Origin of the sequence: Roseateles chitinivorans (assembly GCF_050632145.1) — a bacterium.
GTDB lineage: Bacteria > Pseudomonadota > Gammaproteobacteria > Burkholderiales > Burkholderiaceae_C > Roseateles > Roseateles chitinivorans_B.
Genome location: NZ_CP192577.1, coordinates 793898 through 903835 on the forward strand (window position 1 = coordinate 793898; position 109938 = coordinate 903835).

The 109938-nt window shown below is 68.5% G+C and carries 106 protein-coding genes, 7 pseudogenes and 1 riboswitch (1 of these 114 running past the window's edge); of the genes and pseudogenes, 51 read left to right on the forward strand and 62 right to left on the reverse strand.

Annotated features, from left to right (window positions below):
• Positions 1–7 precede the first annotated feature (7 nt).
• On the forward strand, positions 8–961 hold the full coding sequence (locus tag ACQ86G_RS03595; protein ID WP_431259360.1) for an FxDxF family PEP-CTERM protein: 954 nt from the start codon (positions 8–10) through the stop codon (positions 959–961).
• A 200-nt stretch (positions 962–1161) separates the two neighbouring features.
• On the opposite strand, the gene ACQ86G_RS03600 is transcribed toward ACQ86G_RS03595, so the two are convergent.
• The 7 genes and pseudogenes from ACQ86G_RS03600 to pcp all read right to left on the reverse strand — a co-directional run bounded on the left by ACQ86G_RS03600 (position 1162) and on the right by pcp (position 8807).
• Complete coding sequence (locus ACQ86G_RS03600) at positions 1162–2106, reverse strand: hypothetical protein (RefSeq protein WP_431259361.1); 945 nt, start codon at positions 2104–2106, stop codon at positions 1162–1164.
• Positions 2107–2416: 310 nt separating this feature from the next.
• Complete coding sequence (locus ACQ86G_RS03605) at positions 2417–4351, reverse strand: triple tyrosine motif-containing protein (RefSeq protein ID WP_431261326.1); 1935 nt, start codon at positions 4349–4351, stop codon at positions 2417–2419.
• Positions 4257–5678 (reverse strand): ligand-binding sensor domain-containing protein, encoded by a 1422-nt coding sequence (locus ACQ86G_RS03610; RefSeq protein ID WP_431259362.1) that lies wholly within the window; start codon positions 5676–5678, stop codon positions 4257–4259. The genes ACQ86G_RS03605 and ACQ86G_RS03610 overlap by 95 nt, the downstream gene beginning before the upstream one ends.
• A gap of 180 nt (positions 5679–5858) precedes the next feature.
• On the reverse strand, positions 5859–6458 hold the full coding sequence (locus ACQ86G_RS03615; RefSeq protein WP_431259363.1) for a flavin reductase family protein: 600 nt from the start codon (positions 6456–6458) through the stop codon (positions 5859–5861).
• Positions 6459–6577: 119 nt separating this feature from the next.
• Entirely contained in the window at positions 6578–7186 is a 609-nt protein-coding gene (locus ACQ86G_RS03620; protein ID WP_431259364.1) for a DUF2939 domain-containing protein, read from the reverse strand.
• Positions 7187–7267: 81 nt separating this feature from the next.
• Positions 7268–8002: pseudogene (locus ACQ86G_RS03625) on the reverse strand (alpha/beta fold hydrolase); the annotation flags it as partial.
• A 157-nt stretch (positions 8003–8159) separates the two neighbouring features.
• A complete protein-coding gene (gene pcp, locus ACQ86G_RS03630; RefSeq protein WP_431259365.1) occupies positions 8160–8807 on the reverse strand; it encodes a pyroglutamyl-peptidase I in 648 nt (215 codons plus the stop codon).
• 90 nt (positions 8808–8897) lie between these two features.
• Between pcp and ACQ86G_RS03635 the strand changes: the two genes are divergently transcribed.
• Complete coding sequence (locus ACQ86G_RS03635; RefSeq protein WP_431259366.1) at positions 8898–9830, forward strand: LysR family transcriptional regulator; 933 nt, start codon at positions 8898–8900, stop codon at positions 9828–9830.
• Between the two features lie 170 nt (positions 9831–10000).
• On the opposite strand, the gene ACQ86G_RS03640 is transcribed toward ACQ86G_RS03635, so the two are convergent.
• A complete protein-coding gene (locus ACQ86G_RS03640) occupies positions 10001–10801 on the reverse strand; it encodes an SDR family NAD(P)-dependent oxidoreductase (protein ID WP_431259367.1) in 801 nt (266 codons plus the stop codon).
• A 95-nt stretch (positions 10802–10896) separates the two neighbouring features.
• Between ACQ86G_RS03640 and ACQ86G_RS03645 the strand changes: the two are divergent.
• Both ACQ86G_RS03645 and ACQ86G_RS03650 read left to right on the forward strand, forming a co-directional pair.
• Positions 10897–11340, forward strand: a pseudogene (locus ACQ86G_RS03645) (LysR family transcriptional regulator); the annotation flags it as partial.
• A 68-nt stretch (positions 11341–11408) separates the two neighbouring features.
• Positions 11409–11801 (forward strand): LysR substrate-binding domain-containing protein, encoded by a 393-nt coding sequence (locus tag ACQ86G_RS03650; protein ID WP_431259368.1) that lies wholly within the window; start codon positions 11409–11411, stop codon positions 11799–11801.
• A 36-nt stretch (positions 11802–11837) separates the two neighbouring features.
• Here ACQ86G_RS03650 and ACQ86G_RS03655 read toward each other — a convergent pair whose 3' ends face one another.
• The 4 genes from ACQ86G_RS03655 to ACQ86G_RS03670 form a co-directional block, all read right to left on the reverse strand.
• Positions 11838–14567 (reverse strand): TonB-dependent receptor, encoded by a 2730-nt coding sequence (locus ACQ86G_RS03655; protein WP_431259369.1) that lies wholly within the window; start codon positions 14565–14567, stop codon positions 11838–11840.
• A 101-nt stretch (positions 14568–14668) separates the two neighbouring features.
• Complete coding sequence (locus ACQ86G_RS03660) at positions 14669–15898, reverse strand: MFS transporter (protein ID WP_431259370.1); 1230 nt, start codon at positions 15896–15898, stop codon at positions 14669–14671.
• Positions 15899–15907: 9 nt separating this feature from the next.
• Complete coding sequence (locus ACQ86G_RS03665) at positions 15908–16861, reverse strand: carbohydrate kinase family protein (protein WP_431259371.1); 954 nt, start codon at positions 16859–16861, stop codon at positions 15908–15910.
• A 128-nt stretch (positions 16862–16989) separates the two neighbouring features.
• Positions 16990–18240, reverse strand: a complete 1251-nt coding sequence (locus ACQ86G_RS03670) for an ROK family protein (RefSeq protein ID WP_431259372.1) — start codon at positions 18238–18240, stop codon at positions 16990–16992.
• A gap of 270 nt (positions 18241–18510) precedes the next feature.
• Here ACQ86G_RS03670 and ACQ86G_RS03675 point away from each other — a divergent pair, with 270 nt between their 5' ends.
• From ACQ86G_RS03675 to ACQ86G_RS03685, 3 genes are all read left to right on the forward strand, one after another.
• On the forward strand, positions 18511–19671 hold the full coding sequence (locus ACQ86G_RS03675; protein WP_431259373.1) for a hypothetical protein: 1161 nt from the start codon (positions 18511–18513) through the stop codon (positions 19669–19671).
• Positions 19672–19776: 105 nt separating this feature from the next.
• Positions 19777–21543 carry a glycoside hydrolase family 9 protein gene (locus tag ACQ86G_RS03680; RefSeq protein ID WP_431259374.1) on the forward strand — a complete coding sequence of 589 codons (1767 nt, stop codon included), beginning with the start codon at positions 19777–19779 and terminating at the stop codon, positions 21541–21543.
• Between the two features lie 139 nt (positions 21544–21682).
• The gene (locus ACQ86G_RS03685) at positions 21683–22564 is read left to right on the forward strand and encodes a LysR family transcriptional regulator (RefSeq protein WP_431259375.1); all 882 of its coding nucleotides are present in this window, start codon (positions 21683–21685) and stop codon (positions 22562–22564) included.
• A 25-nt stretch (positions 22565–22589) separates the two neighbouring features.
• Here ACQ86G_RS03685 and ACQ86G_RS03690 read toward each other — a convergent pair whose 3' ends face one another.
• A complete protein-coding gene (locus ACQ86G_RS03690; protein WP_431259376.1) occupies positions 22590–22904 on the reverse strand; it encodes a DUF1330 domain-containing protein in 315 nt (104 codons plus the stop codon).
• Positions 22901–23341, reverse strand: coding sequence for a GlcG/HbpS family heme-binding protein (locus tag ACQ86G_RS03695; protein ID WP_431259377.1), 441 nt, complete (start codon positions 23339–23341; stop codon positions 22901–22903). Before ACQ86G_RS03695 ends, ACQ86G_RS03690 begins: the two co-directional genes overlap by 4 nt.
• Before the next feature lie 218 nt (positions 23342–23559).
• Between ACQ86G_RS03695 and ACQ86G_RS03700 the strand changes: the two genes are divergently transcribed.
• Positions 23560–25833 carry a GAF domain-containing protein gene (locus tag ACQ86G_RS03700; protein ID WP_431259378.1) on the forward strand — a complete coding sequence of 758 codons (2274 nt, stop codon included), beginning with the start codon at positions 23560–23562 and terminating at the stop codon, positions 25831–25833.
• A 4-nt stretch (positions 25834–25837) separates the two neighbouring features.
• On the opposite strand, the gene ACQ86G_RS03705 is transcribed toward ACQ86G_RS03700, so the two are convergent.
• Positions 25838–26965 (reverse strand): FAD-dependent monooxygenase, encoded by a 1128-nt coding sequence (locus tag ACQ86G_RS03705; protein WP_431259379.1) that lies wholly within the window; start codon positions 26963–26965, stop codon positions 25838–25840.
• 200 nt (positions 26966–27165) lie between these two features.
• On the opposite strand from ACQ86G_RS03705, the gene ACQ86G_RS03710 reads away from it, so the two are divergent.
• Positions 27166–27735 (forward strand): TetR/AcrR family transcriptional regulator, encoded by a 570-nt coding sequence (locus ACQ86G_RS03710; protein WP_431259380.1) that lies wholly within the window; start codon positions 27166–27168, stop codon positions 27733–27735.
• On the opposite strand, the gene mmsB is transcribed toward ACQ86G_RS03710, so the two are convergent.
• The 5 genes and pseudogenes from mmsB to ACQ86G_RS03735 all read right to left on the reverse strand — a co-directional run bounded on the left by mmsB (position 27722) and on the right by ACQ86G_RS03735 (position 33432).
• Positions 27722–28657: a 3-hydroxyisobutyrate dehydrogenase gene (gene mmsB, locus ACQ86G_RS03715; RefSeq protein WP_431259381.1), complete on the reverse strand. Its 936-nt coding sequence runs from the start codon at positions 28655–28657 to the stop codon at positions 27722–27724. The genes ACQ86G_RS03710 and mmsB overlap by 14 nt on opposite strands.
• 63 nt (positions 28658–28720) lie before the next feature.
• Positions 28721–29875 carry an enoyl-CoA hydratase/isomerase family protein gene (locus ACQ86G_RS03720; protein ID WP_431259382.1) on the reverse strand — a complete coding sequence of 385 codons (1155 nt, stop codon included), beginning with the start codon at positions 29873–29875 and terminating at the stop codon, positions 28721–28723.
• Positions 29876–29884: 9 nt separating this feature from the next.
• Positions 29885–30688 carry an enoyl-CoA hydratase gene (locus tag ACQ86G_RS03725; protein WP_431259383.1) on the reverse strand — a complete coding sequence of 268 codons (804 nt, stop codon included), beginning with the start codon at positions 30686–30688 and terminating at the stop codon, positions 29885–29887.
• A 46-nt stretch (positions 30689–30734) separates the two neighbouring features.
• Positions 30735–31894, reverse strand: a pseudogene (locus ACQ86G_RS03730) (acyl-CoA dehydrogenase family protein).
• A gap of 29 nt (positions 31895–31923) precedes the next feature.
• Entirely contained in the window at positions 31924–33432 is a 1509-nt protein-coding gene (locus tag ACQ86G_RS03735) for a CoA-acylating methylmalonate-semialdehyde dehydrogenase (protein ID WP_431259384.1), read from the reverse strand.
• Between the two features lie 198 nt (positions 33433–33630).
• On the opposite strand from ACQ86G_RS03735, the gene ACQ86G_RS03740 reads away from it, so the two are divergent.
• The 5 genes from ACQ86G_RS03740 to ACQ86G_RS03760 all read left to right on the forward strand — a co-directional run bounded on the left by ACQ86G_RS03740 (position 33631) and on the right by ACQ86G_RS03760 (position 37652).
• Positions 33631–35145: a helix-turn-helix domain-containing protein gene (locus ACQ86G_RS03740; RefSeq protein ID WP_431259385.1), complete on the forward strand. Its 1515-nt coding sequence runs from the start codon at positions 33631–33633 to the stop codon at positions 35143–35145.
• A 10-nt stretch (positions 35146–35155) separates the two neighbouring features.
• Positions 35156–35725 (forward strand): hypothetical protein, encoded by a 570-nt coding sequence (locus ACQ86G_RS03745; RefSeq protein WP_431259386.1) that lies wholly within the window; start codon positions 35156–35158, stop codon positions 35723–35725.
• 341 nt (positions 35726–36066) lie between these two features.
• Complete coding sequence (locus tag ACQ86G_RS03750; RefSeq protein ID WP_431259387.1) at positions 36067–36366, forward strand: CrpP-related protein; 300 nt, start codon at positions 36067–36069, stop codon at positions 36364–36366.
• Between the two features lie 222 nt (positions 36367–36588).
• The gene (locus ACQ86G_RS03755) at positions 36589–36969 is read left to right on the forward strand and encodes a hypothetical protein (RefSeq protein WP_431259388.1); all 381 of its coding nucleotides are present in this window, start codon (positions 36589–36591) and stop codon (positions 36967–36969) included.
• Positions 36970–37154: 185 nt separating this feature from the next.
• Positions 37155–37652 (forward strand): hypothetical protein, encoded by a 498-nt coding sequence (locus ACQ86G_RS03760; protein ID WP_431259389.1) that lies wholly within the window; start codon positions 37155–37157, stop codon positions 37650–37652.
• Between the two features lie 7 nt (positions 37653–37659).
• Here ACQ86G_RS03760 and ACQ86G_RS03765 read toward each other — a convergent pair whose 3' ends face one another.
• From ACQ86G_RS03765 to ACQ86G_RS03775, 3 genes are all read right to left on the reverse strand, one after another.
• Positions 37660–38007: a hypothetical protein gene (locus ACQ86G_RS03765; RefSeq protein WP_431259390.1), complete on the reverse strand. Its 348-nt coding sequence runs from the start codon at positions 38005–38007 to the stop codon at positions 37660–37662.
• Between the two features lie 19 nt (positions 38008–38026).
• On the reverse strand, positions 38027–38455 hold the full coding sequence (locus ACQ86G_RS03770) for a hypothetical protein (protein WP_431259391.1): 429 nt from the start codon (positions 38453–38455) through the stop codon (positions 38027–38029).
• A 153-nt stretch (positions 38456–38608) separates the two neighbouring features.
• Positions 38609–39589: an alpha/beta fold hydrolase gene (locus tag ACQ86G_RS03775; protein ID WP_431259392.1), complete on the reverse strand. Its 981-nt coding sequence runs from the start codon at positions 39587–39589 to the stop codon at positions 38609–38611.
• 262 nt (positions 39590–39851) lie between these two features.
• Between ACQ86G_RS03775 and ACQ86G_RS03780 the strand changes: the two genes are divergently transcribed.
• Positions 39852–40496, forward strand: coding sequence for a response regulator (locus ACQ86G_RS03780; RefSeq protein WP_431259393.1), 645 nt, complete (start codon positions 39852–39854; stop codon positions 40494–40496).
• A gap of 145 nt (positions 40497–40641) precedes the next feature.
• On the opposite strand, the gene ACQ86G_RS03785 is transcribed toward ACQ86G_RS03780, so the two are convergent.
• Positions 40642–40896 (reverse strand): hypothetical protein, encoded by a 255-nt coding sequence (locus ACQ86G_RS03785; RefSeq protein WP_431259394.1) that lies wholly within the window; start codon positions 40894–40896, stop codon positions 40642–40644.
• 228 nt (positions 40897–41124) lie between these two features.
• Here ACQ86G_RS03785 and ACQ86G_RS03790 point away from each other — a divergent pair, with 228 nt between their 5' ends.
• Positions 41125–41535, forward strand: coding sequence for a hypothetical protein (locus tag ACQ86G_RS03790; RefSeq protein ID WP_431259395.1), 411 nt, complete (start codon positions 41125–41127; stop codon positions 41533–41535).
• Positions 41523–41816 carry a GNAT family N-acetyltransferase gene (locus ACQ86G_RS03795; protein ID WP_431261327.1) on the forward strand — a complete coding sequence of 98 codons (294 nt, stop codon included), beginning with the start codon at positions 41523–41525 and terminating at the stop codon, positions 41814–41816. Before ACQ86G_RS03790 ends, ACQ86G_RS03795 begins: the two co-directional genes overlap by 13 nt.
• Here ACQ86G_RS03795 and ACQ86G_RS03800 read toward each other — a convergent pair.
• Positions 41776–42039, reverse strand: coding sequence for a VF530 family DNA-binding protein (locus ACQ86G_RS03800; RefSeq protein ID WP_431259396.1), 264 nt, complete (start codon positions 42037–42039; stop codon positions 41776–41778). The genes ACQ86G_RS03795 and ACQ86G_RS03800 overlap by 41 nt on opposite strands.
• Before the next feature lie 75 nt (positions 42040–42114).
• On the opposite strand from ACQ86G_RS03800, the gene ACQ86G_RS03805 reads away from it, so the two are divergent.
• A complete protein-coding gene (locus tag ACQ86G_RS03805) occupies positions 42115–42600 on the forward strand; it encodes a hypothetical protein (protein ID WP_088404788.1) in 486 nt (161 codons plus the stop codon).
• A gap of 226 nt (positions 42601–42826) precedes the next feature.
• Here ACQ86G_RS03805 and ACQ86G_RS03810 read toward each other — a convergent pair whose 3' ends face one another.
• The 5 genes and pseudogenes from ACQ86G_RS03810 to ACQ86G_RS03830 all read right to left on the reverse strand — a co-directional run bounded on the left by ACQ86G_RS03810 (position 42827) and on the right by ACQ86G_RS03830 (position 49374).
• Entirely contained in the window at positions 42827–43690 is an 864-nt protein-coding gene (locus ACQ86G_RS03810; RefSeq protein WP_431259397.1) for an isocitrate lyase/PEP mutase family protein, read from the reverse strand.
• Between the two features lie 69 nt (positions 43691–43759).
• Complete coding sequence (gene prpF, locus ACQ86G_RS03815) at positions 43760–44971, reverse strand: 2-methylaconitate cis-trans isomerase PrpF (protein WP_331615662.1); 1212 nt, start codon at positions 44969–44971, stop codon at positions 43760–43762.
• A 39-nt stretch (positions 44972–45010) separates the two neighbouring features.
• A pseudogene (acnD, locus tag ACQ86G_RS03820) lies at positions 45011–47658 on the reverse strand (Fe/S-dependent 2-methylisocitrate dehydratase AcnD).
• 70 nt (positions 47659–47728) lie between these two features.
• Positions 47729–48901 carry a bifunctional 2-methylcitrate synthase/citrate synthase gene (gene prpC / locus ACQ86G_RS03825; protein ID WP_431259398.1) on the reverse strand — a complete coding sequence of 391 codons (1173 nt, stop codon included), beginning with the start codon at positions 48899–48901 and terminating at the stop codon, positions 47729–47731.
• A 41-nt stretch (positions 48902–48942) separates the two neighbouring features.
• Positions 48943–49374, reverse strand: coding sequence for an acyl-CoA thioesterase (locus tag ACQ86G_RS03830; protein ID WP_431259399.1), 432 nt, complete (start codon positions 49372–49374; stop codon positions 48943–48945).
• Between the two features lie 589 nt (positions 49375–49963).
• Between ACQ86G_RS03830 and ACQ86G_RS03835 the strand changes: the two genes are divergently transcribed.
• Genes ACQ86G_RS03835 through ACQ86G_RS03860 form a run of 6 tightly spaced genes read left to right on the forward strand, consistent with a single transcriptional unit; the run spans position 49964 to position 55659 of the window.
• A complete protein-coding gene (locus ACQ86G_RS03835; RefSeq protein WP_431259400.1) occupies positions 49964–50974 on the forward strand; it encodes a CBASS cGAMP-activated phospholipase in 1011 nt (336 codons plus the stop codon).
• On the forward strand, positions 50974–52146 hold the full coding sequence (locus tag ACQ86G_RS03840; protein WP_431259401.1) for a CBASS cGAMP synthase: 1173 nt from the start codon (positions 50974–50976) through the stop codon (positions 52144–52146). The genes ACQ86G_RS03835 and ACQ86G_RS03840 overlap by 1 nt, the downstream gene beginning before the upstream one ends.
• A 9-nt stretch (positions 52147–52155) precedes the next feature.
• Positions 52156–53829 (forward strand): ThiF family adenylyltransferase, encoded by a 1674-nt coding sequence (locus ACQ86G_RS03845; protein WP_431259402.1) that lies wholly within the window; start codon positions 52156–52158, stop codon positions 53827–53829.
• Complete coding sequence (locus tag ACQ86G_RS03850) at positions 53814–54287, forward strand: Mov34/MPN/PAD-1 family protein (RefSeq protein WP_431259403.1); 474 nt, start codon at positions 53814–53816, stop codon at positions 54285–54287. Before ACQ86G_RS03845 ends, ACQ86G_RS03850 begins: the two co-directional genes overlap by 16 nt.
• Before the next feature lie 12 nt (positions 54288–54299).
• A complete protein-coding gene (locus ACQ86G_RS03855) occupies positions 54300–54947 on the forward strand; it encodes a hypothetical protein (RefSeq protein WP_431259404.1) in 648 nt (215 codons plus the stop codon).
• 49 nt (positions 54948–54996) lie between these two features.
• Complete coding sequence (locus ACQ86G_RS03860) at positions 54997–55659, forward strand: hypothetical protein (protein WP_431259405.1); 663 nt, start codon at positions 54997–54999, stop codon at positions 55657–55659.
• Positions 55660–55813: 154 nt separating this feature from the next.
• Here ACQ86G_RS03860 and ACQ86G_RS03865 read toward each other — a convergent pair.
• The 4 genes and pseudogenes from ACQ86G_RS03865 to ACQ86G_RS03880 all read right to left on the reverse strand — a co-directional run.
• Positions 55814–56010: pseudogene (locus tag ACQ86G_RS03865) on the reverse strand (TRAP transporter large permease subunit); the annotation flags it as partial.
• A gap of 136 nt (positions 56011–56146) precedes the next feature.
• Positions 56147–56485 (reverse strand): hypothetical protein, encoded by a 339-nt coding sequence (locus ACQ86G_RS03870; protein WP_431261328.1) that lies wholly within the window; start codon positions 56483–56485, stop codon positions 56147–56149.
• A 131-nt stretch (positions 56486–56616) separates the two neighbouring features.
• Positions 56617–57525: a proline dehydrogenase family protein gene (locus ACQ86G_RS03875; protein WP_431259406.1), complete on the reverse strand. Its 909-nt coding sequence runs from the start codon at positions 57523–57525 to the stop codon at positions 56617–56619.
• 214 nt (positions 57526–57739) lie between these two features.
• On the reverse strand, positions 57740–59113 hold the full coding sequence (locus ACQ86G_RS03880; protein WP_431259407.1) for a pyridoxal phosphate-dependent decarboxylase family protein: 1374 nt from the start codon (positions 59111–59113) through the stop codon (positions 57740–57742).
• A gap of 112 nt (positions 59114–59225) precedes the next feature.
• Here ACQ86G_RS03880 and ACQ86G_RS03885 point away from each other — a divergent pair, with 112 nt between their 5' ends.
• Positions 59226–60653: a PLP-dependent aminotransferase family protein gene (locus ACQ86G_RS03885; RefSeq protein WP_431259408.1), complete on the forward strand. Its 1428-nt coding sequence runs from the start codon at positions 59226–59228 to the stop codon at positions 60651–60653.
• 65 nt (positions 60654–60718) lie between these two features.
• Here the strand turns inward: ACQ86G_RS03885 and ACQ86G_RS03890 are convergent, their stop codons facing one another.
• The 10 genes from ACQ86G_RS03890 to ACQ86G_RS03935 all read right to left on the reverse strand — a co-directional run bounded on the left by ACQ86G_RS03890 (position 60719) and on the right by ACQ86G_RS03935 (position 70358).
• Positions 60719–62080: a TRAP transporter large permease gene (locus ACQ86G_RS03890; RefSeq protein WP_431259409.1), complete on the reverse strand. Its 1362-nt coding sequence runs from the start codon at positions 62078–62080 to the stop codon at positions 60719–60721.
• Positions 62077–62652 (reverse strand): TRAP transporter small permease, encoded by a 576-nt coding sequence (locus ACQ86G_RS03895; protein WP_431259410.1) that lies wholly within the window; start codon positions 62650–62652, stop codon positions 62077–62079. The genes ACQ86G_RS03890 and ACQ86G_RS03895 overlap by 4 nt, the downstream gene beginning before the upstream one ends.
• A gap of 7 nt (positions 62653–62659) precedes the next feature.
• The gene (dctP, locus tag ACQ86G_RS03900; protein ID WP_431259411.1) at positions 62660–63679 is read right to left on the reverse strand and encodes a TRAP transporter substrate-binding protein DctP; all 1020 of its coding nucleotides are present in this window, start codon (positions 63677–63679) and stop codon (positions 62660–62662) included.
• Between the two features lie 148 nt (positions 63680–63827).
• A complete protein-coding gene (locus ACQ86G_RS03905; protein ID WP_431259412.1) occupies positions 63828–64628 on the reverse strand; it encodes a DNA-binding domain-containing protein in 801 nt (266 codons plus the stop codon).
• The gene (gene bufB / locus ACQ86G_RS03910; RefSeq protein WP_431259413.1) at positions 64625–65494 is read right to left on the reverse strand and encodes an MNIO family bufferin maturase; all 870 of its coding nucleotides are present in this window, start codon (positions 65492–65494) and stop codon (positions 64625–64627) included. Before bufB ends, ACQ86G_RS03905 begins: the two co-directional genes overlap by 4 nt.
• A gap of 4 nt (positions 65495–65498) precedes the next feature.
• Positions 65499–65786 (reverse strand): BufA2 family periplasmic bufferin-type metallophore, encoded by a 288-nt coding sequence (gene bufA2 / locus ACQ86G_RS03915; protein ID WP_431259414.1) that lies wholly within the window; start codon positions 65784–65786, stop codon positions 65499–65501.
• Positions 65787–65960: 174 nt separating this feature from the next.
• On the reverse strand, positions 65961–66644 hold the full coding sequence (locus ACQ86G_RS03920) for a TetR/AcrR family transcriptional regulator (RefSeq protein ID WP_431259415.1): 684 nt from the start codon (positions 66642–66644) through the stop codon (positions 65961–65963).
• 7 nt (positions 66645–66651) lie between these two features.
• Complete coding sequence (locus tag ACQ86G_RS03925) at positions 66652–68283, reverse strand: GMC family oxidoreductase (protein ID WP_431259416.1); 1632 nt, start codon at positions 68281–68283, stop codon at positions 66652–66654.
• Positions 68280–68912, reverse strand: coding sequence for a sugar dehydrogenase complex small subunit (locus ACQ86G_RS03930; RefSeq protein WP_431259417.1), 633 nt, complete (start codon positions 68910–68912; stop codon positions 68280–68282). Before ACQ86G_RS03930 ends, ACQ86G_RS03925 begins: the two co-directional genes overlap by 4 nt.
• A gap of 12 nt (positions 68913–68924) precedes the next feature.
• Entirely contained in the window at positions 68925–70358 is a 1434-nt protein-coding gene (locus tag ACQ86G_RS03935) for a c-type cytochrome (RefSeq protein ID WP_431259418.1), read from the reverse strand.
• Positions 70359–70802: 444 nt separating this feature from the next.
• Here ACQ86G_RS03935 and ACQ86G_RS03940 point away from each other — a divergent pair, with 444 nt between their 5' ends.
• From ACQ86G_RS03940 to ACQ86G_RS03965, 6 genes are read left to right on the forward strand one after another with little or no spacing between them, the layout of a single operon-like run.
• Positions 70803–72368 carry a cryptochrome/photolyase family protein gene (locus tag ACQ86G_RS03940; RefSeq protein WP_431259419.1) on the forward strand — a complete coding sequence of 522 codons (1566 nt, stop codon included), beginning with the start codon at positions 70803–70805 and terminating at the stop codon, positions 72366–72368.
• Positions 72369–72391: 23 nt separating this feature from the next.
• Positions 72392–72988 (forward strand): DUF2878 domain-containing protein, encoded by a 597-nt coding sequence (locus tag ACQ86G_RS03945; RefSeq protein WP_431259420.1) that lies wholly within the window; start codon positions 72392–72394, stop codon positions 72986–72988.
• Between the two features lie 50 nt (positions 72989–73038).
• Entirely contained in the window at positions 73039–73731 is a 693-nt protein-coding gene (locus ACQ86G_RS03950; protein WP_431259421.1) for a hypothetical protein, read from the forward strand.
• Positions 73722–73898 (forward strand): hypothetical protein, encoded by a 177-nt coding sequence (locus ACQ86G_RS03955; RefSeq protein ID WP_431259422.1) that lies wholly within the window; start codon positions 73722–73724, stop codon positions 73896–73898. The genes ACQ86G_RS03950 and ACQ86G_RS03955 overlap by 10 nt, the downstream gene beginning before the upstream one ends.
• Positions 73899–73904: 6 nt before the next feature.
• Positions 73905–74414 carry a hypothetical protein gene (locus tag ACQ86G_RS03960; RefSeq protein WP_431259423.1) on the forward strand — a complete coding sequence of 170 codons (510 nt, stop codon included), beginning with the start codon at positions 73905–73907 and terminating at the stop codon, positions 74412–74414.
• Positions 74411–75010: a response regulator gene (locus ACQ86G_RS03965; RefSeq protein WP_431259424.1), complete on the forward strand. Its 600-nt coding sequence runs from the start codon at positions 74411–74413 to the stop codon at positions 75008–75010. The genes ACQ86G_RS03960 and ACQ86G_RS03965 overlap by 4 nt, the downstream gene beginning before the upstream one ends.
• Positions 75011–75025: 15 nt before the next feature.
• Here the strand turns inward: ACQ86G_RS03965 and glmS are convergent, their stop codons facing one another.
• A complete protein-coding gene (gene glmS / locus ACQ86G_RS03970) occupies positions 75026–76900 on the reverse strand; it encodes a glutamine--fructose-6-phosphate transaminase (isomerizing) (RefSeq protein WP_431259425.1) in 1875 nt (624 codons plus the stop codon).
• Between the two features lie 149 nt (positions 76901–77049).
• On the opposite strand from glmS, the gene ACQ86G_RS03975 reads away from it, so the two are divergent.
• Positions 77050–77535, forward strand: coding sequence for an Lrp/AsnC family transcriptional regulator (locus tag ACQ86G_RS03975; RefSeq protein WP_431259426.1), 486 nt, complete (start codon positions 77050–77052; stop codon positions 77533–77535).
• 13 nt (positions 77536–77548) lie between these two features.
• On the opposite strand, the gene ACQ86G_RS03980 is transcribed toward ACQ86G_RS03975, so the two are convergent.
• Genes ACQ86G_RS03980 through ACQ86G_RS04005 form a run of 6 tightly spaced genes read right to left on the reverse strand, consistent with a single transcriptional unit; the run spans position 77549 to position 83868 of the window.
• Positions 77549–78730 (reverse strand): class I SAM-dependent rRNA methyltransferase, encoded by a 1182-nt coding sequence (locus tag ACQ86G_RS03980; protein WP_431259427.1) that lies wholly within the window; start codon positions 78728–78730, stop codon positions 77549–77551.
• Between the two features lie 13 nt (positions 78731–78743).
• Positions 78744–80456, reverse strand: a complete 1713-nt coding sequence (locus ACQ86G_RS03985; RefSeq protein ID WP_431259428.1) for a hypothetical protein — start codon at positions 80454–80456, stop codon at positions 78744–78746.
• Between the two features lie 13 nt (positions 80457–80469).
• Positions 80470–81399, reverse strand: a complete 930-nt coding sequence (locus tag ACQ86G_RS03990; protein ID WP_431259429.1) for a tyrosine recombinase XerC — start codon at positions 81397–81399, stop codon at positions 80470–80472.
• On the reverse strand, positions 81377–82096 hold the full coding sequence (locus tag ACQ86G_RS03995; protein WP_431259430.1) for a DUF484 family protein: 720 nt from the start codon (positions 82094–82096) through the stop codon (positions 81377–81379). The genes ACQ86G_RS03990 and ACQ86G_RS03995 overlap by 23 nt, the downstream gene beginning before the upstream one ends.
• The gene (gene dapF, locus ACQ86G_RS04000; RefSeq protein ID WP_431259431.1) at positions 82093–82968 is read right to left on the reverse strand and encodes a diaminopimelate epimerase; all 876 of its coding nucleotides are present in this window, start codon (positions 82966–82968) and stop codon (positions 82093–82095) included. Before dapF ends, ACQ86G_RS03995 begins: the two co-directional genes overlap by 4 nt.
• 9 nt (positions 82969–82977) lie before the next feature.
• On the reverse strand, positions 82978–83868 hold the full coding sequence (locus ACQ86G_RS04005; protein WP_431259432.1) for a lipid A biosynthesis acyltransferase: 891 nt from the start codon (positions 83866–83868) through the stop codon (positions 82978–82980).
• 198 nt (positions 83869–84066) lie between these two features.
• Here ACQ86G_RS04005 and metK point away from each other — a divergent pair, with 198 nt between their 5' ends.
• From metK to ACQ86G_RS04020, 3 genes are all read left to right on the forward strand, one after another.
• Entirely contained in the window at positions 84067–85245 is a 1179-nt protein-coding gene (gene metK / locus ACQ86G_RS04010; protein WP_431259433.1) for a methionine adenosyltransferase, read from the forward strand.
• A 119-nt stretch (positions 85246–85364) separates the two neighbouring features.
• Positions 85365–86420 carry a GGDEF domain-containing response regulator gene (locus ACQ86G_RS04015; RefSeq protein ID WP_431259434.1) on the forward strand — a complete coding sequence of 352 codons (1056 nt, stop codon included), beginning with the start codon at positions 85365–85367 and terminating at the stop codon, positions 86418–86420.
• A gap of 86 nt (positions 86421–86506) precedes the next feature.
• Positions 86507–87529 carry a GGDEF domain-containing response regulator gene (locus tag ACQ86G_RS04020; protein ID WP_431259435.1) on the forward strand — a complete coding sequence of 341 codons (1023 nt, stop codon included), beginning with the start codon at positions 86507–86509 and terminating at the stop codon, positions 87527–87529.
• Positions 87530–87616: 87 nt separating this feature from the next.
• Here ACQ86G_RS04020 and ACQ86G_RS04025 read toward each other — a convergent pair whose 3' ends face one another.
• Positions 87617–88729, reverse strand: coding sequence for an IS481 family transposase (locus ACQ86G_RS04025; RefSeq protein ID WP_431257046.1), 1113 nt, complete (start codon positions 88727–88729; stop codon positions 87617–87619).
• 206 nt (positions 88730–88935) lie between these two features.
• Between ACQ86G_RS04025 and ACQ86G_RS04030 the strand changes: the two genes are divergently transcribed.
• Positions 88936–90033 (forward strand): DNA glycosylase AlkZ-like family protein, encoded by a 1098-nt coding sequence (locus ACQ86G_RS04030; RefSeq protein ID WP_431259436.1) that lies wholly within the window; start codon positions 88936–88938, stop codon positions 90031–90033.
• Positions 90034–90091: 58 nt separating this feature from the next.
• Here the strand turns inward: ACQ86G_RS04030 and ACQ86G_RS04035 are convergent, their stop codons facing one another.
• Complete coding sequence (locus tag ACQ86G_RS04035; protein ID WP_431259437.1) at positions 90092–91120, reverse strand: aldo/keto reductase; 1029 nt, start codon at positions 91118–91120, stop codon at positions 90092–90094.
• A gap of 189 nt (positions 91121–91309) precedes the next feature.
• On the opposite strand from ACQ86G_RS04035, the gene ACQ86G_RS04040 reads away from it, so the two are divergent.
• Together ACQ86G_RS04040 and ACQ86G_RS04045 are read left to right on the forward strand one after the other, a co-directional pair.
• A complete protein-coding gene (locus tag ACQ86G_RS04040) occupies positions 91310–92251 on the forward strand; it encodes an AraC family transcriptional regulator N-terminal domain-containing protein (RefSeq protein ID WP_431259438.1) in 942 nt (313 codons plus the stop codon).
• A gap of 21 nt (positions 92252–92272) precedes the next feature.
• Positions 92273–93238 carry an AraC family transcriptional regulator N-terminal domain-containing protein gene (locus ACQ86G_RS04045; protein WP_431259439.1) on the forward strand — a complete coding sequence of 322 codons (966 nt, stop codon included), beginning with the start codon at positions 92273–92275 and terminating at the stop codon, positions 93236–93238.
• Between the two features lie 34 nt (positions 93239–93272).
• Here ACQ86G_RS04045 and ACQ86G_RS04050 read toward each other — a convergent pair whose 3' ends face one another.
• Both ACQ86G_RS04050 and ACQ86G_RS04055 read right to left on the reverse strand, forming a co-directional pair.
• Positions 93273–93905 (reverse strand): hypothetical protein, encoded by a 633-nt coding sequence (locus ACQ86G_RS04050; protein WP_431259440.1) that lies wholly within the window; start codon positions 93903–93905, stop codon positions 93273–93275.
• A 210-nt stretch (positions 93906–94115) separates the two neighbouring features.
• Positions 94116–94955, reverse strand: a complete 840-nt coding sequence (locus ACQ86G_RS04055; protein WP_431259441.1) for an SDR family NAD(P)-dependent oxidoreductase — start codon at positions 94953–94955, stop codon at positions 94116–94118.
• A gap of 519 nt (positions 94956–95474) precedes the next feature.
• On the opposite strand from ACQ86G_RS04055, the gene ACQ86G_RS04060 reads away from it, so the two are divergent.
• The 4 genes from ACQ86G_RS04060 to ACQ86G_RS04075 all read left to right on the forward strand — a co-directional run bounded on the left by ACQ86G_RS04060 (position 95475) and on the right by ACQ86G_RS04075 (position 97092).
• Positions 95475–95690 carry a hypothetical protein gene (locus ACQ86G_RS04060; RefSeq protein ID WP_431259442.1) on the forward strand — a complete coding sequence of 72 codons (216 nt, stop codon included), beginning with the start codon at positions 95475–95477 and terminating at the stop codon, positions 95688–95690.
• 85 nt (positions 95691–95775) lie between these two features.
• Positions 95776–96033 (forward strand): translation initiation factor IF-1, encoded by a 258-nt coding sequence (infA, locus tag ACQ86G_RS04065; protein WP_067278543.1) that lies wholly within the window; start codon positions 95776–95778, stop codon positions 96031–96033.
• A 62-nt stretch (positions 96034–96095) separates the two neighbouring features.
• On the forward strand, positions 96096–96305 hold the full coding sequence (locus tag ACQ86G_RS04070; RefSeq protein WP_431259443.1) for an oxidoreductase-like domain-containing protein: 210 nt from the start codon (positions 96096–96098) through the stop codon (positions 96303–96305).
• Positions 96306–96609: 304 nt separating this feature from the next.
• Positions 96610–97092 carry a hypothetical protein gene (locus ACQ86G_RS04075; RefSeq protein WP_431259444.1) on the forward strand — a complete coding sequence of 161 codons (483 nt, stop codon included), beginning with the start codon at positions 96610–96612 and terminating at the stop codon, positions 97090–97092.
• On the opposite strand, the gene ACQ86G_RS04080 is transcribed toward ACQ86G_RS04075, so the two are convergent.
• Complete coding sequence (locus ACQ86G_RS04080) at positions 97020–97811, reverse strand: HAD-IIB family hydrolase (RefSeq protein WP_431259445.1); 792 nt, start codon at positions 97809–97811, stop codon at positions 97020–97022. The two genes, ACQ86G_RS04075 and ACQ86G_RS04080, sit on opposite strands and share 73 nt — an antisense overlap.
• Before the next feature lie 30 nt (positions 97812–97841).
• A riboswitch (S-adenosyl-L-homocysteine riboswitch) is annotated at positions 97842–97940 on the forward strand.
• Between the two features lie 114 nt (positions 97941–98054).
• Between ACQ86G_RS04080 and ahcY the strand changes: the two genes are divergently transcribed.
• From ahcY to ACQ86G_RS04100, 4 genes are all read left to right on the forward strand, one after another.
• Complete coding sequence (ahcY, locus tag ACQ86G_RS04085) at positions 98055–99488, forward strand: adenosylhomocysteinase (protein WP_431259446.1); 1434 nt, start codon at positions 98055–98057, stop codon at positions 99486–99488.
• 22 nt (positions 99489–99510) lie between these two features.
• Complete coding sequence (locus ACQ86G_RS04090; protein WP_431259447.1) at positions 99511–100242, forward strand: TlyA family RNA methyltransferase; 732 nt, start codon at positions 99511–99513, stop codon at positions 100240–100242.
• Positions 100239–101087 (forward strand): methylenetetrahydrofolate reductase [NAD(P)H], encoded by an 849-nt coding sequence (gene metF, locus ACQ86G_RS04095; protein WP_431259448.1) that lies wholly within the window; start codon positions 100239–100241, stop codon positions 101085–101087. The genes ACQ86G_RS04090 and metF overlap by 4 nt, the downstream gene beginning before the upstream one ends.
• Before the next feature lie 129 nt (positions 101088–101216).
• Entirely contained in the window at positions 101217–101864 is a 648-nt protein-coding gene (locus ACQ86G_RS04100) for an OmpW/AlkL family protein (protein ID WP_431259449.1), read from the forward strand.
• On the opposite strand, the gene pepQ is transcribed toward ACQ86G_RS04100, so the two are convergent.
• Together pepQ and ACQ86G_RS04110 are read right to left on the reverse strand one after the other, a co-directional pair.
• Complete coding sequence (gene pepQ / locus ACQ86G_RS04105) at positions 101865–103217, reverse strand: Xaa-Pro dipeptidase (RefSeq protein WP_431259450.1); 1353 nt, start codon at positions 103215–103217, stop codon at positions 101865–101867. It lies immediately after the preceding gene.
• Positions 103218–103237: 20 nt separating this feature from the next.
• Positions 103238–103831: a 5-formyltetrahydrofolate cyclo-ligase gene (locus tag ACQ86G_RS04110; RefSeq protein WP_331613802.1), complete on the reverse strand. Its 594-nt coding sequence runs from the start codon at positions 103829–103831 to the stop codon at positions 103238–103240.
• A gap of 175 nt (positions 103832–104006) precedes the next feature.
• Between ACQ86G_RS04110 and ACQ86G_RS04115 the strand changes: the two are divergent.
• Positions 104007–104288 (forward strand): annotated as a pseudogene (locus ACQ86G_RS04115) (TfoX/Sxy family protein); the annotation flags it as partial.
• Between the two features lie 324 nt (positions 104289–104612).
• Here the strand turns inward: ACQ86G_RS04115 and ACQ86G_RS04120 are convergent.
• Positions 104613–104939, reverse strand: a pseudogene (locus tag ACQ86G_RS04120) (DUF2917 domain-containing protein); the annotation flags it as partial.
• On the opposite strand from ACQ86G_RS04120, the gene ACQ86G_RS04125 reads away from it, so the two are divergent.
• Positions 104922–105905 (forward strand): LysR family transcriptional regulator, encoded by a 984-nt coding sequence (locus tag ACQ86G_RS04125; RefSeq protein ID WP_431259451.1) that lies wholly within the window; start codon positions 104922–104924, stop codon positions 105903–105905. The pseudogene ACQ86G_RS04120 and the gene ACQ86G_RS04125 sit on opposite strands and share 18 nt — an antisense overlap.
• 5 nt (positions 105906–105910) lie before the next feature.
• Here the strand turns inward: ACQ86G_RS04125 and ACQ86G_RS04130 are convergent, their stop codons facing one another.
• Together ACQ86G_RS04130 and ACQ86G_RS04135 are read right to left on the reverse strand one after the other, a co-directional pair.
• Positions 105911–106255, reverse strand: a complete 345-nt coding sequence (locus ACQ86G_RS04130) for a 5-formyltetrahydrofolate cyclo-ligase (protein WP_431259452.1) — start codon at positions 106253–106255, stop codon at positions 105911–105913.
• Positions 106204–106527 (reverse strand): hypothetical protein, encoded by a 324-nt coding sequence (locus tag ACQ86G_RS04135; protein WP_431259453.1) that lies wholly within the window; start codon positions 106525–106527, stop codon positions 106204–106206. Before ACQ86G_RS04135 ends, ACQ86G_RS04130 begins: the two co-directional genes overlap by 52 nt.
• A 1623-nt stretch (positions 106528–108150) precedes the next feature.
• Between ACQ86G_RS04135 and ACQ86G_RS04140 the strand changes: the two genes are divergently transcribed.
• The gene (locus ACQ86G_RS04140; protein WP_431259454.1) at positions 108151–108654 is read left to right on the forward strand and encodes a lytic transglycosylase domain-containing protein; all 504 of its coding nucleotides are present in this window, start codon (positions 108151–108153) and stop codon (positions 108652–108654) included.
• Between the two features lie 50 nt (positions 108655–108704).
• On the forward strand, positions 108705–109406 hold the full coding sequence (locus ACQ86G_RS04145) for a glutathione S-transferase family protein (protein WP_431259455.1): 702 nt from the start codon (positions 108705–108707) through the stop codon (positions 109404–109406).
• Positions 109407–109493: 87 nt separating this feature from the next.
• Here ACQ86G_RS04145 and ACQ86G_RS04150 read toward each other — a convergent pair whose 3' ends face one another.
• Entirely contained in the window at positions 109494–109769 is a 276-nt protein-coding gene (locus ACQ86G_RS04150; protein WP_431259456.1) for a hypothetical protein, read from the reverse strand.
• Positions 109770–109929: 160 nt separating this feature from the next.
• Between ACQ86G_RS04150 and ACQ86G_RS04155 the strand changes: the two genes are divergently transcribed.
• Positions 109930–109938 carry the 5' portion of a multifunctional CCA addition/repair protein gene (locus ACQ86G_RS04155; protein WP_431261329.1) on the forward strand. It continues 1233 nt past the right edge of the window, so only the first 9 of its 1242 coding nucleotides appear in the window; it begins with the start codon at positions 109930–109932; the stop codon falls past the right edge of the window.

The following is a 109938-nucleotide window of genomic DNA, read 5'->3' on the forward strand; positions in this document are numbered from 1 at the left end:
TCCCGTCATGAGTGCTCTTCCCGCCATCGCCCTTGCCGCCGCCGCTGTCCTCGGGCTCGTCGGCACACCGGCCGCCGCCGATCCCGTCGATCTGTCCTCCGGCACCGGGGGATTCATCGGCACGCCCGGCGCGGGCGGCTTCTCCGAGTCCTACACCTTCTCGCTGGTCTCGCCGACCACGGTCAACATCCTGCTGGCGTCGGTGGTCAACGGCGACCATCGCATCGACTTCTCCAGCATCGTGCTGAACGGTCCCTCGGGTCCGATCAACGCCACCGCGTTCACCCCCGACCCCTTCACCGGTCACGTCATCAGCAACGCCGTCCTGGCCCCCGGCAGCTACACGCTCACGGCCAGCGGCACCAACAGCGCCGCCCCGGCGGCCTTCGTCGGCACCATCGCGCTGGCGGGCAGCGGCAGCGCGTCCCCGTCGGGCAACGGCGCTCCGCTGGACCTCAGCGCCGGCAGCGCCGGGTTCGTCAGCACGCCCAACGCCGGCGCTTTCTCGAATGTCTTCACGTTCTCGATCGTCCAGCCGCAGGCCGTGAAACTGATGCTGGCCTCCGCAGTCGGCGGCAGCCAGGACATAGATTTCACCAGCGTCCTGCTGCGCGGTCCCTTCGGCGACCTGATGGCGGCGGAGTTCACCCGCGACCCCTTCGAGATCTGGACACTCGCCACCCCGCTGCTCACCCCGGGCGCCTATTCGATCATCGCCTCCGGCATCAACAGCGACGCCATCGCCACGTATGCGGGCACCCTCGCCTTGTCGCCGGTGGACCCGAACGGGCCCGGCAACGACGTGCCCGAGCCAGGCACCGGCGCATTGGCGATCGCGGGTCTGGGCGCTGCTGCCTTCATGCGCTTGACGGCACGCACGCGCACCCGGCGCCTGTCGGTGTTTGACCGACACCGCCTTGATGCATTTCCCTGCTTTACTCGAAGTGATAAAAATGCATAATTCGTATCACGTTGATGCCGCTTCTTGGCGGTGTCCACGTCCCCGCTTTTCCTCCCTGAGCGGGGTCGACGACAGTCGATTGCGCCCGACCACGAGAGTGGCTGGGCCATTTTTTTGGCGTTTCGATTCTCCGCGCAGGGAGGCCCGGGCGGATTCATTAAATGATAAATATGATGATCAGCGCGTCCCTCGGGCGCTGATCATCCGATCGCGGCGTCCTGCCGCGCCAGCTGCGCGCGGATGAGCTGGTCGCTCTTCACGTGACGCGTCAGCGGATCGGCCAGCCCGCCGGAGAAGAAGTGCTCCGTCCCGACGACGGTCGCGCCCACGCCGCGCATCAGGTGGCCGAGGTTGGGCACCACATCCAGCTTCACCGAATAGACGTTGATGTGCTGCTCCGCGTCGGCCACGTCGATGCCGAGCTTGGCGTACTTGCGCAGCTGCGAATCGTTGAGCGGCGCCGACGACAGGCCGGTGACCGTCACCGGCGCGGCCATCGAGTAGTTGGCGATGCCCGAGGACGCCGCCTCCCCGCCGCCTTTCGAGTGCCCCATGGTCGAAACCGAGTAGCCGGACAGGCTGCTGAACTGCGGCGTCTGCTGCAGCTCCTTGAGCGCCCCGACGACGCGCTGCGCCTGGTCGTGGCTCTTCGTCTGCAGGCCGAGCGCGGTCCGCGCATTGGCGGTCCATTGCGGCACCGCCATCTCGGCATTGCCCAGCGCGAGCCGCAACGGCGATCCGGCCACGCGGCCCGAGGTCGTGCCGCCGAACACCGCGGCGATGTCCTTGTCCTTGTGGTTCACCAGCACGGACACGACGAGTCCGCTCTTGTTGTCGACGAGCGTGCCGGTCGGCCGCTCGACCTGGTTCGACGGCAGCAGGCCCTTCTGCCCCGGCCGGCTGGCACGATCCTCCGCGCTCCAGACCTTGTCGGCCACGGCGGACGAGAGCGCATCGCTCGGCTGGTAGTTGCCCTTGGCGATGCGCTGGTACGGGAACATGCCGGCGTCGAGCTTGTCGCGCAGCGCATCGTTGGCCTTCAGGCGCTGCTCGGGCTGGCCGGCGGTCTTCGACTCGAAGGTCGGCAGCTGCGAGCCGCGCAGGGCGGCCGGATGGAGTTCCGGCGATGCCGCGGCCGGCATCATCGACTTGATGCCCGGCAGCGTGGCACCACGCGGCGCGACCGCGCTGCGCGAGCCCGCCGCCGTGGGGGACGCCGTTCCCGCAGGCCGCCGGCGGCGTTGTCGGTGGAAGCACCCGGCGGCCGCACACCGTCTGTCGACGAAGACTTGTCGACGGCCGACGACCAGGCATCGGCGCCGGGGGTGGCGCCCGGTCCGCCGTTGGGGGAATTGACTCTCATCTTCCCAAGCTAGCGAGCCTGGCGTGCCGGACGTCAGTCGATGCGAAGCGATGTCCGCAGAACTGAAGTCCAGGTCCGGCGAGGTGTGGGCCTCAGCCGGGCTTCGGCGTCACACGGCCCAGCAGGGCCCTGATCCAGCGCTGCAGCGACGTGAAGGCCGGCCGCTCGCCGACGCGGGGGTAGGCCTGGGCTGCCGGCACGCTGACCAGGATCTCCGTGCCGTCGCCCGGCGCGCTGCGCAGCTGGAAACTGCCGCCCACGCGCGTGACCCGGTCCCGCATGCCGCTGAGCCCCCAGTGCCCCGGCCGCTGCCCGTCGGCTTGCACCTCGGGCGGGACCCCCACGCCGTCATCCGTGATGCGCAGCGCGAAATGGGGCCCGCTATAGGACACGTGAGCGCCGATGCGGGTCGCCTTCGAATGCTGGAAGGCATTGAACAGCCCTTCCCGAGCCACCAGGGCCAGTTCGGCACAGACGCCGGCGTCGAGCGGACGGGGCACACCGTCGACGCCGAGATGGAAGCTCGCGTCGTGGAAGCTGGCGAGGTCGTTGCCCAGCGATTCGAGCGTCTGCTCCAGCGGCCGTGACCCCGGCGGCGCCTGGCGCAGGTCGGTGATGCGATAACGCCCGTCGATCACGATCTCGTCCGCCCGGTCCAGCGCCCGCTCCATCTCCGCCCGCGCCGGCAGGGTCTCCGGAATGCCCCATGCCACGCGCTGGAAACGCAGGACCAGGCCCTGGAAGCCTTGGAGCAGCGTGTCGTGCAGGTCCTGGGCGATGCGGGTGCGCTCCTCCAGGCGGGTGCGATAGCGCTCGGCGGCCCGCGCCTCCAACTGCCGCAGTCGCATCAGGACAAGGAAGGCGGCCAGCGCCAGGACCAGCACCGCGCACAGGAGGCGGAAGACCGTCGACTGGAGGAAGGTGGGCGGGATCTCGACGACCCTCGTCGCCGGCTTCCTGCTCCAGACGCCGTCGGCATTCGTGGCCAGGACCTCGAAGACGTAGTGGCCCGGTCCGAGATTGGAATAGAAGGCCTGCCGTCGCGACTCGGCCTCATGCCAGTCGGTCTCCAGACCCCGCAGCCGGTACTTGAACCGGGTCCGCTCCGGCATGGCCAGCGACAGGGAGGTGTAGTCGATCTGCAGGTCCCGGGTCCCGGCCGCCGGCACGACCCGACCATCCGGTCCCGGCGCCACGCGCAGGCCGTTGGTCGACACCCGCTGGATGTCGATGACCGGCGGCGGCGCCGCATTCGTCCGGGCCGCGGGATCCACGACGACCACGGCACTGGGCACCGTGAACCACAGGCGTCCATCCGGCGTCTGCAGGGCCGTGCGCAACGGCCACATGGTCTCCGCGCGGCCGGGCAGCCCGTCCGAGGTGTCCAGTGTCGTGACCGGGACGCGATAGCCGGGATCGGCGAGGGCCCGCCGCACATCGGCGCCGTCGATGCGGGTGATGCCCTCGGCCCCGTTGAGCCACAGATCCCCTTGCGAGGTCTCCACCAGGCCGCTCACGCCGTTGAAGGCGTCCGCCGACGCCGCCCGCAGTTCGTGGAAGCCGGACTCGTCGAGCCGTTGCAGGCCGCGTTTGCCGGCGATCCAGACATGCGACTCGCCCGCGGCCAACGCCAGCACCGCGCCGACACGCAGGCCTTCCTTCTCCGTGAAGCGCGTGATGCGGTCGCCGTCCTCGACGCGGAGCAGGATCCCTTCCGAATAACCGAGCCAGGACCGCCCCCGTCCGTCCATGGTCGCGACGGTGACGTGGGACCGGTCCGGGAAGCCCTTCTTGCCCTCCAGCCGCTCCCAGCCGCCGTCGGGGGAACGGCGCAGCAGCCCCAGGACCTGCGACGACACCCAGAGCGCGCCCGATCGTTCCTCGGCGATCTCCAGCAAGGTGCCCCGCCAGTCGGGGAACTGCCCCCGCCGCTCATCGATGTTCCGGCCATCGGGCCCGAGCCGGGACAGCCCGTTGGCGTCGCCGAACCAGACCGTCCCCGCGCGGTCGACGGCGACGCGGGTCATGGAAGGCGTGGGCACGGGGTAGCTCACCAGGTCGACGGACTTGCCATCCATCGGCAGATGGAAGATGCCGTTGCGCGACACGAACCAGAGATCGCCGTTGAGGCCGTTGGGCCATCGCCGGCGTCGACATGCCGACCGGGAACTGGAAGGTGGAGACCCGCGTGCGCCGCAGCCGGTCGATCCCGCCGTTCGTGGCCACCCAGATGTTGCCTTCCCTGTCCTCGAGGATGCGCAGCACCTCGTCGCCGCTGAGACGCTGGTTCCGGGTCAGACGCTGCACCGCAGGCTGGGCGAAGTGGAACGATCGGGTGCCGCGCGGCGCGGCCGGATTCGCGGTGGGCGACAAGGGGACCAGCGGAATCGGCGGCTGCAGCTGCGCCTCCGCCTCGGACAACACCGCCTTCGACGCCGGCGGCGCCTGCGACGGCAGACGCTCCCGCGTGACGCCGTCGACCGCCCCGTACCAGAGGTGGCCCTCCCGATCGAAGATCGGCATGTACATACTTTGGGGAACTGGATGTCCGCCGTCCAGGCGATCACCCTGAACCTGGGGACGCGGCAGTCGGTAGTAACGCGAACTGGACTTCTCGCGTGTGTCGGGCTGCGTCTCGGCCCACATCCGTCCGGCAGCATCCATGGTCACGTAGTCGACCGTCTTCTCGGGCAGGGCCAGCTCGACGAAGCGCTGCTGGCCGGCGGCTCGCACCAGCAGACGATGCCCCACGTTGGCCCAGACGTTGCCGTCGGGATCGACGTGCACGCTGCCCGTGTAGAGACCCGGACCCGAATCCGGACAGCCCTCGTCCTTGCCCATGCGCTGCCAGTGGTCGCCGGCACGCTTGAACAGTCCGCGAGAACTGGCCACCCAGACGGTCCCGTCCTTCTCCAGCGCGAAGCCGCGCGTCGAGCCCTGGAAGCCGCCCGGCTTGGGCGCTTCCTCGAGCACCACATGACCGTCCCGGACCAGCGCGACGCCTCCGCCCAGGAAGCCGATCCACAGGCCGTTGTCCGGTGTCGCGAAGAAGGTCAGGATGCCGCCGCCCTGGAGCGCCTCCCCGGCGATCGCCGCGAACGGTTCGAAGCGTTCCCCGTCGAAGCGCATCAGCCCCCGATCGCTGCCCAGCCAGAGATAACCGTCGGTGGTCTGGGCGAGTCCGTAGACCGGTCCGAACACCCCTTCCCGGGCGCCCCAGGCGGTGTGATGGAGCTGGTCCAGCGGCGGGTCCTTCAGCAACGCCTCGAGCGAGATCCGATCGGAGGCCGGGGCGGGGGCCGCCGCCATGGCGGTCGACCTCCCGGCCATCGTCAGCGCGAGCGCGATCGTCATGAAGGCGATCGACCGAAGGATCGTGGAGCGTGAGTCGCGCATGTCGGGTCCGAGGCAAAGGGGTGGACGACGTCAAACCGCGCAACATACCTCGGAACCCGCCGTGTCATCCCCCGGCACAGGACGCAGCGCCCCGGGGTTTGTACGCAGGCGGCCCCGTCGACGGCCGCAGGGCGGCGCTCAGTCGGGCCGCGCCATGAAGAACTTGTCGCCCAGCTCGAAATAGTCGCCCGGGCCACCGGCGCGAAGGATGATCCGCGCCGCGGCGGTATCGAACAGGCCGTCCTTCAACAGGTCGGGCGAGATGTGCATGAGCAAGACCTGACCCAGGATCATCCAGGTGTCGACGGGTTCATCGTCCTTGGACTTCAGCTGGATGATCTGCGAGACCTTGCACTCGAACGCGACAGGGCTCTCTCCGACGCGCGGCGGCCCGACCTTGACGGACGCGACCTCGGTCAGGTTCGCGAGCCCGAACTCGTTGATGCCGTGAGGGACACGCGCGCACGTGGCGTTCATCGCCTCCGCGAGATCACGCGTGGCGAGATTCCAGACGAACTCACCGGTCTCCTCGATGTTCCTCAGCGAGTCCTTCCGCCCGATGCTGGAGAAACCGATGATCGGCGGCGTGTAGTTCAGCGCGGTGAAGAAGCTGTAGGGCGCCAGGTTCACGACGCCGGCCTTGCTCTTCGTGGACATCCACCCGATGGGTCGAGGGCCGACGATGGCGTTGAACGGGTTGTGGGGCAGGTTGGGCGCGGTGGGGTCGTAGGTGTGCATGTGCAGGGTGATCGCATGGGGAATGGCGTCGCATGGAGCGAACTGAACCAGCTCGCTCCGCCTGCGCCGAGCTCGTCCATGATGACGGATGCGCCGGCATTCATCAGGCCTTCGACCCCTCACAACGCCGGCAACCGGACCTCCGTCAACACCCACGACGCGAATCCGCGCCGCTGAAAGACCAGCCCGGTCCGGCGATCCTCGGCCTGTCCCGCGCGGCGGGCGTAGAGGATGAAGGTGTCGACGCCATGGCGTTCGGTCGTCCAGATCGGCTCACGTCTGGTCGACGACTGGCTGCCCTCGGCGTCCCCCTCAGGATCGGAGACCGGGCCGTCCGGCTGCTTCGCCCGCGACTCCCGTCGCGGCATCAGCTTGCCCTCCTGCATGATCCGCATGACCGACTCCGGCCGCACGAACGCGTCCACCATGCTGTCGACCATCGCCGTCGCGAACAGCGAGCCCAGCGCGGCGCCCGCCTTGGCGATGTCGCTGCCGGACTCGGACCGCTCGGTCGCCTTGGCGCCGATCGCCGTCGACAACTGGCCCTTCAGGCTCTCGCGCAGCAGCGGATAGTCGACGCGTTCGTTGAACGCCGTCGCGTCGCCGGCCTTCGCGGCGTTCCGCATCTGATGGATCGCCAGCCACGGCGACCAGTACCAGTAGGCGGCGAGCGCCAGCAGCGCCGCGACCAGCACGACCTTCGAGAACTTCCGAGCGGAGGGGGTCATCCCTTGCCTTGCGTTTGATGCACCGGCGCCGAGTGTAGAAAACTCGCGGCACCGGTCGCGTCTCCCGCGACCGCCCCGGCCTCACGACATGGCAAGCAATCGCAACAGGTGCTCCGTCACGGCGTCGGGCTGCTCCTCGGGCAGGTAATGCCCGCAGTCGCTCAGCACGCCGCCCTGCAGGCGTCCGGCGCGCCCGCGCATGGCGTCGAACAGGTCCGGCGCGCTGCCGACGTCACCGCCGAGCGCCAGCACCGGCATCCGCAGCGGCGTGTCGGCCAGCGCCCGGTTCGCCGCGGCATCCGCGATCGCCGCGCGGTAGTAGCCGAGCATGCCGCGCAGTCCGCCCGGCTGGCGGTAGACACGTTCGTACTCGTCGATGTCGGCGCGCTCGAAGACCGCCGGCGCGTTGGCCGTCTTGCGGGCGAAGAACCACTCGATCAGCACGCGCTCCCTGTCTTTCAGCAGAGCCTCCGGCAGATCCGGCACCGTGTTGAACAGGAAGTGCCACCGCTTCCAGTTGTCGGGTCCGAGCTCGAAGCGCTCCGCCAGCGTCACGCCCGGGATGTTGGCGTCGAGCAGCGCCAGATGCGTCACCGCCTCCGGATGGCGCGCCGCGAACGGATAAGCCATCCACGCACCGATGTCATGACCCACGAGCGCCACACGGTCCAGGCCCAGCGTGTCGAGCAGCGCGCCCAGCCGCTCGCCCGTCGTGCTGGCGTCGTAGCCCCCATCGGGGTTGTCGGAATCGCCCTGCCCCGGCAGATCCACCGCGATGACGCGATGGCCCGCGGCGGCCAGCCTCGGCATCACGCGCCGCCACGCATATCAGCTCTGGGGGAATCCGGCGAGCAGCACGATCGGCCGCGCCCTCCTGTTTCCGCCGTCTTCGCCGTCTTGGCCAGCCTCGCCGGCCTCGACCAGGTGCCAGCGCAGTCCCCCTGCGGTCACGAATCGATGCCGCAACGCCATGTCAATGCTCGCTGCCGAAACCGAGCTTCACGTCCTGCGTCGTCGACAGCGTCGTCGCGACCATGACGCGGACCGCTTCGCTCAGCATCTCGCGCGTCATGCTCGGCGCGCCGCGATGACGGACGGCCTGTTCCGGCAGGAAGGGCACGTGGATGAAGCCGCCGCGAAGACGGGGCCGTCGCATCGCGATGTGGTGGGACAGCGCGTAGAAGATCGCGTTGCAGTTGTAGGTCCCCGCCGACTCCGACACCGAGGCGGGAATCCCCGCGCCATGGAGCGCGGCCACGAGCGCCTTGATCGGCAGGGTCGAGAAGTAGGCGGCCGGCCCGCCGGCCACCACGGGCTCGTCCACCGGCTGCAGCCCGGCGTTGTCGGGGATGCGGGCGTCCACGAGGTTGATGGCGACGCGTTCGATCGTGATGTCGGGCCGACCGCCGGCCTGCCCGAGGCACAGCACGACATCGGGTGTCACCTCCTCGATCGCGACGACGAGCGCGCCGCCGACCTCGCCGATCACACAGGGCAGCCGCCGCGCGACGAGACGCGCCGTTCCGACGGTCTCGCCGTCGAGCGCCCTCACCGCCTCCCAGGACGGGTTGATGGTCTCGCCGTTGAACGGATCGATGCCGGTCAGCAGGATGGTGGTCACGTCGTCGCCCAGGAAGTGGTCATGACAACGATCCTAGGGAGCGCGACCGGATTCTCCGAATGGATTCCTTGTATTCGTTATATTGGTTTGATGAATCTGTCGAACGTCGACCTCAACCTGCTCGTGGCTTTCGAGGCCTTGTACGACACGCGCAGCGTCAGCCTGGCGGGGCAGCGCCTCCATCGCGCGCAGCCGTCGGTCAGCAATGCGTTGTCGCGGCTGCGGCACCTGTTCGGCGACACGCTGTTCGTGCGCAGCGCGCAGGGCATGCTGCCGACCGCGCGGGCCGATGCGCTGCGCCCGATCGTCGGCGCGGCGCTGGCGCAGATCCGCGCGGCGCTGACCTCCGCGGAGGCGTTCGATCCGGCACAGGCGCAGGACCGTCGATTCACGATCGCCGCCAGCGACTACGTGGACATCGTGCTGCTGCCGAGCCTGATGGCACTGCTGCGTTCGCAGGCGCCCGGCCTGAGCCTGCGCGTCACGGCGCTGGACCGCGCCGCCGTCTACGCGCAGCTGGACCAGGGCGAGGTCGACCTCGCGATCGGCGGCCATCTCGCGCCGCCCAAGCGCATGACGAGCGAGCATCTGTACGACGAGGACTTCGTCTGCGTCACCGATGTCTCACGCGCCCCCAAGCGACGGCGGGCGATGACGCTGGACGCCTACACGGACCTGCCGCACGCACTGTTCGTGCCCAGCGACGACGGCTCCACGCGCGGCGTGATCGACACGGCGCTGAACCGGCTGGGGCGGCGGCGGCGCGTGGTGGCCACCTTCGCCCACGTGGCCGCCCTGCCGCGCGTGGTGCAAGGCACGGACCTCGTGGCGACGCTCGCGCGACGCGTCGCCGAACGTCTCGCGCCGCCCGGCGTTGCGCTGCGGGAGCTGCCGGCGGAGCTCGACGCCACCGCTTTCCCGATCCATCTGGTGTCGGGGTCTCGGACCCAGACCGACCCGGCAGGCCGGTGGCTGTGCGGGCTGGTCAAGGACGCGGTGGCGCGGATGCTCGCCGATCAGTAGTCGGCCGGGACCGCAGCCGCTGCGGGAGACCGAGGGACGAAGCATCAGCCAGAGCCAGAGCCAGAGCCAGACCGAGTCCGATAAAAAATGCCCGGATAGGCCGGGCAAAAGGGCGACCTGGTCCACGTCGAGGACGTGCACGGAGGGCCCTGGAGAATCGTCGTCCGGCCTCAGGCGCCGCGGTAGCGCGGCGCCGCCGCGTTCGTGGACAGCAGCGGCATCATGGCCAGCCGCACACTCGTCATCTCCCGGAACGGCGCGTCGTCCTGCAACGGCGGGATGGTGACGTCCTCGCCGCGGTCGAAACCGACCAGCGCCGCGTCGACCAGTTCGTCCACGCCCATCACCATCTCCGGCGGCAGCGCGTTGACGTCGTTGCCGGAGCGTTCCCAGATCTCCGTGCGCGTCGCCCCGGGCAACACCACCTGCACGAAGACGCCGCGTCCCTTTAACTGCGCCGTCATCGACTGGCTCAGGTTGAGGACATACGCCTTGGTGCCGCTGTACACGCCGTCCAGCATCTCCGGCGCCAGCGACAGCACCGACCCCAGGTTCACGATGGCGCCCTGCCCACGGGCGGCGAAGGTCTTGCCGGCCGACGCCGCGAGACGCGTCGGTGCCAGCACGTTCAGCGCGATGATCCGCGTCAGGTCGTCCGACGAGGCATCCAGCAACCCGCCCTTCAGCGCCATCCCGGCGTTGTTCACGAGCATCGTCACATCGCCTTCCTCGAGGCGCCGCTGCACCACCGACAGATCGGCCTCCAGCGTGAGGTCCGCGGGCAGCACCTCGATCCTCACGCCGGTCTGCGCGCGCAGCCGGTCGGCCAGCGTTCCCAGTCGCGTGGCGTTTCGCGCCACCAGCACGAGGTCCATGCCGCGCCGTGCGAGACGGTCCGCGTAGGTGGCGCCTATGCCGCTGGAGGCACCGGTGATCAGGGCTTTTTGTGGGGAGCTTGTCTCTTGGGTCATGGGGCGGGTTCCTCTCGACGTGGCGTCGATCTGCTGCTGCGATGACCGCATTGGGCCCCTGCCGCCCCTGTTTGAAAATTCCCTAAGATCGCCCAATGACTGAGCAGATTCGCACAGGTCCGCGCACAAGCCCGGATTGGGAGGATGTCCGTGTCTTCCTCGCGCTGGCGCGTCACGGGAAGCTGTCCGCCGCCGCGCGCGCCCTGGGCGTGAATCACGCGACCGTGTCCCGCCGCGTCCGCGCGCTGGAGGACGCCATGGGCCAAGCCCTCGTGGAACGGCGCCCCGACGGCTTCGTGCTCACGCCGGCGGGTCAGCGGATGCTCGCCCCCGCCTCCGACATGGAAGCCGCCGCCGCAGCGCTGGCGCGCAGTGGTCCGGAGGGCAGCCTCAGCGGCCTGGTGCGCGTCAGCGCGCCGCCCAGCCTGGGCCAGAGCTTCCTCATGCCTCATCTGGTGGCGCTCTGCGCGGCGCACCCCGGCCTGGACGTCGACGTCGCCGGCGACGTCCGGTCCGTCAGCCTCGCCCTGCGTGAAGCGGACATCGCGATCCGCATGCTGCGTCCCGTCGACGGCGACGTGATCGCCCGGCGTCTGTCGAGCTTCGGTTGCGGCTTCTACGGCACCGCCGCCTGGCAGCGACGCCTCGAGAAGGGGGCGACCCCGTCTTCGTCGGTTTCGACGAGCAGAACGCGCACCTCCCGGACGCGCTCTGGCTCACTCAGCAATTCCCGAAGGTCCGCGTCGCGATCCGGGCGGGCAACCACATGCTTCAGCGCATCGCCGCCCGAGAAGGCGCCGGGCTCGCGCTCCTGCCGCACTACGTGGCGCGGGCGGAGCCGCGGCTCAGGCTGTGCGTGGTCGGCCCCACCCCGCCCCAGCGGGAACTCTGGATGGTCACGCGACGCGACGATGGCCGCAACCCGGCCATCCGCGCCGTCGGCGACGCCCTGGTCAACGCCTTCGACGCGAACCAGTCGCTGTTCCAGGCGCCCGGGTAGGCCTGCGCGGCCAACGGCACCGCAGCAGACGCGCGCTCAGTAATCGATCCCCACCCGGATCCCGAAGGTCCGCGGATCGTTCCAGTAGCCGCGCACGAAGCCGCCGCCGTCCTGCGCGGAGTTCTTCGTCATCTTGTTGGTCGCGTTCAGCACGTACAGCTCCGCGTGCCAGTCCTTGGGCGCCTGCAGCTTCAGGCTGGCATCGACCTTGGCGAAGGCCTTCTGCCCGTCGGAGATGTGCGCGTTGTCCAGGTTGCGCAGCGTGAAGTACATCTTGTCCTGCCACTTCACGTTGACCCAGGGCGTCAGCTCCCAGCCTTCGCCGAAGCGGAAGCTCTGCGAGAAGTTGACGCCGAAGCTGTACTTGGGCGACAGCGGCAGGTGGTTGCCGGTGATGTCGTAGATCTGGCGGCCGGCGTTCTCGCGGATCGGACCGGTGTAGGGGTCGGGACAGGCCGGGGCGCCCATCTCGGCGCGCACGCCGCAGTTCCAGCTGTCGCTGAAGGACGGGTAGTCCTTCATCTTGCTGTTGATGTAGCTGAAGAAGGCGCCGAGACGCGCGCCGGCCCACGGCTTGTAGTCGACCTCCAGCTCCAGGCCAGGGATGTCGACGACGCCGACGTTCACTGTCTGCCACTTGGTGACGATGTCGCAGGTCGGGTTCTCGTCCGGGCACGGGCCCACCTGCTTGACCTTGGAGGCGAAGAAGTCGCCCGTGACCTGCATGTCCTTGTAGCGGCTGTAGAAGAAGGTCGCCGACAGGCTCAGGCGCTTGTCCAGCATCAGGCCCTTGTAGCCGAGCTCGAAGTTGGTGACCGTCTCCGGCTTGTACGGGAAGAAGGTGTACTGCGGGCCCGCCGGGCCGTCGACGCATTCCTTGCCGCCGCAGCGGTCGTCCTTGTCGCCGAAACCGCCGGCCTTGTAGCCGGTCGACAGCGAGGTGTAGACCATGTCCGCCGGCGTCAGCTGCTTGCGCAGGCCGAGGCGGTAGGTGAACTTCTTCCAGCTCTCGCCGTGGTCGTTGCCCGCGGGCTCGCCCCACAGGCCGTAGGCGCCCGGGCCGGCGAACGGGCCCATCTGCTCGGTCAGGTCGCGGCCGCTGTGCGGGCGGAAGCCCGGCGTGCCGGGCGTGCCCGGGTCGTAGAGGCCGTTGTAGTACGCCGGCGTCGAGCCGTCGAAGCTGCCATAAACGCGGCCGCCCTTGTCGGTCTTCTTGTCGAAGCTGATGCGGCCGCCCACCGTCGCCGTCCAGGTCGGCAGGAAGGTCCAGTCGGCCTGCGCAAAGAGGGCCTTGGCGTCGATCTGCCGATCGGGCTGAGCGTAGTACTGGCTGGTCGGGAAGCCGAAAGGCGCGGTGACCAGCTGCTCCTGCGCGTAGTCGATCGCGTTCTTCTCGTGCATCCAGAACAGGCCGGTGACCAGCTGCACGCTGTCGGTGTGATGCTTGAACTGCAGCTCATGCACCTGCGACTTGTAGGTCGAGCCCAGCGTCAGCGAGGTCTCGTCGCGGATCGGCCAGGTGCCCCAGTCGCCGTCCGGTCCGACCGGCACGGTCGCCGTGACCTGGCGCGACAGCGGGTAGTAGCCGCCGTCGTCGTCCGACTGCTGCGAGCGCTTCTGCGTCGCGTAGGCGAAGCCGTACTCGATCGTGGACTGGTCGTTGAGCCGCCAGTTCAGGTTGGAGCGCACGGTGTCGATGGACATGTCCGTCTTGCCGGGCACGTTGACCTTCACGTCCCACTTGCCGCCGGGGCAGGCGAAGTCGGTGCCGGCGGCCATGTCGCAGTCCTTCATCGCGATCTCGCCGGCGCCCTTGTTCTGGAACTTCTCGTAGGCCACCAGCCATTCGAGGTTGCTCGTGAGCTTCACGCGACCGGCGATGCGGGCCGCCCACTCGTCGCGGTTGTAGTAGTACCTGCTGCGCGGCACCTTGGCGTTGCGGCGCTGGTCGACGTCGGGGATGCCGTCGGCGACGAAGCCGTGCTCGGGCATGTTGACGTCGGTGAAGTCCTGCTGCTGGTTGATCCAGCCATCACGCTTGATCGTGCTCACGGTGGCGCGCAGCGCGATCGTGTCGTTCACCGCGATGTTCTGCACCAGGTTCAGCTGGCGCTTGCGGTAGTTGCCGAGGTCCAGCTCCGCCGTGCCGTAGGTCGAGCCGAACTCGGGCTTGGCCGGGATGATGTTGATGCTGCCGCCGGTCGAGTTCCGGCCGAACAGCGTGCCCTGCGGACCGCGCAGCACTTCGACCTGCTCCAGGTCGAACATCAGCGCCAGGGCGCCTTGCGGCCGCGGCGAGTAGAGACCGCCCACGTGCAGGCCGACGGCCGGGTCGCCCACCTCGGTGAAGTTGGTCGAGCCCACGCCGCGGATGTTGATCTGCACACCCGAATCGGCGCCCTGCGAGATCTGCAGGTTGGGCACCTTGCCGGAGAGGCCGCGCACGTCGTGGATGCCTTCGCGGGTCAGCGCTTCCTGCGACAGCGCCGTCACCGCGACCGGCGTCTGCAGCAGGCCGGAACTCACGCGCGTCGCGTTGACGGTGATCACGGGCAACTCGTTCTTCTCCTTCTCCGAGATCTCGCGGGGGTTCGGCTTGCCCTCCACCTTGCCCTCCACTTTGCTGTCAGCCTTGGGCTGGGCGGTCTCGGGCGCCTGCGTCTGCGCGAAGGCCGTGGCGGCCAGCAGGCTCACGGCGGCGGCCGTGGCGGTGATGGGGAAGGCGGCACGGACGGCGGCTCGGAGGGCGGCTCGATTGGGTCTCATCACTGGGATCTCCATGGGTCTGGCAGGCAGCCTCCGTCCCGGCGACGGGGCCGTGGCACGGGACAAAGGGGCTGGAAGGGGGAGGCGGAACGGAGAGCGGGTCAGGCCTCGGGGCTGGGCTTGAACCGGGACAGCAGGCGGGACAGCGGAACGGTGTCGTTGGTCACGAGCGGCCGCGCCCAGGCACTCACGCTCAGGATGTAGAGGAGCGTGAGGAAGACGGTGGACATGGCCGCGCGCAGGCCGATGGCGTCGCCCAGCAGGCCGACCAGCAGCGGCACGACCGCGCCGCCGAGGATGCCGGTGCAGAGCACGCCGGAAAACGCGCCGTGGTGGTGGGGCACCGAGTTCAACCCGAGCGAGAACACCACCGAGAACATCACGGACAGGAAGAAGCCCGAGGCCGGGAAGGCAATCTGCGCGACGTGCGCGGCGCCGAACAGCGCGAGCGCCACGCTGCCGATCGCCAGCACGGTGAAGCCGGCCAGCACGACGCGCGAGTCGAGCAGCTTCAGCAGGCCGAGGCCGAGCAGGCAACCCAGCGACATCAGTCCCCAGAAGCCCGCGACCGCGTCGGCGCCGTCCCCGGTGGCGGAGATGCCGTGGTAGGTCGCGAGGAACTGCGACATCCAGTTGGCTAGCGTCTGCTCGGTGCCGACGTAGGCCATGATGCCGAGGAAGAACAGGCGGACGTCGCGGCGCGCGAGCAGCTCGCGATAGGCGGCCCAGCCGCCGGCGCGCTCGTCGTCCTTGAGCTGGACCTCGGGCAGCGGCAGCGTCTGGTTGGCGACGATCAGCGCGACGAAGCCGACGACGAAGATCCAGTAGAACGGCACCCACGCGAGGCCCTTGGCCGCCTCCGGGCGCTCCATCAGCAGCTGGAAGGCCATCGGGCTGAGGAAGGACGCCAGGCCGAAGACGAGCTGGCCCATCACCGAGAAGAACGCGAAGTGCGGTTCGCCGCCGGCGGTGCGCATCAGCGGATTGATCACGACCTGCAGCAGCGCCATGCCCAGGCCGATCACGAACAGGCCACCGACCGCGGTGGCGTAGCTCGGCCACAGCGCGATCGCCAGCGAGCCGACACCGTTCAGCAGGAAGGCCGTCAGGATCGTGAAGCGCGAGCCCTTGCGTTCCACCAGCAGGCCGCCGGGGATGGACACCAGGCCGTACGCCAGGAAGAACGAGAACGGCAGGAAGCCCGCCAGACCCAGGCTCAGGTGGAAGTCCTGGATGATGATCGGCATCAGCGGCCCGATCAGGTTGGTGACGAAGGAGATCACGAACCAGATGACCAGGATGTAGCCGACGATCAGTGCGCGGTGCTTCATGGCGGGTCCTCAGGCAGGAACTGGGGAGAGAAGGCAACCGGCGAACTCGCCGGCGCGGATGGTCTTGCGCGGGAAGCGCGACAGGATGGCGCCGGCCGTGCGGCAACCCGCGGCCAGGCCTTCGGCGAGATCGCCGCCGCGGATGCGCGCGGCGAGGTAGCCGGCGTTGAACGCGTCGCCGGCGCCGATGGTGTCGAAGATGTCGGCCGGCTCGGTGATGCGCTCGACGCGCCGGCCGCCTTCGATGCCCAGCGCGCCACGCGCGCCGACCTTCACGATCAGGCTCGCGTCCGGCTTCATCGCAGCGCCGATCAGCGTCAGCGCGTTGTCGAGGTCGTCGGTACCGGCGATGCTCTGCGCCTCGAGCTCATTGATCAGCAGATGGTCGCAATGCGGCAGCCAGCTCATCACCTCGCCCTGGTCCCAGCCTTCCGGCGGCCAGCCGGTGTCCAGCGCGACGCGGTAGCCGCGGCGCCCGGCCTCGGCCATCAGCGCCGCGTAGCGGGGACGCAGATCGGTGAGCAGGAAGGGGGCGGTGAAGAGCGCGATGGACGGCGCGTCGGTCGGCTGCAGATGCGCGAGCACATGCTCGGCCGACAGCCGCTGCAGGTGTCCGTGCGTGGTGAAGAAATTGCGCTCGCCGCAGGTGTGCATCAGGCCGACGGAGACGGTGGTCTCGATGTCGCAGATCTCCAGGGTCGTGTCGATGCCGGCGAGCTGCTCGGCCAGCCACTGGCCGAAGTGGTCGTTGCCGACGGCGGAGATCAGGTGCGCGCGCTGTCCGATGTGGCGCGCGGCCAGCGCCGCGTTGGCGCCGGAACCGCCCGGACGCAGCTCGCTGCGGGGCATCAGGAGTTCGGTGCCGATCTGCGGCCACTCGGTCAGGCTGCCCAGCACGAGGTCGACGCCGACGTCGCCGACGATGCTGAGCGGGGGATGGGAAAGATGTCGTGCCGTGTCCATGGGCGCCGACTGTAGGAGCACTCAGAACGCAGCGTCAATAATTAAATCCATTGGATTTAAGTAATCAAGGGATTCCCCCAGGCGGCTTTACCCTCACCCCGTCTTGCCCGCCCCACGGTCCGATCGGCCTACCCCCGTTTAGGTATGGACGTGCGATGGCCCAGCAGCTCGGCCACGTCGGCCTCGCCGCGGCGGTCCTGCTGCAGCGTCTCCAGCCGCGGCGACAGCATCTCGTAGATCGGCAGCACGGCGGCGCCCAGGATGGAGCTGTCGTCCTGGCGGTCTGACAGCAGCAGCCGCGTCTGCGGCGTCGCGACGCCGCCGCGCACCGAGCGGTGCCAGGGCTGCGCGAGGGCCACGAGGTGCTCCACCAGCACCTTGGGCGCCGAACCGCCGATGACGATCGAATGCGGATCCAGCATGTTCTCGATCATGCAGACCGCATCGCGCAGCCGGTCGGCGGCCTGGCGGCACCACTGGTGCAGCGCCTTGTCCTTCGTGTCCTGGAGGCGCTGGGCCAGGTCCAGTGTCCAGACGTCGTGGTCGGACACGCCCAGCGCCTCGGCCAGCGAGTGCATCGAGACGTAGCGCTCCAGGCAGCCGCGGTTGCCGCAATAGCACGGCGTGCCGCCGGGCACGATGGGCACGTGGCCGATCTCGGTGGCGTTGCCGTTCGAGCCGGGATAGGCGGCGCGGCCGATGACCAGCGCGCCGCCCAGGCCCAGCCCGAGGTGCAGATAGAAGAAGTTGTCCAGGTTGCGCGCGACGCCGAAGAGCGTCTCGCCCAGCGCGCCGGCCACGCTGTCGATGCGGTAGAACACGGAGAGCCCCGTGACCTCGCCGAGCTCGTCCAGCACGGACAGGTCGTTCCATCCCTCGAGCGCGGTCGGGCCGACGAAGCTGATGTCCGTGTGCCCCAGCGGCCCCGGCAGCGCGACGCCGATGCCCCACAGCGGCTCGGTCGATTCGCGGCGCAGCTGCGCGACCAGCTGCAGCATCGCGGCCAGCATCTGGCGGCGGTCGCTGGTGTCCATGTCGACCTCGCAGCGGCTGCGGATCTCGCCGACCAGGTTCACCAGCGCGGCCGAGGCGCGGCCCGGCTCCAGGCTGATCCCGATCGCGTTGCCCGCCTGCGGATTGAGCTCGAACGCGATCGGCGGCTGGCCCCGCGACTTGTCGACCTTCTGCCGCCTCGACACGATCAGGCCGATCGCCTCCAGGTCATTGGTGATGTTGGCCACCGTCTGGGGACTCAGCGACACCATGTCGGCAATGTCCTTGCGCGAGGCCGCGCCGTGCTGCCGGATGAAGTCCAGCACCACGCGGCGGTTGTACGGTGCGCTCGACTGCTGGGTGGCCCCTCGACTGGTGGTTCTCATGCTGGCGGGTGGTCCTTCGGGTATCCCCCATTCTGACGCAGCTTCACGACGGCATCACGGGTCCGGCTGACAAATCAATTTACACATCCAGTGGTTTTATTTATTGCGTCGACGAAATGTTCCGCCTACATTCGCCGCCCATGGGCTGCAACGACCCACGCCCCCGAGCGCAGGACCGGCTTGGCGAGAGTGGTGGGCAGCGGCTCTCGGGAACCCCGTCCCGTGGCGCAGGCCACACCCCCTACCCCCGTGTCTTCGGAGGCAACCACCATGCAATCTCGTTCCCCCAGCGTCCGCCGCATCGGCGTGCAAGCGGCGCTCACCGTCCTGGCTCTTGTCTGCGGCTCATCCCTGACCGGCGCCGCCGTCGCGGCCGGCAAGGCCAAGGCAGCCGGCCCGGCGAACGGCCAACCCGGCGTCTACGTGCAGGACGGCTGGGTCTACACCAACACGTTCACGGCCACCGGCCAGCCGCTGGTCACCGCCACCAAGGCGGCGGCGGCGGCCGGCGTCATCCCGGTCGGCGACTCGCGCGTCTACGGCAACGTCTTCGACAAGGGCCGCAAGCTGACGGTCAACCAGTGGCAGGCCGTGCTCAGCATGGACGCCTATCCGGAGAACGGCACCACCAACTATCAAGACCCGGAACCCTGGCGTTACTGCGAGGTCGACTACGAGCACAACGAAGGCATCTCCGACTACCGCGGCAACACCTTCGGCCCGGTCGGCGTGACGACGGTGGGCGACTTCCCGGATTACTTCAAGAACGCCTACGCGCCCTACGTGCTGGGCAAGACCGGTGCGACCAACACCGACATGAAGAACTGGGGCGTCCAGGTCACCGGCATCGCGGCGGCGGACATGAAGGCGGACGACTCGCGCCTGGACCCGTATCCGAACCTGTCCCGGACCAACTCGAAGAAGAAGGCGGCGCTGACCAAGATCTGCCAGGCACTGCAGTCGGACTTCGACAACCGCCAGGCGCAGTACGTGATGAGCCATTACTCGCACATCGACAGCGACAAGCTGCTGCCGGTGCTGGACGCGCTGAAGAAGATCGGCTTCACCAGCTTCAGCCAGTACAACCTGGTCGGCCTGGCCTTCCAGGTGCAGGTGAACACGGGCTCCATCGGCAGCATCTCGGCGTTCTCCTCGGTGAAGTCGGCGGGCAACTGCGGCAGCATGTCCAACGAGACCTGCTTCGCCACCTACCTGACGGACCAGTACATCCGCTGGCTGAAGTCCTCCAGCCTGGGCGACGATGCGGGCAACTGCTGGCGCGCGAGCATGGCGCTGGACATCTACAAGCAGGACCCGACGATGGGCAACGTCGGCACGGTGACCAGCATCATCAACAGCAAGTACCCGAACAACTCGGGCAAGTGCCCGACCTCGGGCGTGAAGTGGTCCAAGAACATGGCCTGGAACTGATCGCATGAAGACCAACGTCACCGCCCGCGCGGCGCTTTCCCCCGACGCTCCGCGCTCGCGGTGGCCGCGGTCTTCGCGATCGCGGCGGTCCTCGGGACCGCATCGATGGCTTCGCACGCGGCAACGGATGAACGCAAGACGACGGTCTCCGTCACCTTGCCGACAGATCCGTTGCTGGTGCAACTGAATCAGGTCGCGCTGGAGCGCTCCGGCCCCAAGCGCGCGGTCGTTGAATCGACCAGCGTGGCGCAGTCGGGGCGCTACCGCGTGCTCTCGGGCGGCAAGACGATCGCCGAGGGCGAGCTCAAGCCGCTGCCGGACTTCTCCGCCTGGGGAACGGGCAAGCGCTACTTCGAGGCGGACTTCTCCTCGGTGCAGACGCCCGGTGTCTACCGCGTCGAGGCGACGCTGGACGGCAGGCGCGTGAAATCCGCGCCGGTGCGGGTGCGTGACCAGGCGCTGTTCGCGACGACCGCGGACAAGCTGCTCGACTACTTCCACCGCAGCCGCCACACCGGCAAGGGCGACCGCCGCATCCGCATCTTCGAGACCGAGCGTGTCGTCGACGTGCACGGCGGCTGGAAGGACGCTGGCGGCGACACGGGCAAGTACCTGTCGCACCTGGGTTACGCGAACTTCTTCAACCCGCAGCAGACGTCGATGGCGGCCTGGGCGCTGGCCTACACGGCGGACGCATCGGCGGACCTGTACCGCCGCGCGGGGCTGCTCAAGCGCGCGCAGGACGAAGCGTTCTGGGGCGCGGACTACCTGCATCGCATCCTCGATGCCGAGGGCTATTTCTACACGACCGTCTTCGACAAGTGGGGCGCGGAAGGCGCCGAGCGCATGGTCGTCGGCTACGAGGGCGACGACGGGCGCTACACGACACTCTACCGCTCGGCCTACCGCGCCGGCGGCGGCATGGCGATCGCCGCGCTGGCACGGGCGTCGATGCTGGCGAGGCAGTCGGGGCGGCATGGCAGCTTCGACGGGAAGACCTACCTCGCCGATGCGATCAAGGGTTTCGACCATCTGCAGCAGTTCAACGCGCAGTACACCGCCAACGGCGTCGAGAACATCATCGACGACTACACCGCGCTGATGGCCGCGGTGGAGCTGTTCAACGCGACGAAGGAAGCGCGCTTCCTCGATACGGCCCGGACGCGCGCCGACAGCTTGATGCGGCGCCAGGCGGCGGATGGCGGCTTCATCAGCGACGGCGGCTCGCGTCCCTACTATCACGCGGTCGAGGCCGGCCTGCCGGCGCTGAGCCTCGGCCACTACCTCGACATCGAGACCGACGACACGCGACGCGCCCACGCCACCACCGTGATCAAGGCGGCGCTGCAGCACGAGGTCGACATCACGCGGCGTGTGTCCAATCCGTTCGGCTACGCGCGGCAGTCGTTCCAGCTGGCGAAGGACGGCAAGGCCGAGGGCCCGGTGATGGAGGGCTTCTTCATTCCCCACAGGAACGAGACCGGCTACTGGTGGCAGGGCGAGAGCGCGAGGCTGCTGTCGCTGAGCACCGCTGTGGCGGTGGCGGGCCGCAAGGTCTCCCCGACCCTGCCGGCGGACTGGGCCGCATTCGCGCAGGACCAGGTCGACTGGACGCTGGGCAGGAACCCCTACGGCATCTCGATGCTCTACGGCTTCGGCCAGCGCAACCCGCCGACGGTGGCCTCGAGCGCCGGAGACATGTTCGCCGGCGGCATCTCCAACGGCATCACCGGCGCGGTCGGCAGCGACACCGGCGAAGGCATCGCCTTCGGACCGGGTCCGGACGACGAGCAATGGCGTTGGGTGGAGCAGTGGATCCCGCACTCGACGTGGATGCTGCTGGCGGCGACGGCGATGGCCCAGTCCCGGTAGCCCCTCCTGACCATCGGCACGGCGCGGCACCGGGTCCTATCATGGGCTCCCCTTGCCCACGAGCGCCGCGCGAGTGAACACGCCCCTCATTGCGAAAGACAGCCAAGCCGGAGGCGATCGTCCCGATCGCCGCGAGTTGATGCTCGACGAGATGGTCGCCTTCTGGCACGTCGTCGAGCACGGCGGCTTTTCGCAGGCCGCGCGGGCGCTCGGCGTGGAGCCGTCGTCGATGAGCCGCAGCGTGGCTCGCCTGGAGCGCGCGCTGCAGGCCAAGCTGCTGATCCGCGGACCGCGCTCGATGGCGCTCACCGAGCTCGGCGAGCAGGTGCTACGCGAATGCGCGCTGATCCGCGACGCCGCCGGCAACGTGCATGCGCTCGCCGCGCGTTACGGCGCCCGTCCCTCGGGCGTGCTGCGCGTCTCGGCGCCGGTGGTGCTGGGCCAGTTGTGGCTCGCGCCGCGGCTGGCCTCGTTCGCGGCGGCGTATCCCGACGTCGATCTCCAGCTCTCGCTGAACGACCGCCCCATCGACATCGTCACCGAGCGGGTCGACGTCGCGCTGCGCATCACGACGCAACCGCCGCAGGACCTCGTCGCGCGTAAGCTGTTCGACACGCCCTACGTGCTGGTGGCCTCGCCCGCGTATGTCGCGGCGCACGGCGCGCCGGAGCGGCCGGAGATGCTGACCCGGCATCGCTGCATCCACCTGGGCTTCGGCGCGTTCGACGCCAACTGGCCGCTGCGGCGCGGTGAAGAGCAGATGACCGTCGCCATCGCGCCGCGACAGGCGATCGGCAACAGCCTCGCGCTCGCCTCCGCAGCCGAACAGGGCGCGGGCATCGCGCTGCTGCCGCTGTTCTCCGCACAGGCCGGCCTGGACGCCGGGCGGTTGGTGCGCGTGCTCGACGCGTGGACACCCGCCGGCACCTACGAGCGCGCCGCCTATCTGCTCTACGCCGCCGGCGCGCGCGTGCCGCCGAAGGTCAAGGCCTTCGTCGAGCACATGAGCAAGGCGCCCTGACCCTGCCCTGACCCGCCTCGACGGATCAGCCGATCACCCGCCCTTCGGTGATGACGGCACGGTATGTGGCGCCGCGGAAGCGATGCAGCGCGGCGGCCTGATACGCCGGGCTGAAGTACCAGGCCCGCGCCGCCTCCATCGACGGGAAGCGGAGCAGGACCACGCCTTCCATCGGCGCGCCCTCCACCACTTCGTGCGCGTCATAGGCCGCCAGCACCTGGGCATCGTGACCTTCGAAGGTTGCCCCGACGGCGGCGCCGTACTGCGACATCTCGCCGGCATCGAGCGTCGCTTCCTTGATGAAGACGATGTAGGCGGGCTTCGTGCCGGCGGCGCTCATGGGGCCACCTCGAAACCGAGTCCGCGCAGCGCGACGACGGCCGCGTCATGGTCCTGCTGGGCCGTTCCGCCCGAGATGCCGATGCCGCCGACGACCCGGCCGCCCGCGACGATGGGCACGCCGCCGCCCACGGCCATCACGCGCGGATGGTTCGCCAGGGGTGCGGTGGCCGGCTGCGCGACCACGTGATTCCAGACGTCGGTGCTGAGACCGAATGAGGTCGCCGTGTAGGCCTTGTCGATGGCCACGCCGACGGTGAGGAAAGGCGCCGCGTCGGCGCGCTCGAACGCGCTCAGGTGACCGCCGCCGTCGGTGATGGCGATGGCGGCCTGGAAGCCGATGTCATCGGCGGCCTGGCGCGCGGCCAGCAGCAGCTGCTGCGCCTTGTCGCGGGAGATGGAGGCCGTGGCGTGTGTGAGGGAAGCGTGAGGAGACATGGACCTGCCCGTAAAAAGAGGGGAACGAAGGACAAAGAGGAGGAAATGCCCGGGGAGCACGGCATCGCGGGGGGCGCCGCCGTGGGGTCGCCGGGGTGACCGTCCAGCCAATGTAGGGAGGCAGACCCGCCTTGATAAGGCGTCCGACGGCAGGTTCTATTTCAAACGGGAATTGAAGATGGACGGAGCAATCAGGGCGACAGCGCTAACATCCGCCGATGGGCACGGAACAGCAGTACATCGACGCGATCGGCCGCATGGCCGTGGTGCCGACCATCCTGGACGCCACCGCGCGTCTGACCGGGATGCGTTTCACCGCCGTCGCCCGCGTGACCGACACCTCGTGGACCGCCTGCGCGGTCCGCGACGAGATCGCCTTCGGGCTCAAGCCGGGCGACGAACTCGAGCTGGTCTCGACGATCTGCAACGAGATCCGCCAGCACGGCCGCCCGGTCATCTTCGGCAGCGCCAGCGCCCACGAACATTTCCGCCACCACCACACGCCCCGGCAGTACGGCTTCGAGAGCTACGTCTCGATCCCGATCTTCCGCGCGGACGGGTCGTTCTTCGGCACGCTGTGCGCCATCGATCCGGAGGTCGCCAAGCTCGACGACCCCGTGCTGCTGCAGACGCTGGAGCTGTTCGCCAAGCTCGTCGGCACCCAGCTGGATGCACAGGATCTGGATGCCCAGCGCCTGGCCGCGCTGGCCGCGGCGGCAGATGCCCGGGAGTTGCTGGAGTGGGAGAACCAGCGCATCACCGCGCTGCTCAACGAGCGTGAGCAGGTGGAGCGGGTCATCACCCGCGAGCTCAACGACACGCGGCGCCTCCGGGACGTGGCGGCCCGACTCGTCGGCGCCGACGGCGGCTCGATGCTGTTCGGCGAGATCCTCGAGGCGGCGATCGAGATCCTGGGCGGCAACGCCGGCACGATCCAGTTGCTCGACGAGCAGACCGGCACCTTGACCTTCCTCGCCTCGCGCGGTTTCAGCCCCGAGGTCACGGCGCACTTCGCGGTGGTCGACGCCTCGTCCGGCTCCCCGTGCGGCCGGGCACTGGCCGCGGGGCAACGGACCTTCGTGCGTTTCGACGACCCCGACGATCCGGACCTGGACGGCTCCAACCGCCTGCACCTGGACGACGGCGTGCGCCGCGCCCAGTCCACGCCGCTGCTCAGCCGCTCGGGCCGTCCGATCGGGATGTTCTCCACGCACTGGGCCGAGCCGCGCGAGCTCAGCGAGCACGAGCTCCGCTTCCTCGACCTGCTGGGCCGCCAGGCCGCCGACCTGATCGAGCGCAACCAGGTGCACGACGCCCTGCTGGCCCGCGAACGCGAGCTGCAGGAGGAAGCCCGGCGCAAGGACGAGTTCATCGCCGTGCTGGCCCATGAACTGCGCAACCCGCTGGCGCCGATCCGCAGCGGCATCGAGGTGCTCAAGCGCGCCAACGGCGACGTCAAGCTGATCGAGCGCGTCCGGCCGATGATGGAACGGCAGATCGCCCAGGTCGTCCACCTGATCGACGACCTGCTGGACGTCTCCCGGATCCGCTCCGGCAAGGTGCAGCTGAAGCGCGAATGGGTCAGCCTGCGGTCGCTCGTGGAAAGCGCGCTGGAGGCGCACCGCCACCAGATCGTGGCCGGCGGCATCGACCTCGTCGTCGATCTCGACGACCCGGAGCGGCAGCTCGACGTCGATCCGACACGGCTGTCGCAGGTGATCTCGAACGTGCTGCACAACGCGGTGAAGTTCACCGCCACGGATGGGCGCATCACGATCCGCGCCGCGGTCGAGCCCGCGGCCACCGGCGCGGGCTGGGAGCAGGTGCTGCGCATCACCGACTCCGGCGTCGGCATTGCCGCGGAGATGCTGCCCCACATCTTCGACCTGTTCACGCAGGCGCGGTCCGACAGTTCGCGCCATGGCGGGATGGGGATCGGCCTGGCGCTGTCGCGCAGCCTGATGGCCTTGCACGACGGCTCGATCGAGGCCAGCAGCCGGGGCGCCGGCCACGGCAGCGAATTCGTCATCCGGCTGCCGGTGGGGACGCCGGCGTCGGTGGCTCCGGCACCGGCCCGCGACGACGACGACGCGGACCTGGCCGGCCTGCGGGTGCTGGTGGTCGACGACAACCAGGACGCCGCCGACGGCGTGGCCATGCTGCTGACGATGTGTGGCGGCGAGGTCCGCGTGGCCTACGACGCCACGCGCATCGTGGACGACGTGCGCGCCTTCGCGCCAGGCCTGGTGCTGCTGGACATCGGCCTGCCGGGCATCGACGGCTACCAGGCCTGCCGCCACGTGCGCGAGGAGATCGGCCACGGTGTGCACATCGTGGCGCTGACCGGATGGGGCCAGGAGGAAGACCAGCGCCGCGCGACGGCTGCCGGCTTCGACGCGCACCTGACGAAGCCGGTCGACCTCACGAGCCTGGCGCGGGTCGCGTCGACAGCGGCGCTCAAGTCGGAGCGACCGGTGGGAAGCTCCGCCTGAAATTCTAGAAGTCGGCGCCCGTCTTCGCGTTCCGGGCGCGGATCGCCTCCTCCGTCCGCGGCACCAGGCTTTCGAGCCCCGTCTTCACCGCCTGCGCCTGCACCTCGTCGACGAACGGGCGGAACCGCTCGTCGTAGAGGCGGAGCGCCAGCACATGCTCGCCATCGGCCGCGCGCATCGCGTCGGCCAGCGCCGCCGCGCCGTGGACAGCCAACGACCCGCCCATGCCGGCCGCCGGCGATGCGCAGTAAGCCGCATCTCCCACCAGCACGACCCGGCCCCGCGACCACGCCGGCATCCGGATCTGGCACAGCTTGTCGAAATAGAAGCTCGCCGAAGCCGAGATCTCCTCGAGCATCTCCGGGGTCCGCCAGCCCAGGCCAGCGAACTGCTCCGCGATGATCCGGCGCTGCCGCGCCTCGTCGCGATGGTCGACGGCGATCTCGGTCTCGCTGACGAAACCGAGGATGACGTCGGTCTTGTCCTTGTAGGCGTTCAGCATCACGGCCTTGCCGGGCACGTTGAACAGCTGCGCGGTGTCGCGCTCGATGAGCAGCTTGTCCAGGATCGTGATCGAGAAATACTGTTCGAGGAAGTGCGCGTACTGCGATTCCTCGCCGAACCAGAGCCGGCGCACCCCCGAGTGCATGCCGTCGCAGCCGAGCACCAGGTCGAACACGCCTGGCACGCCCCTGCTGAACGTGACCTCGATGCCATCGGCGGTCTCGGCCAGGCCCGCCACGCTGTCCCCGAACACGAAGCGGGCACGTCCCTGGACGGCATTGAACAGGATGTCGAGCAGCACGTTGCGCTCGATCTCGAATTCGTCCTCCGGCGGCGGCTCGCCTTCCTCCCGGACCACGATCGCGCGTTCGGTGCTGCCATCGGCGTTCTTGAATTCCCATCGCCGCAGATGCAGGCGGTTCGCGCGGATCGCGTCCAGCACGCCCATCCGCCGGACGATGTCGACGGTGCCGCCGCGGAGGTCGACGGCGGTTCCGCCGGTGCGCAGGCCCGGGCCGACCTCGACGACCGTCACGTCGTAGCCCAGTTCGCTCATCCAGTACGCGGACGACAGCCCCGCGAAGCTCGCGCCCGAGATGAGCACCTTCTTTCCGTTCTCCGACGTCATCCGCTTGTCCTCTCGCGCGGCAACACGGCGCGATACGGATTAATTTTGTACTCGGTAAATATTTTTCGCAATGATTTTTATACCCGGTCTAATTTTCTCGGACACTGCGTTCGCGCGAGCGCCGGCTTCGGCTAAGCTGCGCGCCCATGGGCGAGTTACGCGATAGCAAGAAACGCGAGACCCGGCAGCGGATCTCCGACGTGGCGACTGAATTGTTCTTCGAACGCGGCTTCGACGCGGTGACGATCGACGAGATCGCGCTGGCGGCGAGCGTGTCGAAGATGACCGTCTTCAACTACTTCCCACGCAAGGAAGACCTGCTGCTCGACCGCCAGGACGACCTCAGGCTGCTGCCCTTCCGGGAGGCGGTGCGCGCGCGAGCGGAGGGTCAATCGCCGGTCGACGCGATCCGGACGCTTCTGCGCACGATGGTCAGCGAGAAGCACCCGCTCTGCTACATCGCCCCGCCGGCGCTGGACTGGTGGCGCGTGCTGGCGTCCAGCGCTTCGCTGCAGGCGCGGCTGCGCGAGCTGTCGGACGAAGGCGCCGAGCTGCTCGCGATGGCGCTGGGCGGCGACAAGCCGGACGGGCCGTCGCGATTGATGGCCGGGATGATCGCGCTCACGCTGCGCACCGCCCGCGAGGAGGCGGTGCGGCTGCTGGAACGCGGCAGTTCGGCGAAGAAGGCGAATGCCGCCCTGCTCGCCTTGATGGAACAGGGGCTCGTGGCCGTCGAGGCCCTCGAGGCCCTCGCGCTCAGGGCTGACTGACCGCCGGCTTCGTCAGCAGCTGCTGCACGCTGGAGAAGTCCAGGCCTCCCCGCCCCGCCCGGCTGTTGAGCGCATAGAGGTTGCGGGCGAGCTCGCCGAGCGGCACGGCGGCGCCGACCTGCAGCGCGGCCTCGACCGCCAGGCCGAGGTCCTTGAGCATCAGGTCGCTGCCGAAGCCGCCGGTGTAGCCGCGCGACGCGGGCGCTTCCGGCTTCACGCCGGGCCAGGGGTTGCAGACCTCGGTGGCCCAGCTGCGGCCGGTGCTCACGGCCATCATCGCGGACAGCGCCTGCGGATCCAGGCCGTGCGACACGCCGAGCGCCAGCGCCTCACCGGTCACGACCATGATCACGCCGAGCGCCATGTTGTTGCACAGCTTGGCGACCTGGCCGGCGCCGGACGCACCCATGTGGAAGATGTTCTTCCCCATCGCCGAGAGCACCGGGCGGGCGCGTTCGAGCGCCGCCGCCTCGCCGCCGACGATGAAGGTCAGCGTGCCGGCCGCGGCGCCCGCCGTGCCGCCGGAGACCGGCGCGTCGATCATCGCCAGGCCACGTGCCTGCGCGGCTTCGGCGACGCGCTGCGCGCTCGCCGGGGCGATGGTGCTGCAGTCGATCACCAGCGCGCCCGCGGCGATGCGGGCCAGCAGCCCGTCGTCGCCGAGGAACAGCGACTCGACGTGCCTGCTGGCGGGCAGCATCGAGAGGATCACCGAAGCGCCCTCCACGGCCGCTGCGGCCGACGGTGCCACGGTGACGCCCGCCGCGCGCGCGGCGGTGAGGGCGGCTTCGCTCAGGTCGAACGCGGCCACGGCGTAGCCGTTCTTCACGAGGTTCGCCGCCATCGGCCCGCCCATGTGGCCGAGGCCGATGAAGGCGATGCGTTCAGCGGCCGACGCGTGTCCGTTCGTCGCATGGCTCATGGTCTTGTCTCCTTGTCTTGATCGATGGCGTGAGAGGCGTGGCGATGGAATCGATGCGCGGACTCAGCGCAGATCGGCGAGCGGATGGTCGCCGGAGAAGCGCGGCGCGAGCAGCGCGTCCAGATGCGCGTCGCCGCCTTCGTCCTGCGCGGCGCCTTGCCAGCGCGGCGTCTTGTCCTTGTCGATCAGCAGCGCGCGCACGCCCTCGGCGAAGTCGGGGAACACGCAGCAGCCGACCGAGGCCTGGTACTCCAGGCGGAACACCTCGGCGAGCGAGGCGTGCCGCAGACGACGCTGCAAGGCGATGGCCAGCGCTGCCGATGTCGGCGATCCCTTCTGGAAGGTCGATCCCGCGGCGGCCAGCCAGGCGTCGGCCTCGCAGGCCAGCGAGCGCAGACGCGGCGCGATCGTCGCCAGCGTGTCGTGCGGACCGATCAACGCGTCGATGCGATCGCGATGCGGCGCCAACTGGCCGGCCGCCAGTTCCGCGGACGGCAACGCGCGCAGCAGGTCGTCGAGCCGCTCCGCATCCGCCGTGCGTTCGCCGTCCCAGCGCGCATGGGCGATCGCTTCGAGCAAGGCGCCGTGATCCTCGACGCGTGCGGCGCGATCGGCCAGTCCCGCCCACAGCGCGTCCGCGGCGTTCAACGGCGCGCCGGTGAGCGCGAGGAACAGCCCCGTGCGTCCCGGCAGCCGCGAGAGGAACCAGCTTCCGCCCACGTCCGGATAGAGGCCCAGCGTGATCTCCGGCATCGCGAGCTTGCTGCGCGGCGTCACGACGCGGTGCGACGCGCCCGCCATCAGGCCGATGCCGCCGCCCATGACGATGCCGTGGCCCCAGACGAGCAGCGGTTTCGGATAGCGGTGGATGGTGTGGTCGAGGCGGTACTCGCGCTCGAAGAAATCGGCGGCGTCGCGCGGCACCTTGCCGGCGCCGGCCGCGCGCATCGCGCGGTAGAGGCCGACCACGTCGCCGCCGGCGCAGAAGGCCTTCTCGCTGTTGCCGTCGAGGATCACGCCCGCGACCTGCGGATCGTCGGCCCACGCGCTCAATTGCGCCTGGAGCAGATCGACCATCGGCAAGGTCAGCGCGTTGAGGCTGGCCGGGGTGTTCAGCGTGGCGTGGCCGAAGCGGTGGCCCGACGCGGTCACCACGGTGCGGAAGAGCACCGGCGCCTCGGCCTCGCCGCCTTGACTCATGTTCCTGGAATCGCTCATCGCGCCTCCTCAGGCGTTGCGCCACTGCGGGCTGCGCTTGCCCAGGAAGGCCTGAACGCCTTCGCGCTGGTCCTCGGTCTCGAAGAGGCCGATGAAGGCCTCGCGCTCGGCCGCCAGTTGCGATTGCGGCGGTGCGGTGCGCGCGCCCTGGATCAGCCGCTTGCAGGCAGTCACGCTGGTGGGGCTCTGCGCCTGAACGCGCTCGGCCCACTGCAGCGCCTTCGCCAGCGCACCGCCCTTGGGCACCAGCTCGTCAGCGAGTCCGATGCGCAGGGCGGTTTCGGCGTCGACGCGCTCGCCGAGCAGCACCATTCGCTTGGCCCAGCTTTCGCCGACGGTCCAGCTCAGCCATTGAGTCCCACCCGCGCAGGGCAGCAGGCCGACGGTCGCTTCGGGCAGCGCCATCACCGCATGCGACTCCGCGATGCGCAGGTCGCAGGCCAGCGCGCACTCCAGACCGCCGCCCATCGCGTAGCCGTTGATCGCCGCGATGCTGACGCCGCGGAAACCCGCGAGCGCTTCGAAGGCGTCGCCGAAGCGGCGCGCCATCGTCGCGGCGACGCCCTTGTCGCCGTCCGCGAAGAGCTTCAGGTCGGCGCCGGCGCTGAAGAACTTCTCGCCGTCGCCGGTGATCACCAGCGCGTAGATCTCGCGGTCTCGGTTGAGATCGTCGACCAGCCGCGTCAGCGCGGAGAGGCTGTCGGCGGTCCACGTGTGGGCGGGCGGATTCGTCAGCGTGACGATCGCGGTGTGGCCGCGGCGTTCGAGGCGCAGGCCGGCGTAGGTCGCCGTCGTGTCGTGGGTGTCGGTCATGGGTGTTGGCATGTGAGAGATGAATGGAAGACGCCGGAGGACGACGTCAACGAATGGTTTCGGGCGCCTGGTCCTGCAACATCCGCCGCGCGACGATGACGCGCATGATTTCGTTGGTGCCTTCGAGGATCTGATGCACGCGCGCATCCCGCAGGTAGCGCTCCAGCGGGTACTCGCGGATGTAGCCGTAGCCGCCGTGGATCTGCAGCGCCTCGTTGCAGACGCTGAAGCCGATGTCGGTCGCCAACCGCTTGGCCATCGCGCAGTACACCTGCGCGTCCGGCGACTTCGCATCGAGCTTGGCCGCCGCCAGCCGCACCATCTGCCGCGCCGACACCAGTTCCGTCGCCATGTCGGCGAGCTTGAACTGCAGCACCTGCATGTCCGCGAGCGCGCGGCCGAACTGGTGGCGTTCGTGCATGTAGCGCTGCGCCGCGGCCAGCGCGCCCTGCGCCGCGCCGACCGAGCAGGTCGCGATGTTGATGCGCCCGCCGTCCAGCCCCTGCATCGCGATGCGGAAGCCCTGCCCTTCCTCGCCCAGCAGATGCGCCGCCGGCACGCGCACGCCGTCGAAGGCGATCGCGCGGGTGGGCTGGCTGTTCCAGCCCATCTTCTCTTCCTTGCGGCCGTACTCGACCCCGGGCGAGTCCCCTCGACCAGGAACGCCGAGATGCCGTCAGCGCCCGCCCCGCCGGTGCGCGCCATCACGACCAGCACGTCGGTCGCCCCCGCGCCGGAGATGAAGGCCTTGTTGCCGTCGATCACGTAGTCATCGCCATCACGGCGCGCCGTCGTGCGCAGCGAGGCGGCGTCGGACCCCGATCCCGGTTCGGTGAGGCAGTACGACGCGAGCTTCGCGCCGCTGCACAGCGCCGGACCGAAGCGACGGGCGATCGCCTCCACCGCATACGTGCTCACCATCCACGCCGCCATGTTGTGGATGCTGAGGAAGGCCGTCGTCGACGGGCAGGCCGCCGCCAGCTCCTCCAGCACGATGGTCGCATCCAGCCGCGGCAGGCCGAGCCCGCCGCGCTCCGCCGGCGCATACAGCCCGCAGAAGCCGAGCTCGCCCGCATGGCGCAGCGTGTCGCGCGGGAAGAACGACTGCGCGTCCCACTCCGCCGCATGCGGCGCCATCTCGTCGCGGGCGAAGTCGCGCGCCGCCTGCTGGAAGGCGCGTTGCTGCTCGTCGAGCTCGAAGTCCATCAGGTCCTCACCGGTTCAGGGTTCGCGGCTCACTTGAGGCTGATGGTCGTGTTGACGCCGCCGGTGGAGGCGTCGTCGAACCAGCGCGCGGTGACAGTCTTGGTCTGCGTGTAGAAGAGGACGACCTGCTTGCCGTACGGCCCCAGGTCGCCGAGCTTGGACGCGCGCGACCCGGTGAACGAAAACAGCGGCACCGGCACCGGGATGGGCACGTTGATGCCGACCTGGCCGATGTCGATCTCGTCCTCGAAGCGGCGCGCGGCGGCGCCCGACTGCGTGAACAGCGCGGTGCCGTTGCCGTTCGGGTTGGCATTGATCATCGCGATCGCGTCGTCCAGCGTCGCGGCCTCCGCAACGCACAGCACCGGGCCGAAGACTTCCTGGTCGTAGATCGTCATGCCGGGCTTCACGCCGCTGAAGACCGTCGGGCCGACGAAGTTGCCTTCCTTCAACTGGCCGCTGAGCGGCGGCAGGCGGCCGTCGAGCGCCAGCGTCGCGCCGTCCTCGATGCCACGGGCAATGAGGTTCTCGACCCGATCGCGCGCCGCGCAGGAGATCAGCGGACCGACGTCGGTCGTCGCCGAATCACCGGCGCCGACGCTCAATCCCTTGGCCTTGGCGATCAGGTCCGGCAGCCACTCGCGCGCGGCGCCGACCAGCACCGCGACCGACACCGCCATGCAGCGCTGCCCCGCCGCGCCGAACGCCGCACCGGCCAGCGCATTGAGCGTCTGCTCCTTGTGCGCGTCGGGCAGCACGACGGCGTGGTTCTTCGCGCCCATCATGCATTGCACGCGCTTGCCGGCCTTGGTGGCGCGGTCGTGGACCAGCGTGCCCACGCGCGTCGAGCCGACGAAGGAGATGGCGCGGATGTCGGCGTGATCGCACAGCGCGTTGACGACGTCCTCGCCGCCGTGCACGACGTTGAGCACGCCCTTCGGAATCCCGGCTTCGAGCGCCAGCTCGACGAGCCGCATCGTCACCATCGGGTCCTGCTCGGACGGCTTCAGCACGAAGGTGTTGCCGCAGGCGATGGCCATCGGGAACATCCACAGCGGGATCATCGCGGGGAAGTTGAACGGCGTGATGCCGGCGCACACGCCCAGCGGCTGCAGCAGGGTGTAGGTGTCGACGCCGCCGGCGACGTTGTGGGCGCGCTCGCCCATCTGCAGCGAGCCGATGTTGGCCGCGTGCTCGACGACCTCCAGGCCGCGGAAGACGTCGCCCTCGGCATCGGCGAGGGTCTTGCCCTGCTCGGCGGTCAGCGTCGCGGCCAGCGACTTGATGTTGTCGCGGATCAGCTGCTGGTACTTCAGGAAGATGCGCGCACGCTGCCCGATCGGCACCTTGCGCCAGGTCTTGAACGCGTCCTGCGCGGCGGCGATGGCGGCCTCGACTTCATCGGGCCTGGCCATGGGCACGCGGGCCAGGCGTTGCTGCGTGGCGGGGTTGATCACGTCGCGCCACTCGGTGCTGCGCGACTGGACGAATTCGCCGTTGATCAACAACGGAATGCGGGGCAGGTCTTCGCGGCTCATGCGCTGTCTCCAGGAGTTCGGTGCCATCGTTGCGAGCCGTTCGCGAAGTCTTCGCGACCCGTTTTACAGCGCACTCGACGGTGGGTTGAATTTCACAGAGAATCTATCCACACACTTTGCAAGACGCCAGTTCTTCCTCTTGTGAAGCGGTGCGGCGGCAAAACACTCCACACCCATTCTGTGAAATCAGCGAATCCTGTGAAACGCACCGACAGCCCTCACGGCAGCGCGACCAGCTCGTCGCGCAAGCTGTTCATCGGTCCGCGGATCCGACGCCTGCGCGAACAGCTGCAGTGGAACCAGGCCGAGCTGGCGAGCCGGCTGGCGCTGTCGCTCAGCTACGTGTCGCAGATCGAGACCAACCAGCGGCCGGTCACGGCGAGCGTGCTGATCAAGCTGGCGGAGGTGTTCGGCGGCGGCATCGGGCAGTTCTCGGAGGAGCAGGACCAGCAGCTGCTGGCGGACCTGGACGCAGCGCTGCGCGACCGCTCGCTGACGACGACGGTGATGGCGCCGGCGCAGGTGGCGCGGCTGGTGGAGCAGGCGCCGGAGCTGGCGGAGTCCTACGTCGCGCTGCACCAGCGCTACCTGCGGCTGCAGGACGAGCACTCGCAGATGATCGACCGCTTCTACGGCGAGCAGGGCCGCGAGGCGGCGGGCGCGCCGCCCTCGTTCCGCGGCGAGCCGCTGCCGCACGAGGCGGTGCGCGATCACCTGAACCGGCGCAACAACCATCTCGACGAGCTGGACCTGCGCGGCGAGCAGCTGGCGGAATCGCTCGGCCTGGTGCCCGGCCGTCGCGCGCAGCCGCTGCGGGATCTGCTGTCGCAACGCTACGGGATCAGGACCGAGGTGGGCGGCGAGGCCGAGACGCGGGAGGAGTCGTCAGACGCGTTCCTGCGCCATTACGACGCACGACGGAAGCTGCTGCGCATGCCGCGTTTCCTGAGCGATGCGCAGCAGGCGTTCCAGCTCGCCACGCAGTACGCGCTGATCGCCGAGTCCGAGGCCATCGAGGCGGAACTCGGCGCCGGCGCCTTCGTCGATGAAGCGACGCGCGCGCTCGCGCGGCAGGGCTTCGCGCACTACTTCGCCGGCGCGGCGCTGCTGCCTTACGGCGAGTTCCTCACCGCGGCGCGCAACGCGCGCTACGACATCGAGCTGTTGCAGCAGCGCTTCCAGGTGAGCGTGGAGACGGTCTGCCATCGGCTGTCCACGCTGCAGCGCAACGGCAACCGCGGCGTGCCGTTCTACTTCGTGCGCGTGGACCAGGCGGGCAACATCTCAAAGCGGCAGAGCGCGACGAGTTTCCACTTCGCGCGGCACGGCGGCGCGTGCCCGCTGTGGCATGTGCACGAGGCCTTCGCGCAGCCGGGACGCTTCCTCACGCAGATCGCGGAGATGCCCGACGGCAGCCGCTTCTTCGGCATCGCGCGGACGATCGAGCGGCACGGCGGCGGCGGCTACCTGGCGCGGCGCAAGCTCTTCGCGATCGGCCTGGGCTGCGACATCTCGCATGCGCGGGAGCTGGTCTACGCCGAAGGCCTGGCCTTCGACGAGAGCACGGTCTCCAAGCAGGCGATCCCCATCGGCCCCGGCTGTCGCGTGTGCCCGCGCGAGCACTGCGTCCAGCGCGCGTTCCCGCCCGCGGGCAAGGCGCTGGTGGCGGACAGCGACAGCGAGTCGCTGGTGTCGTACCGGTTCACGGGTTGAGATCGACCCCATGAAGTTCGCATGCTCCTGCGGCCACGTCATCGTCGACCAGACCGACTTCCTGCCCTACAAGGCCTACCTGATTGCCGACCAGGATTGGGAGGACCATTGCGAGGCCTTCGAGGCGGCGTGGGAGTCCCGCCGAATGCTGGACCGCACCTGCTATCAATGCGGGCAGTGCGGCCGGCTGTGGATCGACGACGTGGACGGTCAACTGCAGAGCTTCATGCCGGAGAGTCCGGCGGGCCATCGCATCCTGGGATCGTCGCTCGGCAAGGCCTGGCGCTCGCCGATGGTGGGCCGTTGGACAGACAACCCTTATGGTGGCGGTCCCCGAGGCACGCTGTGGTGCCATGGCGCGCCTGGATTCGAGCGGGACTTCGACGACTGGAGAGAACTCGAACGGGCGTACCACGCGCTACTGTCCCAGCTGATTCATCAGGGTCTGGTGAGATCCGCATTCCTGTCGAAGAACGGGGAGACGCTCCACCAGTGGTCGTTCGAGAAGACACCGAACCCGGCAGAGGGTTCGACTTCCGGGAGCTGGTGGCGACGTTGGTGGAAGTCCCGGCAGCGCTGATACTCCGCGCATGCCTTCCTACGCTTGGTCCTGCCTGTCCTGCGGCCGCTCGAACGCGCCCGAGAGCGAGCGCTGCAACGAATGCGGCTGCCCTGCTGCGCCGCGGTCGAGCCAGATCGAAGACGCTCGACGCCAGTACACGAGGCGCGGTGGCACGCTAGAGAACGACGCCAGGACGGCGGCGACGTGGGATCCAGATCCCATGGGTCTACTGATCAAGCTGTTTCTCGCCCTCCTGCTGGGCTACTGGCCGCGGCGAAGAGACGAGCGCTGAGTCGGCGCCGAGGCGTGTCGTCGCTGAGAGCGCCTAATAGGGCTCACGATCAAGCCTGGAGTGGACGATGAAGCGCAGTACCAAACCCCACCCGGACAAACGGAAGCGACCCGGCGATGAAAGTGCCCTGCCCACTGCGGAGCGGGCGGAACTCCAGCGACAAGGCGCGAAAGCGGCGGCCCGCGGCGACGGTTCTTCGGGGAACCCGATGGACGAAACCCACAATCTGCCGACCACCACGGGGGAATGCCCCGACCTGTGGAGCGAGCGGAAGGACGCGTGGCAGAGCGGACACGAGGCCCAGTCGAAGACGGACGACAAGGCCACGGCTCGTCGCGAGACCGGCGGCGCGAAGGACGATCACTGAACGGCCCGGACACCAGGCTCGGCAAGTTCTCTCCGCGTTTCCTCGTTATCGGCCCGGATTACCGAGCAGCCTCTTGTCACTCCCCGGCGCCTCCCGCTGCGGAACGAAGACCTCGTCACGTGACGCCAAGCAGCGCCGTCTTTACGTCGAAGGCGGCGCGCGGTGGCCTCGAACTTGCGTCCAGTCGTTGAGCCGGTTTCTCGGCACAACGAAGGCCTCATCATGAACAGCAGTACCTCGCCTGGCGGCACGAAAGCTCCTGGAACGTCGCGTCCCGAGAACGAAAACGACGACCCGGTGGGGGACAACAAGCCCGTCGGCGGATCGGCCGATCCGGACGCCTCGGAAGACGACGAGGAGGATGCGGATGGCACCGATGACGCCTCGAATTCCGGGGCTGTCCGCACCGGCAATGACGGAGCGGATTCGCCCCGGCGGTCATCGGTTTCGGGAGGAGGCACGCCCGACGAAGAACTTCCCGAGGGGAGCGATGCGCGACCGGACGACCGCCTCAACGCTCACCATCCGAATGAAGACTTTCCGCGCCGTCTAGAACGGCAGCCGTCGCCCGACAGCAAGCTGCCGCAGTCCGGCCGGGGCTGAAGGCGCCATCGGCGCCGGAGTCACGCCGCCCGCCGAGGCGGCGACTTCACGCTGAGCACACCCTCGGTCCGTACGCTGCGCCGATGCTTCATCATGCGCAGCCCACCCCGGTTGTTGTTCCGACTCGCCAGAGCGGCTCGGCCTTCGTCACGACGGCACTCGCGACGGCGATCTTCGTTGCCGGCGTGCTCAGCCTGTCGCTTTATCAGATCGAGTTCAATCCCTTCCTCGGCTTGATCCTCTCGCTGATCGTCGCCATCAGCGGGCTCGTCGCGCTCCTCAGCGCTGCCATCAACGCCCGACGAAATGACGATCGCGTGCGCTGCGTTCGCGCCGGCCTGATCACGCTCGTGGTGTGGGCGATGTGGATCCTCGGCGCGCTGGATCAGGTCGGAGAGCAGGCGTGGTTCTGGATGGAACGCGCCTACTTCGACCGTTCGGTTCGCGAGGCCGCAGAGGGCATGACGCCGTCATGCGTCGCATCGAAGCGCTGCTTCCACGAGCCGGGCCGGGCTGCGGATCTCGCCTTCCCCCTGGGCGGCCTGCTGAACAACTGGCGCGGCGTGGTCCATGCGCCGACCTGGGAGGACCCGTCCGTCGAACGCGATCCATCCAGCTTCGGCGGCGAGTTGGCAAGGTGCGAGCACCTGTCCGGCCCCTACTTCCTCTGCGGTTTCAACTGACGGCGGATCAAGCTCGCGGCCCTCGTCGCCGAAGGCGGCGCCAGCCGGCCTGAAGCGCGGACCCGGCAACGTAGAGCGCATCGAATGGATTGAGCGCAACAAGGCACGCCAGCAGAAAGAGCGCAACAGCGATCGGTGCCGCCGCCGGCACGAGCATCAGCTCCCACCACGACCACTTGGACCGATTCAGATAGGCCACCAAGACGCCGAGACTGAAGGGCAGCGCCCCAAGAAACAGCAGCCAGGTCGCGCGTGACCCGATCAAGCGCCCCGCTGCCTCGATAAGCCACAGGACTGCCGCCGCCAATCCGATGACGCCTGCGAGGCTGGTGACGAGGACAATGATGTCGGACATTCCGAGCAGATCTCCATCACTATCGTCGGCCCGCCCCGGCGGACGCCAGCCGCTGGAGCAGCCGGGTCAGTGTCTCCGGCATCCCATTTCGAAATTGAGGAGCGAACGGTGGAATCGCTTCCAGGATGCCGAGCCACTCGCGCATGAAACCCTCGTCGCGAGCCAGCACCTTGCGCTCCGAGCACCAACGCGATTGACAGGCTCGTTCCCGAGTCCTCAGACGCCACAGCATGGCATTGCAAGCGGGGCAAAGCCTTCGTCGCTGCCAGATGTAGTTCTTCTTGAGCTCGAACGCACGTTTCTGCTCTTCAGCCGAGAAGACCGCCGCAGACTGGCATTTCCCACATTCATAGTGGATGTCTGCATAGCTCTCGCCTGCGCATTGGTAGATGTACGACTGCCTGCTCGACGCCGACCAGCGTTCGCGATCAATCTTCGTGTCCGTCATGGCCTCAGGTAGGGGCAGCGCAACGCCTGCAATCGTAATCCGTTGCGGCTGACGCCCTCCGGCGGCACACGGACCGTGCCCCCGAGCGCCAGCAGCCGCACGGAGAGGGGGCTGAGCAGCGCCGAACGACCTCGGGATCCGGCGCCGCTCAGCTCACTTCAGGAACTCGACCAGCGCCCCCATCGTGTACTCCGGGGACTCTTCCATGATCCAGTGGCCGGCGCCCTTCACGATGCGGCCGTCGACCGACTCCGCCACGAGGCGCGCCTGCCCGATCAGGAATTCGCCCGAGGCCTTCTCGCCGGTCAGCACGAGCATCGGCATCTTGAGCTTGGTCTTGGACATCGCGTCGAAGTCCTTGGCGTCCTGCTCGAACGCCTTGAAGTAGCCGAACCCCGCATGCATGCCGCCGGGCTGGCCATACGCCGCCGCGTAGAACTTGCGATCGGCTTCGGGGATGGACTTGGTCTTGTCCGCGGCGAAGTCGTTCCAGAAGTGCTCGAAGTAGATGCGCTCACGGCCGGCGACCAGCTTCTCCGGGACTTCGCCGTAGAAGTGGAAGTGCCACAGGTCGCGCAGCAGCCAGACCTTGGTCCAGTCGCCGACGCCGGGCAGGAAGGCGTCCAGCAATGCGATCTTCTCGACCTCGTCGGGGTACTGCGCCGCGTACGCGTAGGCGACCATCAGGCCGATGTCGTGGCCGACGATCTTCACCTTCTTGTAGCCCAGCTGCTGCGTCAGCGCGTGGATGTCCTGGGCCAGCAGCTTCTTCTCGCCGGGACGGTCGATCTTGCCGGAACCGCCGGCGCCGCGCAGGTCCACCGCGATCACCGGACCGTCGGTGGCCAGGCGCGGCATCAGCGGGCGCCACATCCGGCTGGTCTGCGCATAGCCGTGCAGCAGCACGATGGGGGTGGCGTCGCCCGAGCCGGCCGTCAGGTAGTGCAGCTTCACGCCGTTCACGGTGGCGTCGCGCTCGACGATGGGGCCGGGTCTTGCCGCCGCGGAGGCGCTCGACTGGGCCATCGCGGGCGAGGCCGCGAAAAGCGCGTCGAGGGCGCCGACGGCGGAGATCGCGGCTCCGCCTGCGAGGAGGAGCGCCGCGACGGTGCGGCGGGTGGGGTTCGTGGTCATGAGGGAGTCCTTCAGGCGGGAAAGAGGTTGCCGAACTGGGGAGGGATACCTGAGCCGAGGGGCGAGGTGACGGCGATGTTCGCCAGTGGCCGCGCAGGACGCCATGCCGCATGGGGTCCCTCCCGCCTCCCTCTTTCGTACAGGGTAGGCAGTCTGCGGCGCGGCTTCCACCGTCTGTCACCGACGCGCGTCGCCATCTCCCGAAGGAGAGATCCCTACCCTCCCACGAACGGGCAGAGTGACCGCAGAGAGGACGCGCGCCATGACGATGACACCGCTGAAGAACGACCGGCCGATCCGCGTGATGACGGTCGACGACCATCCGATGCTGCGCGAGGGCCTGGCCGGCGCGATCGGCCTGCAATCCGACATGCGCCTGGTGGCGGAAGCGCAGGACGGCGTCGAAGCCCTCGAGTCCTTCCGGCGCTACCTGCCGGATGTGACGCTGATGGACGTCCGGATGCGGACGATGGACGGCATCGCCGCGCTGAAGGCGATCCGCGACGAGTTCCCCGCGGCGCGGGTCGTGATGCTGAGCAGCTTCGGCGCGCCGGCGCAGTTGCTGGAAGCCGCGCAGGCCGGCGCGGCGGGCTACCTGCTGAAGGAGACGCTGCGCAAGGAGCTGCTGGACACGATCCGCGCGGTGCATGCCGGCGGCCGGCGCTTCCCGTCGGCGCTGGCGGTGCAGCTCGCCGAGCACGTGGCCGATCAGCACCTGACCGGTCGCGAGACCACCGTGCTGAAGCTGGTGGCCGAGGGCCGCTCGAACAAGCGGATCGGCAGCCAGCTGGACATCGCCGAAGGCACGGTGAAGGCGCACATGAAGAGCATCCTCGGCAAGCTCGTTGCGAGCGACCGCACCCACGCGGTCACGATCGCGGTGAGGCGCGGGATCATCGACCTGTGATCGATCTGTGATCGACCGGACATCGATACGGCGATGTCACCCCCACAAAGCAAGACGCCCGGCATGAACCGGGCGTCTTGCTTTGGAGCGGGCCGAGGGACTCAGTCCGTGGATCGCTCCACCGACACGGCGCAACCGTCGGCGCTCATTCCGCGAGCGCGAACTGGCGGTCGTCCGCCGACGCGTCGCGACGGTCGGTGACGTAGACCGTCGGCAGCTGCTGACGCTTCACGGTGACGACCACCGGGTCCAGCGTCACGATCGAGGCGCGCAGGTCGCGCTGGCTTTGCGCATGAGCGATCCCCAGGCCCAGGGCCAGCGCGGCCACGGCGCCGAAGGCGACAGCCTTGGCGGTGGTGCTGGTGGCGGACGTGATGGCAAGGCGTTGGGTGGCGTTCATGTCGATCTCCGGAAGGGTTGCTGTGTCAATGAATGCAGTGTCGTCATCGGCCGCCCTGCCCTCCAGCACCCGGCGACGAAGCTGCATCGCGACGGCGTGAACTGCATCGGCGCGGGATGAGCCGTCGGCGTCGGGACGGCATCTCCAGCGGCGTCCCCCGTGCCGTCGCAGGCCCGGCCGCGCCATGACCTTCTACGCACCGACCCAGTGCAGAAGAAGATATGCCGGATGAACCCATCCCCCTCGAACCCGACGAACGTGCCCGATCCCGGCGCGCTCGATCCATCGACCGCCGCCCGCGCCTGGGCGCAGGGGTGGGCCATCTCGCGACACACGTCGGCACCGATCGAACGCCCCGGCTGTCTGCAGATCCTCGTCGGCAAGCCGGAGCAGGTCACGCGCTACGTCTTCCCTCGACTCGATCCCGAGGTGCTTCGACGGCTCATCTCCACCGAGGCGGGCCCCGGGACCTGGCTGAAGATCTGCGCGCCACGGGACAGCGTGTCCGGCATGCTCTCCAGCGACTGGGCCGTTCATGAACCGGAGTTCCTGATGAGCGTCCCGCTCGCTGGCCGCGCCGATCCGGTCATCGGGGGTATCGCGCCCGGACGGAAGGCATCGGCGCCCTGGCGCTGGTGAAGATCGTTGCCGAGTCAGGCGAACTCGCGGCCAGCGGCCAGGCCGCCATCGACGGCGCGTTCGCGACCTTCGATCAGATCGTCACGGTGGAGGCCCACCGAAGGAGGGGGCTGGGGCGGCTCGTCATGAGCGCGCTGTCCAACGCTGCCCGTGATGCCGGCGCCCGCCAGGGCGTGCTCGTGGCCACCGAGGCCGGCGCCGCGCTGTACAAGACGCTCGGCTGGGCTCTGGTCTCGCCGGTCACGGCCGCGTCGCGTTCCGCCGCCGCTCCCGCAGCATGAACAGGTAGAGCCCCTCGACCTTCTCGCGCGCCCACGGCGTCTTGCGCAGGAACTTGAGGCTGGACTTGACGCTCGGCTCGAAGGCGAAGCAGCGCAGCGGGATGCGCTCGTCGAGGCCGTCCCAGCCGTATTCCTCGGCCAGCTCGGTCACGATGGTTTCCAGCGTCAGGCCGTGCAAGGGGTTGCGCGGTTGCTCTTGCGGCGGCGGGGCGGACTCGGTCATGGATGGATTGTCGCCGGTCGCGAAGGCCGCCCGGCGTCGCTGGGATGCGTGCGACCGCGTGGTACCTTCATCGCCATGAGCACGAATTTCCCTGACGAAGAACGCCCCATCATCCAGGAGCCGCGCACGTGGCAGGACGAGCGCTGGACCGCGCAGGTCATCAAGAACGAGGACGACGAAGGCTGGGCTGTCGCGATGACGCTGATCGGCGAGGCCGAGCCCGCCCTGGTCGGCCCCTGGACCATGGGCCGCGACAAGAAGAACCCGAAGCCGCTCGATGCGGCCGCCTTCCACACGCTGGTGAAGACGGCCTCCGAGGTGCTGCGCCGGCATGAGCAGCAGCTGCACGCGCGGCTGCACAAGAGCGTCAAGCTGGATACGGCCAATGGACGCATCCAGGTGCTGCTCGACATCGTTCCCGATGAAGACAACCCGTATGCGACGCTGACCGCGCTGAACGACGACGGCGAACAGCTGGCGCAGGTGCGCGTGGCAGCCGGGTTCAAGTTCAATGAGGCGAGCGCGGCGGCGTGGGTGGAGAACGACTTCCTGAAGCCCTGAGGTCCGGTTCGTGCGGGAGGCCGCTGGCCCTCACCCCTCCCTCTCCCGCGAGCGGGAGAGGGAGCAAGAAGGCTGTCGTACTGCCGAGGTCGCTGCCCCTCACACCCACCTCTTCCCGAAAGCGGGAGAGGGGAAAGAGGAGCCAGCGCTGCGAGTGGCGCCGGTCGGACTCCCTCTCCCGCTTGCGGGAGAGGGCGGGGGTGAGGGCCAGCGGCCGTTGGAGTCCTCAGGTGTACTTCTTCTCCAGCGCATCCCACTCCGGCTTGTTCACCAGCCGCTGGCGCTCGGCGAACGGGATCACCAGGTTGGGATCCTCGTCGATGCGGCGCTGCGTCTTGAGCACGCCCAGTGCCTTCTGCATACCGGCCACCGCGCCTTGCAGCGCCGCATTGGCATACAGCACGACGCCGTAGCCCATCTGCTGCAGCTCGCTCGCATCGGTGATCGGCGTCTTGCCGCCGATGACCATGTTCATCAGCTGCGGCGTCGACAGGCGCTGCGGCAGCGCGCGGATCTCTTCCGCCTTCGTCACCGCCTCGACGAACAGGATGTCCGCGCCGGCTTCGGCGAAGCGCTGCGCGCGCTCGATCGCGGCTTCGAAGCCCTGCGTCGCGCAGGCGTCCGTGCGGGCCATGATCAGGAAGTCCGGATCACGCCGCGCATCCACCGCCGCCTTGATCTTGCTCACGGCCTCCTCGGTCGAGATGACCTCCTTGCCGGTGAAGTGCCCGCAGCGCTTGGGCGCCACCTGGTCCTCAAGCTGGATGCAATCCGCGCCGGCGCGTTCCAGCACGCGCACCGTGTGGCGCACGTTCAGCGCGTTGCCGAAGCCGGTGTCGGCGTCGACGATCAGCGGCAGGTTCACCGCGTCGCGGATGCGGGCGGTGTGGTCGGCGATCTCGGACAGGCCCATGAAGCCCTGGTCCGGCAGGCCGAACCACATGTTGGTCACGCCGGCGCCGGTCACGTAGATCGCCTCGAAGCCGAGGTCCTCGATCACCTTGGCCGACAGCGCGTTGAACGCGCCCGGCACCAGCACGCCACGGCGTTCGTTCACCAGCGCGCGCAGCGTCTTGCGGGTCGATGTCATGTCAGTTCTCTTTGATTGTCTGAAGTCGAATTCGATACGGATGTCGATGGCGGGATCAGCGGGAGCCGATCACAGCGCCTCGGCGGGCACGCGCACGGTGCCTTCCATCAGGATGCGGGCGCTGCGGCTCATCACCGCCTGCGTGACGCGCCACTGACCACCTTCCTGGACCGCTTCCGCGCCGACGCGCAGCGTGCCCGACGGATGGCCGAAGCGCACCGCCGGCAGCGCCTTGCCGCCCGCGGCCTCGCACACCAGCGTGCCGGGGATCGCGGCCGCGGTGCCGATGGCCACGGCTGCCGTGCCCATCATCGCGTGGTGTAGCTTGCCCATCGACATCGCGCGCACCAGCACGTCGATGTCACCAGCCTCGACGGTCTTGCCGGCCGACGAGCGATAGCTCGACGGCGGCGCGACGAAGGCCAGCTTCGGCGTGTGCTGACGGGTCTTCGCCTCGTCCAGCGTCTTGATCAGGCCCATGTGCAGCGCGGCGTGCGCGCGGATCGCTTCCAGCCGCTTCAGCGCCGCGGCGTCGCCGTTGATCGCGTCCTGCAGCTCGGTGCCCGAGTAGCCCAGGTCCTTCGCGTCGACGAAGACCGCCGGGATGCCCGCGTTGATCAGCGTCGCGCGCAGCCGGCCGCCGGGGACGAGGTCCTCCGGCATCGTCAGCACGTCCACGACGTTCCCCGTCGGGAACAGGGCGCCGCCGGCGTCGTCGCCATCGGCGTCGTCATTGCCCGGATCGAGGAAGGCCAGCTCGACCTCCGCCGCCGGGAAGGTCACGCCGTCGAGCTCGAAGTCGCCGCTCTCCTGCACCTGGCCGTCGCGCATCGGCACCTTCGCGACGATGGTCTTGCCGATGTTGGCCTGCCAGATGCGCACGGTGGCGATGCCGTCGCGCGGCAGCGTCGCCGCGTCGATGAAGCCGGCCTGGATCGCGAACGGTCCGACCGCCGCCGACAGGTTGCCGCAGTTGCCGGACCAGTCGACCAGCGCGGTGTCGATGGCCACCTGACCGAACAGGTAGTCGACGTCGTGCCCTGGCTGCGTGCTGCGCGAAATGATCACCGTCTTGCTGGTGCTCGACGTCGCGCCGCCCATGCCGTCGATCTGCTTGCCGTAGGGATCGGGGCTGCCGATGACGCGCATCAGCAGCCGGTCGCGCGCGGCGCCGGGCACGCGCGCAGCCTCGGGCAGATCTTCCAGGCGGAAGAACACGCCCTTGCTGGTCCCGCCCCGCAGGTAGGTCGCGGGGATCTTCACTTGAGGGAGAAAACTCATGACTGCTTCCGTCGTTGTTCGGGCCTGACCTCAGGCCACTCAGGCAGCCTCGGCCGCCGCCAGGAAGTCCTGCGCGAAGCGCTGCAGCACGCCGCCGGCCTGGTAGACCTCGACCTCCTCGGCAGTGTCGAGGCGGCAACGCACCGGCACTTCGATGCGCTCGCCGTTGCGGCGATGGACGATCACCGTCAGCGTCGCGCGCGGCGACAGCGCACCCTGCACGTCGTAAGTCTCCGAGCCGTCCAGGCCGAGCGTGAGGCGCGTCGTTCCCGCGAGGAACTCCAGCGGCAGCACGCCCATGCCGATCAGGTTGGTGCGGTGGATGCGCTCGAAGCCTTCGGCGACGATGGCCTCGACGCCTGCGAGGCGCACGCCCTTCGCCGCCCAGTCGCGCGACGAGCCCTGCCCGTAGTCCGCGCCGGCGACGATGATCAGCGGCTGGCGGCGTTCCATGTAGGTCTCGATGGCTTCCCACATGCGCATGACCTGGCCCTCGGGCTCCAGTCGCGCGAACGAGCCGGCCAGCACCTCGCCGTCGGCGCCGCGGACCATCTCGTTCTTCAGCGTCGGGTTGGCGAAGGTGGCGCGCTGCGCGGTGAGGTGGTCGCCGCGGTGGGTGGCGTAGGAGTTGAAGTCCTCCTCCGGCAGGCCCATCTTGAAGAGGTACTCGCCAGCCGCGGAGTCCATCATGATCGCGTTGGACGGCGACAGGTGGTCGGTGGTGATGTTGTCCGGCAGCACCGCCAGCGCGCGCATGCCGCGCAGCGTGCGTTCGCCGGCCAGCGCGCCTTCCCAGTAGGGCGGGCGGCGGATGTAGGTCGACTGCGCACGCCAGTCATACAGCGGCTCGGTCTTGGTGGCCGAGGCCGCGGTGATCGCGAACATCGGCTCGTAGACCTTGCGGAACTGCTCCGGCTTCACGCTCGCGCGCACCAGCGCGTCGATCTCGTCGTCCTCGGGCCAGAGGTCCTTCAGGCGGATCTCGCGGCCCTCGACGACGCCGAGCACGTCGCGTTCGATGTCGAAGCGGATGGTGCCCGCGATCGCGTACGCGACCACCAGCGGCGGCGAGGCCAGGAAGGCCTGCTTGGCGCGCGGGTGGATGCGGCCGTCGAAGTTGCGGTTGCCCGAGAGCACGGCGGTGGCGTAGAGGTCGCGCTCGACGATCTCGCGATCGATGGCGGGATCCAGCGCGCCGGACATGCCGTTGCACGAGGTGCAGGCATAGGCGACGACGCCGAAGCCCAGCGCCTCCAGGTCGCCGAGCAGGCCGGCTTCCTCGAGGTACAACGTGACCGCGCGCGAGCCGGGCGCGAGCGAGGTCTTCACCCACGGCTTGCGCGTCAGGCCCAGGCGTCGCGCATTGCGCGCGAGCAGCGCGGCGGCGATGACGTTGCGCGGGTTGCTCGTGTTCGTGCAGCTGGTGATGGCCGCGATGATCACGGCGCCGTCGGGCATGCGGCCGGGTTCTTCGGTCCACGGGCCGGCGATGCCGCGCTCGGTCAGCGCGGAGGTCGGCAGACGGCGGTGCGGATTCGACGGGCCAGCCATGTTGCGCACGACGCTGGCCAGGTCGAACTTCAGCACGCGCGGGTAGACGACGCCGGCCAGCGTGTTGCCTTCACCGGACCAGAGTCCTGCCGCCTTCGCATAGGTCTCGACGAGCTGGACCTGCGCTTCCTCGCGCCCGGTGAGGCGCAGGTAGGTGAGCGTCTGCTCGTCAATGGCGAACAGCGCGGCGGTGGCGCCATACTCGGGCGCCATGTTGGAGATGGTGGCGCGGTCGCCGAGCGTGAGGCCGGAGACGCCTTCGCCGTAGAACTCCAGGTAGGCGCCGACGACCTTTTCCTTGCGCAGGAACTCGGTGAGCGCGAGCACCAGGTCGGTGGCGGTGATGCCGGGTTGGCGACGGCCGGTGAGCTCGACGCCGACGATGTCGGGCAGGCGCATCCACGAGGCGCGGCCGAGCATCACGTTCTCCGCTTCCAGCCCGCCGACGCCGACGGCGATCACGCCGAGCGCGTCGACGTGGGGGTGTGGCTGTCGGTGCCGACGCAGGTATCGGGATAGGCGACGCCGCGGTCCACGTGCACGACGGGCGACATCCGCTCCAGATTGATCTGATGCATGATCCCGTTCCCCGGCGGGATCACGTCGACGTTGCGGAACGCCGTGCGGCACCACTCGATGAAGTGGAAGCGGTCCTCGTTGCGGCGGTCCTCGATCGCGCGGTTCTTCTCGAAGGCTTGAGGATCGAAGCCGCCGCACTCGACGGCCAGCGAGTGGTCGACGATCAGCTGCACCGGCACGACCGGGTTCACCTTGGCGGGATCGCCGCCCTGATCAGCGATCGCGTCGCGCAGGCCGGCCAGGTCCACGAGCGCGGTCTGGCCCAGGATGTCGTGGCAGACCACGCGCGCCGGGTACCAGGGGAAGTCGCGATCGGCCTTGCCGTCGGCGAGCTGCAGCAGGCAGTCGTCGAGCGCGGCGGGTTCGCAGCGGCGCACCAGGTTCTCGGCGTGGACGCGGGCGGTGTAGGACATGCGTTCCCACGCGCCGGGGCGCAGCGCCTCGACGGCGGCGCGCGCGTCGAACCAGTCGAGCGCGGTACCGGCCAGCGGCTTGCGCCAGGTCTCGTTGAGCGGGATTGCGGAGGCGATGGTGGGTGCGGGCGTCGTGGCTGGCATCTCTGAAACTTCTCTCATGCGGTCATCGCGGTCATCGCGGTCATCTCGGTCGATGGGGTCGACCGGCTTCTCAGGGGCGCTGTGCCAGCGGGACGAAGACCTGGTCTTCCGGGCCGGTGTAGACGGCGCTGGGTCGGATGATCTTGTTGTCCTGGCGCTGTTCGACCACATGGGCGGACCAGCCGCTGGTGCGGGCGATGACGAACAGCGGGGTGAACATGGCGGTGGGCACGCCCATCATGTGATAGCTGACGGCGCTGAACCAGTCCAGGTTGGGGAACATCTTCTTGGCGTCCCACATGGTGCGTTCGAGGCGTTCGGCGATGTCGTACATCTTGGTCGAGCCGGCGTCCTGGGACAGGTGGTGGGCGACCTTCTTGATGACCTCGTTGCGGGGGTCCGAGACGGTGTAGACGGGGTGGCCGAAGCCGATGACGACTTCCTTGGCCTCGACGCGGCGGCGGATGTCGGCCTCGGCTTCGTCGGGGGTGTCGTAGCGCTTCTGGATCTCGAAGGCGACCTCGTTGGCGCCGCCGTGCTTGGGGCCGCGCAGGGCGCCGATGGCGCCGGCGATGGCCGAGTGCATGTCGGAGCCGGTGCCGGCGATGACGCGGGCGGTGAAGGTGGAGGCGTTGAACTCGTGCTCCGCGTAGAGGATCAGCGAGGTGTGCATCGCGCGTTCCCAGCTCTTGGTAGGCGGCTTGCCGTGGAGCAGGTGCAGGAAGTGGGCGCCGATGGAGTCGTCGTCGGTTTCGACGTCGATGGAGCGGCCGTTGTGGCTGTAGTGGTACCAGTACAGCAGCATGGAGCCGAAGGAGGCCATCAGCTTGTCGGCGATGTCGCGGGCGCCTGGGAGGTTGTGGTCGTCCTTCTCGGGGAGCGAGCAGCCGAGGGCGGAGACGCCGGTGCGCATCACGTCCATGGGGTGGGCGGCGGCGGGCAGGGTTTCGAGCGCGTCCATGACGGCGGCGGGCAGGCCGCGCAGGGCCTTGAGCTTGTCTTTGTAGGCGCGCAGCTCGGCGACATTGGGGAGCTTGCCGTGGACGAGCAGGTGGGCGATCTCTTCGAACTCGCAGCGTTCGGCGAGTTCGAGGATGTCGTAGCCGCGGTAGTGCAGGTCGTTGCCGGTGCGGCCGACGGTGCACAGGGCGGTGGTGCCGGCGGCGACGCCGGACAGGGCGACGGACTTCTTGGGCTTGAAGGCGGGGGCGGCTGCCGCGTTCGCGGTCGTGGTGTCGCTCATGGGGATGTCTCCTGGAGATGGAATTCGGAAGGCGGAATGGCTCAGAGGTCCGATGCAGACGAGGTTAGCGGTTGCGGCTCGGACGGCGTGCGAGGGGTGATGCGGCAAGGCTTGCCGGCGGCGACGGCGACCATCTCGAAGGTGGCGCGGAGGACGTCGGAAGGGGCCGCATTGTCGATGCGGGCGTGGACCTCGACGGTCATCGAGGTGCCGCCGACGCGGGAGACACGGGAGTGGATGTGGAGGACGGAGCCTACCGGGACCGGGGCGAGGAACTGCACGTCCTTGACCGCGACCATGACGATGTCCTGGTGGCAGAAGCGGGTGGCGACCATGTGGGCGTTCTGGCCGAGCCAGGAGAGCGCCTCAGGGCCGAACAGGGTGCCGTAGTGGTTCGCGTGACGCGGCAGCACCAGCTCGCTGCGAAGCATCTCCGTCGAAGAAGCGCTCGACAGCGCAGTGGGCCAGTCCATTGCAGGTTGTGAAATTGGGAAGTTCACAATGTTCGCAGCCTAAAGGCCTAGGGGCAACGATGAAGTTGCGATGGGTTGCGAAGCCGGGTTGGCTAGTTTGCGAATGTTGTGAAGCTTGAGCCCATTGCTTCCCACGTCATTGCGGGCGGGCGGGGGAAATGAAGGCCGGCATCAGGAGAAAACTAAGCGACCGGATCAAACATTGAAGCGACCGTTGGGCTTCACTGATCCGATGTCGCGGATTGTTCAATAGCGCCAGCCTCGTCATCAAATTGTTCGCGCCGTCCAATCAGTGCAAAGCGCGCTTGCAGTTGATCGGTATGCGCAGTTGAGTCCATCTGCAAAAGCCAAGTTGGTCGCTTCAAGTGCTGGAAACAGCGAATGCGCGAATGCCTCCGCTTTCGTCTGCGCCGCCGAACTTCCCGGGCCAGTCATCGATCTAGGGCAAACCCTGACCCCGAGGACTTGTCCCATCGATTCAAGGGGTCAGGCCCACGCGCACCCTTGAAGAACAAAAATTCGTTCCCGATGTAAGGAAACGTACCTGCGGTCACTCCGGCCGCGATATTCATCATCGTCAGGGGGAGTCTTGACTCAAGCTACTGAGAAGCGCTTTCAAGCGCTCGCACTTTCCGGGGGTGGCTTCCGCGGCCTCTACACAGCCAAGATCTTGGCCGACATCGAAGAGGAGATTGGTGCGCCGATCGCCAGCCGCTTCGATCTCATCGCAGGGACGTCGATCGGCGGGATCCTCGCACTGGCCGTGGCCATGGAGATTCCTGCAGCGCGAATGGTCAAGCTGTTCGAGGAGAACGGGAAGAGGATATTTAAGCGCCGTTTCTCCATGTGGGGGATCTTGCGAGCACCGTACTCGCCTGCATGTCTGAAGGCGCTGCTGAGCGCGGACGACGTCTTCGGAAAGAGTACGCTGGGCGAGTGCAAGCACCCGGTCATAGTGCCCGCAATCAACTACTCGACCGGGCAGCCGCAGCTATTCAAGACGCCACACCACCCGACGTTCAAGCGGGATCACACCTTCTCGCTTGTCGATGTTGCCCTCGCTACCAGCGCGGCGCCGGCCTACTTCCCGCGGCACACGTTCAACAAGAGCCAGTACGTAGACGGCGGGCTATATGCCAACGCGCCCGGCCTGCTTGCCTTGCATGAAGCACAGAGCTTCCTCGGGCAGACGGTCGAGGACGTGCACATCATTTCCGTTGGCACGATGTCTTCCAAATTTACCGCCGACCCGCGTCGCAATCGCAGCGGCGGTAGCTACGACTGGGGCGGCATGAACCCGGCCAACATGCCCAAGCGCCTGTTCGGGCTGTCGATCTCGGTACAGGAGTCGCTGAGCGACTTCATGCTCAAGCACCGACTGCCTTCGCGCTACTTGCACCTGGACGACGTGCTGACCGATCAGCGCGCCGGCGCGGTCGCCCTCGACAAAGCCGATGGTCCAGCGCAGGAGGTCCTCCTCGGCGCTGCCGCAGAACGCTCGAAGGCTGTCATCGGGCAGATGGAGTTCCAGCAGTACCTCCGGCATCAAGCTGCCCTCCCCAACTTCTTCTACGGCCCCAACACCAAGCGAAACGCCTAATGCTCAAGTTCTCTAAGCTCCTTTACCAGCACGGTGCGAACAAGGAAACCTTCGCTAACGCCATTCGGCCCAACAACGATCAGACCGAGCAGCTCAAAGGCGCGATCAAGAAAATTCGCGATCATGTGCGCCCCCATCTGGCGCAAGCTACCGTCGCGAAGCTGGGCATGGATCGGCCCGTGACGCCCCGCTTCCGCACGCAGGGCTCGTGGTCCTACGACACCTGTATCGTGCCCGCCAAGATGCCGCCCCAGGAGATGGACTGGGACTTTGGCATCTACTTGCCCGTGACGGTGTGGGAAGACAACGGGCCGCCCCACAGGATGGCCAAGGCCTATTTCGATCTGGTCGAAGAGATCCTCGCCGACCTCTGCCGCAAGGAGCGGTGGAACTTGCTCACCGGCAAAGACACGTGTATCCGGATTGAGATCGCCAAATGGGCGCACATCGACCTGCCGCTTTATGCCGCACCTGAAGACGAATTCAAGAGAATCGTTGAGTCGGTCCAGCGCTCTGCCGTGGTCAACACGCTCGACAGCATCGGCCTGGAGGGCTGGGATGCGATCGGCGAGCTGATGCAGCGCCAATCGTGGGCGGACCTGGACACGATCGTCATGGCCACGAGAAAGGGCGAGTGGATGCGCTCCGACCCGCAGGCGGTGGCCAACTGGTTCAAGGACCGCATCGAAGATCACGGCCAACAGTTGCGGCGAGTCTGCCGCTACCTGAAGGCTTGGCGCGATTACCACTGGATCAGCGGCGGGCCGACTTCGGTATCGCTGATGATCGCGGCCGCACAAGGCTACCAGTTCAAGGCTGAACGGGACGATCTCGCTCTGGAAGAGTCCGCGCGGCGCCTGAGTTCGACTTTCCTAACGGACATCCGCGAGCGGGGCATCGACAACGGCGCTGAGGATTTCAATCGGCTCTCCGCGAGCGACCGGGTGACAGCCAGCCACCAGTTCGCGCAACTCGCCGACGAAATCGCACGCGCCCGAAACGCTTCCCTGAATGAGAGGGGCCACGTGATCACGCAGTTGCGCGGCAAGCTCGGCATGCGAATCCCCTATGCCCTTGACGCGATCGAACTCGAAAGCAGTGCCGATGTCGTCCGGAATACCCCGCCGGACCGCGTTGTGGCTCCGGCGGTGCCTTCTACAAAGGCGGGCTGAGAACGCGTCATGTCTGCTCTTGGCGACTCATTGAGGTATCTGCGCGGCCGCGGCTTCGAACCGCTTGCCGCGCGCCGACCCGCGCGTGCATTTGCCGGGCTACTGCAATGCGCGAAGGGCCCGGTCCCGGTAAGGCTGACGATCAGCGATTGGGACTTCCTGGAGTACCCGCAGATCTCGCTCGACCAGCCGCCGGCCTTCCTCCCGCCGCTGTTGCCTCATGTCGATGCTCACGGCGACCTGTGCTACTTCGCGCCAGGATCAGTAACGCTGGATCGCTATGACCCGGTTGCAGCGCTCGCGCAGTGCCTGGACCAAGCCACTACCGTGCTGAGCAAGATCGCTACAGACGCGTCGTACCGACATGACGACATCCAAACCGAGTTCGCCGCGCACTGGGAGCTCGGCCAGCGGAACGAACCGTGGAAGGTCTTCCTGGGCACAATCGACGCCAAAGCCTCGGACGCCCACTACTTCAAGCTGCGCGACCCCACTCAAATGCAGACGCGCGTCCTGGTCTGCAGCCATCCGCCCGAAGCGCAGCGGCTGGCGGCAGCGTGGGGATGGACGTTGATTCCCTCTGCGGATCGTTGCTGGCTGCTGAAGACCGACAAACCCCCGCTGGTTCCTCAGCAGATGCCCACCACCGTCAAGGCGCTGTTTCAGTGGCTGCGCAGTTGGGACCGCCAGCTTGCCACGACGCTTCAGAACGTTCTCGGTGAACCCCAATATCTCAAGCAAAAATTCATTACGTTCGCCATCGACACCCCTGTGGGTTGGATCGGCCTGGGGTTTGATCTGGACCAGATGAAACGTCTGGGCTATCAGCGCGCCCCCAAGCTCTTTCGGAACTTCCTTCACAACGCGGGCGGCGGCAAAGCGCTGTTTCGCATGCGGTTGCGGCAGATCGGTGGCGATTTCGTTCACAACCGCAACCTGACCTATCGCGATCTCAGTGGAAAGCGTGTCACGGTCGTTGGCTGCGGCGCCATCGGCTCTTTCGCTGCGTCCGCTCTCGTTCGGCTGGGCGCCGGGTCCGGAAAGAAGGGTTGTCTGCGGCTGATCGATCCGGACGAATTGAATCCGGAGAACCTGGGCCGACACACGCTCGGATATCCCGCGCTGCTGCAACACAAGGCCACAGCGCTTCGCGACGAACTACGGCGACAGTTTCCTCACAGCGAGATCGTGTCCGACGCCCGCAGCGCGTTCGATGCGAATCAACTGTTTGCGGCAGACCTGATCGTCGATGCGACGGGAGAGGAGTCCGTGAGTGAGCTGATCAACGGTCTGCGTCTGGAGCGCGCCCTCTCGCTCCCGGTATTGCACGTATGGATTCGCGGCAATGGCGAGGCTGTGCAGGCCCTTTGGGCCGAAGGCAACGAGCATGCGTGCTATCGGTGTCTCGTCGTTCCAGACCTCAAAATTCATAGACGCGAGCGGATACCGCTGCTGAAGACGATTCCGGAGCGGCGCATGGATGGTTGCCGCTCCTACACACCCTATGCAGTCTCCGCCCCGATGCACGCTGCCGCGCTGGCCGCTGACATGATCTGCGATTGGCTTCAAGGAGACCCGGCGCCGCGCTTTCGCACGCGGGCCCGCGAGAACGCGGATGTGTTCGGAGCGAAGAATCAAGACTTGACTCCAATAAAGGGGTGTCCGGCATGCGGTCAGCTCTGATGTGGCGCGCCGCTCATGCCCCAGAAGGGCAGATCCTCGTCGAGGCCGACGCGCTGCGGCTAATGGATGGGTTCTGGCAGAACGAACATTCCAAGCCCGAAAGCGGGGGAATTTTGCTCGGCTACCGGCGCGGCCCTCACCTGCACGTAACGATGGTCACCACCCCGCAGCGCGGCGACTGCGGCTGGCGCTACTTCTTCAAGCGTTCAAGGCGTGCCCACCAAGACATCGCGCTTCGTCATTGGCGCGCGAGTGGCGAGACGGTGGACTATCTCGGTGAATGGCACACCCACCCAGAGTCAAGCCCCACGCCGTCGGGTGAGGACTATGCGGAGTGGGCAAAGATCTGCGCGCGCACCTCGCTGCCCATGCTGTTTGTCATCGTCGGATGGAGTGGGCAGCTCTGGCTAGGGCGATCTCGTGGTCAACAAGTTCCTCGGTGCGACCTGCTTCTATGACCTCGATCACCCATGGAGTTCATGATGTTTTTTCGACGCAAGACGCCTGTCACGAAGACACCAATCCCGCGCGAGCTGCTGAATGCCTGCCTATACCTAGACCGCGCATACATCGCGGAACTCTACGAGGTGCTCACTGGCGAAGATCCGGCCACCACGATCACGCGCAATCAGTCCAAGAAGGCCGGGGCCTCAATTCCGGCGTTCTCCGCAGAGATCAGTGCCCAAGAGACGCGCGCGTACAAGGTCTCTTCGACGCGCATGCTGGCTCGAGTTCTCCCGGATCTCAAGCAAGAGCCCGCGCTGCAGTCCACGACCTTCAGTTCGGGCATGCCGTCGCAGTTCGGTTGGTTCGAAGGTGAACTCACCGTCTTTAAGGCGCGATCCGGTCCGATCGACCAAGACACCGGAAAGATGAAGGTCGAAGCCGAGGGAGATTATTTCCACGTCCGGCAGAAGGGCTGTCCGAGCATTGCGCTGATCACTACACCGGACTACTTCAATCACGATCTCGATGCCTTGCTGCGCATGCAGGACACGGTGCTAAAGGAAATGTCGTTGCCGGTCAGAGCCTATCTGCGGGTACTTGCGGCCACGAGCCACGACTCCCAGTGGGTCGGTGTTCCGCTGCTCATTCTGGAGCGATCCACACCGACTTGAAAACACCCGGCTCCAGCCTGCTGCGAACTAGGTTTACCAGAGGTATTGCATGACCGTTGCCATCGCCATCGTTCTCCCGGATTCCGCCATCACTATTACCGATGGACGTCGCACGAAAGTCGAAACCGGCAAGGTCGAACGAGACGACATGAACAAGATCGTGGCGTTTCCTGAGGCCAGTTGTCAGGTGACCGTTTTCGGCGTCACCGTCGCTACCGGAGAGGCGGTTCGGCTGCTGCAGGCCAGTCCATTACCGCCCGACGGTGTAGTGGTACGGGCTCGCGCTGCAGCGGCGCTCGAACTCGGCTGGTCGACCTTCTGCCGCGTTCATCGGGACATTCCATTTGGCCTTCCTGGCATCAAGGCGGGACTTCTGGTCACTGGCATCGATGACTTCGGCCCATATCTCGTTGCGAGCAAGATCGATGGCCCTCATGCCGGCGAGCGGTTTCACCGCGGACCGTTCTACGAGACAGGCGCTCAGGTCGCGCTGGGACTCTCGAATGAGATCGATGAGCGCTTTGGTAGACGACTTCGCGAAAGCGGGCTGATCGCTGATCCATCGATCAGCGCGCCGAAGCGTGCCGACCTGATTGCGAAACTCGCTGCCGAAGAGATTTGCGCAGAGTCGCGGATCAATCCTACAGTGGGCGGAGTGGTCCGGTATCGAGCTGTGCTACGCAGCGGCCTCTTTTGCTTCGGCATAGTCTGAGCCAAACGCATGCGCGCAACTTCGGCCGGGCCGACAAGATGGCTTGACTGCATCGCCCGCAAAATCGAGGAGACTCCGTTGCATAAATATGGTGCCAACAGGAGGTCTCCGAGGCCGGAGCGATTCATCCGATCGCTTGCGTCGCCCCCCGGCATTAATGCCCTGCCACCACCTTCCCCATCACCAAATCCGGAAACCCCGTCGCAATGCTCGGGAAGATGCAGATCAACAGCACCGCCAGCAGCATGAGGACGACGAACGGCAGCCCCCAGATGATGTCCCGCAGGTCGATATCCGGCGCGATCTTCTTAATCACGAAGACGTTCAACCCACCGGCGGGTGAATGAGATCGGTCGCCACGATGGTGGCGACCATCCGGGCGTGGTGAAGCTTCTTGGCATCAATCGCTCGTCGAGCAGCTATCAATCGCTTCGCCCCAAGAAGTCCGGCACCTCCAAGAGCGAACACAGATCGCCGCCGCAGCGCCCTACAACTGCAACGCCCGCTCGATATCCGTCAGCTTGTACCGCGCCAACGCCAGGTTCCCCTTGGCCTTGTCCAGCACCAGGTACAAAAACAGCCCTGTGTTGTTGCTCATCAGCTTGATCAGGTGGTACTGGTCCGTGAGCGTGATCAGGATGTCGTCGATGCCCTTGCGCAGGCCCAGGCTCTCCATCGTCTGCAGCTTCGCCCGGATCACTTGCGTGTTGCCGGCGGCGGCCAGATCGAGGTTGACGCCCGTGCCGGCCTGCGCCAGGCACATGCCGCTGCGGTAGTCGACGAGCGCGGCGGACAGCGCGCCATCGATCTTCATGGCATTGGCCATCGACTGCTTCAGGGTGACGGCCAACAGGCCGGTGGTTGTGGAACTCATGGTGACTTCAAGGCTTGAAAGGGATGGGACAACGGCAGGCGCTCGCGTGAAGGCCGAAGCCGGACACGCGAGCGTCCGGACGTTCAGCGACGGAAGATCGAGCGCGCGATCTGGCCCGCCAGGCGCGGGTTCTCCTTCAGGCGGCGCACGCAGTACGCGTACCAGTCGGCGCCGAAGGGCACGTAGACACGCACCGTGACGCCGCGGTCCCGGAGGGACTCGCGCAGCGGCTCGCAGACGCCGAGCAGCATCTGCAGCTCGAAGCGGGCGTTGTCCACCGCGTGACGTCCAGCGAGTGCCAGCACCGCGTCGATCAGCGCCTCGTCGTGCGTCGCGATGCTCACGAACACATCGGCCTCGAAGCAGGCGCGCACCGCGTCCAGGAACGGCGCGTTGATGCGCCGCCGGTCGTCGGCCGCGCCGGGCACCAGGAGGGCCTCGGGCTCGCTGTAGATCCCCTTGCAGATCCGCAGCGGGTGGCCGGCCTGCGCGAGGGCCGGCGTGTCCTCGGCGGTGCGGAGCAGATAGGCCTGCAGCGCCAGCGAGGCCGGTGCGCCCGCGGCACGCAATCGCAGGAACATGTCGATCTCCAGCTGCGTGCAGCGGCTGTCCTCCATGTCCATGCAGACGGTGAGTCCAAGCGCCCTCGCCCGCGCGGCGATGCGCCCGATCGACGCCTCGCAATGCGACGGGTCCAGCAGCAGACCCAAGGCGGTCGGCTTCAACGAGATGTCCGCCGCCAGATGCCCGACCGCGAGTTCATCGAGCAAGGCGAGGTAGGCGCGCTCCGCGGCCTCGACGTCCGCGAGATCGCGCGCGGATTCGCCGAGGACGTCGAGCGTGACGGGGAAACCATCGCTGATCAGGCGATGGGACAAGGCGATGGCATCGGCCACCCGCGGGCCGGCGACATAACGGGCCGCCATCCGTTGGACGAGCGGACGGGGCAGCAGACCGATGCCGTGCGAGACGGCCGAGTCGAAGAGAGACATGGGATGGATGTGTGCTGAACGGTCGCTGCCGCGGGCCGAAGGGCTCAGGCGTGCGCGACCGGGCCGCGGCGCGCTCGGCGCCGCGGAGGGACGTCATGGACCCGCGAACGAACGCGGGCGCTGATTCAGCGGGTCAGCGGGGGCCAGGCGGCGCGATGCATGATCGAAGTCTATGAGGAAGTCGGGAACGTCGAGGAACGGGGCCGGAAAAGGCTCAGGATTCGTCCGGCCACAGGCCGGCGCGACGCGCCTCGTCCCGCGCCCGAAGGAGCGCGGTCAGCAGCCGCTCGACGTCGTCCTCGCCGGTCCGCCAGGATGACAGGCTGAGCCGGAAGGCGACCCGCTGCTCCCACTGGCTCGCACCGAACCAGGCGTCGCCGGACTGCTCCACCGCCGCACGGATGAAATGCGTGGCCTCGTCGTTGGGACCGCGCACCAGCACCTGGTTCAGCACCACGCGGTTCAGCAGCTCGAAGCCCGCCGAGCGCAAGGTCTCCGCCACTCGCGTCGCCTGCGCGAGGTGCCGCTCCACCAACGCGGCGACGCCGCTGCGGCCCAGCGCCCGCAACGCCGCCCACACCAGGATGCCCCGCGGCTTGCGGGAGAACTCCACCGTCAGGTTCCGCTGCGCCCGCGGGCTGGAGGGCGCGTAATGCGCGTCGCTGTTCAGCGTCTCCGCCAACGCCCCCGCGTGCCTGCAGATCGACATCGCCACGTCGTAGGGCGTGTTCAGCCACTTGTGCCCGTCCACCGTCCAGCTGTCCGCCTGATCCACGCCGTCGGTCAGCGCGCGGTGCTGGCCCGAGGCCCGCGCCCACAGCCCGAAGGCACCGTCCACATGGACCCAGGCACCGACGCGCCGGGCTGCGGGAATGATCTCCGGGAATGGGTCGAACTCGCCGGTATTGACTTCACCGGCTTGCAGGCACAACACGGTCAGGGCGTCGATCGCGGGCAGCCGCGCGGGGTCCACCCGTCCGTGTGCGTCCGTCGGCGCGCGGATGATGTCGCGCGATCCGAAGCCCAGCACCCGCAACGCCTTCAGCACGGTGACGTGGCAGTGAGCGGAGACCACGGCGCGCACGCGCGGCGCCCCGACGAGCCCTGCTTCCTCGACGGACCATCCGGCGCGCGCCAGCAGCACGCGCCGCGCGGTGGACAGACAACCGACCGCGCATGCTGAGGCCGAGGTGCCGAAGCCGACCGCGCTTTCCGCGGGCAGATCGAGGATGTCGAGCACCCATCGCGCCGCAACCTCCTCGATCACGGTCCCGGCCGGCGATCCGCCCGATTGGTCCCAGGCGCCGAGCAGCCGGTCGGCCGCCGCCGCAGCGGGCAGCGCGGCCCCGACGACATAACCGAAGTACCGCCCGCCATTGCTCGCCACCGTGGCGGGCGAGCCGGCCTCGTCCAGCAAGGCCAGGCCCTCTTCGGCGGGACGGCCCTCGGTCGGCAGCGCTTCTTCGAAGCGGGTCAGACCGGCGATGGCGTCTTCGTCGGGATGGACGCGGCGATCCCGGAGGCCGGCGATGTAGGCCGCCGCACGATCGGCGGCATCCGCCAGCAAGGCCAATTCATCTGTCGTCATCGGGTCGTCCGGGCATGTCGTTGAAACTGGCCGCAAATCTATCCACCGGGCCACGACCTGTACAGACGCAGATACCATCCATCGAAACCAATACAGATCCAGGCATCCGGGAATGAGCCGCGTCCTCTTGTATGAATCCATCGCGCAGTCGCTGAGGCAGCAGATCCAGCTTGGCGCGCTCGCGCCGGGCGAGCGCATTCCATCGATCCGGCAGCTGTCCCGCACGCATGCCGTCAGCACGGCCACCGCCGTCCAGGCCTGCCTGATGCTGGAGCGCGAAGGCCTGATACACGCCCGCATGCGCTCCGGCTTCTTCGTGCGCGCCGTGGGTCCGTCGGCCAGCGCGAAGACGCCTCGGATGCGCAAGCCCCGCTCCATGCAGAACGCGGAGCTGCTGACGCTGCAGGCCGTTCGCGAGGGGCCCGCGCTGATCCCGCTGCACGACGCGCGCCCGGCGCCGTCGCTGCTGCCCGAAGCCGCGCTGAGCGCCGCCGTCAGCCGCCGCCTGAGGAACGAGCGCTCGACGGCCCTCGACTACGCGCCCGCCCAGGGTCATGCCGAACTGCGGCGACTGATCGCCCATCGCTATGCGGAGATGTCAGTCACGATCGATCCTGACGAGGTGATCATCACGGCCGGCACGATGGAGGCCATCAGCCTCGCGCTGCGCACGCTCACGCGGGCCGGCGACGTCGTGATGGTGGAGACGCCGACGTTCCAGGGCGTGCTGCAGGCGGTGGCCGCCCTGGGGCTGACCATCGTCGAGCTTCCCCGACCGAACGGCGACTCCTTCGACCTGAAGCGATTGGAAGCGCTGTTGAGCGCCCATCAGGTCAAGGCGGCCATCCTGGTGCCCAACTTCTCCAACCCGATCGGTCGTCGCGCCGACGACGCCGCCAAGCAGGCGCTGCTCGCGCTCTGCGCGCGGTATTCGACCGTCGTGATCGAGGACGACATCTACGGTGACCTCGCCTGGGACAACAGCCGCCCGTTCCCGCTCCGGCGATGGGGCAGCGACGACCGCGTCATCACCTGCGGCTCGTTCTCGAAATCGCTGGCGCCGGGATTGCGCGTCGGCTGGCTGCTGGGCGGCGCCTGGACGGAGGCGCTGATCCGCGCCAAGTACTTCTCCACCTATGGCAACGCGTCACTGCCTCAGCTCGCGTTGATCGACTACCTGGGCAGGCACCAGCAGGAGCGGCACTTCAGGCGCTTGAGACGCGCGATCGCGGAGAACGCCGAGCGCCTGCGCGACGCGATCTTCCGGCATTGGCCCGACGGCACCTGCAGCGGCGATCCGCGCGGCGGTTTGTCGCTCTGGGTCCAGTTGCCCGCCGGCGCGGACGGATCGCGGCTCGCCGAGGCCGCCATGGCCGAAGGGATCGGCATCACGCCTGGCCGTCACTTCTCCAGCTTCGGCGATTACGCGGACCATGTCCGTCTCAGCTGCGGCTTGCCGTGGAGCCCGGAACTCTCACGGGCCATGCGCCGGCTCGGCGTGTTGATCCGCGATCAGCAGGAGCTGGCCGCGCGGGACTAGCGGAAGACGACGGGAACCGTCGTCTTCCTCGAAGCGCCAGGAGATGTCCCGGCGCTCACGCCCGCTCAATGCGCCGGCGCCACGGGCCCCATGACCAGATCGGGCAGCCCGGTGGCGATCCCCGGGAAGATGCAGATCAGCAGCACCGCCAGCAGCATCAGCACGACGAACGGCAGCACGCCCCAGATGATGTCCCGCAGGTCGATGTCCGGCGCGATGTTCTTGATCACGAAGATGTTCAGCCCCACCGGCGGGTGAATCAGCCCCGTCTCCATCACGATTGTCATCAGGATCCCGAACCAGATCAGATCGAAGCCCGCTGCCTTCAGCGGCGGCAGGATGATGGGCGCCGTCATCAGGATGATGCTGACCGGCGGCAGGAAGAAGCCCAGCAGGATGACCATCAGCAGCACTGCGGCCAGCAGCACCCACTTGGACAGGTGCATCCCGACGATCCACTCCGCCACCGCCTGGCTGATGTGCAGGTAGCTCATCACGTACGAGAACAGCAGCGACATGCCGATGATGAACATCAGCATGGTCGACTCCTTCAAGGTCGACGTGAGGATGGGCGCCACGTCCTTCGGCCGCCACACGCCATAGATGCCGGCGATGAGCGCCAGCGCCAGCAGCGCGCCGAGACCGGCCGTCTCCGACGGCGTCGCGAAGCCGCCGTACAGCGCCACCATCACGCCGATCAGCAGCAGCACGAAGGGCACGACGCGCGGCAGCATCTCGAACTTCTGACGCGTGGTGAAGGTCTCCTTCGACAGCAGCGCGGAGGCCGCGCCCGTGCGCTTGTACTCGGCCTCGGCCAGCGCGTATTCCTTGCGGTAGCGCAGCGCCGCGTAGACCGCGAACAGCACCACCAGCAAGATGCCCGGCGCGATGCCGGCGAGGAACAGCCGGCCCAGCGACTGCTCGGCGGCCACCGCATACAGGATCATCGTGATCGACGGCGGCAGCAGGATGCCCAAGGTCCCGCCGGCCGCGATGATGCCGGCCGCGAAGCCGGGCGAGTAGCCCCGCTTGCGCATCTCCGGGATGCCGGCGCTGCCGATGGCCGAGCAGGTGGCCGGGCTGGAGCCGGCCATCGCCGCGAACAGCGCGCAGGCGAAGACGTTGGCGATGCCCAGACCGCCGGGGATGCGTCCCATCCAGACGTGCATCGCCGCGTACAGGTCCTGCCCCGCCCGGGACTTGCCGATGGCCGCCCCCTTCAGGATGAAGAGCGGGATGGAGAGCAGCGTGATGCTGGCCATCTCCTCGTAGACGTTCTGCGTGACCGTGTCCAGCGCGGACGCCGGCATGAAGAGGGCCATGAACAGCACCGCGACGCTGCCGAGCGCGAACGCGATCGGCGCGCCCGAGAACATGAACAGCAGCGTGACGATGCCGAACAGTGAGCCGAGGACGAGCATGCTCATGCTGCGACTCCCGAGTTGTTTTTCTTGAAGAGCCCGTTGATGCGGGCCGTCAGCTGAACGAGCAGTTGCAGGCTCAGCAGCGTCATGCCCAGCGCCATCAGGCCGTAGGGGATCCACAGCGGCGGCGCCCAGGACGACGAGGTCGTCTGACCCTCGACCCAGGCCTCGTGGAACAGCGTCCAGGACCTCCAGGCGAAGAAGGCGCAGAAGGCCGTGCACAGCAGGTCCACCAGCGCCAGGCGCAGGCGGTTGAGCGAGCGCGGCAGCAGACCGGCCATGGCCTCGATGCCGACGTGCCCGCGCAAGGACTGGACGAAGGCGCCGCAGAGGAAGGTCGCGCCGACGAGGCAGAAGACCGCCGCCTCGTCCTGCCAGTCCGTGGATGCCTTCATCACGTAGCGCGAGACCACGCTGTAGGTCAGCACGCACGACGCCACCAGCAGCGCCAGCATGCCCAGCACGACCACGCCCTGGTTGATGAGGTGCAGCAGCCGCGCGAGCGGCAGCAGGACCGCCGGCGTGTCGGGGTCGATGCCGGCGACTGCCGGCTTCAGTTCAAAGCCGTGGCTCATCGCGATCTCACAGCAGCTTCTGGGCGGCCTTCAGGATGGCCGCGCAGGACTCGTTCTTCTCGGAGAAGTCCTTCCACGCGGTGTCGCGCGCGATGGCCTGCCACTTCTTCAGCGTCGCCTCGTCCATGTCGTAGACCTTGGCGCCGGCCTTCGCATAGATCGCCGCAGCCGCCTTGTCGTCGGCCTTCGCCGCATCGCGGGCGAAGACCTCCATCTCGGCCCCCACGCCCATGACGATGTCCTGCTGCGCCTTGGGCAGCTTGTTGAAGACCTCCTTGGAGATCATCAGCGGCTCCAGCATGAACCAGTAGGTGCGCTCGCGGCCCGAGGTCAGGTGCTTGGCGATCTCCTCCAGCTTGAAGGAGATGAAGCTGGTGGACGAGGTCATCGCCGCGTCCATCGCCCCGGTCTGCATCGCCGCATAGATCTCGTTGGACGGCAGCGTGATGACCGACGCGCCGGCCTGCTTCAGCATCATGTCCATCTCGCGGCTGCCGCCGCGCACCTTCAGGCCCTTGGCATCGTCCGGCGTCACCAGCGGCCGCGCGCGGCTGGCCACGCCGCCCGCCTGCCAGACCCAGCTGACGATCATCACGCCCTTGTCGTCCAGCACCTTGGACAGCAGCTTGCCGACCTCCGCCGTCTTCCAGGCCGCGCCCTGCTCGTAGCTCGGCACCAGCGCCGGCATCAGCCCGGCGTTGGTCTCTGCCACCTCGCCGCCGGCGTAGGACAGCGGCACCAGGCTCATGTCCAGCGCGCCCTTGCGCATGGCGGAGAACTGGGCGTTGGTCTTCATCAGCGACGAGCCCGGGTAGACGGCGGCCTTGAGCGCGCCACCCGAACGCTTTTCCACCTCGGCGGCGAAACGGCGGCACAGGCGGTCACGGAAGTCGCCTTCGGTCAGCGTGCCGCTGGGGAACTGGTGCGAGATCTTCAGCGCGCTTGCTTGAGCGTGGGCGGTAGGCAGCCAGACGGCTGCGGCAGTGCCGGCGGCGGCACCCATCAACTGGCGTCGAGTCAGGGTCATGCTTGTCTCCAGGTCCGCCATGGGTGGCGGTATGCGAGCGGAGTGTCAAAGCGGCCTCCGGCCCGATCAATCAACCTGGTGTTGCGACCTTTACCTCTGACGGAAGGATCGGGGGCTTACCCTGATGACCCGGTGGAAACTCCGTCGCTCAACGAACGAGCAGTTCCTCGTCCACCCAGCGGCGCAGCAGCGTGCCCATCTCCGCGGCGACGTTCAGTTCAGACTGCGCCTCGGCCAGGTCCGCGCAGGTTTCGGAGAACGTGCGGCCTGAGGCCAATGCGTCCAGCGCCTGTGATTCGAGCGGGCCCAGGCTTCTGAAATGGGGCGAGTGGCCGCGGCGCCAGATCAGCAGGTCCACCGGCTTCGCCAACGGCTGCGCGACTGGCGGCGTCTCCTCGTTGTCGAGCGCCTGCCACAGCGCCAGCGTGTTGAAGGACTGCTTCAGGCGCGCGTAACTCGGCGGTAACTCGAGCCGCAGGTCGGCCCACGCCTCCGGCGCGAGCGACGCCAGATCGGCCATCGTCAGCACCGGCGCATCGGCGGCGTCGAAGGCGCTCCGCAGCGCCCAGTCCAGCGCGGCCAGTTCGCCGATCTCGCCATCGTCCGGCCACCGCTGCGACAGCCAATGGGCGAAGTCCGCGCCATACCAGCGCAGACTGAAGTGCTGCGAGCCGTGGACCTCGACGAAGGCCAGCGCCTCGCGCTCGAACCAGTCGTCGCCGAGGTATCGCCGCGTGTGCCCGTAGCTGTCGGCCAGCGTCTCGTGCAGCCGCGCGCGATAGGCATGGTGGTAGATGGACAGGCGTCGATCCACCGCGATGCCGGGACCGCGACGCAGCTTCGTGTCGATCTGGCTGGGTTGCCCGATCAGGTAGGCCTGCAGCGACTGCTGCAGGTCCAGGAGCTGAAGGGGCGGAAGGGGCGGAAGGAGCTGCTCGATGGCGTTCATGCGGCCTTCCTTCCGGCGTCGCTCGGCCAGGTGGTCTCGCTGATCACGCGCGCCTGATCGAGCTCCACCAGCAGTTCCGCCAGCGGCGGAATGTGGTCGTCCCGTTCGATCATCGTGGCCACCGGACCGAATCGCCGGAGCGCCTCCGCGTACAGCTGCCAGACCGGCTCGGCCACCGGCTGGTCGTGCGTGTCGATCAGATGGTCGCCGTGATCGCTGTGGCCGGCGACATGGATCTGCTGCACACGATCGGCGGGCAACGCATCGAGGTAGGCGAGCGCATCGAATCCGTGGTTCACGGCGCTCACATGGATGTTGTTCACATCGACCAGCAGCAGGCAGTCGGCCCGTCGCGCGACCTCGGCCACGAACTGCGCTTCGCCGAGGTGCGACACCTCGTAGTCGAGATAGCTGGAGACGTTCTCGATCACCAGCCTGCGGCCGAGGGTGTCCTGCGCCTGGCCGATGTTGCGCACCACCACCTGCAAGGCCTCTTCCGTGTAGGGCAAGGGCAGCAGGTCGTGCAGGTTGCGGCCGTGGGCGCCGGTCCAGCACAGGTGGTCGGAGATCCAGAGCGGCTCGACGCGACGCGCCAGCGCCGCCAACTGCCGCAGGTAGTCCGCATCCAGGCCCTCGACCGCGCCGAGGTTCATCGACACGCCGTGCATCACCATCGGGTAATTCGCCCGGATGGTGTCCAGCATGGCGAGGGGCTTGCCGCCGGGCACGAGGTAGTTCTCCGAGATCACTTCCAGCCAGTCGACCGGCTGCGGACGCTCGATGAACTCTCGATAGTGCGTGCTGCGCAGCCCCAGGCCGAAGCCCGGGCTCGGCTGCGCGACGCGCGATGCGGGACCGGGCCTCACGGGCTTACTTCTTCGCGGCCAGGTCGCCGATCGTGCCGCCGGCGCTCAGGCACGACGCCGCGCTCATGCCCTTGAAGCTGTGGCCCTTGCACTCGTTCTGGCCCTTGCAGGCGTTCTCGGTGGTCTTGCAGTCCGCGTTGCCCTTGCACTCGTGCACGCCGTAGCAGTGCACCTTGTCGCTGGCGGCGACGGCCAGACCGCTGCTGCCCTGGGGGGACGGCGCCGCCTGCACGGACAGGGCGAACATGGCGGCGGCAGCGGCCAGGGCGGCGGATTGGGTCTTGCTGATCATGGGGGCACTCCGAAAGAAGGTTCAGGTTGATGAAGCGGAGCGCTCCTGCGCGTTCCGCATCCTTCTATTCGGGGCAGCGGGCGCGGAAGTTACAGCGGCCGGAAAAAATTCTTCCGCGCCCCCAATGGAAAAGGCCTCGCATCCCGCGAGGCCCTTGCTCATTCACACTGCCGCTCAGGCCGCGTAAGCCCGGACGAACAAGCCCACGCAGGCGCGGCAGTACGCGCGCGTCGCCGCCTTGCCGCGGAGCGCCGGCTGTCCCATCAGCAGGCGTGCCTGCTCATTGCCGCGGACCATGCCCAGGAACTGCTCCGCCGCCTGCGGCGCATTCCGGATCTTCAGCGATCCCGCGTCGCGGCACGCGCGCAGGAAACCACCCAGCTCCTGCATGACAGCCTCCGGCCCGGAGTTGAAGAAGTCGTGCCCCAGCGCGGGCGAGACGGACACGCTCGCATGCAGCAGGCGGATGTGCGCGAGGATCTCCGGCGCGGTGATGAGCGTCAGGTAGGTCTCGGCGATCTTCTCCAGCGAGGCCTGGGGCGTCGTCGGGTCCAGCGCGGCCAGGTCGAGCTCGAACGCCTGGCGGATCGGCTCGTTCACGACCGCGTTGAACAGCACCTCCTTGGACGGGAAGTACTTGTAGACGGTGACCTTGGACACCGACGCCGCTGCCGCGACGCGGTCCACGCTGCCCTTGTCGAAACCGACCTCGGCGAAGTGCTCGCGCGCCGCGGCCAGGATGCCCAGCCGCTTGCCCGGGTCGCGCGGGCGCCCTCGTCCCCGAGGGGCCGCGCCACCTTCGCTGCCGTCACCGGCGTCAGTGGAGGCGACCGTTTCAGTCTGTACCGGTTTCCGCATCCACCGATTAGATCTCCTTCAGCAGCGTGTCCGCGATGCGCAGGCTCAAGGCTGCGCCGGTCAGCGTCGGATTCATGCACGAGGCCGATGGCATCACGCCCGTCCCGGCGATGAAGAAGTTGGGATGGTCATGCGTGCGGCAATCGCGGTCGACCACCGAGTCCTTCGGATCGTCGCCCATCAGCGTCGTGCCCATGATGTGCTGCCGGTCCTGGTGCTTGGTGTCCATCTTCAGGACGTCCGCGTCCATCAGCTTGGCCATGCGCTCCAGATCCTTCACCGCGAAGTCGCGCCCGGCGTTCCAGTAGTCGTTGACGCTGTAGTAGATCTCCGGCACCGGGATGCCGATGGCGTCCTGGTGCGTCTTGCTCGGCACGATGCGGTTCTGCGGCTGCGCCTCGGTCTCGAAGTCCACCGCCACGTTCAGCGAGCGCGCCGAGCGCTTGCGGATCTCCTCGTCCAGCTTGGCGCCCATCACGCCCTTGGCCAGCAGCTCCGATGCGATCTGCTGCGTCGTCACCGTGTTGCGGAACTTGGTCTTGTAGCTGGGGATGTCCTTGCGGAACGCACCGTCGCGGTAGTTCAGGTAGACCAGCAGCTCCGTCGGCCCCTGCCCCGGCCAGACGTCCTCGTTCATCATGACGTTCATGCTGATGCCGGTGTGACCCATCAGGTTGCGGCCCACCTGGTCGGAGGAGTTGGCAATGCCGTTCGGGTACTTCTCCGAGGTCGACATCAGCAGCAGCTTCGGCCCTTCGATCGCGTAGGCGGCCAGCACGAAGTGCCGCGCCGTCAGCGCATGCGAGCTGCCGTCCGGCTTCTTATAGTGGACGCGCGTGATCTTGCCGTCCGGGCCCGCCTCGATGCGGTAGGCCACCGCGTTGTCGAGCAGCTTCGCGCCGGCGCGTTCCGCGACGTCGATGTGCATCGAGCCGTCGTACTTCGCGCCGATCGGGCAGACCGGATTGCAGTTGTTGTTGCCCGCGCAGACCGGCCGGTTGCCGTAGGGACGCGACGCGCGGCCGTGCGGCTCGATCACGGGGTTGTAGCCGCCCGGCTTGAGCATCTCCGCCACCCGCTTCATGAAGTAGGGCTCGTTCAGCGGCTTCATCGGGAAGGGCTGCGAGCGCGGCGGGCTGGCCTCGCCGCCGTGGCCGCTCTCGTCCTGGCCGTCGACGCCGGACACGCCCAGCTCCGCTTCGGCTTGGCAGTAGTAGGGCTCGAGCTCGTCGTAGCCGATGGGCCAGTCGCGGCCGCGGCCGTAGAGCGTCTTCAGCTTGAAGTCGTTCGGGATCATCCGCCACAGCGCCGAGCCGAAGTGCCAGGTCGTGCCCCCGACCACGCGCAGGTACTTGGTCGGATAGGACACGGGCCCGGTCTGGCGCAGGTAGTCGCCGTAGGTCGACGGGATGTGCGGCGGATTCGGGAACGGTGAGCCCGCGCCCTGCAGCTTCATGTTGGCCAGCGAGAGCTTCACCGGCGCGTTGCGGAAGGTCTCGACGATGTCGGCGCGGCGCACGCGCGGACCGGCTTCGAGAATGATGACGGACTTGCCCGCCTGGGCGACGCGGCTGGCGATCAGCCCGCCCATCACCCCGGACCCGATGACGATCAGGTCGGCGTCGTACTGTGTGCTCATGCGGTCTTGCGTTCGTTGGTTGCTGCCGGGGTCACGGGCGAGGTCTGGCCCGGCTTGTCGCCCCAGGAGTCGGGGCCGGCGCCGTAGGTCGGCACCACCAGGACGTCCTTGGTCGGGCGGTACATCAGCGCCTCGGCGTAGCTGATCAGCTCGGCATCGGCGTCCTGGCCGACGATGCCCAGGTACCAGGCCGAGACGATGCGCGTGGTCAGCTCACGCAGCGTGTCCTTGAGCTCCGGCGCCTCCAGCAGATGCTCGACGCTCGCGGCCTGGGTGGCGCGAATCAGCGCGAGCAGCGCGCGGGCGCTGTCGCCGAACTGCGGATCGCGCTTGGCGAGCGCCACCTGGTAGCGGCCGGCGAGCGTCGCATCCAGCGGTTGGCCGCCGGTCAGGAAGACCGAGAGGCGCAGGAAGTCGGTGACCGGCAGCGCGGTCGCCGCGGGTGCCGCGGGTGCCGCGCCGGCAGCGCTGGCGGCGCTGCCGGCGGTCGCTGCGAGGCCTTCGCGTGCGGCCAGAAGGCCGGCGCCGCCGAGCGCCAGCGCGGTGCCGGCCAGCGAAGCCATTTCCAGCAGGCTGCGCCGCGAGAGCGCGCGGCTCAGCGCCTGCGAGGGGTCGTGTTCATGGGTCATGGAGGACTCCGTTCAGAAGGCGCGGCGCGCGCGTTGGGCACGGCGGCGGCGCAGCAGCAGGGCAATCAGCACCAGCAGCACCAGCACGCCGGCCGGCACCATGAAGGGCTGCGCCTTGGCGAGGAAGGGCCGGGGGCCGCCGGCTCGGGCGACGCGGACGTCCTCCACGCCGACCTTCACCGCGGCATTGCCGTAGCGGCTCAGCACGTAGTTGGAGAGGTCGGCGATCTCCTGGTCGCTGAGACGGTCCGTGAAGGAGGCGACATCGCCGAAAGCCGGCATGAAATGCGGCTTGCCGTCGACGGTGCGGTCCACGCCGTGCAGGATGGTCGCGATGAGGTTGTCGGCGCGATCGCCGCCGGTGGCGCTGTTGTGGAACAGCGAGGGGTACTCCCCGTTCGAGGTCCCCGTCCCGTTCTCCTGGTGACAGTGCGCGCAGCTGGCGCTGAAGACCCGCCAGCCGGGATCGACGTCCTTCAAGCCTCGCAGCGCGACTTCATCGTGGGAGGCCTCGCCGAACGCGTGCCGCGCCTTGCCACTCTCGGAGGCAGCGGCCACCGCGGGCGTCTGCTTCAGGTAGGCCACGATCGCGCGCAGGTCCGCTTCAGGCAGGTGCTGGAGGCTGTGCTCGATCGCCTCGGCCATCGGGCCGGCCGCTTGCACCTTGCCGTGGACCTGGCCGGTCTTGAGGTACTGCACCAGCTCGTCGTCGCTCCAGCCGCCGATGCCCTGCACCGGGTCCGAGGTGATGTTCGGCGCGAACCAGGCACCGACGTTGGCGCCGGACAGGAACGGCTGGCCGAGGTCCTCGGCCATCAGGGTGTTGCGCGGCGTGTGACAGGTGCTGCAGTGCGCGAGCGCGCCCGCGAGGTAGGCGCCGCGGTTCACCTGTTCCGACTTGGCGGGGTCAGGTCTGAAGCGTTCGTCCTTCAGGAACAGCGCGTTCCACACCGCCATCGAGGCCCGCACGCTGAACGGGAACGGCAGCTGCGTCTCGGCCACCGGCTGGTCCACCGGCTTCACGTCGTGCATGAAGTAGGCGTAGAGCGCGGCGGTGTCGTCGTCCGACAGTTGCGTGTATGCCGTGTAGGGCATCGCCGGGTAGAGGTGTGTACCGTCGCGACGCACGCCCTGGCGCAGCGCGCGCTGGAACTCGGGCAGCGTGTAGTCCCCGATGCCGTGCGTCCTCGACGGCGTGATGTTGGTCGCGACGATGGCGCCCATCGGCGACTCGATCCGATAGCCGCCGGCGAAGGGCGCCCCGCCCTTGGGCGTGGTGTGGCAGGCGGCGCAGTCCGCCGCGACCGCCAGCTGCTTGCCGCGCGCGATCAGCGCCGCATCGACCGCCGGCGGCTCCGCCAGCGCCAATCCCGGGCAGGCGCAGACCGCCAGCATCGAGAGCGAAAGCGCCGCCGCGCCACGCGGTATCCACCTCGTGAAATTCATCCGTTCGACCCCAATCGTTGTTCGAGCGGGCGGTCGATTGCTCATCCAGGCCCCGCGTTCACAGGATTGGTACCGGTACCAATCCAGATCGGCGGATTTTGCATACGAATGAGTTCACTAAAGCGAAGAGAACGAGCGGCAGTCGCACCGGCGATCGCGTGCAAGCCTCCCTCCGCACGGAAATCCCATTTCGGGGCGCGCCACCTGCCCGAGTCTTCCGTCCGTGTGATCCGAAACGGCGCGGCACACGTACAGACGATCCCTCCACCGGGCTTCCCCGGCGTGCGCGGCCAAGCGCCGTGCACGCCCATCGCGTATGTCGTCGCTCCTCTCCCCGCCCCCCGGACCTCTCACCCTCGGCCGGCGCCACCGCGTGCCACAGCTGACCGTTGCCGCCTGCCTCGCCGCTGCGACACCGCCGCCGCCCGGTCCGGCCCGGCGGAGATGAGCACGATGAGGGGCGCCGTGCGTTCCCTCGTCGTCGTGCTCGGCGACCAGCTCGACCCGCAGTCCTCGGCGTTCGACGGCTTCGACCCGCGCGTCGACAGGGTGTGGATGGCGGAAGTGCGCGAAGAGTCGACGCACGTGTGGTCCAGCCGGATCCGCATCGCACTGTTTCTCGCGGCCATGCGTCATCACGCCGACGTCCTGCGCCAGCTGGGTCGGGACGCCGACTACGTGACGCTGGACGACGCCGGGAACACAGGGCGTCTCGGCACCGAGTTGTCGCGCGCGCTGCAGCGCTGGAAGCCGCTTCGCGTGCTGATGACCGCGCCGGGCGACTGGCGTGTCCTGAAGGCCCTCCGGGGCGCTGCCGCTCAGTCGGGTTGGACGATCGAGCTGCGGGACGACCGCCACTTCTTCTGCACGGTGCGGGAGTTCTCGGCCTTCGCCGGCGGCCGACGGAGCTTGCGGATGGAGACCTTCTACCGGCACATGCGTCGCCTGCACGGCGTGCTGATGGTCGGCGACGAACCCGCCGGGGACCGCTGGAACTTCGACGCGGAGAACCAGCAGCCCTTCCCGCGCGGCGGACCGGGTTTCGTGCCAGAGCGCGTGGGCTTCCCGCCCGACGCCGTGACCCGGGAAGTGATCGAGCTCGTGGCGCGGGCGTTCCCCGACCACCCCGGATCGCTGGATGACTTCGACTGGGCCGTGACGCGGGAGCACGCGCTGCACGTGCTCGACCGTTTCATCGCGGAGCGTCTGCCCGAGTTCGGCCTTTGGCAGGACGCCCTGTGGCCGGACACGCCGTGGCTGTGGCATGCGCAGCTGTCGGCCGCCATGAACCTGAAACTGATCGGCCCACGAGAAGTGGTGTCGCGCGCAGAGCAGGCCTGGCGCGCGGGCCAGGTGCCGCTGGCCAGCGCGGAGGGCTTCATCCGGCAGGTGCTCGGCTGGCGGGAGTACGTGCGCGGGGTCTACTGGACCCACATGCCGGCGCTGGCGCAAGCCAATGCGCTCGATGCCGACGAACCGCTGCCGCCCTTCTTCTGGACCGGGGACACGGACCTGGTCTGCCTGGCGGACGCGCTGCGGCAGACCCTGCAACTGGGTTACGCGCACCACATCCAGCGGCTGATGGTCACCGGGCTGTTCTCGCTGCTGCTGGGCGTGAGGCCCGCCGCGGTGCACGAGTGGTACCTGTCGGTCTACGTGGACGCGGTCGAATGGGTGGAACTGCCCAACACGCTGGGCATGAGCCAGTACGCCGATGGCGGCGCCATGACCAGCAAGCCCTATGTCGCCAGCGGCAAGTACATCCAGCGCATGAGCGGCGGTCAGTACTGCGCGCGCTGCAAGTACCGGCCCGAGCTCAGCACCGGCGCCGAGGCCTGCCCGTACACCACCCTCTATTGGGACTTCCTGCTGCAGCACCGTGCGCGGTTCGTCCACCACCTGCGACTCGGGGCGCAGGTCCGCCATCTCGAGCGTCTCTCCGACGAGGACGTGCTGGCGATCCGGGACCAGGCGGGCCGTGTCCGCACCCGCTTCGCACAACAACGCTAGAAATCCAGAGGCCCCACCACGCCATGTTGAAGAACCTCCTCAAGGGCGCCGCCCTCTTCTGCCTGTTCCAGGCGGCCTGGTTCGCGTGCGTGCTGGGCGCCGCCCATGACCGCGCCGGGCTGGGCATCCTGGCGGTGGCCGCGGCCGTGCTGGTCACTTGGTGCTTGAGCGACCGGCCTGGACTTGAGATCGTCCTGACCGTGCTGGCCGTCCTGCTGGGGCTGGCATGGGACACCCTGATGCTCAGGGCCGGCTGGGTGCACTACGCGTCGCCGGGGCCGCTCAGCCTGTGGGCGCCCGCCTGGATCCTCGCGTTGTGGGCGCTGTTCGCGACCTTGCTGCGCGGACCGCTGTCGTGGCTGCAGGGGCGGCCGCTGCTGGCGGCCGTCCTGGGCGCCGTCGGCGGTCCGCTCTCCTACCTGGCCGCCGTGCGGCTGGGCGCCGGCAGCTTCCCGGATCCCACGCAGGCGCTGCTCATCCTGGCCGCCGGCTGGGCCGTCATGACACCCGTGATGACCGAGACCGCCTCCGCGGCCGAGAGGCTTCGCAAGGCGCGGCCACCGCAAGCGTCACCTGCCGGAGCGCGAGGACGCGAAACGGGTCGACGGCTCAAGGGATGAGCGGCGCGAGGGACAATCGCGCGCCGTCAATGCAAGGCCGGAGCACTGTCATGCCGTTCAGGGAGGTCGTCCAGGAGATCGCGAGCACCGCGCAGCGCCGTGCCGCGCTGACGCTTTCCGTGGCGCTCCTGGTGGGCATCGCTGCGGTCCTTCCCTACGCCTCCGCGCCGCTCGTCCCGTTGCCCCACATCAGCGGCATGTACGGCGCCGCGGCGGCGATGATCAACCTGGCGACGTTCTGGCTCCTCATCTCGTCGCCCAGCCAGCCGCGGTCGCATTCGGTCATCGCTGCCGCCTACCTCTACGCGGGGCTGATGGCGGTGCTGCATGTCATGACCTTCCCCGGCGCCGTGCTTCCGGACAGGCCCCTGCTCGGTTCACCGCACGCGGTCAGCTGGCTGTTCATCATGTGGCGCGCGGGGTTCGCGGGTTTCATCGTCTGGGCCGCGCTGTCCGCGATGCAACCGGGCAAGGAGCCCCGCACGTTCACCTACTGGCCGCCCTTGGTCGCCACGGCGGCGGCGGTCCTGGCCGGCTTCGCCTCCCAATGGACCGATACCGCGGCCACCCTCGACAAAGGGGGCGGCAGGCCTTCAGCCTTTTCAGCGTCTACGGCTCCTACGGCGCGGCGATCCTCGCGGTGCTGGCCAGTGTCCTCATCTGGCTGCGCGGGCTCCATCGGCGATCCATCTTCATCTGGCTGGTCGTCGTGCTCACAGCAGAAGCCGGTGGCGTGTGGCTGAGCACCTACAGCGGTTCGCGATACACGCTGGCGTGGTACTCGGTCCGCGTGGAAGGCCTGATCGCGAGTTCGGTCGTGCTGGTCCTGCTGGCCCATCATTTCCGCCGCGTCCAGCGCGGCCTCGCGGACACGGTGACGAAACTGCTCCGACGCACGGAGGAACTTTAAGCCGCCGTGCATCAACGGGAGCGCGCGGAACAGAAGCTCGCCCAGGCGGAGAAGCTGCGCATGGTCGGTCAACTGGGCGCGGGCCTGGCGCACGACCTCAACAACATCCTGCAGGTGGTCACCGGCCGCTTGAGCATCCTCCAACGCCGTGTCGGCACAGCGGTCGATGCCGATGTCGCCGCGATCAGGCGCAGCGTCACCAAGGCGGAAGCGCTGACGCGCCAGCTCTCCTTGTTGTCGGCCCGTCGGGCGCTCGTGGCTCGCCCGCTGGACACGAGGATCGAACTCGAACGCATCGCGGACAACGTCCGGCAACTGCTTGACGCCCGGCACACGGTGGTACTGCACGCCGAACCGGATCTGGGGCGGGTCGCCGTGGACAGCCTGGAACTGGAAATCGCGCTGACCAACCTGGTGACCAATGCGAGAGATGCGATGCCCGACGGCGGCGTGATCCGGATATCGGCGGAGGCGGGGAAGACTCTCGGCTGGGCGCGGTCTGCGTCCTGCGCGTGACCGATCACGGCGAGGGCATGTCAGCGGAAGTGATCGAGCGAATCTTCGAGCCCTTCTTCACGACGAAACCGCAGGGCAAGGGCAGCGGGCTGGGCATGCCGCAGGTGGCGGCCTTCATCGAAGCGTCGGGCGGCGCGATCCGCGTGCACAGCGTGCCGAGTGACGGCACCACCATCTCCTTGATGATTCCCTCCCGGCAGGCGCAAGACGCTGCGCAAGCGAACGCACCTCAGGGGGACACGGTGGTCACGGCCGGCAGGGTGATCCTGCTGGTCGACGACAACCACGACGTCAGGGAAGCCACCCAGCAGCTGCTGGAGTCCAGCGGATTCGTGGTGAAGGCGGTGGACAGCGGGGAGGATGCCTTGCAGCTGCTCAGCCGCGGATTCGATCCCGACATCCTGGTGAGCGACATCGTGATGCCTCAAGGCATGAACGGGGTCAAACTGGTCCGCGAGGTGCGTCGCATGCGGCCACTGATCAAGCCGGTGCTGGTGACGGGGCACAGCGACGTCGCGCAGGTCGCGACGGACGAGGGCTTCCCCGTCATCGCGAAGCCGTACGACCTGCCGACGCTGCTGCAGGCTCTCTGCTGAGTTGCGCGGACCGCGTCACTCCACCGTCACGCTCTTTGCGAGGTTCCGCGGCTTGTCCACGTCCGTCCCGCGCGCGCAGGCCGTGTGATACGCCAGCAGCTGCAGCGGCACCGTGTGCAGGATCGGGCTCAGCGCGCCGTAGTGCTCCGGCATGCGGATGACGTGGAGTCCCGGCTCGCTGTCGATCTTCGTGTCGCCGTCGGCGAACACGAACAGCTCGCCGCCGCGCGCGCGCACTTCCTGCATGTTGCTCTTCAGCTTCTCCAGCAGCGTGTCGTTCGGCGCCACCGTCACGACCGGCATCTGCGCCGTCACCAGCGCCAGCGGGCCGTGCTTCAGTTCGCCGGCCGGATACGCCTCGGCGTGGATGTAGCTGATCTCCTTGAGCTTCAGCGCGCCTTCCAGCGCGATCGGGTAATGCAGCCCGCGGCCGAGGAACAGCGCGTTCTCCTTGCGCGCGAACTCCTCGCTCCACGCGATCACCTGCGGCTCCAGCGCCAGCACCGCCTGCACCGCCACCGGCAGGTGACGCAGCGCCTTCAGGTGCTCCTGCTCCTGCTCTTCCGTCAGGTGCCCGCGCGTCTGCGCCAGCGCCAGCGTCAGCAGGAACAGGCCCACCAGCTGCGTCGTGAACGCCTTCGTCGACGCGACGCCGATCTCCGCGCCGGCGCGCGTGATGTAGGCCAGCGCGCACTCCCGCACCATCGCGCTCGTCGACACGTTGCACACCGTCAGCGTGTGCACCATCCCCAGCGAGCGCGCATGCTTCAACGCCGCCAGCGTGTCCGCCGTCTCGCCGCTCTGGCTGATCGTCACCACCAGCGTGCGCGGGTTCGGCACGCTGTCGCGGTAGCGGTACTCGCTCGCGATCTCCACGCTGGTCGGGATCTTGGCGATGCTCTCCAGCCAGTACTTCGCCGTCGAGCCCGCGTAGTAGCTGGTCCCGCACGCCAGGATCAGCACCGAGTCGATCTCCTTGAACACACGGAACGCGCCGTCGCCGAACAGCTCCGGGCTGATGCCCGTCACCGCATCCAGCGTGTTGGCGATCGCCACCGGCTGCTCGAAGATCTCCTTCTGCATGTAGTGACGGTACGGGCCCAGTTCGGCCGCGCCGCTGTGCGCGTGCACGGTCTTCACCTCGCGCTCGACGTTGACGAAACGGCCCGTCGCCGCGTCCTTGTTGCTGATCCAGTAGCGGCCCAGCTGCAGGTCGACGACATCGCCCTCCTCCAGGTACACGATCTGATCGGTCACGCCGGCCAGCGCCATCGCGTCCGAGGCGACGAAGTTCGCGCCGGCGTACTCGTCCTTGCCGACGCCCAGGACCATCGGCGAGCCCTCGCGGGCGCCGATCACGCGGTGCGGCTCGTCCTTGTGGAAGACGGCGATGCCGTATGCGCCGCGCAGCTGCGCCACCGCCGTCTGCACCGCCTCCAGCAGGTCGCCGTGGTAGTGGAAATCGACCAGGTGCGCGATGACCTCGGTGTCGGTCTGGCTGTGGAAGACGTAGCCGCGCGACTTCAGCTCGGCACGCAGTTCATCGTGGTTCTCGATGATGCCGTTGTGGACCAGCGCCACGCGACCCGGCTGCAGGTGCGCCTCGGCGCCCGGGCCGTGCGAGAAGTGCGGATGCGCGTTGTGCACCGCCGGCGCGCCGTGCGTCGCCCAGCGCGTGTGCGCAATGCCTGTCCCCGCCGCCACGCCGTCCTGCGCGGCCAATGCCTGCAGCTCAGCGACACGCGAGGTGCTGCGCGCCCGGCGCAGTTGACCGTCCTGGTGGACCGCCACGCCGCACGAGTCGTACCCGCGGTACTCGAGCCGCTTCAGGCCCTCGATGAGGATGGGAACGATGTCCTTCTGGCTGACCGCACCGACGATGCCGCACATGATGTGTCTCCCCGGATGTCCGGATGAATTTGCGAATGGCGGAATGCTAGGCATCTCGGAGAGATGGATGCTTTCAACGTTTCACAATTCATGAAAGAATCAGTCACGACTGACTGACATTGATGGAATATTCCATCTGAACGGATTTTATGGAATCTTCCATCACCCTGGACGCCATCGACTTGCGGGTGCTGGATCTGCTCCAGCAGGACGCCTCGCTGTCGAACCAGGCCTTGGCCGAGCGCGCCCATGTGTCGCCTGCCACCTGCCTGCGCCGCGTGCGGCGGCTCGTCGAGACCGGCGTCATCGAGAAGCAGGTCGCCATCCTGTCGCCGGAGAAGCTGGGCGCGGGGCTGTCGGCGCTGGTCGAGATCACGCTCGACCGCCAGGGCGCCGAGCACCTCGATGCGTTCGAGGCCATCGCCGTCGCGGCGCCCGAAGTCCAGCAGTGCTGGCGTGTCGCGCCGGGGCCGGACTTCGTGCTGGTGCTGCAGGTACCGGACATGCCGGCGTATCACGCGCTGGTGCAGCGGCTGTTCACGCAGCAGGCCAACGTCCGCAACGTGAAGGTCTTCTTCAGCGTCAAGCGCGCAAAGTTCGAGCCGCGCCTGGCCCTCCCGGCGGCGCGGCCCTGATCAGCACCTGGGATCAGCGCTTGAGGATCAGCAGGCCCTTGAGGTACTCGCCCTCGGGGAAGTAGATCGTCTGCGGATGGTCCGGCGTCGCGCCGACGCGATCGAGGATCAGGCCGTCCGCGTTGGCATCGATGCCGGCGCCGGCCACGATCTTGTGGAAGAGCTCCGGCCCCACGCCGCCCGAGCACGAGAACGTGAACAGCAGGCCGCCCGGCTTCAGCAGCATCAGGCCGAGGCGGTTGATGTCCTTGTACGCCCGCGCGGCGCGCTCCGCGTGTGCGGCCGTCGGCGCGAACTTCGGCGGGTCCAGCACGATCGCGTCGAAGCTGCGACCCTGCTTGAGCATGTCGCGCAGCGTGTGGTTCACGTCGGCATCCAGCGCCGTATGGTGCGCCGGATCGAAGCCGTTGAGCGCGACGTGCGCCGTGGCGCGTGCCAGCGCCGGGCCGGACGAGTCGACGCTGATCACTTCCGTCGCGCCGCCCGCGAGCGCCGCGACCGAGAAGCCGCCGGTGTAGCTGAAGCAGTTCAGCACCGACTGGCAGCCGTAGTGCTTCACGACCTCGGCGAACTTGCGGCGGTTGTCGCGCTGGTCGAGGTAGTAGCCGGTCTTGTGGCCCTCGGCGACGTCCAGGCTCAGCTTCCAGGTGTTCTCCGAGATCACGATCTCGGTGCCGCCCTCGCCGCGCAGCCAGCCGGTGACGGGCGCCATGCCTTCGAGCGTGCGCACGTTCGCGTCGGAGCGTTCGTAGATCCGCGTCAGTCCCGTCTGCGCCAGCAGCAGGTCGGCGATGGTCTGCTTCCAGCGCTCGGTGCCGGCGGACAGGAACTGCGCGCTGAGCGTGTCGCCGTAGCGGTCGACGATCAGGCCCGGCAGGCCGTCGGCCTCGCCGTGGATCAGGCGCACCGCGTCGGAATCGATCGGCATGCGCGCGCGCAGCGCCAGCGCCGCGGCGATGCGGCGTTCGAAGAAGGCCGCGTCGATGCGCTCCTGCTCGTCGAAGCTCCACGCGCGCACGCGGATCAGCGACTCCGGGCTGAACGACGCCCAGCAGAGGAAGCTGCCGTCGGCGGCTTCGACGCGCACGGTCTCGCCGGCGTCGGCCTTGCCCCGCGCGATCGAGCCCTCGAAGACCCAGGGATGGCGGCGAAGCAGCGAGCGGTCCTTGCCCTCGCGGAGACGGATGGATTTCATGCGGCGGATTGTCTCAGCGCCGCGCGGCCGGCCCCAGCGTCCCGAATGCCCAGCCCACGTTCAGGCTGACCATCGGGGTGCTCTGCTTCTCGCCGCCGAGCGCCTTCCACTGGCCCACGCCGAGCTTCACGCGCAGGCGGTCCCGGCCGGTGCCTTCCCACTGCGCCCACACTTCGCCCTGCGTCACCGCGCCGCCGCCGACCGCGACATTGCCGCCGCCCGCCGCGCCGACCATCGCCTCGGCGCCGACGCGCACGCCGTTCCAGTTCGGCGTGTGCGCCCCGAGGCCGAACATGCCGTACGAGAACGCGCCCGCCTTGCCCAGCGCCGCGCTGCCTGCCTGCGCCACGCCGTACCACGGCCCGCCGAAGTCACGCGTCATGCCGATGCCCAGGCCCGTGACGTTGTCCTTCGAGCCGTCCTTGAACTTGAATTCCTTGAAGTAGGGCATGCTCAGGTACAGCGCCTGCGCACGGATGGTGCCCGACTCCAGCGGCGGCGTGTTCAGGATGCGCGAGACCTTCTCCAGCGGCAGCGCCAGCGACCCGCGCACCTGGAAGGAGTCGTAGTGCCCCCACGGCGCCGTCATGTAGCCGGCATCCAGCCGCAGCGTCGGCCCCCACGGCGTGATCCAGCGCAGCGTCGGACCGACCCGCACCAGCCAGCCGTTGCCCGTGTCCATGTCGCCGCCGCCGCCCAGGCCGAACGAGAACTGCCCGCCCACGCGCAGCCGCGGGCTGCCGATGCCCCAGTCCTGGCCGGCGTTGGCGAGGATCTCCATGTAGCCGTCGTGTCCGCCCGACGCGGCGCCCGACGCCTCCAGGCCCCACCACGACGACCCGTCCCCGAAGTACTGCCGCAGATCGCCGCCAGCCTTGCCCTTGCGCCCGGTCAGCGGCACGCCGCCGCGCGTGCGGCTGCCGCTGCGCGGCTTCTCGGCGCCGGCGCTGAGCGCGATCTCGTCGAAGCCCATGCCCGTGCGATCGCCCGCGCGGCCCGGCGAGCCCGAGTCGCTCGGGTTGAAGCTCAGGAAACGGTCCATCCGCCCGATCGTGAACGCGACGCCGGTGTCCTTGATGTTGCCGTTGCCGTTCGGGAAGGTGATGTGCGAGACGCCGACCCCGGCGTACCAGTTGCCGAACTCGCCGCGCAGGGACAGCTCCGGCCGCAGCATCAGGCCGCCGCCGGGCCGCACCCTGTCCGAGCTCACGCCGCCGCCCGCGCCCGCGTACAGGCTGGCCGCCAGGTGCACCGCCGGCGTGATGCGGAAGCGCCGCTGCACGTTGAAGCCGACCGTGAACAGGCCGCCGAATTCGCCCTGCGCCGCGCCGTAGGCCGCCGGACCGATGCCCCAGTCCTCGTTGACCGCCACCATGTAGTGCGCGCCCAGGAACGCCGTCTTCTGCCCGGTGGGCATCTTGACCGGCGACCAGTTCAGCTCGAACGCGGCGGGCCGGCTGTCCGTGGCGGTGACGACCCGCGGCGGCTCCTTCACGTGGATGGCCACGCGGACCATGCCGTTGCCCATGTCGGTCGTCGTGACGCCGCCGTACTTGTCCGCCTCTTCCACCTCGGCCGGCGTCGAGAACTTCGTCGGCGCCGGGGCTTTCACCTCTGCCTGGGCCTGCGAATGGGCCTGGGCATGGGCCGCGAACAGCGCCGAGCACAGCAGCAGCGGACGGGACGGGAACGGAGCGTTCGAAGCGTTCAGGACGGAGCGGAGCATCGTTGTCGATCGGTTATTTCTTGCGGGCGCGAGGATGCGCCGCGTCGTAGACCTTGGCCAGGTGCTGGAAATCCAGCCGGGTGTAGATCTGCGTGGTACTGATGTTGGCGTGGCCCAGGAGCTCCTGGACCGCGCGCAGGTCGCCGCTGCTCTGCAGCAGATGCGACGCGAAGGAGTGGCGCAGCATGTGCGGATGGACATGCGTGGGCATGCCCGCCGCCAGCGCGCGCTGCTTGAGACGCTTGCGGATCTGGTCGGCGCTGAGCCGGTGGCCGCGCGGCCCGACCAGCAGTGCCGGTTCGTCCGCCGCCGCCCATTGGCCGCGGACCTCGATCCACGCGCGCAGCGCCGTCATCGACGGTCCGCCCAGCGGCACGGCACGTCGCTTCGAGCCCTTGCCGAGCACCTGCGCCTCGGCGTCCTCGAGCACGATCCAGCCGGCGGAGGACGCCTGGTGGCGCTGGTCCAGGCCCACCAGCTCGGAGACCCGCAGGCCGCTGCCGTAGAGCAGTTCGACCAGGCAGCGCTCCAGCGCCTCGGCGACCGGATCGGCCGCGTCCTGCCGGTGTTCCGCGAGCCGCACCGCGTCGTCGACGCCCAGCGCCTTCGGCAGCGGCCGGCCCTGCTTGGGCGCGTGCAGGTCGGCGATCGGGTTCGCGTCGACCAGGCCGTTCTGGCCCAGCCAGCGGTACCAGCCGCGCCACGCGGACAGGATCAGGGCCAGCGTGCGCGGCTTGAGCTTCTCGCCGTGCAGCTTCGCCAGGAAACGCCGCGCCTGATGCGCCGACAGGCGCAGCAGGTTCAGGTCTTCCGCCGAGGCGAGCCCGGTCAGCCGCTGCAGCGCGTCCGTGTAGAGCGTCAGCGTGCGCTCCGCCAGGCGGCGCTGCACGCGCAGGTGTTCCAGGTAGCGCTGCTGCTCGTCAGTCAGGCTGAGCGGCGACATGGGGCGCGGCCTGGGCGGCGTGCGGGTCGGCGTCCAGCAGGCGCGAGAGCGCGGCGCTCGCGATCTCGCCGACACGGGCCAGGAACTCGGTGCCCATCTCGGCCGTGTAGCGCGTCGGATCCGGCGACCCCAGCACCAGCAGTCCGAACGGCTGCGCCGGCGCGCCCGTCGTCAGCGGCACCAGCGCCAGCGAGGCCACGTCGTCCTCGAGCCAGCGCGCGGCCTCGAAGCCCGAGTTGATGCCGCAGTACGGTTGGTTCAGGCTGCCCACGAAGGTCTTCACGTCCGGGTTGACCTCGGCCGCGAACGGCGCGAGCGCGTGGCCCGCATCCACGTTCCACAGCCGCAGGCCCGCCTGCGGGATCAGGAACTGGTGGCGCAGCTCGCGCAGCAGCACCTCCGGCAGCTGGCGGTCGTCGCGCGTCAGCATCAGCGCCAGCGTCCAGCGGTGCAGCCGGTCGGCGATGGCGACGTTCTCCTGCCCGTTGCGGATCATCTCGATGATCTTGTTTTCCAGGCCGCGGATCTTGTCGCGCAGCAGCTCCGCCTGGCGCTCCTGCAGCGAGACCGCGCGCTGGCCGTGCGGATGCGAGATCCGGACGTTGGCCAGCAGTTCGGCGTGACGTTCGAAGAACGCCGGGTCATTCGCCAGGTAGTCGGCGATGTCTTGTTCGGTGATGCCTTCGATGCCGCTCACAGTTCGATTTCTCCTTCAAAGACCGTCTGCGCCGGCCCCGTCATGTAGACCGGGGCGGACAGCCCCGGGCCTCCCGGCGTCATGCCGGCCCATTCGATGCGCAGGTCGCCGCCGCGCGTGTGCACTTCGACCGCGGCGTCCAGCCAGCCCAGCCGGATGCCCGCCACCACCGCCGCGCACGCGCCGGTGCCGCAGGCCAGCGTCTCGCCGGCACCGCGTTCGAAGACGCGCAGCTTCACTTCGCCGCGGCTGATGACCTGCAGGAACCCGGCGTTGACACGACGCGGGAAGGCGTCATGGTGCTCGACCAGCGGGCCGACGATGCCCACCGGCGCGTGATCGACGTCGTCGACCCGCTGCACCGCATGCGGATTGCCCATGGACAGCACGGCGACATCCGCCGTGATGCCGTCGCCCAGGTCCAGCGGCCAGCGCTCGAACCCGTTCTCATGGCGCGGCGCCGATTCCTTCGGGTCGAACGGGATCCGCGGCAGGTCGAAGACCGGCGCGCCCATGTCGACCGTGACGCGGCCGTCGTCCCGCAGGCGCAGCTCCAGCAGCGCGTTGATCGTCTGCACGCGGATGGTCCGCTTGTCGGTCAGGCCCTTGTCGACGACGTAGCGCACGAAGCAGCGCGCGCCGTTGCCGCACTGCTCCACCTCGGACCCGTCCGAGTTGAAGATGCGGTAGCCGAAGTCGACGTCGGGGGTCTTGGCCGACTCGATCACCAGGATCTGGTCGCAGCCCACGCCGAAGCGGCGGTCGCCGACGCGCCGCAGCTGATCGCTGGTCAGCGGCATCGGGTGGCGCGTGGCGTCCAGCACGACGAAGTCGTTGCCGGCGCCCTGCATCTTGGTGAAGCGCAGTTTCATGGGAGCGGATTATCGGGAATACAGCGACGCCTCGCCGGGCGGTCGCGTCTTGAATCGCTTGTGGACCCAGAAATACTGGGCCGGGTGCTCGCGGATCCGGTCCTCGAGCCAGCGGTGGAAGTGGTTGGCGTCGGCTTCCAGGTCGCCGCTCGGGTAGTTCTCCAGCGGCTCGTGCGCATGGATCACGATGCCCTCGCCCTTGGGCAGCATCGTGACGACCACCGGCTGCACCACCATCTTCATCGTCTGCGCGATCTTGGCCGGCGCCAGCAGCGTGTTGGCCGGCACGCCGAAGAACGGGATGAAGGCCGAATCCTTCGGGCCGAAATCCATGTCGGGCAGGTTCAGGAACGAATACCCGTCGCGGATCGCCCGCAGCACGCTGCGCACGCCCTCGTGGCGGTCGACCAGCTTGGTCGTGCCGAAGCGCGAGCGCGCCCGGCGCAGCGCCTCGTCGAAGAGCGCGTTGCTCTGGCGCTGGTAGATGCTGGCGCCAGGTCTTGCCTGGTTCAGCATCAACGCCGGCCCGATCCAGTCCAGGCCCACGAAGTGCGGCATCAACCACATCACCGGGCGGTCGACCTGTTCGGAGAGCTTGATGTTGCCCTCGATGCGCATCAGCTTCAGCAGCCGCCGGTCCGACGCGTACCAGAGCAGCCCGCGCTCCAGCAGGCTGCGGCCCAGCCAGCCGAAGTGCTCGCGCACCAGGGCCTCGCGCTCGGCCAGCGGCTTCTCGGGGAAGCAGAGCTCGACGTTGCGCAGCGCCACGCGCCGCCGAGAACCCGCCACGCGATGCAGCAGCCCGCCCAGCCCCCAGCCGAGGGCGGCCAGCCAGCGCAGCGGCAGCCAGTGCAGCAGCCACAGCAGGCTGATCAGCGCATATGTACCCAGTTTTCCCATCGACCGTCCGGCGCCCTGTTCGGGCTCTTTCCTATAATGCCGCCCCAGTCGCCGAGTTAATCTGGACAACTTGCGGGGCGACTCATAAATCCCGCTAAAGCGTTCGCCGCCTGACTCCCGTCTCGGCGACGCCAAAAGGCAAGCCCGAAGGGCAAGGCCAGAAGGCATTGCCCGAAGACTGAATCACAGGAGTTTAAATTGGCGAGCGATTTCCTCTTCACCTCGGAATCCGTATCTGAAGGCCACCCCGACAAGGTGGCGGACCAGATCTCCGACGCCATCCTCGACGCCGTCCTGGCGCAGGACCCGCGCTCCCGCGTCGCGGCCGAGACCCTCTGCAACACCGGCCTGGTGGTGCTGGCGGGCGAGATCACGACCAACGCCCACGTCGACTACATCCAGGTCGCCCGCGACACGATCAAGCGCATCGGCTACGACAACACCGAGTACGGCATCGACTACAAGGGCTGCGCCGTGCTCGTCGCCTACGACAAGCAGAGCAACGACATCGCCCAGGGCGTCGACCAGGCCTCGGACGACCACCTGAACACCGGCGCCGGCGACCAGGGCCTGATGTTCGGCTACGCCTGCGACGAGACGCCCGAGCTGATGCCCGCGCCGATCTACTACGCGCACCGCCTCGTCGAGCGCCAGGCCCAGCTGCGCAAGGACGGCCGCCTGCCCTTCCTGCGTCCGGACGCGAAGAGCCAGGTGACGATGCGCTACGTCGACGGCAAGCCGCACAGCATCGACACCGTCGTGCTGTCGACGCAGCACGCGCCGGAGATGTCGCTGGGCGACAAGATGAAGCCCGAGTTCTACGAGGCCGTCATCGAGGAGATCATCAAGCCGGTGCTGCCCAAGGAATGGCTGCAGGACACGAAGTACCTGGTCAACCCGACCGGCCGCTTCGTCATCGGCGGCCCGCAGGGCGACTGCGGCCTGACCGGCCGCAAGATCATCGTCGACACCTACGGCGGCGCCTGCCCGCACGGCGGCGGCGCGTTCTCGGGCAAGGATCCGACCAAGGTCGACCGCTCGGCCGCCTACGCCGCCCGCTACGTCGCGAAGAACATCGTCGCCGCCGGCCTGGCCAAGCAGTGCCAGATCCAGGTCGCGTACGCGATCGGCGTCGCGCGTCCGATGAACGTCACGGTCTACACCGAAGGCACGGGCGTCCTGCCCGACGAGCAGATCGCCGCGCTGGTCAACGAGCACTTCGACCTGCGTCCCAAGGGCATCATCCAGATGCTGGACCTGCTGCGTCCGATCTACGGCAAGACCGCGGCCTACGGCCACTTCGGTCGTGAAGAGCCGGAGTTCACCTGGGAACGCACCGACAAGGCGAAGGCGCTGCGGGCGGCGGCGGGCCTGTGATCCCCCTCCCGCCAAACCGGTCATTTGCCGCACGCGCGGAAACTTGATCCCCCGACTCAGGGCCGCCTCGCGCGGCCCTGGTCGTTTCAGGAATGCGGGCATCGCGGCAGAATGACCGCATGCATGCGATGCCTACCGCGCCCACCCCGCTGACCATCCTGATCGTCGACGACCAGAACGCCACCCGCGTGGCGCTGACGGCGGAACTGGACCGGGCCGGCCACCGCGTGCTGGAAGCCGACAGCGCCGAATGGGCGCTGGAGCTGTTCCGCCGCTACCGTCCCGACCTGGTGCTGCTGGACATCGAGATGCCGGGCCACGACGGCTACTGGACCTGCCGCGAGATGCGCGCCGCCGAACCCGGTGGCTGGACGCCGATCATCTTCCTGTCCCAGTTCAACCAGGACGAGGACGTCTGGAAGGGCATCGAGGCCGGCGGTGACGACTACCTCGTCAAGCCGGCTTCCGCGATGATCCTGCACGCCAAGCTGCGCGCGATGCACCGCCTGGCGCAGATGCGGTCGCGGCTGGTGCAGATGTCCGAGGAACTGCGCGCCGCCAACGCCCAGCTGGAGGAGCTTTCCAGCGTCGATGCGCTGACCGGCCTGATGAACCGGCGCGCGCTGGACGCGCGGCTGCAGCAGGAGCTGGACCTGGCCCGCCGCGACGGCAAGCCGCTGACGCTGATGCTGTGCGACGTCGACCACTTCAAGCGCTACAACGACGCGGCCGGCCACGTCGCCGGCGACGAGTGCCTGCGCCGCATCGGTCGGCTGCTCAAGGAAACCTGCCGCCGCCCGAGCGATTGCGCCGGCCGGTACGGCGGCGAGGAGTTCGCGCTGGTCCTGCCGAACACGCCGCGCTCCGGCGCGATGACCTACGCCCGCGCGCTGATGCGCACGGTGGAACTGGCCGCGATCCCGCACCCGGATTCGCCGACGGGCGCCACGATCACGCTCTCGGGCGGCATCACCACCTGCCTGCCCGACGAGAGCACCAGCGCCGAAGGCCTGATCATCCGGGCCGACGACGCGCTCTACAACGCCAAGTCCACCGGCCGGAACCGCTTCTTCAGCTACGAGATGCAAATGGACACGGCGGAGCAGCGCCGCGCGGTGGCCCCGGCCGCACCGGCGGCCACGCCCGCCGCGCCGCCGCCGCCGTCCCCGACTTGAGGCATACCCGAACTGCCCGCGAGGGGACCGGCCCCGCATAATCGGCTCCGGCACATCTTGTTGCCGCCAGTCGACGATGCCCGGCCATGGATGCTTCCGCCTCGCTGCCGCCCGCCTCGCTCCCTCCGCTGCGCATCCTGGTCGTGGATGACCAGGCCAGCACGCGTGGGTTCCTGTGCAGCCAGCTCCAGGCGATCGGACACCACACGCTGGAGGCGGACGGCGGCGACAGCGCCCTGGCCCGCTTCGACGGCGACCACCCCGACCTCGTGCTGCTCGATGTCGAGATGCCCGACCACGACGGCTACTGGGTCGCCAGCCAGATGCGGGCGCACGAGAACGGCGGGTGGACGCCGATCATCTTCCTCTCCAGCCGCGACCGCGACCAGGACCTCTGGCAGGGCATCGAGTCCGGCGGCGACGACTACCTGGTCAAGCCCGTCTCCAACACCGTGCTGCAGGCCAAGCTGCGTGCGATGCAGCGGCTGCGGCGGATGCAGACGCGGCTGCAGGAGGTGTCCGACGACCTGCGCCACAGCAACGAACGACTGGAGAAGCTCTCCGGCGAGGATCCGCTGACGCGGCTGCTCAACCGGCGCGCCTTCGACGCCCGGCTCGCCCAGGAGATCGCCTGCGCGCGGCGCGACCAGACGCCGCTGACGCTGGTGCTGTGCGACATCGACCATTTCAAGCGCTACAACGACAGCTACGGCCACCTGGCCGGCGATGCCTGCCTGCAGCGCGTCGCGCTGCTGCTGCAGGAGACCTGTCGCCGGCCGCGCGACTGCGCCGCCCGCTATGGCGGCGAGGAGTTCGCGCTGATCCTGCCCGGCACGCCGCGCTCGGGCGCGATGACCTTCGCGCGGGCGGTGATGCGCACGCTGCGCAACTGCAACATGCGCCACCCGGATTCGGTGGAGTCCCACGTCACGCTGTCCGGCGGCATCACCACCTGCGTGCCGGATGCGGAGACGACCGTCGAAGGTCTGCTGCGGCGCTCCGACGACGCGCTCTACACGGCGAAATCGCGGGGGCGGAACCGCTTCTTCAGCTTCGAGATGCAGATGGACACCGTCGAGCAGGCGCCCAGCGGCTTCGCGCCGCTGTGAGCTTCCTGCTCCCTCTCCCGCTTGCTGTATGGACCGAGGACATGGGTGACAGGTGTGCCAGGACATGGGTAACAGGTCAGGTCCAGGTTAGTCAGCCTGGCACAGCTCAATCATGCGTACCTTTTGGTGGCAGAAGAAGACATCGAAGCTGCCATCGAGATCCAAGTGAGGTCGTAGGGCCACAGGTTGGCCGATGAGACCTCTGCCAACGCGGTAGGTATTGCCCTTGAACTGGATCCGTCCACCGTATCCGACCCGGCGCACGATGACGCCATCGCCGTATTCGACGGGCTCCAGTGAGCTTGGCATTGAGCGCGGGCTAGCCACGTAGCGGCTGGCTGGCGTGCCCATGCCCAGTGCGCAATGAGGCCGTTTGGAGTTGTAGAGATGGCGCCACTGGCTGAAGTGGCGCTGGGCATCGCTCAGGTCCTTGAAGTGCCGACTGGCTAGTAGCTCGGCCTTCAGCGTGCGATGGAATCGTTCGTCTTTGCCGTTGGTCTGCGGATGCATCGGTCGGCTGTGGCTCAAGCGCACGCCCAGCCGAATCAGCCACACCTCCAGCTCGGTGAGCGCGCCGCGCGTAGGCGAACCCCAGGGCGGGCCGTTGTCGGCGTTGATGCGCTCAGGCAGCCCATAGCGCTCGAAGGCGCGCTGCAGCACGGGCTGCACGGACTCGAGCCGCTCATTGCCCAGCGCTTGCAGGACGATGTTGAAGCGCGAGTGATCGTCCAGCACGGTCAGCGGGTGACAGCGCTGGGCGTCGGTGGCGAAGTGGCCCTTGAAGTCCATTTGCCACAGCGCATTAGGCGTCTCGTGCTCGAAGCGCTGCCATGCCGTTGCGGCCTGGCTTGCTGCCGGGTCGATCAGGCCGTTGCGGCGCAGCACCCAGTTGGCCGTGCTGGCCGCTATGTGCACGCCATGATCGCGCCCCAGCACATGCGCGATCTTGCGAGCACCCCAAGCCGGACATTCGGCCCGCACTGCAAGCACCTGAGCTTGCAGCTGTTCGGGTGTACGGGTCGGTGAGGTTCGTGGTCGCCGAGATCGATCCTCAAGATCGACTCGGCTGAGCCACTTGTAGCCCGTCTTACGGCTGATGCCGCTGCGTCGACATAGCTCGCTGATATTGGCGCCAGGCTGTCGGGCCAGCCGAACGAATTCCTCTCTTTGATCCTTCACGGTGACTTGGCTCCAGGGCAACTTCGTCCTCCCGCTGACTAGGCGGGAAAAGTGTCACCCATGTCCTGGCACACCTGTTACCCATGTCCTCGGTCCATACAGCTTGCGGGAGAGGGTGGGGGTGAGGGCCAACGGCCTCGGCAGTCGAGCTGCGTCGACAAGCCCTGCTGACACATCCGGTGCGGCGCCGGGGTACCGTCACGGCTTTCGACGACCATCGCTCCCGAATGCCCGTGATCGACCATGACGCGCTGCGGCGTCACGCCATCGCCCGCACCTTCTTCAAGCCGACGACGCTGCTGCGCGCGATCCAGCGCCTGGGCTTCGTGCAGGCGGACCCGATCCGCGCGCCGGCGCGGGCGCAGGACCTGATCCTGATGCACCGGGTGAAGGACTACCGCGCCGGCCAGCTCGAGGCGCGATACACGAAGCTCGCGGTCGAGGAGGACGCCCTCGTCAACTACGGCTTCCTGCCACGCGAGACGCTCGCGCTGCTGCACCCGCGCACCGCGAAGCGACCCTGGGACGACGCGATGAACGCCCGCGCCGCCGAGGTGCTCGAGTTCATCCGCGCACGTGGGCGCACCCATCCGCAGCATGTGCAGCAGGCCTTCAGCCACGGGCGCGTTGCGGGCTACTGGGGCGGCGAACTCAACGCCAGTACCCAGCTCCTCGACGGCATGCACTACCGCGGCCTGCTGCGCGTGGCGCGGCGCGATTCCGGCACGCGGGTCTACGAGGCGATCGAGCACCTGCTGCAGGACGACAGCCCCGAAGCGCGGCACGCGCGGGCGGCGGCGCTGCTCGACATGATCGTGGCGCTCTACGCGCCACTGCCGTCGGCAAGCCTGGGCTACCTCACGTCGCTGCTCGGCTATGGCGCGCCGCACCTGCGGGTGGAGGCTCGCAACGTGCTGAAGGAGGCGAAGAGCCGCTGGGCCCACACGAAGGTCGACGGCGAGGTCTGGTACTGGCCGGCCGACGAGAATCCCGCGTCGCGCGGCCACAGGGTCGAGCCGGAGCGGTTGCGCTTCCTCGCCCCCTTCGACCCGCTGGTGTGGGACCGCCGCCGCTTCGAGCGGCTGTGGGGCTGGGCCTACCGCTTCGAGGCCTACACGCCCGCCGCGAAGCGCACGATGGGCCACTACGCGCTGCCCATGCTCTGGGGCGACCGGATGATCGGCTGGGCCAACCTGAAGGTCGAGGGCGGCACGCTGGTCCCGGACCTCGGCTTCATCGACAAGCGGCCGCGGGACGCGGCCTTCCGCGCCGCGCTCGACGAGGCGTACGGCGAGATGGCCGTGTTCCTCGGGCTCGAGGAATGAAGAAGGCCCGGACGGCGTCACCGTCCGGGCCTCACGGCGCGCTCGTGCGATCAGCGCGTCATGCGTTCACCAGCGCCATCGACACCTCGGGGTAGCGTTCCCCGGCGACCGGGAACTCGTCGAGCAGGTCGCGCAGGTCCTCGCGCAGCACGTCGTTGAGCCGCAGGCGCGCGGCCATCGCGTTCTCCTCCAGCCGCGCGATCGAGCGCGTGCCGGGGATCGGCACGACGTCCGGACCGCGGTCCAGCAGCCAGGCCAGCGCCAGTTGCGCCGGTGTCAGCCCATGGTCGCGGGCCAGCGCGACGATCGCATCGGCCAGCGCGAGGTTCTGCGCCAGGTGGCCGTCCTGGAAGCGCGGATTGACGCGCCGCCAGTCGTTGGCCGCCAGCTGGTCGGCGCTGCGGATCGCACCGGTCAGGAAGCCGCGCCCCAGCGGGCTGTACGGCACGAGCGCGATGCCGAGCTCACGGCAGGTCGGCAGCACCTCGGCCTCGACATCGCGGGTCCACAGCGAGTACTCGGACTGCACCGCCGCGATCGGATGCACCTGGTGGGCGCGGCGGATCGTCTCCGCGGAGGCCTCGGACAGGCCGATGTGGCGCACCTTGCCGGCGCGCACCAGCGCGGCCATCGCGCCGACCGTCTCCTCGATCGGCACCGACTTGTCGACGCGGTGCAGGTAGTACAGGTCGATGTGGTTGACGCCGAGGCGGCGCAGGCTCGCGTCGCACGCCGCGTGGACGTGCAGCGGCCGGCCGTCGACGCCGGCCGAGAGTCCGTCGGCGTTGCGGACGATGCCGAACTTGGTGGCGAGCACCACCTCGCGGCGGCGGTTGGCCAGCAGCCCGGACAGCAGGCGCTCGTTGGCGCCGTGGCCGTACATGTCGGCCGTGTCGAGGAAGTTCATCCCGAGGTCCAGCGCGCGGTGCAGGACGGCCATCGACGCGGCCTCATCGGCCGGACCGTAGAAATCGGACATCCCCATGCAGCCGAGCCCGAGCGCGGAGACCTCCGGTCCGTGCGCACCGAGGCGGCGGCGCGGCAGCTGCGGCAGGTTGTTGAGCGGTTCCCTGGACATGATGGTCATGGCGGCACTCCTTCAAAAGCGGTGGGAGCGCGACGACCGGACGGCCGCCGCGATGACCGAGAGCTTAGGAATCCGCCCCCCTCCCTCACCAGCGCAATGCTCGCCCTTCCTTGCCCGATCCTCCGGAACCCGGTCCGCCGCGCTCGCGGGCGCTGGCGCCGCGCGCGAGGGACTTGCACAATCCGATGCATGGTCGCACCCACTCCGATTCCCCTCGCCGACGGCTTCCCCGACGCGCTGCAGGCCCTGCGCGCGCAGATGGTGGATCTGACGCTCCGGCACATCGGCGGCGAAGGCTCCCTGCCCACCGCCATCCCCTGCCTGCACCTGATCAAGGCCAGCTGCAGCATGCCCAAGACCGCGCCGGCGTTCTACGAGCCCGGCCTGGCCATCGTGCTGCAGGGGCGCAAGAAGGTGGAGCTCGGCACCGAGACGCTGTACTACGACCCCCTGCACTTCCTGCTGGTGTCGATGCCGATGCTGCCCAAGGGCGGCGTCATCGAGGCGACGCCGGACAAGCCCTACCTGTGCGTGCGCATCGACTGCTCGACCGCGACGCTGGCGGAGCTGATGCTGGAGGTCGGCCCGGCGAGCACCGACGCGTCGCCGTCGGCGCAGTCGGGGCTGAACGTCGCGCCGGTGTCGGAGTCGCTGCTGAGCGCCGCGCTGCGGCTGATGCAGCTGCTGGACAACCCGTCGGACCAGCGCGTCATGGCGCCGCTGCTGCAGCGGGAGATCTTCTATCGCGTGCTGACGGGACCGCTCGGTCCGCGGCTGCGCGCGCTGGCGCAGCAGGACAGCGCGACGCGCCGCCTGTCGCGCGCGATCGACGAGCTGAACCGCCGCTTCAGCGAGGCCATCAGCATCGACGAACTGGCCGAGGTCGCGCACATGAGCGCCTCGACGCTGCATCAGCGCTTCAAGCAGCTGACGAGCATGTCGCCGATGCAGTACCAGAAGCAGCTGCGGCTGCAGCACGCGCGCCGGCTGATGCTCGGCGAAGGACTGGACGCGGCCGCCGCGGCGCACCAGGTGGGTTACGAGAGCGCCTCGCAGTTCAGCCGCGAGTACCGCCGCCTCTTCGGCACGCCGCCCCGCGCCGACATCGAGCAGTTGCTGCGCGCGGGCTGAGCCCCTCCCATGAGCGCCCCCATGAACGTTCCCAAGCCCGACACCGGGGCGCTGAGCGCGCTGCTGTCCCGCCACGCGCCGCGCGAAGGGGTCTGGCCCACGGCCCTGCCCCGGCTCTGGATCCTCCGGCTCGACACCCCCGGCGGCGAACTCGCGCATGCGGTGCAGCCGGCCTCGCTGTGCCTGATCTCGCAGGGCGCGAAGGAGGTGCGGCTCGGCGAGGAGCGCTACGTCTACGACGCCGCGCGCTTCATGGTGTTCACGACCGACCTGCCGGTCAGCGGCCGCGTGACCGAAGCGACGCCGGAGCGCCCCTATCTCTGCCTGCGCCTGGATTTCGATCCGGAGGAGGTCGCGGAGCTGGTCGCGCGCAGCGGTCCGCCGCGGGCGCCTGTCGCGCCGGTCACGCCGGCGAACGGCATCGGCTCCGCCGACGGCGACGGCGACGACCCGGGCCGCGGGCTCTTCGTCAGCGCGGTGACCTCGGAGATGCTCGACGCCGCCGCGCGCCTGATGCAGCTGCTCGACCACCCGGAGGACCATGCGGCGCTGGCGCCGATGGCGATGTGCGAGCTCGTCTACCGCGTGCTGCGCAGCGAGCAGGGCGAGCGCCTGGCCCAGGTCGCGCGCGCCGACAGCCAGACGCAGCGCGTGCACCGCGCGATCCGCTGGCTGAAGGCCCACTACGCGCAGCCGCTGCGCATCGAGTCCCTGGCGAAAGAGGCGCACATGAGCGCGTCCTCGCTCCACCACCACTTCCGTGCGTTGACCTCGATGAGCCCGCTGCAGTACCAGAAGCAGCTGCGATTGCAGGAAGCGCGCCGGCTGCTGATCGCCGAAGGTCTCGAAGTCGCGCGCGCCGGGCATGCGGTCGGGTACGAGAGCCCGTCGCAGTTCAGCCGCGAGTACAGCCGCCTCTACGGCGCGCCGCCGTCGCGGGATGCGGCGAAGCGGCGCGACACACCGGCGGCGCGGTTCACCGCCTGATCGGCACCGGCGCCGGTCGCACCTTCCGTGCCGCTCACTTCCCGCCGCAGCCGCCCATCAAGGCAGGGGCGTCCTTGAGGCGATCGTCCGTCGGATGGATCGCGGCGACGCGGTTCTCATAGACCCGCGTGCATTGGCTGCCCTGACGGATCACCTTGGAGCCCGAGCCGCTAGTCGACACGCTCGACACGATCGGCAGCGTGCCGGCGGCATCGGCGATCGCCGACTCGACGGTGCGCGGCGCGCTGTGCGAGCGCTCGTCGTTGCGGATCTGCTCGGCCATGCGCACCCAAGGATCGGAAGCCGCACCTGCCTTCGGCAGCGCGAGGTTGAGCGTCGTGCGGCCGTTGCCGAGCGGCGCTGAAGCGCCCGAGGCCGGCATGGACGGCACCGGGACCGTCTGGAACGACGTCGACGGCGGCGCGGCGGAAATCGTCACCTCGGGCGGCGCGACGAAGAGGGGCGCGGGGACGTATTCACGAGGCCGTGACAACGGCAACCTGCCGAGAAACCTGTCGTCGATGGCCGACGGATCGTCGACCAGCTTCGGCGCCACCTTCACCAGCAGCAAAGGCTCGATGTTGTGGCCGATCGGGTCCGGTCGCACCGTCAAGGTGCCGCGCCACAGCAGCAGCAAGGCGAGCGCCTGCACGAACAGCGCCGCCATGCCTGCGATTCGCCGCCGGCTCCTGCCGGCGGGCTCCCAATGCGCCACCGTCATGACGGCGTGCCGCGTCCCTGCATCGCGCCCTCCCCGGCCGACGTGTCCCGGGGCGGGATGGTAGCCGCGCCCGGTGACCGCTGCCGGAGGTCTGAGTCGATGTCGATCCGATGTCCATCCGACCTCGATCAGCCCTCACTCGAACGTCGTCGCGGATCAGACGTCGTCGCGATCCAGCGAAGCGGACAAGCGCGCGTGCGCCTCGATCTCGGCCATGCGCAGCCCGAACGTCTCGCGCGCCATGCCCAGCGCATCCGAGCCCGCCACGAAGTGCAGCGGCGGCGCCGGCATCGCGGCCAGTTCGACGAAGGCACGGCCCAGCTTCGCCGGATCGCCGGGTTGCTGGTGGTTGTAGGCCTCGTAGGTGGACAGCGGCGGCGTCGGCAGCGTCGCGTAGTCCGCGATGGACTGCGAGCCATAGCGGACCGAACTGGCGTCCAGGAAGTCCGTGCGGAAGAAGCCCGGCTCGACCACCGTCACGCGGATGTTGAAGCCGGCGAGCTCGGGCGCGAGCGACGCGGTGAAGCCGTCGACGGCGAACTTCGTCGCGCAGTACACCGTCGCGCCGTCGAAACCGCGGAAGCCGCCGACCGACGCGATGTTCAGGATGTGCCCGTCGCGCTGCCGGCGCATCACCGGCAGCACCGCGCGGGTGACGTGCATCAGGCCGAAGACGTTGGTGGCGAACTGGCGCTCGATGTCGGCGGCGCTGATTTCCTCGAACAGCCCGAGCTGCCCATAGCCGGCGTTGTTGACCAGCACGTCGATGCGACCGAAGCGCGCGACGGCCTGTTCGACCGCCTGGGCGGCGTCGGCTTCGCGGCTGACATCCAGCGGGAGGCAGAGGACCGCCTCGCCGTGGTCGGCATACGCCACTTTCAACGCATCGACGTTGCGGCCGGTGGCGACGACGCGGTCGCCGGCAGCCAGCGCCGCGCGGGCGATCTCGAGACCGAAGCCGCGGTTGGCGCCGGTGATGAACCAGATCTTGCTCATGGGATTCCGTCCTTCAAGGGTTCCGGGCCGGCCGACACGAGGTGCCGGGGCCGTGGTTGGGAGACGGATGAATCCTAGGAACGGGGCGGCGACCGCACGTGCCGGTTCCGACACACCGCTTGCACGATCCGACGAGGCAACCTTCAACGGCCCGTTCGGGCCGTCGTCCGCCTCCCCGCACCCCGGGGTGATCCCGGGAGATGCGCGAATCCGGCGCTTGGGCTACAATCGCCGCTTGACTCGCACAAGACCACCCTCTTCAGGTCTTCTTCTGCAGCCCCTCCGGTCCCTCCCAAGGACACTTCTGCGAGCGGCTCGCACCAGCATCACCCCCGGTTCGTGCGCTTGAGCGTTTCTGGTTTCGGCCTGCCTGTTCGCCTTTCGGCTGATCGGCATCTGGAGCCACTTTCCGTGCCCCTTCTGTTCGTATCATCGAATGGAGATGGCACACCTTCCCACACCGCGCCAAGACGGTTGCTTATTGCGATTGCCTGTCAAGGCGCACACCTCAAGATAATGATGCAGAACAAACGCATTGAGGTGGGGCGATTCCTTGTCTCACCGATGACCAAACCCCATGCCGACGGCGGATTCGCCGCGGCTGTCTCGATCCAGTCGGGACGCGGCATGGCCAGCATTGATCGTGTCATGCGATTCGTGCCGACCTTCGAGACCCGCCGCGCCGCGTTGCGCTATGCGGAGAGCGAAGGCACCGCCTGGGCGCGCAGCCACTGAGCCGCGCGCCGCTGATATCCAAGGCGAAGGCCTGCGGCAGACCGCGGCTGGCGCCGTTTTCATCTTCAAGAATGGAGCAAGCCGTATGGCCAAGGAAGAACTGATCGAAATGCAGGGTGTCGTCAACGAAATCCTGCCGGACTCGCGCTTCCGCGTGACGCTGGAAAACGGCCATCAGGTCATCGCCTACACGGGCGGCAAGATGCGCAAGCATCACATCCGCATCCTGGCCGGCGATGCCGTCTCCCTGGAAATGTCGCCTTACGACCTGACCAAGGGCCGGATCACCTTCCGTCACCTGCAGCGTTCGAACCACTCGGGTCCGCCGCCGGTCCGTCGCTGACGCGCCTTGCCGCGGGAGGCTCCAGCCTCCCTGCGGGAGCATCGCCAGCCCTGACCGACGCCATGACCGACGTCCCGTCCGACTCCGCCGCCGTCCCGGCCTCGCTTGAGGCCGGTGCCGATCCGATGCCCGTGCCGCCGCCGCAGCCGGACATCGATGCGTGCTGCGGCAACGGCTGCGACCCGTGCATCTTCGACTTGCACGATCTCGCGATGGACGCCTACCGCCAGGCCCTGCGCGCCTGGAAGGCACGCCATCCGGAAGCCGGCTGACGATTCTCCGAACCCCACCCGAAGGGCCGCTAGCGCGGCCCTTCTTCTTTGGTGGGCTGCACCCGCTCGAAGCCGGCGGCGCCGGTGCCCCTCGAAGCGAACCCTGAGCGAAGCGAAGACTGTGAGCGCCGAGGGGCACCGGTGCCGCCGGCGCTCTCCGCAGGCGCTCATTCCCGAGGCGCTTTCGTTTCGTGACGTTTTGGGGGACATCCCCCGATTCAGAACCGGTGGCCACTGGCCGACATCCAGGACAGGCGCCGCGTTTGCCGCAGCGGCGCGGTGCTCCCGCCCTCCGGAGGTCTCGATGTTCATGACCGGCCAGAACCGTTTCCATGTCGCGCATTCCGACGCGCAGGCCAACCTGCGCTTCGCGCTGGCGCGATTGAGCACCGATTGGCGAACCCTCGATCCGTTCGGGCTCGAGATCCTGCTGCGCCACCTGCTGATGGCGGAGCACCGCTGCATGCCGCATCCCAGCGTGCTGCGCGAACGTCCGACCAACCGCTGGCTGCTGCCGCGGCTGCGTCGTCGGCGGCTCGAGGTTGCGGAGCGCCTGGTCGCCGTCGGCGGTCGGGTCAGTCATGCGGCGCTGGCCCGCGTGCTTCCGCGCGGGCACGACTGGCCGGGCGTCTCCGCGCTGGTGGGTCGTCATGCGTGGGATCCGGTCGAAGGCCGCCAGCCGCGCCCGCACCGCCCCGTCGTCGACGAGCCGGCCTATCCGCGCGCCAGCAGCAGCGCCCGGGCGACTTCCGCGAAGCCGTCGCCGCGTTCGGTCGCGGTCACGTAAGCCGGCTGGTGATCCAGCATCGGCAGGAAACGCGCGATGTTGGCCACGCCCACCGACAGCGGCATGCGCTCGAACATCAGTTGATCGTTCGTCGAATCGCCGACATACACCCACTCGACCGGGTCGAAGTCCAGGCCCGTCAGCCGCTTCACCGCCCACGAGGCGGCGGTCCACTTGCTGTGATCACCGATCCAGCCGTTGACGTGGATCGAGCTGACCGTCGCCACCAGCCCGTGCGCGCGCATCCGGTCGCAGACGGCGGCGATCGCGTCGTCGTTCAGCGTGGAGAACTCGCTGTGGTCGATGGCGATGTCGGTGAGCCGGCCGGCGCTGTCGCGTGCGAGGACGGCGCCCGGCACGGTCGCAACGATCTCCCGCGCGCAGACCTGCAGTCGCGCGAAGTTTTCCAGACGTGTGGTGTCGTCCTGGGCGAATTCAGTCGAGAGCGCCGCCCCCTCGCGGTGGAGCAGCACCCCGCCGTTCTCCGCCACGATCCCCCGGACGGGCCAGGCCATGGCGAAGGGCTCGCTCCAACCGGCGGGACGCCCGGTGATCGCGATGACCGGGACGCCGGCCGCGTGCAGCCGGTGCAACGCGTCCAGCGCCGCCGGCGCAATGGCGCCCTCCGCCGTCAGCGTGTCGTCGATGTCCGTCAGTACCCCGCGCAGGGGGCGCCAGGCCGAACGGGGACAGTCGCTGAGCGGGCGGATCGTTCGCATGGGGGGCGATTGTTGACTACAATCCGGCCCTGTTCCGAGGAGCGTTGCGACCTCCCATCCCATCGAGGCCAGGCTCGGAACCGCCGCGCGGCGACACGCCCGCGGCAATGGCAACCGCGCTCACCCGTCGACCCTTCGCAGGCCGGGTGAGGACCGAGCGGCAAATGCCCCAGCAATTGCCCTCCAAACGCCTCCCCATGCCCTGATCGCTGGCGTCGACGGCCCTTCCTCGCAGGAGTCCGCATGAACGCCCAACTGAAGCCGCTGGCCCAAGACCAGTACCTGATCAAAGACCTGTCGCTGGCCGACTGGGGCCGCAAGGAGATCAAGATCGCCGAGAGCGAGATGCCCGCGCTGATGGCCATCCGCGAGGAATACGCCGCCGCGCAGCCGCTCAAGGGCGCGCGCATCACCGGCTCGCTGCACATGACGATCCAGACCGCGGTGCTGGTCGAGACGCTGCAGGCGCTGGGCGCGGAAGTCCGCTGGGCCTCGTGCAACATCTTCTCGACGCAGGACCACGCCGCCGCCGCGCTGGTCGCCGTCGGCACCCCGGTGTTCGCCTACAAGGGCGAGACGCTGGAAGACTACTGGGACTACACGCACCGCATCTTCGACTTCGGCGCCAAGGGCACCGCGGGCGAAGGTCCGAACATGATCCTGGACGACGGCGGCGACGCGACGCTGCTGATGCACCTGGGCCAGAAGGCCGAGAAGGACCTGTCCGTGCTGGCCAACCCGGGCAGCGAGGAAGAGCGCATCCTGTTCGCCGCGATCAAGAAGAAGGTCGCCGAAGACGGCACCTGGTACACCCGCAAGAGCGCCGAGATCATCGGCGTCACCGAAGAGACGACCACGGGCGTGCACCGCCTGAAGGAAATGTCGGCCAAGGGCACGCTGCTGTTCCGCGCGATCAACGTCAACGACTCGGTCACCAAGAGCAAGTTCGACAACCTGTACGGCTGCCGCGAGTCGCTGGTGGACGGCATCAAGCGCGCCACCGACGTGATGATCGCCGGCAAGATCGCCGTGATCGCCGGCTACGGCGACGTGGGCAAGGGCTCGGCGCAGGCGATGCGCGCGCTGTCGGCCCAGGTCTGGGTGACCGAGATCGACCCGATCTGCGCGCTGCAGGCCGCGATGGAAGGCTTCCGCGTCGTGACGATGGAATACGCCGCCGACAAGGCCGACATCTTCGTCACCACGACCGGCAACAAGGGCGTGATCCGCCATGAACACATGGCCGCGATGAAGCACAACGCCATCGTCTGCAACATCGGCCACTTCGACAACGAGATCGACATCGCGTCGATCGAGAAGTACGAGTGGGAAGAGATCAAGCCGCAGGTGGACCACGTGATCTTCCCCGACGGCAAGCGCATCATCCTGCTGGCCAAGGGCCGCCTGGTGAACCTGGGCTGCGGCACGGGCCACCCGAGCTACGTGATGTCGTCCAGCTTCGCCAACCAGACGATCGCGCAGATCGAGCTGTTCGCGCACAAGGACGCCTACGCCGTCGGCCAGGTCTACGTGCTGCCCAAGCACCTGGACGAGCACGTCGCCCGCCTGCAGCTGAAGACGTTGAACGCGCAGCTGAGCGAGCTGACGGACGAGCAGGCCGCCTACATCGGCGTGTCGAAGTCGGGCCCGTACAAGCCCGACACCTACCGTTATTGATTGACTGACCCGAGACCCGACCATGCGTGCTGATCAGCTGCTTCTCTCCCTTGGCCTGGCGCCCACGCGCTCGGCCGCCCAGCGGCTGATCGACGCGCGCGCGGTCCAGTGGGAAGGCCCCAAGGGCTGGACCGTCGTGCGCAAGTGCGGCGAGGACATGCCCGAGGGCACCCCCATGCGCGTGACGGACGACGCCGAGCTGCGTTACGTCTCGCGCGGCGGGCTCAAGCTCGAAGGCGCGCTGGCCAAGGTCGGCGTGTCGGTCGCGGGCCTCACGGCGCTGGACATGGGCCAGAGCGCGGGCGGCTTCACCGACGTGCTGCTCAAGGCGGGTGCGACGCACGTGACCGGCATCGATGTCGGCCACAGCCAGCTGCATGAGACCTTGAAGGCGGATCCGCGCGTGACGGCCCATGAAGGCATGCACGTGAAGGACTACGTCCCCGCAGAACCTTTCGATCTGGTCGTGGGCGACCTGAGCTTCATCTCGATGATCGGCACGCTCAAGCACGTGGTCGGCTGGCTCAAGCCGCAAGGCCAGGCGCTGCTGCTGATCAAGCCGCAGTACGAGCTGGGCCCCAAGGCCTTGAACAAGAACGGCATCGTCAAGGACAAGTCGCAATACGTCGTCCTCAAGGAGCAGGCCCTGGCGGCCGCCGAGAAGCGCGACCTCGTCGTGAAGGGCTGGTTCGAAAGCCCGGTCACCGGCGGCGACGGCAACACCGAATTCTTCATCTGGGTCCAGAAACCATGACGACGCCCAAGACGCCTGTCAGCATCGAATTCTTCCCGCCCAACACGCCCGTCGGCACCGAGAAGCTGAAGACCGTCGTGCAGGAGCTGCGCGCGGTGAGCCCGCAGTACTTCAGCGTCACCTACGGCGCGGGCGGATCGACGCGCGAGAAGACGCTGTCGACCGTCGCCGACATCGCGTCGCAGGGTTTCGACGCGGCGCCGCACCTGTCCTGCGTCGGATCGACGCGCGAGAACATCGCCGAGATCCTGACGACCTACCGCGACCAGAACATCCGGCGCGTCGTCGCGCTGCGCGGCGACCTGCCCAGCGGCACTGCGACGGCGGGCGAGTTCCGCTACGCGGCCGAACTGGTGCGCTTCATTCGCGAGTCGCAGGGCGCGGACTGGGACATCGAGGTCGCGGCCTATCCTGAGTACCACCCGCAGCAGCGCTACGCGGCGCGCGACCTGCAGTTCTTCGCGGACAAGGTGCGCGCGGGCGCCAGTGGCGCGATCACGCAGTTCTTCTACAACCCTGATGCCTACTTCCATTTCGTCGACGCGACGCGGGCGATGGGTGTGGACGTGCCGATCGTGCCGGGCATCATGCCGATCAACAACTTCGCGCGGATCGCGCAGTTTGCGCAGCGCGACGGCATCGAGATCCCGCGCTGGGTCGCGCTGAAGATGGAAGGCTACATGGACGACGCTGCCTCGGTGCGCGCCTTCGGCCTGGACGTCGTCACGCGCCTCTGCGAACGACTGATCGCCGGCGGCGTGCCGGGGCTGCACTTCTACTCGCTCAACCAGAGCGCGCTCACGCTGGCGTTGTGCGAACGCCTCGGGCTCGCGGCGAAAGCTTGACAAGGCGCAAGCGCCCCGCGCCCTCGGCAGGAAGCGCCCGGGCCCACTGCCGTTCCTTGTGAACGATCAAGGTCAGGAAGGAAGGGCACGCATTCAATCCCGGTCATCCCATTGACCAGGAGTGACCGCATGTCCCGCAACTTCGCCCCCACCGCCCCCGTCTTCCGTCCGTCGATCGCCGTCGGTGTCGCGCTCGCCGCGCTGGCCACCGCGATGGCGCCATCAGCGCACGCGCAGAGCGGTCCCTGGGTGTTCCGCGCCCGCGCGGTGAACATCGATCCGGCGGACAAGGACAAGACCGGCCTGGGCCTGTCGTTGAGCCGCAAGACGATCCCTGAACTCGACTTCAGCTACTTCCTGACGCCGAACTGGGCCACCGAACTGGTCCTCACGGTGCCGCAACGCCACAAGCTCTACAGCAACGGCCAGCAGATCGGCTCGGTGAAGCACCTGCCGCCAACGCTGACGCTGCAGTACCACTTCAATCCGGAAGGCAGCGTCCGCCCCTACGTCGGCGCGGGCCTCAACTACACGAGCTTCTCCGGCGTCCACTTCGACCCCGCGGTCCAGGCGGCGCTGGAGCCGACCATCAAGAAGCACAGCGTCGGCCTCGCCGCGCAGGCCGGCTTCGACGTGATGCTCAACCAGCAGTGGTCGATCAACGTCGACGTCAAGAAGATCCAGATGGACACCGAGGTGCGCTCCAAGGGCGCGACCGTCGGCAAGTTCAAGATCGATCCGCTGCTGGTGGGCGTGGGAGTCGGCTACCGGTTCTGATCAGGCCAAAGCCGCGAACGCCTCCCGCGTCAGGTTCTCCGGCGCGCCTTCCGCGCGGCAGGCCACGTCGTCCTCGATGCGGACACCGCCGAACGCGCTCAGGTGCTTCACCAGCGCCCAATCCACGTTCGCGGCCGCGGGCGTCGCGCGCAGCTTGTCCAGCAGCATCGGGATGAAGTACAGCCCCGGCTCGATCGTCACGACCATGCCGGGTTGCAGCACGCGCGTCAGGCGCAGGTACGGATGCCCATCGGGCCTGGCGATCGTGCCGCCGTCCTCGCCGGCCATGAAGCCGCCGATGTCGTGCACTTGCAGACCGAGCAGGTGGCCGATGCCGTGTGGCAGGAAGGTGGACGTCACGCCCTGCGTCAGCATCGCGTCCTCGTCCATCGTCACGATGCCGAGCTGGCGCAGCACGCCGGCGGTCTCGCGGTGCGAGGCCAGATGGATGTCGCGGTAGTCGACGCCGGGGCGCACGCGGTCGACCAGCCGCAGCTGCGCTGCTTCCATCGCATCGATCAGTGCCTGGAAGGTGGCGTCGCCGTTGCCGGTCGTGCGCGTGATGTCCGACGCGTAGCCGCAGCTGTGCGCGCCCGCATCCACCAGCAGCGACAGCGATTGCGCCGGGGCACGCTGGTCCTGGTACTGGTAGTGCAGCACCGCCGCGTGCTCGTTGAGCGCCACGATGTTGCCGTACGGCAGGTCGCGCTCGGCGAAGCCACAAGCGTCGAGGTAGGCGTTGTGGATCGCCGCCTCGGACAGCCCGTCGCGGAAGGCGCGCTGCGACGCGAGGTGCGCCTTGGCGCCCAGCGCCGACGCCTCGCGCAGGCGCAGCAACTCATACCCGGTCTTCGCGGCTCGCGCGTAATGCAGCGGGTTCAGGACTTCCGGCGGGTTGTTCGGGACGATGTCGCCCAGCGCCGCATCCGCCTCGCCAACGATCGCCAAGGTGCCCGGCACCTGCAGGTAGGGCAGCGCCTCGTCCGGTCTGCGGACGATGATCAGCTCGAAATGATCGACCCAGAAGCCGCTCGGCGCCTCGGGCGGCACATGCCAGTAGTCCTCGGGCTGCACGTAGACGAGACGCGGCTTGTGCCCGGGCCGGATCACCAGCCAGCTGTCCGGGTGACGGATCAGCGGCACCCACAGCTTGAAATGCGGATTCGGCTGGAAGACGTAGGGCCGGTCGTCGAGGAAGGCGAACTTCTCGATGCCCGAGGCGATCAGCAGCGCGTCGAAACCGCCACGCTGCAGCGCATGTTCGGTGCGACGCTGCTGCTCCGCGAGGTGGGCCGCATAAAGCGCGTTCAGGGCGTTCAGGGCGTTCGGAGCGAGGGGATCAACGGAGCTCATGGCAGGACTCGAGGCGGCATTCATGCGCGGGAATTCTCCCAGACGACACCCATCTCGGTCAGCATCGCGTCGAGCTTCACGTCGTTCGGCTGGGCGGTCAGCGTCGGCTGGAAGCCGTGGCTGAAGCCGACGCCCACGACCACCGGCTTCGGCTGGATCTGCGCGATGGTGCGCAGCATGAAGCCCCCGCCATAGCCCATGCGGATGCCGCCCGGCCCGTAGCCGAGGCAAGGCAGCAGCAGCAGCTGGGGATCGAAGGCCTCGGTGTCCTTGGGCTTGGTGATGCCGGTGGCGTCCTCTTCCATCGGGCAGCCGGGGTACCAGACGTGGAAACGCAGCCGGCCCTCCTCGCGATCGACGACGGGCAGGCCGATGCGGCGGTCGCCGTCGACCTCGCTCCAGCGGTACAGCGCCGGCAGCGGATCGAACTCCCCCTTGATGGGCCAGTACGCGGCGATGCGCTTTTCCTTGCGCCCCACCAGCCAGACGCGCAGCACGCTCTGCACGACGTCGGCGAGTTCAAGGCGGCCCGGCAGGTCCAGGCGTTCGCGGATCAGGCGCTCGCGCAGCGCCTGGCGGTCTTCGGAGATCGGCAGCTTGTCGTTCGGATCCATCCAGCCCATTCGCCTTCCCTGACGGACCCGGCGGGCCCTGGAGCGGACCATTGTGGCCGCCTCGCGGACAGGGCGCCAGAGGTGATCTAGAGTCGGCGGCATGGCACGAGGCACCACCACCACGGGAACCGTCCGACGCGTCGCCGGCGCGGGCGCGGACTTCGCGAATCACTGCATGGAGTTGCTGGCCCCGCTCGGGCCGGTGCTGGCACGACGGATGTTCGGCGGGTTCGGGCTGTACGTGGACGGCCTGTTCCTGGCCATCATCAGCCGCGACGAGCTCTACCTGAAGGCGGACGCCGTCAGCCAGTCCCGCTACGTGGATGCCGGCTGCGAGCCGTTCCGGTACTCGAAGGCCGGCAAGGACGGGCGACAAGAGGTCGCCAGCCTGAATTACTTCCGGCCGCCGGAGGAGACGCTCGAGTCGCCCGCGCTCATGCTGCCCTGGGGGCGGCTGGCGATGGAGTCGGCCTTGCGCTCCGCCAACGCGAAGCCGAAGGCCAGCACGCCGAAGAAGAGCGCCGGCACCAGCGCCGAGCCGAGGACCGTCAGGAAGGAGAAACCGGCCAAGGCGCTGAAGGGGGTCACGACGAAGGCTCCAGCGGTCAAGCGTTCGCCAGGCGCTGGCCGAACAGCTGCCCGAAGAAGGCAGGCGGCTGACCTGGCGGGCCAGTCGGGTCGGGCAGGCCTGCGGCGGGACCAGCAGCTGGAAGCGCGCGGTCGGCCAGGCTTCCACGACCAGTTCGGTGCCGTTGGCGACTTCCAGCGTCTCGCCGGCCGACAGCCAGAAGTCCTGCGCGGGCAGGTTCAGGTCGCCGCGCTGCGTCACCCAGACGCGACCGTCGAGCACATGCAGTTCACGGCGGCCCGGGCCGATGGGCAGGCTCATGGCCTCGCCCTGGGACAACGTCCACGCGGCGTCGTCGCGGCTGACCTGGATTGATGACTTTTGCATGACATTCATGATCGACTCCTCATCCCCCGGGCGGTCCGCGTACCGGCGGCCTTCCTCGTGGACATGGTGCAATATTAGGGTTGACCCGCACGGCAGTCCAATGAGTCTTGTCGCGTCGATTGATACCATCCGCGCATGAATCTGCCCCGCCATCGCCCGCTCGCCGTCGGTCCGCTGCGCGCCTTCGAGGCGGTGGCGCGGCGGCTGAGCTTCAGCGCCGCCGCCGAGGAGCTCTACCTGACCCAGTCCGCCATCAGCCGCCAGATCCGGTCGCTGGAGGAGGAACTGGGCGCGACGCTCTTCAAGCGCGGCACCCGCCACGTCGAACTGGCGCCGGACGGCAAGCTGCTGCTGTCGGCGGTGGAGCCGATGCTGGAGCGGCTGGACAGCACGGTGCGCCAGATCCGTTCGACGCGCGGCCGGCGCGTCGTCAACGTGACGACCTTCGCCTCCTTCGCCTCGCTGTGGCTGATTCCCCGGCTGGAGGCCTTCCAGCGCGAGCACCCGGACATGGACATCCGCGTCTCGGCGCTGGATCAGCTCGTCGAGATCGACGACAGCGAGTTCGACGTCGCGCTGCGCTACGCCGCCCCCAACCGCGTGGCGCCGTCGGCGCGGCGGATGTTCGGCGAGATGCTGACCCCGGTGGTGAATCCGTGGGTCGCGAAGCAGGCGCAGGAAGGCCAGGGGCCGCCGCTGAGCCAGGCGGCGGACCTGCGCCAGTACACGCTGGCCGAGGAGGACGACCAGCGTCCGAGCGGCCTGTTCCTGAGCTGGCGGCGCTGGCTGGCGCTGCACGGCGCGCCGGACCTGCAACCGCGGCGCTGGATGTACCTGAACTTCACCTACCAGCAGATCCAGGCGGCGGTGTCCGGCCAGGCGGTGGCGCTGGCGCGGCTGCCGATGATCTACGAGGCGCTGGAGCGCGGTGAACTGGTCGAGCCTTTCGGCGATGCCGGCCGCACCGATTGCCCGACGGTGTACTGGCTCATGATGTCGGAGCATGGCCGGGCACGGCCCGAGGTCGTCGAATTCGCGCAGTGGATCAGCGAGCAGGCGGCGATCACGCGCCGCGCGATCGGCGAGCCGGATCCGCCGGTGGATGAGAACTCGGGCTGAGCCGATCAGGGCGCGATGAGTTCGCGCTCCGTCAGCACGACCGTCAGTGCCTGGTCATGCGGCTGCACTTCGAAAGCCGCTTCGCAGCAACTCCAGCCCAACCCGATCGTCGTGACCCCGGGATGGGCCTCGATCCAGCGGTCGAAGTAGCCGCCGCCGTAGCCCAGCCGGAAGCCTTCCCGCGTGTAGCCCAGGCACGGCACCAGCAGCACCTCCGGCACCAGCACCGGCCCGGTCGAACTGGGGATGCCGCATTCGTCCTTCACCGTCGGCTCCTGGCCATCCCAGCGCCGGAACGTCATCGAGGCCGGCCCGTGATCGCCGGCTTTACGCGCGAAGGGCAGCGCCAAGGTGATCTCCCCCCGAGCTTGTGGGTCGAGGCCCAGGCCGCTGCGTTAAATTCACCCTCCAGGGGCCAGTAGAGGCCGAGGGTCAGCGGCTCGAGCTGGCGCAGCAACGGCAGCAGTTGCTCGCCGAGCTTGTCGGCTGCGAGGCGCGCCTCGGCACCGGCCCACCATTCACGGCGGCGCGCCAGCAAGGCGCGGCGCAGTTCGCTCCGCTCATGGGGCCAGGTCTTGCCGGTTGCACCGGCGGCATCGGGAGCCGTGGGGGAGTCACTCATCACAGGTCGGCATGAAGTTCGCTCGGATCACTGTAACCGCCCTCGCCTCCGCCCGCGTGACCGCTCCGGCCACCGTCGGCGCCCTGAGGGCCCTGGGCGCCCTCTGCCTGGTCACCGCTGTCACGGTCGTCACCGCCATCGCGGCGACGCCGGCCCTGGCGCAGTCGAGCACGACCTTCACCGTCGTGCCCAATCCGCTGCCCGCGCTGCCGGACCTGGTCACCGACGCCCGCGAGGCCTGGCGCGTGCGCGACCGTTCGCGACTGGCCGCGATGCGGCAGGCCGCCTTCGACCAGCAGCATCCGCTCGCCCCCTGGTTCGACTACTGGGAGCTGAACGCCCGCCTGTCCGAGGCCCAGCAGCCCGAGCTCAACGCGTTCTACGCGCGCTGGCCCGGCGCCTACGTCGAGGACCGGCTGCGCAACGACTGGCTGCTGGAACTGGGACACCGCCGCGACTGGGCCAACTTCCGCCGCGACCACGCCGCCTACAAGATGCAGGACGACCGGGAGGTCGCCTGCTACGCCCTGCTCGCCGATCCCCCGGGGCGGGACCTCCGGGACGCCGCGCGCGCCGCGTGGTTCGCGCAGCGCGATGCGGACGAGGGCTGCAACATGCTGGCGACGACGCTGCACGAGAACGGCCAGTTCAAGGACTCCGACGTCTGGCGCAAGCTGCGCTTCATCGTCGAGACCAACAAGCCGCGCGCGGTGAAGCAGGCCGGCGCGCTGCTGTCCAAGCCCGACCAGGAGGCGCTGGCCGAACTGATGGACAAGCCGGACCGCTACCTCAAGCGCAAGGCCGCGGCCTCGCCGCGCGCCAAGGCCGAGCTGACGATGCTGGCGCTGATGCGCCTGCTGGCGACCGACTACGACAAGGCGGACGACGACGTGCGCCGCTGGGCCGCCAGGCTGCCGAACGACCTGTCCGCGTGGCTCTGGGCGCAATACGGCAGACAGGCGGCGCTGCGGCTGAAGGACGAGGCCAACGAGCACTTCGATCGCGCGATGAAGCTGCAGGCGAAGCTCGGCCCGGTCGAATGGAGCGATGACACGATCAGCTGGATGGCGCGCGCCGCGTTGCGCGGCGATGCAGGCGCGAGCCGGCCGGATCAGCTGATGTCGGCGCTCTCGCTGATGAAGCCGTCGGACCAGAAGGACATCACCTGGCAGTACTGGCGCGCGAAGGCGCAACAGCAGCTGGCGCCGAATGGCGCGGCCGGCGACGCCCAGCGACGCGAGTCGCAGGACACGCTGCGCGCGATCGCCTCGCCGCTGAGCTTCTACGGCAAGCTCGCCGCCGACGAGTTGAAGCTGCGCCTGCCGCTGCCGCCGACGCCCGCGGACCTGACCGCGGCGGAGCGCGCGCAGGCGCTGGCGAATCCGGGGATCCAGCGCGCTGCTGCTGCTGGCCGTCGGCCTGCGCAGCGAGGGGCAGCGCGAATGGAACTTCAGCCTGCGCGGCCTGTCGGACCGCGAGCTGCTCTCGGTGGCGCAGACCGCCTGCGAACGCGAGCTCTGGGAGCGCTGCATCCAGACCAGCGAGCGGACGAGGACCGAGATCGACCTCGCCCAGCGCTTCCCGATGCCCTACCGCGCGGACGTGCTCAAGCAGTCGACGGCGATGGGCCTGGACCCGGCCTATGTCTACGGCCTGATCCGGCAGGAGTCGCGCTTCATGATGGATGCGCGCTCGCACGTCGGCGCCGGCGGCCTGATGCAGGTGATGCCGGCCACCGCGAAATGGACGGCGAAGAAGCTGGGCGTCGACTTCAAGCCCGACATGCTGCATGACCGCGACACCAACCTGCGCCTGGGCACCGGTTACCTGAAGCTGGTGATGGACAGCTTCGAGGGCTCGCAGGCGATGGCGGCGGCGGCCTACAACGCCGGCCCGAACCGGCCGCGCCGCTGGCGCGACGGGCCCCAGCTCGACGCCGCGATCTGGACCGAGAACATTCCCATCTGGGAGACCCGCGACTACGTGCGCAAGGTGCTGTCCAACGCGACGATCTACGCGCAGCTGATGGGCCGCGAAACCGGCACCGTGCTGCGCGACCGGCTCGGCCGCGTCATCGGTCCGGCGGCGGCGTCGGCCCCGGACATCCCGGCCAACGGCACGAACTGACCCCAGTCGCGCCGGCGACGGCGCGTCGCCCCTTGCAGAGAGACTTCCACATGCAGCTGATCATCGGCAACAAGAACTACTCGTCCTGGTCGATGCGCCCGTGGGTGCTGATGACGGCGCTGGGCATCGATTTCCAGGAGCGCAAGCTCCGCTTCGACTTCACGCCGGATTCGGCCTTCTACCGTGAGATCGGTGCGGTCACGCCGGCCGGCAAGGTGCCGGTGCTGGTCGACGACGGGCTCGCGATCTGGGATTCGCTGGCCATCGTCGAGTACCTGGCGGAGCGCTTCCCCGACAAGGCCGTCTGGCCGCGCGACGCCCGCCAGCGCGCCCGCGCGCGCTGCCTCTGCGCGGAGATGCACAGCGGCTTCGGCCAGTTGCGCGCCCATTGCATGATGAACATCGATGCCGACCTGGCGACGGTCGGGGAGCGCCTGCTGCGCAGCGAGGCCGGCCTGCGCAAGGACCTCGCCCGCGTCGTGGAACTGTGGACCGACGCGCTGGCCCGGAGCGGCGGTCCGTTCCTGTTCGGCGAGTTCGGCGCGGCGGACGCGTTCTACGCGCCGGTCGTGATGCGGGTGACCCGCTACGGACTGCCGTTGCCGGCCGCGCTGAAGGCCTACACGGACGCCGTGCAGGCGGCACCGGGCGTGCGCGACTGGATCGCCGACGCGATGGCGGAAAAGGACTTCCTCGATTTCGAGGAACCGTATCGCGACGTCAGCGGCCCGGTGCCGGTGCTGAAGCCCTGAGGCGGGCCCGGCCGCCGGAAATGAAAAACCGCCTTCTGCAGCCTGTGCGGGCAGGCGGCGAAAGGCGGCGAGGTGGACCGACGTGACTCAGTGGTCGCGGCGGCGGCGCACCATGAATCCGGCAGCCAGCAGGCCGCCGACCATCATGGCTTGGTTCGTGGGCTCGGAGACGAAGGACGGCATGACGGTGTCCGCGCCTTCCTGCTCATTGACATCGGCCAGCTGCGCGGGCGCGGGCTGGCTCTGCCGGGTGAAACTGGTGTCAGCGGCGACGTGCACGGCGTTCGTGTCGGGCGCTTGCTGCTCCTGCGCCTGGGCGGCGAGACCAATTCCGCCCAGCAGGAGGAGAAGAACAGACTTCATTGAAGATACTCCCTACTGCTATGCCGCCCTGCCTGACTACAACGTCTCTCTCGGTAGCTGGCCTGTTCGAACAGGCACTGGTGTGCAGGTGGCATTGGTGAATATACGGATGGATAGCCTAATGGAGGTATCCCCTTTATCAGGGATGCTGCGCCGCAACATGAGTGAT

What these genes read in the sequence shown, in the direction of transcription:
- ACQ86G_RS03705 (WP_431259379.1), bottom strand. Translation starts at nt 26,965, where the DNA reads ATGACGTCGGAGAACGGAAAGAAGGTGCTCATCTCGGGCGCGAGCTTC.
- ACQ86G_RS03875 (WP_431259406.1), bottom strand. Translation starts at nt 57,525, where the DNA reads ATGTCTCTCTTCGACTCGGCCGTCTCGCACGGCATCGGTCTGCTGCCC.
- ACQ86G_RS03920 (WP_431259415.1), bottom strand. Translation starts at nt 66,644, where the DNA reads ATGCGGAAACCGGTACAGACTGAAACGGTCGCCTCCACTGACGCCGGT.
- ACQ86G_RS04125 (WP_431259451.1), top strand. Translation starts at nt 104,922, where the DNA reads ATGAATCTGCCCCGCCATCGCCCGCTCGCCGTCGGTCCGCTGCGCGCC.
- ACQ86G_RS03990 (WP_431259429.1), bottom strand. Translation starts at nt 81,399, where the DNA reads ATGTCGCCGCTCAGCCTGACTGACGAGCAGCAGCGCTACCTGGAACAC.
- ACQ86G_RS03720 (WP_431259382.1), bottom strand. Translation starts at nt 29,875, where the DNA reads ATGAGCGATTCCAGGAACATGAGTCAAGGCGGCGAGGCCGAGGCGCCG.
- ACQ86G_RS04005 (WP_431259432.1), bottom strand. Translation starts at nt 83,868, where the DNA reads ATGGGAAAACTGGGTACATATGCGCTGATCAGCCTGCTGTGGCTGCTG.
- ACQ86G_RS03975 (WP_431259426.1), top strand. Translation starts at nt 77,050, where the DNA reads ATGGAATCTTCCATCACCCTGGACGCCATCGACTTGCGGGTGCTGGAT.
- ACQ86G_RS03980 (WP_431259427.1), bottom strand. Translation starts at nt 78,730, where the DNA reads ATGAAATCCATCCGTCTCCGCGAGGGCAAGGACCGCTCGCTGCTTCGC.
- ACQ86G_RS04060 (WP_431259442.1), top strand. Translation starts at nt 95,475, where the DNA reads ATGCAGAACAAACGCATTGAGGTGGGGCGATTCCTTGTCTCACCGATG.
- ACQ86G_RS03665 (WP_431259371.1), bottom strand. Translation starts at nt 16,861, where the DNA reads ATGGACACGGCACGACATCTTTCCCATCCCCCGCTCAGCATCGTCGGC.
- ACQ86G_RS03860 (WP_431259405.1), top strand. Translation starts at nt 54,997, where the DNA reads ATGACCGTTGCCATCGCCATCGTTCTCCCGGATTCCGCCATCACTATT.
- ACQ86G_RS03840 (WP_431259401.1), top strand. Translation starts at nt 50,974, where the DNA reads ATGCTCAAGTTCTCTAAGCTCCTTTACCAGCACGGTGCGAACAAGGAA.
- ACQ86G_RS03680 (WP_431259374.1), top strand. Translation starts at nt 19,777, where the DNA reads ATGGCTTCGCACGCGGCAACGGATGAACGCAAGACGACGGTCTCCGTC.
- prpF (WP_331615662.1), bottom strand. Translation starts at nt 44,971, where the DNA reads ATGAGTTTTCTCCCTCAAGTGAAGATCCCCGCGACCTACCTGCGGGGC.
- ACQ86G_RS03690 (WP_431259376.1), bottom strand. Translation starts at nt 22,904, where the DNA reads ATGAGCGCCGCCGGCACGAAGCCCGCCTACATCGTCTTCATCAAGGAA.
- ACQ86G_RS03800 (WP_431259396.1), bottom strand. Translation starts at nt 42,039, where the DNA reads ATGACCGAGTCCGCCCCGCCGCCGCAAGAGCAACCGCGCAACCCCTTG.
- ACQ86G_RS03830 (WP_431259399.1), bottom strand. Translation starts at nt 49,374, where the DNA reads ATGGACTGGCCCACTGCGCTGTCGAGCGCTTCTTCGACGGAGATGCTT.
- ACQ86G_RS04070 (WP_431259443.1), top strand. Translation starts at nt 96,096, where the DNA reads ATGACCGACGTCCCGTCCGACTCCGCCGCCGTCCCGGCCTCGCTTGAG.
- ACQ86G_RS03725 (WP_431259383.1), bottom strand. Translation starts at nt 30,688, where the DNA reads ATGACCGACACCCACGACACGACGGCGACCTACGCCGGCCTGCGCCTC.
- ACQ86G_RS03890 (WP_431259409.1), bottom strand. Translation starts at nt 62,080, where the DNA reads ATGAGCATGCTCGTCCTCGGCTCACTGTTCGGCATCGTCACGCTGCTG.
- ACQ86G_RS03655 (WP_431259369.1), bottom strand. Translation starts at nt 14,567, where the DNA reads ATGAGACCCAATCGAGCCGCCCTCCGAGCCGCCGTCCGTGCCGCCTTC.
- ACQ86G_RS03845 (WP_431259402.1), top strand. Translation starts at nt 52,156, where the DNA reads ATGTCTGCTCTTGGCGACTCATTGAGGTATCTGCGCGGCCGCGGCTTC.
- ACQ86G_RS04135 (WP_431259453.1), bottom strand. Translation starts at nt 106,527, where the DNA reads ATGAGTGACTCCCCCACGGCTCCCGATGCCGCCGGTGCAACCGGCAAG.
- ACQ86G_RS03945 (WP_431259420.1), top strand. Translation starts at nt 72,392, where the DNA reads ATGTTGAAGAACCTCCTCAAGGGCGCCGCCCTCTTCTGCCTGTTCCAG.
- ACQ86G_RS03620 (WP_431259364.1), bottom strand. Translation starts at nt 7,186, where the DNA reads ATGACCCCCTCCGCTCGGAAGTTCTCGAAGGTCGTGCTGGTCGCGGCG.
- ACQ86G_RS03905 (WP_431259412.1), bottom strand. Translation starts at nt 64,628, where the DNA reads ATGAACGCCATCGAGCAGCTCCTTCCGCCCCTTCCGCCCCTTCAGCTC.
- ACQ86G_RS04080 (WP_431259445.1), bottom strand. Translation starts at nt 97,811, where the DNA reads ATGCGAACGATCCGCCCGCTCAGCGACTGTCCCCGTTCGGCCTGGCGC.
- dapF (WP_431259431.1), bottom strand. Translation starts at nt 82,968, where the DNA reads ATGAAACTGCGCTTCACCAAGATGCAGGGCGCCGGCAACGACTTCGTC.
- ACQ86G_RS03790 (WP_431259395.1), top strand. Translation starts at nt 41,125, where the DNA reads ATGAACCCATCCCCCTCGAACCCGACGAACGTGCCCGATCCCGGCGCG.
- ACQ86G_RS03600 (WP_431259361.1), bottom strand. Translation starts at nt 2,106, where the DNA reads ATGATGCCGGCCGCGGCATCGCCGGAACTCCATCCGGCCGCCCTGCGC.
- mmsB (WP_431259381.1), bottom strand. Translation starts at nt 28,657, where the DNA reads ATGAGCCATGCGACGAACGGACACGCGTCGGCCGCTGAACGCATCGCC.
- ACQ86G_RS03940 (WP_431259419.1), top strand. Translation starts at nt 70,803, where the DNA reads ATGAGCACGATGAGGGGCGCCGTGCGTTCCCTCGTCGTCGTGCTCGGC.
- ACQ86G_RS03755 (WP_431259388.1), top strand. Translation starts at nt 36,589, where the DNA reads ATGAACAGCAGTACCTCGCCTGGCGGCACGAAAGCTCCTGGAACGTCG.
- ACQ86G_RS03785 (WP_431259394.1), bottom strand. Translation starts at nt 40,896, where the DNA reads ATGAACGCCACCCAACGCCTTGCCATCACGTCCGCCACCAGCACCACC.
- ACQ86G_RS03765 (WP_431259390.1), bottom strand. Translation starts at nt 38,007, where the DNA reads ATGTCCGACATCATTGTCCTCGTCACCAGCCTCGCAGGCGTCATCGGA.
- ACQ86G_RS04020 (WP_431259435.1), top strand. Translation starts at nt 86,507, where the DNA reads ATGGATGCTTCCGCCTCGCTGCCGCCCGCCTCGCTCCCTCCGCTGCGC.
- ACQ86G_RS03885 (WP_431259408.1), top strand. Translation starts at nt 59,226, where the DNA reads ATGAGCCGCGTCCTCTTGTATGAATCCATCGCGCAGTCGCTGAGGCAG.
- ACQ86G_RS03595 (WP_431259360.1), top strand. Translation starts at nt 8, where the DNA reads ATGAGTGCTCTTCCCGCCATCGCCCTTGCCGCCGCCGCTGTCCTCGGG.
- ACQ86G_RS03950 (WP_431259421.1), top strand. Translation starts at nt 73,039, where the DNA reads ATGCCGTTCAGGGAGGTCGTCCAGGAGATCGCGAGCACCGCGCAGCGC.
- ACQ86G_RS03930 (WP_431259417.1), bottom strand. Translation starts at nt 68,912, where the DNA reads ATGACCCATGAACACGACCCCTCGCAGGCGCTGAGCCGCGCGCTCTCG.
- ACQ86G_RS03870 (WP_431261328.1), bottom strand. Translation starts at nt 56,485, where the DNA reads ATGGCCAATGCCATGAAGATCGATGGCGCGCTGTCCGCCGCGCTCGTC.
- ACQ86G_RS03685 (WP_431259375.1), top strand. Translation starts at nt 21,683, where the DNA reads ATGCTCGACGAGATGGTCGCCTTCTGGCACGTCGTCGAGCACGGCGGC.
- ACQ86G_RS03635 (WP_431259366.1), top strand. Translation starts at nt 8,898, where the DNA reads ATGAATCTGTCGAACGTCGACCTCAACCTGCTCGTGGCTTTCGAGGCC.
- glmS (WP_431259425.1), bottom strand. Translation starts at nt 76,900, where the DNA reads ATGTGCGGCATCGTCGGTGCGGTCAGCCAGAAGGACATCGTTCCCATC.
- ACQ86G_RS03855 (WP_431259404.1), top strand. Translation starts at nt 54,300, where the DNA reads ATGGAGTTCATGATGTTTTTTCGACGCAAGACGCCTGTCACGAAGACA.
- pepQ (WP_431259450.1), bottom strand. Translation starts at nt 103,217, where the DNA reads ATGAGCTCCGTTGATCCCCTCGCTCCGAACGCCCTGAACGCCCTGAAC.
- ACQ86G_RS03615 (WP_431259363.1), bottom strand. Translation starts at nt 6,458, where the DNA reads ATGCACACCTACGACCCCACCGCGCCCAACCTGCCCCACAACCCGTTC.
- ACQ86G_RS03735 (WP_431259384.1), bottom strand. Translation starts at nt 33,432, where the DNA reads ATGAGCCGCGAAGACCTGCCCCGCATTCCGTTGTTGATCAACGGCGAA.
- ahcY (WP_431259446.1), top strand. Translation starts at nt 98,055, where the DNA reads ATGAACGCCCAACTGAAGCCGCTGGCCCAAGACCAGTACCTGATCAAA.
- ACQ86G_RS03610 (WP_431259362.1), bottom strand. Translation starts at nt 5,678, where the DNA reads ATGACGATCGCGCTCGCGCTGACGATGGCCGGGAGGTCGACCGCCATG.
- ACQ86G_RS03810 (WP_431259397.1), bottom strand. Translation starts at nt 43,690, where the DNA reads ATGACATCGACCCGCAAGACGCTGCGCGCGCTGGTGAACGAACGCCGT.
- ACQ86G_RS03605 (WP_431261326.1), bottom strand. Translation starts at nt 4,351, where the DNA reads ATGACCCGCGTCGCCGTCGACCGCGCGGGGACGGTCTGGTTCGGCGAC.
- ACQ86G_RS04055 (WP_431259441.1), bottom strand. Translation starts at nt 94,955, where the DNA reads ATGAGCAAGATCTGGTTCATCACCGGCGCCAACCGCGGCTTCGGTCTC.
- ACQ86G_RS04140 (WP_431259454.1), top strand. Translation starts at nt 108,151, where the DNA reads ATGGGCCTGGACCCGGCCTATGTCTACGGCCTGATCCGGCAGGAGTCG.
- ACQ86G_RS03660 (WP_431259370.1), bottom strand. Translation starts at nt 15,898, where the DNA reads ATGAAGCACCGCGCACTGATCGTCGGCTACATCCTGGTCATCTGGTTC.
- ACQ86G_RS04110 (WP_331613802.1), bottom strand. Translation starts at nt 103,831, where the DNA reads ATGGATCCGAACGACAAGCTGCCGATCTCCGAAGACCGCCAGGCGCTG.
- ACQ86G_RS03640 (WP_431259367.1), bottom strand. Translation starts at nt 10,801, where the DNA reads ATGACCCAAGAGACAAGCTCCCCACAAAAAGCCCTGATCACCGGTGCC.
- ACQ86G_RS04150 (WP_431259456.1), bottom strand. Translation starts at nt 109,769, where the DNA reads ATGAAGTCTGTTCTTCTCCTCCTGCTGGGCGGAATTGGTCTCGCCGCC.
- ACQ86G_RS03750 (WP_431259387.1), top strand. Translation starts at nt 36,067, where the DNA reads ATGAAGCGCAGTACCAAACCCCACCCGGACAAACGGAAGCGACCCGGC.
- ACQ86G_RS03700 (WP_431259378.1), top strand. Translation starts at nt 23,560, where the DNA reads ATGGGCACGGAACAGCAGTACATCGACGCGATCGGCCGCATGGCCGTG.
- ACQ86G_RS04145 (WP_431259455.1), top strand. Translation starts at nt 108,705, where the DNA reads ATGCAGCTGATCATCGGCAACAAGAACTACTCGTCCTGGTCGATGCGC.
- metF (WP_431259448.1), top strand. Translation starts at nt 100,239, where the DNA reads ATGACGACGCCCAAGACGCCTGTCAGCATCGAATTCTTCCCGCCCAAC.
- ACQ86G_RS03805 (WP_088404788.1), top strand. Translation starts at nt 42,115, where the DNA reads ATGAGCACGAATTTCCCTGACGAAGAACGCCCCATCATCCAGGAGCCG.
- ACQ86G_RS03770 (WP_431259391.1), bottom strand. Translation starts at nt 38,455, where the DNA reads ATGACGGACACGAAGATTGATCGCGAACGCTGGTCGGCGTCGAGCAGG.
- ACQ86G_RS03985 (WP_431259428.1), bottom strand. Translation starts at nt 80,456, where the DNA reads ATGCTCCGCTCCGTCCTGAACGCTTCGAACGCTCCGTTCCCGTCCCGT.
- ACQ86G_RS04040 (WP_431259438.1), top strand. Translation starts at nt 91,310, where the DNA reads ATGGTCGCACCCACTCCGATTCCCCTCGCCGACGGCTTCCCCGACGCG.
- ACQ86G_RS04090 (WP_431259447.1), top strand. Translation starts at nt 99,511, where the DNA reads ATGCGTGCTGATCAGCTGCTTCTCTCCCTTGGCCTGGCGCCCACGCGC.
- ACQ86G_RS03695 (WP_431259377.1), bottom strand. Translation starts at nt 23,341, where the DNA reads ATGTCTCCTCACGCTTCCCTCACACACGCCACGGCCTCCATCTCCCGC.
- ACQ86G_RS03670 (WP_431259372.1), bottom strand. Translation starts at nt 18,240, where the DNA reads ATGAGAACCACCAGTCGAGGGGCCACCCAGCAGTCGAGCGCACCGTAC.
- ACQ86G_RS04045 (WP_431259439.1), top strand. Translation starts at nt 92,273, where the DNA reads ATGAACGTTCCCAAGCCCGACACCGGGGCGCTGAGCGCGCTGCTGTCC.
- ACQ86G_RS04015 (WP_431259434.1), top strand. Translation starts at nt 85,365, where the DNA reads ATGCATGCGATGCCTACCGCGCCCACCCCGCTGACCATCCTGATCGTC.
- ACQ86G_RS03775 (WP_431259392.1), bottom strand. Translation starts at nt 39,589, where the DNA reads ATGACCACGAACCCCACCCGCCGCACCGTCGCGGCGCTCCTCCTCGCA.
- ACQ86G_RS04075 (WP_431259444.1), top strand. Translation starts at nt 96,610, where the DNA reads ATGTTCATGACCGGCCAGAACCGTTTCCATGTCGCGCATTCCGACGCG.
- ACQ86G_RS03745 (WP_431259386.1), top strand. Translation starts at nt 35,156, where the DNA reads ATGAAGTTCGCATGCTCCTGCGGCCACGTCATCGTCGACCAGACCGAC.
- ACQ86G_RS04030 (WP_431259436.1), top strand. Translation starts at nt 88,936, where the DNA reads ATGCCCGTGATCGACCATGACGCGCTGCGGCGTCACGCCATCGCCCGC.
- dctP (WP_431259411.1), bottom strand. Translation starts at nt 63,679, where the DNA reads ATGACCCTGACTCGACGCCAGTTGATGGGTGCCGCCGCCGGCACTGCC.
- prpC (WP_431259398.1), bottom strand. Translation starts at nt 48,901, where the DNA reads ATGAGCGACACCACGACCGCGAACGCGGCAGCCGCCCCCGCCTTCAAG.
- ACQ86G_RS03925 (WP_431259416.1), bottom strand. Translation starts at nt 68,283, where the DNA reads ATGAGCACACAGTACGACGCCGACCTGATCGTCATCGGGTCCGGGGTG.
- ACQ86G_RS03850 (WP_431259403.1), top strand. Translation starts at nt 53,814, where the DNA reads ATGCGGTCAGCTCTGATGTGGCGCGCCGCTCATGCCCCAGAAGGGCAG.
- ACQ86G_RS03675 (WP_431259373.1), top strand. Translation starts at nt 18,511, where the DNA reads ATGCAATCTCGTTCCCCCAGCGTCCGCCGCATCGGCGTGCAAGCGGCG.
- bufA2 (WP_431259414.1), bottom strand. Translation starts at nt 65,786, where the DNA reads ATGATCAGCAAGACCCAATCCGCCGCCCTGGCCGCTGCCGCCGCCATG.
- infA (WP_067278543.1), top strand. Translation starts at nt 95,776, where the DNA reads ATGGCCAAGGAAGAACTGATCGAAATGCAGGGTGTCGTCAACGAAATC.
- ACQ86G_RS03880 (WP_431259407.1), bottom strand. Translation starts at nt 59,113, where the DNA reads ATGACGACAGATGAATTGGCCTTGCTGGCGGATGCCGCCGATCGTGCG.
- ACQ86G_RS04050 (WP_431259440.1), bottom strand. Translation starts at nt 93,905, where the DNA reads ATGGCGGCGCTGTTCGTGCAGGCGCTCGCCTTGCTGCTGCTGTGGCGC.
- ACQ86G_RS03780 (WP_431259393.1), top strand. Translation starts at nt 39,852, where the DNA reads ATGACGATGACACCGCTGAAGAACGACCGGCCGATCCGCGTGATGACG.
- ACQ86G_RS03935 (WP_431259418.1), bottom strand. Translation starts at nt 70,358, where the DNA reads ATGAATTTCACGAGGTGGATACCGCGTGGCGCGGCGGCGCTTTCGCTC.
- ACQ86G_RS03895 (WP_431259410.1), bottom strand. Translation starts at nt 62,652, where the DNA reads ATGAGCCACGGCTTTGAACTGAAGCCGGCAGTCGCCGGCATCGACCCC.
- ACQ86G_RS04100 (WP_431259449.1), top strand. Translation starts at nt 101,217, where the DNA reads ATGTCCCGCAACTTCGCCCCCACCGCCCCCGTCTTCCGTCCGTCGATC.
- ACQ86G_RS04035 (WP_431259437.1), bottom strand. Translation starts at nt 91,120, where the DNA reads ATGACCATCATGTCCAGGGAACCGCTCAACAACCTGCCGCAGCTGCCG.